General features: G+C 72.1%; 116 protein-coding genes and 4 tRNA genes (2 of these 120 only partly in view). 35 read left to right on the plus strand and 85 right to left on the minus strand.

Annotation, left to right across the window (positions count from 1 at the left end):
- From rplV to CTE05_RS01165, 16 genes are all read right to left on the minus strand, one after another.
- On the minus strand, positions 1–68 hold the 5' end (the start) of the coding sequence (gene rplV, locus CTE05_RS01090) for a 50S ribosomal protein L22 (RefSeq protein ID WP_055912156.1). It extends 301 nt beyond the left edge of the window; the window shows 68 of its 369 coding nt (coding positions 1–68); its start codon is at positions 66–68; its stop codon lies beyond the left edge, outside the window.
- Between the two features lie 56 nt (positions 69–124).
- On the minus strand, positions 125–406 hold the full coding sequence (gene rpsS, locus CTE05_RS01095) for a 30S ribosomal protein S19 (RefSeq protein ID WP_055912154.1): 282 nt from the start codon (positions 404–406) through the stop codon (positions 125–127).
- 12 nt (positions 407–418) lie between these two features.
- On the minus strand, positions 419–1258 hold the full coding sequence (gene rplB / locus CTE05_RS01100; protein WP_055912153.1) for a 50S ribosomal protein L2: 840 nt from the start codon (positions 1256–1258) through the stop codon (positions 419–421).
- Between the two features lie 18 nt (positions 1259–1276).
- Positions 1277–1579 carry a 50S ribosomal protein L23 gene (gene rplW / locus CTE05_RS01105; RefSeq protein WP_055912151.1) on the minus strand — a complete coding sequence of 101 codons (303 nt, stop codon included), beginning with the start codon at positions 1577–1579 and terminating at the stop codon, positions 1277–1279.
- Positions 1576–2244 carry a 50S ribosomal protein L4 gene (gene rplD, locus CTE05_RS01110; protein WP_146844272.1) on the minus strand — a complete coding sequence of 223 codons (669 nt, stop codon included), beginning with the start codon at positions 2242–2244 and terminating at the stop codon, positions 1576–1578. The genes rplW and rplD overlap by 4 nt, the downstream gene beginning before the upstream one ends.
- A gap of 2 nt (positions 2245–2246) precedes the next feature.
- Positions 2247–2906 carry a 50S ribosomal protein L3 gene (gene rplC, locus CTE05_RS01115; protein WP_146844273.1) on the minus strand — a complete coding sequence of 220 codons (660 nt, stop codon included), beginning with the start codon at positions 2904–2906 and terminating at the stop codon, positions 2247–2249.
- 22 nt (positions 2907–2928) lie between these two features.
- Positions 2929–3237, minus strand: coding sequence for a 30S ribosomal protein S10 (rpsJ, locus tag CTE05_RS01120; RefSeq protein WP_013117879.1), 309 nt, complete (start codon positions 3235–3237; stop codon positions 2929–2931).
- Between the two features lie 453 nt (positions 3238–3690).
- Complete coding sequence (tuf, locus tag CTE05_RS01125) at positions 3691–4884, minus strand: elongation factor Tu (RefSeq protein WP_146844274.1); 1194 nt, start codon at positions 4882–4884, stop codon at positions 3691–3693.
- Positions 4885–5009: 125 nt separating this feature from the next.
- The gene (gene fusA / locus CTE05_RS01130; RefSeq protein ID WP_146844275.1) at positions 5010–7112 is read right to left on the minus strand and encodes an elongation factor G; all 2103 of its coding nucleotides are present in this window, start codon (positions 7110–7112) and stop codon (positions 5010–5012) included.
- A gap of 89 nt (positions 7113–7201) precedes the next feature.
- On the minus strand, positions 7202–7672 hold the full coding sequence (rpsG, locus tag CTE05_RS01135) for a 30S ribosomal protein S7 (protein WP_028045072.1): 471 nt from the start codon (positions 7670–7672) through the stop codon (positions 7202–7204).
- Entirely contained in the window at positions 7672–8043 is a 372-nt protein-coding gene (gene rpsL / locus CTE05_RS01140; RefSeq protein WP_013770160.1) for a 30S ribosomal protein S12, read from the minus strand. Before rpsL ends, rpsG begins: the two co-directional genes overlap by 1 nt.
- Before the next feature lie 423 nt (positions 8044–8466).
- Entirely contained in the window at positions 8467–12336 is a 3870-nt protein-coding gene (locus tag CTE05_RS01145) for a DNA-directed RNA polymerase subunit beta' (protein WP_146844276.1), read from the minus strand.
- Positions 12337–12443: 107 nt separating this feature from the next.
- A complete protein-coding gene (gene rpoB / locus CTE05_RS01150; RefSeq protein ID WP_146844277.1) occupies positions 12444–15950 on the minus strand; it encodes a DNA-directed RNA polymerase subunit beta in 3507 nt (1168 codons plus the stop codon).
- 463 nt (positions 15951–16413) lie between these two features.
- Complete coding sequence (gene rplL, locus CTE05_RS01155) at positions 16414–16806, minus strand: 50S ribosomal protein L7/L12 (protein WP_146844278.1); 393 nt, start codon at positions 16804–16806, stop codon at positions 16414–16416.
- An 84-nt stretch (positions 16807–16890) separates the two neighbouring features.
- A complete protein-coding gene (rplJ, locus tag CTE05_RS01160) occupies positions 16891–17424 on the minus strand; it encodes a 50S ribosomal protein L10 (RefSeq protein ID WP_146844279.1) in 534 nt (177 codons plus the stop codon).
- A gap of 253 nt (positions 17425–17677) precedes the next feature.
- Positions 17678–20254, minus strand: coding sequence for a CHAT domain-containing protein (locus tag CTE05_RS01165; protein ID WP_146844280.1), 2577 nt, complete (start codon positions 20252–20254; stop codon positions 17678–17680).
- 137 nt (positions 20255–20391) lie between these two features.
- Between CTE05_RS01165 and CTE05_RS01170 the strand changes: the two genes are divergently transcribed.
- From CTE05_RS01170 to CTE05_RS01190, 6 genes are all read left to right on the plus strand, one after another.
- Positions 20392–21801: a S8 family peptidase gene (locus tag CTE05_RS01170; RefSeq protein WP_146844281.1), complete on the plus strand. Its 1410-nt coding sequence runs from the start codon at positions 20392–20394 to the stop codon at positions 21799–21801.
- 69 nt (positions 21802–21870) lie between these two features.
- Complete coding sequence (locus tag CTE05_RS01175) at positions 21871–22500, plus strand: RNA polymerase sigma factor (protein WP_146844282.1); 630 nt, start codon at positions 21871–21873, stop codon at positions 22498–22500.
- Positions 22481–23008, plus strand: coding sequence for a hypothetical protein (locus tag CTE05_RS01180; protein ID WP_146844283.1), 528 nt, complete (start codon positions 22481–22483; stop codon positions 23006–23008). Before CTE05_RS01175 ends, CTE05_RS01180 begins: the two co-directional genes overlap by 20 nt.
- A 108-nt stretch (positions 23009–23116) precedes the next feature.
- Positions 23117–23263, plus strand: coding sequence for a hypothetical protein (locus CTE05_RS20095; protein WP_186814687.1), 147 nt, complete (start codon positions 23117–23119; stop codon positions 23261–23263).
- A 161-nt stretch (positions 23264–23424) separates the two neighbouring features.
- Positions 23425–23910: a hypothetical protein gene (locus CTE05_RS01185; protein WP_146844284.1), complete on the plus strand. Its 486-nt coding sequence runs from the start codon at positions 23425–23427 to the stop codon at positions 23908–23910.
- Positions 23911–23983: 73 nt separating this feature from the next.
- The gene (locus tag CTE05_RS01190; RefSeq protein ID WP_146844285.1) at positions 23984–24829 is read left to right on the plus strand and encodes a S8 family peptidase; all 846 of its coding nucleotides are present in this window, start codon (positions 23984–23986) and stop codon (positions 24827–24829) included.
- Between the two features lie 21 nt (positions 24830–24850).
- On the opposite strand, the gene CTE05_RS01195 is transcribed toward CTE05_RS01190, so the two are convergent.
- The 6 genes from CTE05_RS01195 to CTE05_RS01220 all read right to left on the minus strand — a co-directional run bounded on the left by CTE05_RS01195 (position 24851) and on the right by CTE05_RS01220 (position 29130).
- Positions 24851–26194, minus strand: a complete 1344-nt coding sequence (locus tag CTE05_RS01195; RefSeq protein ID WP_146844286.1) for an MFS transporter — start codon at positions 26192–26194, stop codon at positions 24851–24853.
- Positions 26195–26321: 127 nt separating this feature from the next.
- Positions 26322–27038, minus strand: a complete 717-nt coding sequence (rplA, locus tag CTE05_RS01200; protein ID WP_146844287.1) for a 50S ribosomal protein L1 — start codon at positions 27036–27038, stop codon at positions 26322–26324.
- A 145-nt stretch (positions 27039–27183) separates the two neighbouring features.
- On the minus strand, positions 27184–27615 hold the full coding sequence (gene rplK / locus CTE05_RS01205; protein ID WP_055912123.1) for a 50S ribosomal protein L11: 432 nt from the start codon (positions 27613–27615) through the stop codon (positions 27184–27186).
- 82 nt (positions 27616–27697) lie between these two features.
- Positions 27698–28519, minus strand: coding sequence for a transcription termination/antitermination protein NusG (gene nusG, locus CTE05_RS01210; protein ID WP_146844288.1), 822 nt, complete (start codon positions 28517–28519; stop codon positions 27698–27700).
- Between the two features lie 108 nt (positions 28520–28627).
- A complete protein-coding gene (gene secE / locus CTE05_RS01215; protein WP_146844289.1) occupies positions 28628–28915 on the minus strand; it encodes a preprotein translocase subunit SecE in 288 nt (95 codons plus the stop codon).
- Positions 28916–29057: 142 nt separating this feature from the next.
- Positions 29058–29130: transfer RNA gene (locus CTE05_RS01220), tRNA-Trp, on the minus strand.
- Between the two features lie 233 nt (positions 29131–29363).
- Between CTE05_RS01220 and CTE05_RS01225 the strand changes: the two genes are divergently transcribed.
- From CTE05_RS01225 to CTE05_RS01265, 9 genes are all read left to right on the plus strand, one after another.
- Positions 29364–30584, plus strand: coding sequence for a pyridoxal phosphate-dependent aminotransferase (locus CTE05_RS01225; protein WP_146844290.1), 1221 nt, complete (start codon positions 29364–29366; stop codon positions 30582–30584).
- A gap of 5 nt (positions 30585–30589) precedes the next feature.
- Entirely contained in the window at positions 30590–31435 is an 846-nt protein-coding gene (locus tag CTE05_RS01230; RefSeq protein ID WP_146844291.1) for an ABC transporter ATP-binding protein, read from the plus strand.
- Positions 31432–32268 carry an ABC transporter permease gene (locus CTE05_RS01235; RefSeq protein ID WP_146844292.1) on the plus strand — a complete coding sequence of 279 codons (837 nt, stop codon included), beginning with the start codon at positions 31432–31434 and terminating at the stop codon, positions 32266–32268. Before CTE05_RS01230 ends, CTE05_RS01235 begins: the two co-directional genes overlap by 4 nt.
- Positions 32269–32314: 46 nt before the next feature.
- Positions 32315–33079, plus strand: coding sequence for a VOC family protein (locus CTE05_RS01240; RefSeq protein WP_146844293.1), 765 nt, complete (start codon positions 32315–32317; stop codon positions 33077–33079).
- A 43-nt stretch (positions 33080–33122) separates the two neighbouring features.
- Positions 33123–34664 carry a sensor histidine kinase gene (locus CTE05_RS01245; RefSeq protein WP_146844294.1) on the plus strand — a complete coding sequence of 514 codons (1542 nt, stop codon included), beginning with the start codon at positions 33123–33125 and terminating at the stop codon, positions 34662–34664.
- A complete protein-coding gene (locus CTE05_RS01250; protein WP_146844295.1) occupies positions 34661–35347 on the plus strand; it encodes a response regulator transcription factor in 687 nt (228 codons plus the stop codon). Before CTE05_RS01245 ends, CTE05_RS01250 begins: the two co-directional genes overlap by 4 nt.
- The gene (locus CTE05_RS01255) at positions 35344–36363 is read left to right on the plus strand and encodes an adenosine deaminase (RefSeq protein ID WP_146844296.1); all 1020 of its coding nucleotides are present in this window, start codon (positions 35344–35346) and stop codon (positions 36361–36363) included. Before CTE05_RS01250 ends, CTE05_RS01255 begins: the two co-directional genes overlap by 4 nt.
- 61 nt (positions 36364–36424) lie before the next feature.
- Complete coding sequence (locus CTE05_RS01260; RefSeq protein ID WP_146844297.1) at positions 36425–37348, plus strand: hypothetical protein; 924 nt, start codon at positions 36425–36427, stop codon at positions 37346–37348.
- On the plus strand, positions 37345–37785 hold the full coding sequence (locus CTE05_RS01265) for a GntR family transcriptional regulator (RefSeq protein WP_146844298.1): 441 nt from the start codon (positions 37345–37347) through the stop codon (positions 37783–37785). The genes CTE05_RS01260 and CTE05_RS01265 overlap by 4 nt, the downstream gene beginning before the upstream one ends.
- Here the strand turns inward: CTE05_RS01265 and CTE05_RS01270 are convergent.
- The 3 genes from CTE05_RS01270 to CTE05_RS01280 form a co-directional block, all read right to left on the minus strand.
- Positions 37707–38807: a UDP-N-acetylmuramate dehydrogenase gene (locus CTE05_RS01270; RefSeq protein WP_146844471.1), complete on the minus strand. Its 1101-nt coding sequence runs from the start codon at positions 38805–38807 to the stop codon at positions 37707–37709. The two genes, CTE05_RS01265 and CTE05_RS01270, sit on opposite strands and share 79 nt — an antisense overlap.
- A 63-nt stretch (positions 38808–38870) precedes the next feature.
- The gene (locus CTE05_RS01275; RefSeq protein WP_246123180.1) at positions 38871–40151 is read right to left on the minus strand and encodes an MFS transporter; all 1281 of its coding nucleotides are present in this window, start codon (positions 40149–40151) and stop codon (positions 38871–38873) included.
- 19 nt (positions 40152–40170) lie between these two features.
- Positions 40171–41514: an MFS transporter gene (locus tag CTE05_RS01280; protein WP_371863341.1), complete on the minus strand. Its 1344-nt coding sequence runs from the start codon at positions 41512–41514 to the stop codon at positions 40171–40173.
- 182 nt (positions 41515–41696) lie between these two features.
- Here CTE05_RS01280 and CTE05_RS01285 point away from each other — a divergent pair, with 182 nt between their 5' ends.
- Positions 41697–42764 (plus strand): LacI family DNA-binding transcriptional regulator, encoded by a 1068-nt coding sequence (locus tag CTE05_RS01285; protein WP_146844473.1) that lies wholly within the window; start codon positions 41697–41699, stop codon positions 42762–42764.
- Here the strand turns inward: CTE05_RS01285 and CTE05_RS01290 are convergent.
- The 5 genes from CTE05_RS01290 to CTE05_RS01310 form a co-directional block, all read right to left on the minus strand.
- The gene (locus CTE05_RS01290) at positions 42757–43170 is read right to left on the minus strand and encodes a MaoC family dehydratase (protein WP_146844300.1); all 414 of its coding nucleotides are present in this window, start codon (positions 43168–43170) and stop codon (positions 42757–42759) included. The two genes, CTE05_RS01285 and CTE05_RS01290, sit on opposite strands and share 8 nt — an antisense overlap.
- Positions 43167–43616, minus strand: a complete 450-nt coding sequence (locus CTE05_RS01295; protein ID WP_146844301.1) for an FAS1-like dehydratase domain-containing protein — start codon at positions 43614–43616, stop codon at positions 43167–43169. The genes CTE05_RS01290 and CTE05_RS01295 overlap by 4 nt, the downstream gene beginning before the upstream one ends.
- Positions 43617–43626: 10 nt before the next feature.
- Positions 43627–43797: a 50S ribosomal protein L33 gene (gene rpmG, locus CTE05_RS01300; protein WP_029290226.1), complete on the minus strand. Its 171-nt coding sequence runs from the start codon at positions 43795–43797 to the stop codon at positions 43627–43629.
- A gap of 85 nt (positions 43798–43882) precedes the next feature.
- Positions 43883–43956: transfer RNA gene (locus CTE05_RS01305), tRNA-Met, on the minus strand.
- A 60-nt stretch (positions 43957–44016) separates the two neighbouring features.
- A tRNA-Thr gene (locus CTE05_RS01310) sits at positions 44017–44089 on the minus strand.
- A gap of 128 nt (positions 44090–44217) precedes the next feature.
- On the opposite strand from CTE05_RS01310, the gene CTE05_RS01315 reads away from it, so the two are divergent.
- Both CTE05_RS01315 and CTE05_RS01320 read left to right on the plus strand, forming a co-directional pair.
- Positions 44218–44673 carry a hypothetical protein gene (locus CTE05_RS01315; RefSeq protein WP_146844302.1) on the plus strand — a complete coding sequence of 152 codons (456 nt, stop codon included), beginning with the start codon at positions 44218–44220 and terminating at the stop codon, positions 44671–44673.
- Between the two features lie 18 nt (positions 44674–44691).
- Positions 44692–45294: an isochorismatase family protein gene (locus tag CTE05_RS01320; protein WP_146844303.1), complete on the plus strand. Its 603-nt coding sequence runs from the start codon at positions 44692–44694 to the stop codon at positions 45292–45294.
- Between the two features lies 1 nt (position 45295).
- Here the strand turns inward: CTE05_RS01320 and CTE05_RS01325 are convergent, their stop codons facing one another.
- Genes CTE05_RS01325 through CTE05_RS01335 form a run of 3 tightly spaced genes read right to left on the minus strand, consistent with a single transcriptional unit; the run spans position 45296 to position 49111 of the window.
- Positions 45296–47386, minus strand: a complete 2091-nt coding sequence (locus CTE05_RS01325; RefSeq protein ID WP_146844304.1) for a RecQ family ATP-dependent DNA helicase — start codon at positions 47384–47386, stop codon at positions 45296–45298.
- Between the two features lie 31 nt (positions 47387–47417).
- Positions 47418–48248 (minus strand): ABC transporter permease, encoded by an 831-nt coding sequence (locus CTE05_RS01330; RefSeq protein ID WP_146844305.1) that lies wholly within the window; start codon positions 48246–48248, stop codon positions 47418–47420.
- Positions 48245–49111 carry an ABC transporter ATP-binding protein gene (locus CTE05_RS01335; RefSeq protein WP_222595391.1) on the minus strand — a complete coding sequence of 289 codons (867 nt, stop codon included), beginning with the start codon at positions 49109–49111 and terminating at the stop codon, positions 48245–48247. The genes CTE05_RS01330 and CTE05_RS01335 overlap by 4 nt, the downstream gene beginning before the upstream one ends.
- 84 nt (positions 49112–49195) lie before the next feature.
- Between CTE05_RS01335 and CTE05_RS01340 the strand changes: the two genes are divergently transcribed.
- Both CTE05_RS01340 and CTE05_RS01345 read left to right on the plus strand, forming a co-directional pair.
- A complete protein-coding gene (locus CTE05_RS01340; protein WP_055912090.1) occupies positions 49196–49396 on the plus strand; it encodes a helix-turn-helix domain-containing protein in 201 nt (66 codons plus the stop codon).
- Positions 49397–49400: 4 nt separating this feature from the next.
- Positions 49401–49859 carry a Clp protease N-terminal domain-containing protein gene (locus CTE05_RS01345; protein ID WP_146844306.1) on the plus strand — a complete coding sequence of 153 codons (459 nt, stop codon included), beginning with the start codon at positions 49401–49403 and terminating at the stop codon, positions 49857–49859.
- A 41-nt stretch (positions 49860–49900) separates the two neighbouring features.
- Here CTE05_RS01345 and CTE05_RS01350 read toward each other — a convergent pair.
- Positions 49901–49982 (minus strand) — tRNA-Tyr (locus tag CTE05_RS01350).
- Between the two features lie 140 nt (positions 49983–50122).
- Between CTE05_RS01350 and CTE05_RS01355 the strand changes: the two genes are divergently transcribed.
- The gene (locus CTE05_RS01355) at positions 50123–50629 is read left to right on the plus strand and encodes a YajQ family cyclic di-GMP-binding protein (RefSeq protein ID WP_056023313.1); all 507 of its coding nucleotides are present in this window, start codon (positions 50123–50125) and stop codon (positions 50627–50629) included.
- Positions 50630–50638: 9 nt separating this feature from the next.
- Here the strand turns inward: CTE05_RS01355 and htpX are convergent, their stop codons facing one another.
- On the minus strand, positions 50639–51523 hold the full coding sequence (gene htpX / locus CTE05_RS01360) for a zinc metalloprotease HtpX (protein ID WP_146844307.1): 885 nt from the start codon (positions 51521–51523) through the stop codon (positions 50639–50641).
- A gap of 106 nt (positions 51524–51629) precedes the next feature.
- Between htpX and CTE05_RS01365 the strand changes: the two genes are divergently transcribed.
- The 3 genes from CTE05_RS01365 to CTE05_RS01375 are packed head-to-tail and all read left to right on the plus strand — an operon-like array spanning position 51630 to position 54114.
- Positions 51630–52469, plus strand: a complete 840-nt coding sequence (locus tag CTE05_RS01365) for an ABC transporter substrate-binding protein (protein WP_146844308.1) — start codon at positions 51630–51632, stop codon at positions 52467–52469.
- Positions 52466–53332, plus strand: a complete 867-nt coding sequence (locus CTE05_RS01370; RefSeq protein WP_246123181.1) for an amino acid ABC transporter permease — start codon at positions 52466–52468, stop codon at positions 53330–53332. The genes CTE05_RS01365 and CTE05_RS01370 overlap by 4 nt, the downstream gene beginning before the upstream one ends.
- On the plus strand, positions 53329–54114 hold the full coding sequence (locus tag CTE05_RS01375) for an amino acid ABC transporter ATP-binding protein (RefSeq protein ID WP_146844310.1): 786 nt from the start codon (positions 53329–53331) through the stop codon (positions 54112–54114). The genes CTE05_RS01370 and CTE05_RS01375 overlap by 4 nt, the downstream gene beginning before the upstream one ends.
- A 143-nt stretch (positions 54115–54257) precedes the next feature.
- Here the strand turns inward: CTE05_RS01375 and CTE05_RS01380 are convergent, their stop codons facing one another.
- Positions 54258–55631, minus strand: coding sequence for an FAD-dependent oxidoreductase (locus CTE05_RS01380; protein WP_146844311.1), 1374 nt, complete (start codon positions 55629–55631; stop codon positions 54258–54260).
- 260 nt (positions 55632–55891) lie between these two features.
- Entirely contained in the window at positions 55892–57679 is a 1788-nt protein-coding gene (locus CTE05_RS01385; protein ID WP_146844312.1) for a carbohydrate-binding module family 20 domain-containing protein, read from the minus strand.
- Between the two features lie 344 nt (positions 57680–58023).
- Here CTE05_RS01385 and rarD point away from each other — a divergent pair, with 344 nt between their 5' ends.
- Complete coding sequence (rarD, locus tag CTE05_RS01390) at positions 58024–58938, plus strand: EamA family transporter RarD (RefSeq protein ID WP_146844475.1); 915 nt, start codon at positions 58024–58026, stop codon at positions 58936–58938.
- Here the strand turns inward: rarD and CTE05_RS01395 are convergent.
- The 23 genes from CTE05_RS01395 to CTE05_RS01505 form a co-directional block, all read right to left on the minus strand.
- The gene (locus CTE05_RS01395) at positions 58925–59644 is read right to left on the minus strand and encodes a PP2C family protein-serine/threonine phosphatase (RefSeq protein ID WP_246123182.1); all 720 of its coding nucleotides are present in this window, start codon (positions 59642–59644) and stop codon (positions 58925–58927) included. The two genes, rarD and CTE05_RS01395, sit on opposite strands and share 14 nt — an antisense overlap.
- A 185-nt stretch (positions 59645–59829) precedes the next feature.
- On the minus strand, positions 59830–60837 hold the full coding sequence (locus CTE05_RS01400) for a polyprenyl synthetase family protein (RefSeq protein WP_146844314.1): 1008 nt from the start codon (positions 60835–60837) through the stop codon (positions 59830–59832).
- A gap of 62 nt (positions 60838–60899) precedes the next feature.
- Positions 60900–62603 (minus strand): NADH-quinone oxidoreductase subunit NuoN, encoded by a 1704-nt coding sequence (gene nuoN / locus CTE05_RS01405; protein ID WP_146844315.1) that lies wholly within the window; start codon positions 62601–62603, stop codon positions 60900–60902.
- Positions 62600–64135: an NADH-quinone oxidoreductase subunit M gene (locus tag CTE05_RS01410; protein ID WP_146844316.1), complete on the minus strand. Its 1536-nt coding sequence runs from the start codon at positions 64133–64135 to the stop codon at positions 62600–62602. The genes nuoN and CTE05_RS01410 overlap by 4 nt, the downstream gene beginning before the upstream one ends.
- 14 nt (positions 64136–64149) lie before the next feature.
- Positions 64150–66150 carry an NADH-quinone oxidoreductase subunit L gene (nuoL, locus tag CTE05_RS01415; RefSeq protein WP_443092658.1) on the minus strand — a complete coding sequence of 667 codons (2001 nt, stop codon included), beginning with the start codon at positions 66148–66150 and terminating at the stop codon, positions 64150–64152.
- 8 nt (positions 66151–66158) lie between these two features.
- Positions 66159–66458, minus strand: coding sequence for an NADH-quinone oxidoreductase subunit NuoK (nuoK, locus tag CTE05_RS01420; RefSeq protein ID WP_055912062.1), 300 nt, complete (start codon positions 66456–66458; stop codon positions 66159–66161).
- Entirely contained in the window at positions 66455–67399 is a 945-nt protein-coding gene (locus CTE05_RS01425; protein WP_146844318.1) for an NADH-quinone oxidoreductase subunit J, read from the minus strand. Before CTE05_RS01425 ends, nuoK begins: the two co-directional genes overlap by 4 nt.
- The gene (gene nuoI / locus CTE05_RS01430; protein WP_186814688.1) at positions 67396–68235 is read right to left on the minus strand and encodes an NADH-quinone oxidoreductase subunit NuoI; all 840 of its coding nucleotides are present in this window, start codon (positions 68233–68235) and stop codon (positions 67396–67398) included. The genes CTE05_RS01425 and nuoI overlap by 4 nt, the downstream gene beginning before the upstream one ends.
- Positions 68228–69577, minus strand: coding sequence for an NADH-quinone oxidoreductase subunit NuoH (gene nuoH, locus CTE05_RS01435; protein WP_146844319.1), 1350 nt, complete (start codon positions 69575–69577; stop codon positions 68228–68230). Before nuoH ends, nuoI begins: the two co-directional genes overlap by 8 nt.
- Positions 69574–72153, minus strand: a complete 2580-nt coding sequence (locus CTE05_RS01440; protein WP_146844320.1) for an NADH-quinone oxidoreductase subunit G — start codon at positions 72151–72153, stop codon at positions 69574–69576. The genes nuoH and CTE05_RS01440 overlap by 4 nt, the downstream gene beginning before the upstream one ends.
- On the minus strand, positions 72150–73481 hold the full coding sequence (gene nuoF / locus CTE05_RS01445) for an NADH-quinone oxidoreductase subunit NuoF (protein ID WP_146844321.1): 1332 nt from the start codon (positions 73479–73481) through the stop codon (positions 72150–72152). Before nuoF ends, CTE05_RS01440 begins: the two co-directional genes overlap by 4 nt.
- Positions 73481–74320 carry an NADH-quinone oxidoreductase subunit NuoE gene (gene nuoE / locus CTE05_RS01450; RefSeq protein ID WP_146844322.1) on the minus strand — a complete coding sequence of 280 codons (840 nt, stop codon included), beginning with the start codon at positions 74318–74320 and terminating at the stop codon, positions 73481–73483. Before nuoE ends, nuoF begins: the two co-directional genes overlap by 1 nt.
- A complete protein-coding gene (locus CTE05_RS01455; RefSeq protein ID WP_146844323.1) occupies positions 74317–75666 on the minus strand; it encodes an NADH-quinone oxidoreductase subunit D in 1350 nt (449 codons plus the stop codon). Before CTE05_RS01455 ends, nuoE begins: the two co-directional genes overlap by 4 nt.
- Complete coding sequence (locus CTE05_RS01460; protein WP_146844324.1) at positions 75663–76448, minus strand: NADH-quinone oxidoreductase subunit C; 786 nt, start codon at positions 76446–76448, stop codon at positions 75663–75665. The genes CTE05_RS01455 and CTE05_RS01460 overlap by 4 nt, the downstream gene beginning before the upstream one ends.
- The gene (locus CTE05_RS01465) at positions 76445–76996 is read right to left on the minus strand and encodes a NuoB/complex I 20 kDa subunit family protein (protein ID WP_056585957.1); all 552 of its coding nucleotides are present in this window, start codon (positions 76994–76996) and stop codon (positions 76445–76447) included. Before CTE05_RS01465 ends, CTE05_RS01460 begins: the two co-directional genes overlap by 4 nt.
- 27 nt (positions 76997–77023) lie before the next feature.
- On the minus strand, positions 77024–77386 hold the full coding sequence (locus tag CTE05_RS01470; RefSeq protein ID WP_146844325.1) for an NADH-quinone oxidoreductase subunit A: 363 nt from the start codon (positions 77384–77386) through the stop codon (positions 77024–77026).
- Between the two features lie 32 nt (positions 77387–77418).
- A complete protein-coding gene (locus tag CTE05_RS01475; protein WP_146844477.1) occupies positions 77419–78684 on the minus strand; it encodes a geranylgeranyl reductase family protein in 1266 nt (421 codons plus the stop codon).
- Positions 78685–78914: 230 nt separating this feature from the next.
- Entirely contained in the window at positions 78915–79574 is a 660-nt protein-coding gene (locus CTE05_RS01480) for a hypothetical protein (protein ID WP_146844326.1), read from the minus strand.
- Positions 79571–80317: a signal peptidase I gene (locus tag CTE05_RS01485; RefSeq protein ID WP_186814689.1), complete on the minus strand. Its 747-nt coding sequence runs from the start codon at positions 80315–80317 to the stop codon at positions 79571–79573. Before CTE05_RS01485 ends, CTE05_RS01480 begins: the two co-directional genes overlap by 4 nt.
- Entirely contained in the window at positions 80317–80820 is a 504-nt protein-coding gene (locus CTE05_RS01490) for a hypothetical protein (protein WP_146844327.1), read from the minus strand. The genes CTE05_RS01485 and CTE05_RS01490 overlap by 1 nt, the downstream gene beginning before the upstream one ends.
- 41 nt (positions 80821–80861) lie before the next feature.
- Positions 80862–81326: a hypothetical protein gene (locus CTE05_RS01495; RefSeq protein WP_146844328.1), complete on the minus strand. Its 465-nt coding sequence runs from the start codon at positions 81324–81326 to the stop codon at positions 80862–80864.
- Between the two features lie 13 nt (positions 81327–81339).
- On the minus strand, positions 81340–81939 hold the full coding sequence (locus tag CTE05_RS01500) for an alternate-type signal peptide domain-containing protein (protein ID WP_186814690.1): 600 nt from the start codon (positions 81937–81939) through the stop codon (positions 81340–81342).
- A 180-nt stretch (positions 81940–82119) separates the two neighbouring features.
- Positions 82120–82818, minus strand: coding sequence for a demethylmenaquinone methyltransferase (locus CTE05_RS01505; protein WP_146844330.1), 699 nt, complete (start codon positions 82816–82818; stop codon positions 82120–82122).
- 72 nt (positions 82819–82890) lie between these two features.
- On the opposite strand from CTE05_RS01505, the gene CTE05_RS01510 reads away from it, so the two are divergent.
- Positions 82891–84234, plus strand: a complete 1344-nt coding sequence (locus CTE05_RS01510) for an isochorismate synthase (RefSeq protein ID WP_146844331.1) — start codon at positions 82891–82893, stop codon at positions 84232–84234.
- A 119-nt stretch (positions 84235–84353) separates the two neighbouring features.
- Here CTE05_RS01510 and CTE05_RS01515 read toward each other — a convergent pair whose 3' ends face one another.
- The 5 genes from CTE05_RS01515 to CTE05_RS01535 all read right to left on the minus strand — a co-directional run bounded on the left by CTE05_RS01515 (position 84354) and on the right by CTE05_RS01535 (position 89836).
- Positions 84354–86030: a trypsin-like peptidase domain-containing protein gene (locus CTE05_RS01515; RefSeq protein ID WP_146844332.1), complete on the minus strand. Its 1677-nt coding sequence runs from the start codon at positions 86028–86030 to the stop codon at positions 84354–84356.
- Between the two features lie 95 nt (positions 86031–86125).
- A complete protein-coding gene (gene menD / locus CTE05_RS01520) occupies positions 86126–87961 on the minus strand; it encodes a 2-succinyl-5-enolpyruvyl-6-hydroxy-3-cyclohexene-1-carboxylic-acid synthase (RefSeq protein WP_146844333.1) in 1836 nt (611 codons plus the stop codon).
- Positions 87958–88917, minus strand: a complete 960-nt coding sequence (locus tag CTE05_RS01525) for an o-succinylbenzoate synthase (RefSeq protein WP_146844334.1) — start codon at positions 88915–88917, stop codon at positions 87958–87960. Before CTE05_RS01525 ends, menD begins: the two co-directional genes overlap by 4 nt.
- A 20-nt stretch (positions 88918–88937) precedes the next feature.
- Positions 88938–89513 (minus strand): TetR/AcrR family transcriptional regulator, encoded by a 576-nt coding sequence (locus CTE05_RS01530; RefSeq protein ID WP_146844335.1) that lies wholly within the window; start codon positions 89511–89513, stop codon positions 88938–88940.
- On the minus strand, positions 89510–89836 hold the full coding sequence (locus CTE05_RS01535) for a DMT family transporter (RefSeq protein ID WP_146844336.1): 327 nt from the start codon (positions 89834–89836) through the stop codon (positions 89510–89512). The genes CTE05_RS01530 and CTE05_RS01535 overlap by 4 nt, the downstream gene beginning before the upstream one ends.
- A 110-nt stretch (positions 89837–89946) precedes the next feature.
- On the opposite strand from CTE05_RS01535, the gene CTE05_RS01540 reads away from it, so the two are divergent.
- The gene (locus CTE05_RS01540) at positions 89947–90915 is read left to right on the plus strand and encodes a 1,4-dihydroxy-2-naphthoyl-CoA synthase (RefSeq protein ID WP_146844337.1); all 969 of its coding nucleotides are present in this window, start codon (positions 89947–89949) and stop codon (positions 90913–90915) included.
- Here CTE05_RS01540 and CTE05_RS20100 read toward each other — a convergent pair.
- From CTE05_RS20100 to CTE05_RS01550, 3 genes are all read right to left on the minus strand, one after another.
- Entirely contained in the window at positions 90912–91076 is a 165-nt protein-coding gene (locus tag CTE05_RS20100) for a hypothetical protein (protein ID WP_186814691.1), read from the minus strand. The genes CTE05_RS01540 and CTE05_RS20100 overlap by 4 nt on opposite strands.
- A 120-nt stretch (positions 91077–91196) precedes the next feature.
- Positions 91197–92273: a DUF3048 domain-containing protein gene (locus tag CTE05_RS01545; RefSeq protein ID WP_146844338.1), complete on the minus strand. Its 1077-nt coding sequence runs from the start codon at positions 92271–92273 to the stop codon at positions 91197–91199.
- A 76-nt stretch (positions 92274–92349) separates the two neighbouring features.
- Positions 92350–93444 carry a DUF3048 domain-containing protein gene (locus CTE05_RS01550; protein ID WP_246123183.1) on the minus strand — a complete coding sequence of 365 codons (1095 nt, stop codon included), beginning with the start codon at positions 93442–93444 and terminating at the stop codon, positions 92350–92352.
- Between the two features lie 94 nt (positions 93445–93538).
- Here CTE05_RS01550 and menE point away from each other — a divergent pair, with 94 nt between their 5' ends.
- Both menE and CTE05_RS01560 read left to right on the plus strand, forming a co-directional pair.
- Positions 93539–94675, plus strand: a complete 1137-nt coding sequence (menE, locus tag CTE05_RS01555; RefSeq protein ID WP_146844339.1) for an o-succinylbenzoate--CoA ligase — start codon at positions 93539–93541, stop codon at positions 94673–94675.
- Positions 94672–95544 (plus strand): 1,4-dihydroxy-2-naphthoate polyprenyltransferase, encoded by an 873-nt coding sequence (locus tag CTE05_RS01560; RefSeq protein ID WP_146844340.1) that lies wholly within the window; start codon positions 94672–94674, stop codon positions 95542–95544. Before menE ends, CTE05_RS01560 begins: the two co-directional genes overlap by 4 nt.
- Here the strand turns inward: CTE05_RS01560 and CTE05_RS01565 are convergent, their stop codons facing one another.
- Positions 95545–95832 carry a DUF4229 domain-containing protein gene (locus tag CTE05_RS01565; protein ID WP_146844341.1) on the minus strand — a complete coding sequence of 96 codons (288 nt, stop codon included), beginning with the start codon at positions 95830–95832 and terminating at the stop codon, positions 95545–95547.
- A 57-nt stretch (positions 95833–95889) separates the two neighbouring features.
- Here CTE05_RS01565 and CTE05_RS01570 point away from each other — a divergent pair, with 57 nt between their 5' ends.
- On the plus strand, positions 95890–96207 hold the full coding sequence (locus CTE05_RS01570) for a PLDc N-terminal domain-containing protein (protein ID WP_146844342.1): 318 nt from the start codon (positions 95890–95892) through the stop codon (positions 96205–96207).
- A 27-nt stretch (positions 96208–96234) separates the two neighbouring features.
- Here the strand turns inward: CTE05_RS01570 and ccsB are convergent, their stop codons facing one another.
- The 6 genes from ccsB to CTE05_RS01600 are packed head-to-tail and all read right to left on the minus strand — an operon-like array spanning position 96235 to position 101524.
- Positions 96235–97260 (minus strand): c-type cytochrome biogenesis protein CcsB, encoded by a 1026-nt coding sequence (gene ccsB, locus CTE05_RS01575; RefSeq protein ID WP_146844343.1) that lies wholly within the window; start codon positions 97258–97260, stop codon positions 96235–96237.
- Complete coding sequence (gene resB / locus CTE05_RS01580; protein ID WP_146844344.1) at positions 97257–98957, minus strand: cytochrome c biogenesis protein ResB; 1701 nt, start codon at positions 98955–98957, stop codon at positions 97257–97259. Before resB ends, ccsB begins: the two co-directional genes overlap by 4 nt.
- Positions 98954–99757 carry a cytochrome c biogenesis CcdA family protein gene (locus tag CTE05_RS01585; RefSeq protein WP_146844345.1) on the minus strand — a complete coding sequence of 268 codons (804 nt, stop codon included), beginning with the start codon at positions 99755–99757 and terminating at the stop codon, positions 98954–98956. The genes resB and CTE05_RS01585 overlap by 4 nt, the downstream gene beginning before the upstream one ends.
- Complete coding sequence (locus CTE05_RS01590) at positions 99754–100335, minus strand: TlpA family protein disulfide reductase (protein ID WP_246123184.1); 582 nt, start codon at positions 100333–100335, stop codon at positions 99754–99756. Before CTE05_RS01590 ends, CTE05_RS01585 begins: the two co-directional genes overlap by 4 nt.
- Position 100336: 1 nt before the next feature.
- Positions 100337–100981, minus strand: coding sequence for a histidine phosphatase family protein (locus tag CTE05_RS01595; RefSeq protein ID WP_146844346.1), 645 nt, complete (start codon positions 100979–100981; stop codon positions 100337–100339).
- Between the two features lie 48 nt (positions 100982–101029).
- On the minus strand, positions 101030–101524 hold the full coding sequence (locus CTE05_RS01600) for a MarR family winged helix-turn-helix transcriptional regulator (RefSeq protein ID WP_146844347.1): 495 nt from the start codon (positions 101522–101524) through the stop codon (positions 101030–101032).
- Positions 101525–101630: 106 nt separating this feature from the next.
- On the opposite strand from CTE05_RS01600, the gene CTE05_RS01605 reads away from it, so the two are divergent.
- Positions 101631–102188 carry a YceI family protein gene (locus CTE05_RS01605; RefSeq protein WP_146844348.1) on the plus strand — a complete coding sequence of 186 codons (558 nt, stop codon included), beginning with the start codon at positions 101631–101633 and terminating at the stop codon, positions 102186–102188.
- 56 nt (positions 102189–102244) lie between these two features.
- On the opposite strand, the gene CTE05_RS01610 is transcribed toward CTE05_RS01605, so the two are convergent.
- Together CTE05_RS01610 and CTE05_RS01615 are read right to left on the minus strand one after the other, a co-directional pair.
- Positions 102245–102952 (minus strand): redox-sensing transcriptional repressor Rex, encoded by a 708-nt coding sequence (locus CTE05_RS01610; RefSeq protein ID WP_146844349.1) that lies wholly within the window; start codon positions 102950–102952, stop codon positions 102245–102247.
- A 50-nt stretch (positions 102953–103002) separates the two neighbouring features.
- Positions 103003–103272 (minus strand): glutaredoxin family protein, encoded by a 270-nt coding sequence (locus tag CTE05_RS01615; RefSeq protein WP_146844350.1) that lies wholly within the window; start codon positions 103270–103272, stop codon positions 103003–103005.
- 54 nt (positions 103273–103326) lie between these two features.
- On the opposite strand from CTE05_RS01615, the gene CTE05_RS01620 reads away from it, so the two are divergent.
- Positions 103327–104181, plus strand: a complete 855-nt coding sequence (locus tag CTE05_RS01620; protein WP_371863343.1) for an HAD family hydrolase — start codon at positions 103327–103329, stop codon at positions 104179–104181.
- On the plus strand, positions 104178–104699 hold the full coding sequence (locus tag CTE05_RS01625) for a GNAT family N-acetyltransferase (protein WP_146844352.1): 522 nt from the start codon (positions 104178–104180) through the stop codon (positions 104697–104699). Before CTE05_RS01620 ends, CTE05_RS01625 begins: the two co-directional genes overlap by 4 nt.
- On the opposite strand, the gene CTE05_RS20515 is transcribed toward CTE05_RS01625, so the two are convergent.
- The 6 genes from CTE05_RS20515 to CTE05_RS01650 form a co-directional block, all read right to left on the minus strand.
- Positions 104675–104956, minus strand: a complete 282-nt coding sequence (locus tag CTE05_RS20515) for a glycoside hydrolase family protein (RefSeq protein ID WP_246123186.1) — start codon at positions 104954–104956, stop codon at positions 104675–104677. The two genes, CTE05_RS01625 and CTE05_RS20515, sit on opposite strands and share 25 nt — an antisense overlap.
- Positions 104893–105084, minus strand: a complete 192-nt coding sequence (locus CTE05_RS20520; RefSeq protein WP_246123187.1) for a glycoside hydrolase family protein — start codon at positions 105082–105084, stop codon at positions 104893–104895. The genes CTE05_RS20515 and CTE05_RS20520 overlap by 64 nt, the downstream gene beginning before the upstream one ends.
- 201 nt (positions 105085–105285) lie before the next feature.
- On the minus strand, positions 105286–106335 hold the full coding sequence (locus CTE05_RS01635) for a LacI family DNA-binding transcriptional regulator (protein WP_246123188.1): 1050 nt from the start codon (positions 106333–106335) through the stop codon (positions 105286–105288).
- A gap of 153 nt (positions 106336–106488) precedes the next feature.
- Positions 106489–106587, minus strand: coding sequence for a 30S ribosomal protein bS22 (locus CTE05_RS01640; RefSeq protein WP_003792170.1), 99 nt, complete (start codon positions 106585–106587; stop codon positions 106489–106491).
- A gap of 162 nt (positions 106588–106749) precedes the next feature.
- The gene (locus tag CTE05_RS01645) at positions 106750–106977 is read right to left on the minus strand and encodes a helix-turn-helix domain-containing protein (protein ID WP_146844353.1); all 228 of its coding nucleotides are present in this window, start codon (positions 106975–106977) and stop codon (positions 106750–106752) included.
- A 129-nt stretch (positions 106978–107106) separates the two neighbouring features.
- The gene (locus CTE05_RS01650) at positions 107107–108294 is read right to left on the minus strand and encodes an acetoin utilization protein AcuC (protein WP_146844354.1); all 1188 of its coding nucleotides are present in this window, start codon (positions 108292–108294) and stop codon (positions 107107–107109) included.
- A gap of 131 nt (positions 108295–108425) precedes the next feature.
- On the opposite strand from CTE05_RS01650, the gene CTE05_RS01655 reads away from it, so the two are divergent.
- On the plus strand, positions 108426–109802 hold the full coding sequence (locus CTE05_RS01655; RefSeq protein ID WP_146844355.1) for a TrkH family potassium uptake protein: 1377 nt from the start codon (positions 108426–108428) through the stop codon (positions 109800–109802).
- On the plus strand, positions 109795–110502 hold the full coding sequence (locus CTE05_RS01660) for a potassium channel family protein (RefSeq protein WP_146844356.1): 708 nt from the start codon (positions 109795–109797) through the stop codon (positions 110500–110502). The genes CTE05_RS01655 and CTE05_RS01660 overlap by 8 nt, the downstream gene beginning before the upstream one ends.
- A 92-nt stretch (positions 110503–110594) precedes the next feature.
- On the opposite strand, the gene yjfF is transcribed toward CTE05_RS01660, so the two are convergent.
- Positions 110595–111623 carry a galactofuranose ABC transporter, permease protein YjfF gene (gene yjfF / locus CTE05_RS01665; RefSeq protein WP_146844357.1) on the minus strand — a complete coding sequence of 343 codons (1029 nt, stop codon included), beginning with the start codon at positions 111621–111623 and terminating at the stop codon, positions 110595–110597.
- Positions 111623–112455, minus strand: partial view of an ABC transporter permease gene (locus CTE05_RS01670; protein WP_146844358.1) — the 3' portion only. The gene runs 205 nt beyond the window's last position; the window shows 833 of its 1038 coding nt (coding positions 206–1038); its start codon lies beyond the right edge, outside the window — the gene reads right to left on this strand; the stop codon is at positions 111623–111625. The genes yjfF and CTE05_RS01670 overlap by 1 nt, the downstream gene beginning before the upstream one ends.

The raw sequence follows: 112455 nt of genomic DNA on the forward strand, positions 1-112455 counted from the left end.
AGGTCCACGACGCGCCGGGCCTTCTGGGGCGTGACGCGGACGAACCGCGCCTTCGCCTTGGCTTCCATTGCTGTCCTGCCTTCTTGTCTCTGCCGGTGAGGGCGTCGCCTGGCTGACCCGGGGGTCAGCGGCGACGACCCTTCCGGTCGTCCTTCTCGTGGCCGCGGAACGTCCGCGTGGGGGCGAACTCGCCGAGCTTGTGCCCGACCATCGCCTCCGTCACGAACACCGGGGTGTGCTTGCGTCCGTCGTGCACCGCGAACGTGTGGCCGAGGAAGTCCGGCGTGATGACCGAACGACGCGACCACGTCTTGATGACGTTCTTCGTGCCGGCGGTGTTCTGGACGTCGACCTTCTTCTGCAGGTGACCGTCGACGAACGGGCCCTTCTTCAGGCTACGTGGCATCTCAGGCTCCTATCAGCGCTTGTTCTTGCCGGTGCGCCGACGGCGCACGATGAGCTTGTCGCTCGGCTTGTTCGGACGGCGGGTACGGCCCTCGGCCTGGCCCCACGGGCTGACGGGGTGACGTCCACCGGACGTCTTGCCCTCGCCACCACCGTGCGGGTGGTCGATCGGGTTCATGGCGACACCACGGACGGTCGGGCGCTTGCCCTTCCAGCGCATGCGGCCGGCCTTGCCCCAGTTGATGTTCGACTGCTCGGCGTTGCCCACCTCGCCGACCGTCGCGCGGCAGCGCAGGTCGACGTTGCGGATCTCGCCGGACGGCATGCGCAGCTGGGCGTAGGGGCCGTCCTTGGCGACGAGCTGCACGGACGCACCAGCCGAGCGGGCGATCTTCGCACCGCCACCGGGCCGCAGCTCGATGGCGTGGATGACCGTACCGGTCGGGATGTTGCGCAGCGGCAGGTTGTTGCCGGGCTTGATGTCGGCGCCGGGGCCGTTCTCGATGCGGTCACCCTGCGACAGCTTGTTCGGCGCGATGATGTAGCGCTTCTCGCCGTCCGCGTAGTGCAGGAGCGCGATGCGGGCGGTGCGGTTGGGGTCGTACTCGATGTGAGCGACCTTGGCCGGCACGCCGTCCTTGTCATGGCGACGGAAGTCGATGACGCGGTACGCACGCTTGTGACCGCCACCCTGGTGGCGCGTGGTGATGCGACCCGTGGAGTTACGGCCGCCCGTCTTGTGGAGGGGACGGACGAGCGACTTCTCCGGAGTGGAGCGCGTGATCTCGACGAAGTCGGCGACGCTGGAGCCGCGACGGCCCGGCGTGGTCGGCTTGTACTTGCGGATTCCCATGAGTTCTCAGTCCTTCGCTCAGCCGACCGGACCACCGAAGATGTCGATCGTTCCCTCGCGGAGGGTGACGATCGCACGCTTCGTGTCCTTGCGGCGGCCGATGCCGAAACGGGTCCGACGGGCCTTGCCCTGACGGTTCGCGGTGTTGACCGAGTCGACCTTGACGCCGAAGACCTGCTCGACGGCAATCTTGATCTCGGTCTTGTTCGCCCGCGGGTCGACGAGGAAGGTGTACTTCCCCTCGTCGAGCAGGCCGTAGCTCTTCTCGGAGACGACCGGCGCGAGCAGGATGTCGCGCGGGTTCTTGCCGATGTCGGTCACTTGGAGTCGTCCTTCGCGTCGGCGGAGCCCTTGACGGGACCCGCGAGGAACGCGTCGAGCGCGCCCTGCGTGAACACGACGTCGTCCGAGATCAGGACGTCGTAGGTGTTGAGCTGGTCGGAGACCAGCAGGTGCACCCGCTCGACGTTCCGGAGCGACTTCCACGTGATCTCGTCCTGGCGCTCGACGACCACGAGGACGTTCTTGCGTCCCGAGAGGTTGTCGAGCACGGCGAGCGCGGACTTCGTCGACGGCGCCGTGCCCGGGGCGAAGCCCGAGACGACGTGCACGCGGCCGGCCCGAGCGCGGTCCGAGAGAGCACCGCGGAGCGCCGCGGCCTTCATCTTCTTGGGGGTGCGCTGCGAGTAGTCGCGCGGGGTGGGGCCGTGGACGACGCCACCACCGGCGAACTGCGGAGCACGCGTCGAACCCTGACGGGCGCGGCCGGTGCCCTTCTGCTTGTACGGCTTGCGCCCACCACCGCGCACCTCGCCACGAGACTTCGTGTCGTGGGTGCCCTGGCGTGCCGCCGCGAGCTGCGCGACGACGACCTGGTGGATCAGCGGGATGTTGGTCTGCACGTCGAAGACGTCCGCGGGAAGATCGGCCGAGCCGGTCTTCTTGCCCTCGGAGTCGACCACGTCGACGGTCAGCGTGTCACTCATGGTCACGCCCCCTTCACAGCGGAACGCACGACCACGACGCCACCCTTGGGCCCGGGGACGGCACCCTTGACGAGGAGCAGGCCCCTCTCGACGTCGACGGCGTGCACGGTCAGGTTCTGGGTGGTCTGGCGGTCCACGCCCATGCGTCCGGCCATCTTGATGCCCTTGAACACGCGCGACGGCGTGGAGGCGCCACCGATCGAGCCGGGCTTGCGGTGGTTGCGGTGCGCACCGTGCGAGGCGCCGACGCCGTGGAAGCCGTGACGCTTCATGACACCGGCGGTGCCCTTGCCCTTGGTGGTGCCGATGACGTCCACGAGCGCGCCGGCCTCGAACAGGGCGGCGGTGAGCTCCTGGCCGAGCGTGAACTCGGAGGCGTTCGGCGTACGGATCTCGGCCACGTGCCGGCGGGGGGTGACCCCGGCCTTCTCGAAGTGGCCCTTCAGCGGCTTGGTGACCTTGCGCGGGTCGATCTGGCCGTGGGCCAGCTGGACCGCGGCGTAGCCGTCAGCATCGGCGGAGCGCACCTGGGTCACGACGTTCGTGCCGACAGCGACGACGGTGACCGGGACGAGACGACCGTTGTCGTCCCACACCTGGGTCATGCCGAGCTTCGTGCCGAGCAGGGCCGTGACTGCGCGCTCGTTCTGCTGGGTAACCATAGAAATCAGTTCCTTCCCAGCGTCAGAGCTTGATCTCGATGTTCACGTCCGCAGGCAGGTCGAGACGCATGAGCGAGTCGACGGCCTTCGGCGTGGGATCGATGATGTCGATGAGCCGCTTGTGAGTACGCATCTCGAAGTGCTCGCGGCTGTCCTTGTACTTGTGGGGCGACCGGATGACGCAGAACACGTTCTTCTCCGTCGGCAGCGGCACCGGACCCACGACCGACGCACCAGCGCGAGTCACCGTGTCGACGATCTTGCGCGCCGAGCTGTCGATGACTTCGTGGTCGTAGGACTTGAGCCTGATGCGGATCTTCTGTCCCGCCATGGCGCTTCTACTTCCCTCTGTTTGGAACCGGCCCGTCCGACCCCCGCACTCGGGCGTGTCGCTTGGCGCGACACACCACCCTGCTGCGTACCGTTTCCGGCACAGGATCGGTGGTTGTTGTCGGGCGTCAACCACCGGGTGATCCCGGGGTCCAGACGCCGTCCACGTGTGTGAGCCCCGTCGTGTGCTGCGCGCGCGAACGCGCCGCCCTCAACTAGGCAACCTGAACAGTGTGCCAGAGTGCGCGGTGGAACTCCAATCGCCTCCAGCACACCGAGCCCCCAGAACCGCGTGATCTCCCGCACAGGAGCGCTCGGGCGACGGTCGCCGGGCCACTCGGGACGCCCCGACGCCGCCGACCACGGACAGGACCGGGCGCGCAGACGGCCGAAGGGCCCGGGAGCCGAAGCTCCCGGGCCCTTCCGTCAGATCAGCTGCCCCGGGGGGCGAGCATCACTTGATGATCTTGATGACCTTGCCCGAGCCGACGGTGCGGCCACCCTCGCGGATGGCGAAGCCGAGGCCCTCCTCCATCGCGATGGGCTGGATGAGGTTCACGTGGATCTCGGTGTTGTCGCCGGGCATGACCATCTCGGTGCCCTCGGGCAGCGTGATGACGCCGGTGACGTCGGTGGTGCGGAAGTAGAACTGGGGGCGGTAGTTCCCGTAGAACGGGTTGTGACGGCCACCCTCGTCCTTGGCCAGGATGTAGACCTGGCCCTCGAACTCGGTGTGCGGCGTGATCGAGCCGGGCTTGACGACGACCTGGCCGCGCTCGACCTCCTCGCGCTTCGTGCCACGCAGGAGCAGACCGACGTTCTCGCCGGCCTCGGCGTAGTCGAGCAGCTTGCGGAACATCTCGACGCCGGTGACCGTGGTCTTGATCGCCTTCTCCTTGATGCCGACGATCTCCACCTCCTCGTTCACCTTGAGCTTGCCGCGCTCCACGCGACCGGTGACGACGGTGCCACGACCGGTGATCGTGAAGACGTCCTCGATCGGCATGAGGAAGGGCTTGTCGATGTCACGGACCGGGTCCGGGACGTTCTCGTCGACCGCGGTGAGCAGGTCCTCGACGGACTTGACCCAGACCGGGTCGCCCTCGAGCGCCTTCAGGCCGGAGACGCGCACGACGGGGACGTCGTCGCCGTCGAAGCCCTGGGCCGAGAGGAGCTCGCGCACCTCGACCTCGACGAGCTCCAGGATCTCCTCGTCGTCGACCATGTCGGTCTTGTTCAGCGCGACGAGCAGGTAGGGCACGCCGACCTGACGGGCGAGCAGGACGTGCTCACGCGTCTGGGCCATCGGGCCGTCGGTCGCCGCGACCACGAGGATGGCGCCGTCCATCTGCGCCGCACCCGTGATCATGTTCTTGATGTAGTCCGCGTGACCCGGAGCGTCGACGTGAGCGTAGTGACGCTTCTCCGTCTGGTACTCCACGTGCGCGATGTTGATCGTGATACCGCGCTGCTTCTCCTCAGGCGCCTTGTCGATCTCGTCGAAAGGCGTGAAGGGGTTCAGGTCGGGGTACTTGTCGTGCAGCACCTTCGAGATGGCCGCGGTCAGCGTCGTCTTGCCGTGGTCGACGTGGCCGATGGTGCCGATGTTGACGTGCGGCTTCGTCCGCTCGAACTTCGCCTTGCCCACTGGGTGTCCTCCTCAGGACTTGGTAGAGATTGGCCGACGTTCTGCGGCTACCGGACGGTAGCCGTTCGACGCGGCGTCCTACGGGTCGGTTTGTGTGATGGAACTACAGGGTTCGACCTGTGGGACTACTCGCCCCGGGTCTTCTTGATGATTTCCTCGGCAACGTTCCGAGGAACCTCGGCGTAGCTGTCGAACTGCATCGAGTACACCGCGCGACCCTGGGTCTTCGACCGCAGGTCACCGACGTACCCGAACATCTCGGAGAGAGGAACCTGTGCACGGACGACCTTCACGCCCGTCGCGTCCTCCATCGACTGGATCATGCCGCGGCGCGAGTTGATGTCGCCGATGACGTCACCCATGTACTCCTCAGGAGTACGGACCTCGACGGCCATGACCGGCTCCAGGAGAACCGGGTCGGCCTTGCGGACCGCTTCCTTGAGGATCATCGAGCCCGCGATCTTGAACGCCATCTCCGAGGAGTCGACGTCGTGCGCGGCACCGTCGAGCAGGATCGCCTTGACGCCCACGAGCGGGAAGCCCGCGAGGACGCCGAGCTGCATCGCGCTCTGGATGCCGGCGTCGACCGACGGGATGTACTCGCGCGGGATGCGGCCACCGGTGACCTTGTTCGAGAACTCGTACAGCTCGCCCTCGGCGGGGTCCAGCGGCTCGAAGGTCATCTGGACCTTCGCGTACTGGCCCGAGCCACCGGTCTGCTTCTTGTGCGTGTAGTCGATCTTCTCGACCGTACGACGGATCGTCTCGCGGTACGCGACCTGCGGCTTGCCGACGTTGGCCTCGACCTTGAACTCGCGACGCATGCGGTCCACGAGGATGTCGAGGTGGAGCTCGCCCATGCCGCCGATGACGGTCTGGCCGGTCTCCTCGTCGTGCTTGACGCGGAAGGTCGGGTCCTCCTCGGCCAGCTTCTGGATGGCCACGGAGAGCTTCTCCTGGTCACCCTTCGTCTTGGGCTCGATGGCGACGTCGATGACCGGCTCGGGGAACGTCATGGACTCGAGCACGACCGGCGAGGCCGGGTCGCACAGCGTGTCGCCCGTGGTGACGTCCTTGAGACCGATGAACGCGTAGATGTGACCGGCCGTGGCGTCCTCGACTGGGTTCTCCTTGTTGGAGTGCATCTGGAAGAGCTTCCCGATGCGCTCCTTCTTGTTCTTGGTCGAGTTGAGCACCTGGGCGCCCTGCGCCACCTTGCCCGAGTACACCCGGACGTAGGTGAGCTTGCCGAAGAACGGGTGCGAGGCGACCTTGAACGCGAGGGCCGAGAACGGCTCCGTCGAGTCCGGGTGACGCTCGACGACGAGCTCCGGGTCCTTCATGTCGTGGCCCTCGACCGCGGGGACGTCCAGGGGCGTCGGCAGGTAGTCGATGACGGCGTCGAGCATGGGCTGGACGCCCTTGTTCTTGAACGCCGAGCCGCACAGGACCGGGTAGGCCTCGGACTTGACCGTGAGGTGGCGGATGCCGGCCTTGATCTCGGCCTCCGTCAGCTCCTCGCCGCCGAGGAACTTCTCGAGCAGCTCGTCGCTGGTCTCCGCGACGGCCTCGAGCAGCTCGGCGCGGTACCGGTCCGCCTTCTCGACCAGGTCGGCCGGGATGTCCTCGACCTCGTACTTCTCGCCCAGCGCGGTCTCGCCACGCCACACGAGGGCACGCATCGTGACCAGGTCGACGACGCCGATGAAGTCGTTCTCGGCGCCGATCGGCAGCTGGATGACCAGCGGCTTGGCCTTGAGCCGGTTCACGATGGTGTCGACGGTGAAGTAGAAGTCCGCGCCGAGCTTGTCCATCTTGTTGACGAAGCAGATGCGCGGGACGTCGTACTTGTCGGCCTGACGCCAGACGGTCTCCGACTGGGGCTCGACGCCTTCCTTGCCGTCGAAGACGGCGACGGCGCCGTCGAGGACGCGCAGCGAGCGCTCGACCTCGACCGTGAAGTCCACGTGGCCCGGGGTGTCGATGATGTTGATCTGGTTGTTCTTCCAGTAGCAGGTCGTCGCGGCGGACGTGATCGTGATGCCGCGCTCCTGCTCCTGCTCCATCCAGTCCATCGTCGACGCACCGTCGTGCGTCTCACCGATCTTGTAGTTGACCCCGGTGTAGAACAGGATCCGCTCGGTGGTCGTCGTCTTGCCGGCATCGATGTGAGCCATGATGCCGATGTTGCGGACCTTCGTGAGGTCCGTCAGCACATCCAGTGCCACGTGAGTTGCCCCTTGTCGGTTGGCTTGGGTGGCGCCACCGGTCCGGCCCGAGGATCGGACCAGCGGCGCAGCGCCCGTGAGTGCCGGGTTTACCAGCGGTAGTGCGCGAAGGCCTTGTTGGACTCGGCCATCTTGTGCATGTCCTCGCGACGCTTCACCGCGGCACCGAGGCCGTTGGACGCGTCGAGGATCTCGTTCATGAGGCGCTCGGTCATCGTCTTCTCGCGGCGTGCGCGCGAGTAGTCGGTGAGCCAGCGCAGCGCGAGGGTGGTCTGGCGGACCGGACGCACCTCGACGGGCACCTGGTACGTGGCGCCACCGACGCGGCGCGAGCGCACCTCGAGCGACGGGCGGACGTTGTCCAGCGCACGCTTGAGCACGACGACCGGGTCGCCCTGCGTCTTCTCACGGACGCCCTCGAGGGCGCCGTAGACGATGTGCTCCGCGACGGACTTCTTGCCGTCGAGCAGGACCTTGTTGATCAGCTGCGTGACGACCGGGGACCCGTAGACGGGGTCGATGACGAGCGGCCGCTTCGGGGCCGGACCCTTGCGAGGCATCAGCCCACCTTCTTCGCGCCGTAGCGGCTGCGCGCCTGCTTACGGTTCTTGACGCCCTGCGTGTCGAGGGCACCACGGACGATCTTGTACCGGACACCCGGGAGGTCCTTCACACGGCCACCGCGCACGAGCACGATCGAGTGCTCCTGCAGGTTGTGACCGACACCGGGGATGTACGCGGTGACCTCGACCTGGCTCGAGAGGCGGACGCGCGCGACCTTGCGGAGCGCGGAGTTCGGCTTCTTCGGGGTCGTGGTGTAGACGCGGGTGCACACACCGCGTCGCTGGGGGGAGCCCTTGAGGGCAGGCGTCTTCGACTTGTTCGTCTTCGCCTGCCGGCCCTTGCGGACCAGCTGCTGGATCGTAGGCACTACGTCTCCGTCTGTTGGATGAATCTCTGGTCGACCGGCACCCGTCACCCTGGACGGCCGGCATGGTCGAGGTTCGTCGCCCGTCGCGCGACTACCTCGCAGTCCTTGCGTCCCGAACCGACCCCCGCACCCGGGCGTGTCGCCCCGGCCCTCCGCACCGCAGTCCGCAAGGTTGCCTTGGCGGAGAGACGGCGCGGTGGAGAGAGACCACCCGATGCGCCCGGCCCGACCATCCCCGCGAGGGGCGTCCACCGAGTGCATGCGCGAGAGCCCGACGGCGCGGGCACGGTGTCCTACGTTACCCGGCGCCCGGATGGGCGTCAAAGCGGCAGGCAGTTCGTCCGGTCACAGCCCCACCGCCCCCGGACGGCCCGAAGGGGCCCACCGACCGGTGAGCCCCTTCGGGTCAGGTACGTCCCGACGTCAGCGGTAGTCGCCGAAGTCGATGTCCTCGAGCGGGATCGCCTCGCCGGAGCCGAGGCCCAGGGCGGGGAAGTCGATCTCGTCGTAGCCGAAGGTCGGGTACAGCTCGGCCTTCGCCTCCTCGGTGGGCTCGACCGCGATGTTGCCGTAGCGGGGCAGACCCGTCCCGGCCGGGATGAGCTTGCCGAGGATGACGTTCTCCTTGAGACCGAGCAGCGGGTCGGACCGACCCGACATCGCGGCCTCGGTGAGCACCCGGGTGGTCTCCTGGAAGGAGGCCGCCGACAGCCACGAGTCCGTCGCGAGCGACGCCTTCGTGATGCCCATGAGCTCCGGACGACCCGACGCCGGCTGACCGCCCTCGGACACCGCAGCGCGGTTCGCGTCCTCGAACCGCCCACGCTCGGCGAGCTCGCCGGGCAGCAGGTCGGTGGTGCCGGAGTCGAGGACCGTCACGCGGCGCAGCATCTGCCGCACGATGACCTCGATGTGCTTGTCGTGGATGTCCACACCCTGCGACGAGTAGACGACCTGCACCTCGTCGACCAGGTGCTTCTGCGTCGCACGCGGGCCGAGGATGCGCAGGACCTTCTTCGGGTCGACCGCACCCTGGACGAGCTGGGTGCCCACGGAGACGTGGTCACCGTCCGAGATCAGCAGGCGCGAGCGCTTGGTGATCGGGTAGGCGATCTCCTCCGAGCCGTCGTCCGGGGTCAGGACGAGGCGACGCGAACGGTCCCCCTCCTCGACCGCGATGCGGCCCGAGAACTCCGCGATGGGCGCCTCACCCTTGGGGGTGCGGGCCTCGAAGAGCTCCTGGACACGCGGCAGACCCTGCGTGATGTCGTCGGCCGACGCCACACCACCGGTGTGGAAGGTACGCATCGTCAGCTGCGTGCCGGGCTCGCCGATCGACTGGGCCGCGATGATGCCGACGGCCTCGCCGATGTCGACGAGCTTGCCGGTGGCCAGCGAACGGCCGTAGCAGCGTGCGCAGGTGCCGACGCGCGACTCGCAGGTGAGCACCGAGCGGATCTTCATCTCGGTGACGCCCGCCTCGAGCAGACGGTCGAGCAGCACGTCGCCGACGTCGTCACCGGCGTGGCCGATGACCTCGCCGTCGATCGTGACGTCCGTCGCCAGCGTGCGCGAGTAGACGCTCGTCTCGACCTTGTCGTGACGACGCAGGGCGCCGTCCGACCCGGGCACGCCGATCGGCATGGTCAGGCCACGCTCGGTGCCGCAGTCGTCCTCACGGACGATGACGTCCTGCGAGACGTCCACCAGACGACGGGTCAGGTACCCCGAGTCGGCGGTCCGCAGAGCGGTGTCCGCCAGACCCTTGCGGGCACCGTGCGTCGCGATGAAGTACTCGAGGACCGACAGTCCCTCGCGGTAGTTCGACTTGATCGGACGAGGGATGATCTCGCCCTTCGGGTTGGCGACGAGGCCACGCATACCGGCGATCTGGCGGACCTGCATCCAGTTACCGCGAGCACCCGAGCCGACCATCTTGTAGACGGTGTTCTGGCGCGGGAAGTTCTCCTGCATGGCCTTGGCGACCTTGTCGGTGGCCTGCGTCCAGATCTCGATGAGCTCCTGGCGACGCTCGTCGTCGGTGATCAGGCCCTTCTCGTACTGGCCCTGCACCTTCGCCGCGCGTCCCTCGTGCTCCTCGAGGATGGCCGCCTTGGCCGCCGGGGTCGCGACGTCCGAGATGGAGATCGTGACGCCCGAGCGGGTGGCCCAGCGGAAGCCGGCCTCCTTGAGCGCGTCCAGCGAGGCAGCGACCTCGACCTTGGGGTAGCGCTCGGCCAGGTCGTTGACGATGACCGAGAGCCGCTTCTTGTCGACGACGCCGTTCTCGTACGGGTAGTCCACGGGCAGCAGCTCGTTGAACAGCGCACGACCCAGGGTCGTCTCGAAGATGAGCGTGTCTCCCTCGGTCCAGCCCTCGGGAGCGTCCTCCTCGGTCAGCACCAGGTCGTCGAAGCGGATCTTGACCACGGCGTTCAGGTCCAGGGAGCCCTGGTCGAACGCCATGACCGCCTCGGAGACGGTGCTGAAAGAGCGGCCGGAGCCGAGCGCCTCGTCCTTGTCGTTCGTCAGGTGGTACAGACCGATGATCATGTCCTGCGAGGGCATGGTCACCGGACGACCGTCCGACGGCTTGAGGATGTTGTTGCTCGAGAGCATGAGGATGCGGGCCTCGGCCTGCGCCTCGGCGCTCAGGGGCAGGTGGACGGCCATCTGGTCGCCGTCGAAGTCCGCGTTGAACGCGGCGCAGACGAGCGGGTGCAGGTGGATCGCCTTGCCCTCGACCAGCTGGGGCTCGAACGCCTGGATGCCCAGACGGTGCAGCGTGGGCGCACGGTTGAGCAGCACGGGGTGCTCGGTGATGACCTCTTCGAGGACGTCCCACACGACCGGGCGAGCACGCTCGACCATCCGCTTGGCCGACTTGATGTTCTGCGCGTGGTTGAGGTCCACGAGACGCTTCATCACGAACGGCTTGAACAGCTCGAGCGCCATCTGCTTGGGCAGGCCGCACTGGTGGAGCTTGAGCTGCGGGCCGACGACGATGACCGAACGGCCCGAGTAGTCGACGCGCTTGCCGAGCAGGTTCTGACGGAACCGACCCTGCTTGCCCTTGAGCATGTCCGAGATCGACTTGAGCGGGCGGTTGCCCGGGCCCGTCACCGGACGGCCACGGCGGCCGTTGTCGAACAGCGAGTCGACGGCCTCCTGGAGCATCCGCTTCTCGTTGTTGACGATGATCTCGGGCGCGCCCAGGTCGAGCAGCCGCTTGAGGCGGTTGTTCCGGTTGATCACGCGGCGGTACAGGTCGTTCAGGTCCGAGGTGGCGAAGCGGCCACCGTCGAGCTGGACCATCGGACGCAGGTCCGGCGGGATGACCGGGACGGCGTCGAGCACCATGCCGGTGGGCGAGTTGGTCGTCGTGAGGAACGCGTTGACGACCTTGAGCCGCTTCAGGGCACGCGTCTTGCGCTGGCCCTTGCCGGTCTTGATGATCTCGCGCAGCGCGTCGGACTCGGCCTCGAGGTCGAACGCCTCGAGGCGCTTCTGGATCGCCGCGGCGCCCATCGAGCCCTCGAAGTAGTTGCCGTACCGGTCCTGGAGCTGGCGGTAGAGCATCTCGTCGCCCTCGAGGTCCGCGACCTTGAGGTTCTTGAACCGGTCCCAGACGGCGTCGAGGCGGTCCAGCTCCAGGTCCGCACGCTTGCGGATCTGCGCCATCTCACGCTCGGCGGAGTCGCGCACCTTGCGGCGGGCGTCGGCCTTGGCACCCTCGGCCTCCAGCTCGGCCAGGTCGGCCTCGAGCTTGGTGGCGCGGGTGTTGATGTCGTTGTCGCGGCGGTCCGAGATCTCCTTCTTCTCCAGGTCGATCCCGTTCTGGAGGTTGGGGAGGTCCTCGTGGCGACCGTCGACGTCGACCCACGTGATCATGTACGCCGCGAAGTAGATGACCTTCTCGAGGTCCTTCGGGGCGAGGTCGAGCAGGTAGCCGAGACGCGACGGCACACCCTTGAAGAACCAGATGTGCGTGACGGGCGCGGCGAGCTCGATGTGGCCCATGCGCTCACGACGGACCTTCGAGCGGGTCACCTCGACGCCGCAGCGCTCGCAGATGATGCCCTTGAAGCGCACGCGCTTGTACTTGCCGCAGTAGCACTCCCAGTCCCGGGTGGGACCGAAGATCTTCTCGCAGAACAGGCCATCCTTCTCCGGCTTCAGGGTCCGGTAGTTGATGGTCTCGGGCTTCTTCACCTCACCGTGCGACCAGGCACGGATGTCGTCGGCCGAGGCAAGGCCGATACGCAGCTCGTCGAAGACGTTGACGTCGAGCAAGAGGGGTCCTACTTCCTTCGCTTGCCGGTGTGAACCAGCTGAACGGAAATGGTGCTAAAGGTGCGGGCCTGCCACCCACCCTCCACGGAAGGGCGGCAGGCTCGACGTCAGATCTCTTCGATGCTGCTGGCGTTCGGACGCCGGGACAGGTCGATGCCGAGCTCCTCCGCTGCGCGGTAGACCTCGTCGTCGTTCTCCTTCATGTCGATGGAGACGCCGTCCGAGGAGAGCACCTCCACGTTCAGGCAGAGCGACTGCATCTCCTTGAGGAGGACCTTGAAGGACTCCGGGATGCCCGAGTCGGGGATGTTCTCCCCCTTGACGATCGCCTCGTACACCTTGACGCGTCCGGGGACGTCGTCCGACTTGATGGTGAGGAGCTCCTGCAGCGTGTAGGCAGCGCCGTACGCCTCCAGGGCCCAGACCTCCATCTCGCCGAACCGCTGTCCGCCGAACTGCGCCTTACCACCCAGCGGCTGCTGCGTGATCATCGAGTACGGACCCGTGGAACGTGCGTGGATCTTGTCGTCGACGAGGTGGTGCAGCTTGAGGATGTACATGTAGCCGACCGCGACCGGGTCCGGGAACGGCTCGCCGGAGCGCCCGTCGAACAGGCGCGCCTTGCCGTCGCCGCCCACGGTGCGCACGCCGTCGCGGTTCGGCAGCGTGGCCGAGAGCAGACCCGTCAGGGTCGCCTCCGGGACACCGTCGAACACGGGCGTGGCCACGGGGTTGCCGGCCGGCGAGGACGCGGCGATCGCCGGGACCTCGTCGCGCCACGACACGTCGCCCTCGGCGAGCTCGATGTCCCAGCCCTGCTTGGCCACCCAGCCGAGGTGCGTCTCGAGGACCTGGCCGACGTTCATGCGGCCGGGGACACCGAGCGGGTTCAGGACGACGTCGACCGCGGTCCCGTCGGCGAGGAACGGCATGTCCTCGACCGGGAGGATCTTGGAGATGACGCCCTTGTTGCCGTGACGGCCGGCGAGCTTGTCGCCGTCCGTGATCTTGCGGCGCTGCGCGATGTACACGCGGACCAGCTCGTTGACGCCGGCGGGCAGCTCGTCGCCGTCCTCACGGCTGAACGTGCGGACCTCGATGACCGTGCCGGACTCGCCGTGCGGGACCTTGAGCGACGTGTCGCGGACCTCGCGCGCCTTCTCACCGAAGATCGCACGGAGCAGGCGCTCCTCCGGGGTCAGCTCGGTCTCGCCCTTGGGCGTGACCTTGCCGACGAGGATGTCGCCGGCGCCGACCTCGGCACCGATGCGGATGATGCCGCGCTCGTCCAGGTCCGCGAGGACCTCCTCGGAGACGTTCGGGATGTCCCGCGTGATCTCCTCCGGGCCGAGCTTGGTGTCGCGCGCGTCGACCTCGTGCTCCTCGATGTGGATCGAGGACAGCACGTCGTCCTGCACGAGGCGCTGCGACAGGATGATCGCGTCCTCGTAGTTGTGGCCCTCCCACGACATGAACGCGACCAGCAGGTTGCGGCCGAGCGCGAGCTCGCCCTCGTCCGTGGCCGGGCCGTCGGCGAGCACCGAGTTGACCTCGACGCGGGCGCCGGTGTCGACCAGCACGCGCTGGTTGTACGAGGTGCCCTGGTTGGAGCGGCGGAACTTGGCGACGCGGTACGTCGACGTGGTGGCGTCGTCGTTGGCGACGACGATCAGGTCGGCCGACACCTCGGTGACGACACCCGGCTTCGTCGCGACGATGACGTCGCCCGCGTCGATGGCCGCGCGACGCTCCATGCCGGTCCCCACGAGCGGGGCCTCGGAACGGACCAGCGGGACGGCCTGGCGCTGCATGTTGGCACCCATGAGGGCACGGTTGGCGTCGTCGTGCTCGAGGAACGGGATCAGGGCCGTGGCCACCGACACCATCTGGCGCGGGGAGACGTCCATGTAGTCGACGGCCTCGCCGGCGACGTACTCGATCTCGCCGCCCTTGACGCGGACCAGGACGCGGTCCTCCTCGAAGGCACCGTTCGCCTTGAGCGGGGCGTTCGCCTGCGCGATGACGTGGCGGTCCTCGTCGTCGGCGGTCAGGTAGTGGACCTCGTCGGAGACCTTGCCCTTGATGACCTTGCGGTACGGCGTCTCGACGAAGCCGAACGGGTTGATCCGCCCGTACGTCGCGAGCGAGCCGATGAGGCCGATGTTCGGGCCCTCAGGGGTCTCGATCGGGCACATGCGGCCGTAGTGCGACGGGTGGACGTCACGGACCTCCATGCCGGCGCGGTCGCGGGACAGACCACCCGGGCCGAGCGCGGACAGACGACGCTTGTGCGTCAGGCCCGCGAGCGGGTTGTTCTGGTCCATGAACTGCGACAGCTGCGAGGTGCCGAAGAACTCCTTGATCGACGCCACGACGGGGCGGATGTTGATCAGGGTCTGCGGCGTGATCGCCTCGACGTCCTGCGTCGTCATGCGCTCGCGCACGACGCGCTCCATCCGCGACAGGCCCGTGCGGACCTGGTTCTGGATGAGCTCGCCGACCGCACGGATGCGACGGTTGCCGAAGTGGTCGATGTCGTCGGGCTCGACGCGGATCTCGACGGCCTCGCCGGCACGCGTGCCCGGCAGGGACGGCAGGTCGATGTGCAGCGACGCGAGGTACTTGATCGTGGCGACGACGTCGTCACGCGAGAGCACCGAGTCCCCGAGCGGGACGTCCAGGCCGAGCTTCTTGTTCAGCTTGTAGCGGCCGACCTTCGCCAGGTCGTAGCGCTTCGGGTTGAAGTAGAAGTTCTCGATGAGCGCGCGGCCGGCCTCGACCGTGGGCGGCTCGCCCGGGCGGATCTTGCGGTAGAGGTCGAGCAGCGCCTCGTCCTGGGTCTGGACGTGGTCCTTGTCCAGGGTGTCGATGACGGCCGGGTAGTTGGCGAACTCCTCGCGGATCTCCGCGTCCGTCATGCCGAGCGCCTTGAGCAGCACCGTGGCGTTCTGCTTGCGCTTGCGGTCGACGCGGACACCGACGTTGTCGCGCTTGTCGATCTCGAACTCGAGCCAGGCCCCGCGGCTCGGGATGACCTTGGCCGTGAGGACGTCCTTGTCGGACGTCTTGTCCGCGGTGCGCTCGAAGTACACGCCGGGCGAACGGACGAGCTGCGAGACGACGACGCGCTCGGTGCCGTTGATGATGAACGTGCCGCGCTCGGTCATGAGCGGGAAGTCGCCCATGAAGACCGTCTGGCTCTTGATCTCACCGGTGGTGTAGTTGACGAACTCCGCCGTGACGAAGAGCGGCGCGGCGAAGGTGAAGTCCTTCTCCTTGCACTCCTCGGCCGTGTACTTCGGCGGCTCGAAGCGGTGCTCGCGGAACGACAGCGACATGGATCCGCCGAAGTCCTCGATGGGCGAGATCTCCTCGAAGATCTCCTCGAGACCAGCGGTCTCGGGAACGTCCTGCCGACCCGTCTCGAGGGCCGCGGCCACCCGGGCCTGCCACGTCGCGTTGCCCAGCAGCCAGTCGAAGCTCTCCGTCTGCAGACCGAGCAGGTCCGGGACCTCGAGGGGCTCGTGGATCTTGGCGAAGGAGATACGGCGAGAGGCGGTGCGGTTCGCGATGGCGTCGGCGGTCGGAGCAGAAGGGGTGCGCGAGGCAGCCAAAAGAGGGGTCCTTCCCAGCGGATCGAGTGCACGCTGCACTGGTCCTGGCTAGGCGCGATCCCCCGGCCGGCGAGCCCCACGACGACGTGTCTTGACGACGAAGGTGGGCTCGGGTTATACGGGATCGCGGGCACAGGCCAGCGCAAAGCGCTAGCATACTCGGCCGCCGAGTCAAAGTCCACCCGGCATCGACACCTCCTGGCGCCACCCGACACGTCGGGCGACGGACCCTGAGGCGTCCGGTACGAACGGGCGGCTCCGCCCGCACGGCGACGTCATTGGCGCCGCGCACATGGTGGCACACGTGGCCGGACCGCGAAAGTCCGTCCCCCATGCGGACGCGGCTCCGGGACGTCTCTCCCCGCGTCGTCGGACGCGACGAGGCCCGCACCCCGTGCAGGGTGCGGGCCTCGTCGAGCGTGCTACCTCCGCGCGACCGGAAGACCGGCGACGGAGGCGGTGATCACTTGAGGGTGACGGTGGCGCCAGCGGCCTCGAGGGTCGCCTTGGCCTTCTCGGCGGCCTCCTTGGTGACACCCTCCAGGACGGCCTTGGGGGCGGCGTCGACGACGTCCTTGGCCTCCTTCAGACCGAGGGACGTCAGGACGCGCACCTCCTTGATGACCTGGATCTTCTTGTCACCGGCGGCCTCGAGGACGACGTCGAACGAGTCCTTCTCCTCCTCGGCCTCGGCCTCGGCAGCGCCGCCGCCGGCGCCGGGGGCAGCCGCGACGGCGACCGGAGCAGCAGCGGTGACCTCGAAGGTCTCCTCGAACGCCTTGACGAACTCGGAGAGCTCGATGAGGGAGAGCTCCTTGAACGCGTCGATGAGCTCGGTGGTGGTGAGCTTCGCCATGGTGGCGGTTCCTTCCGATCGATGCCCGGTGGCCGTGCGGCCGACCCGGGCGGGGGGTTCAGTGAGTGCCTGTCGCCGGATGGCTCAGGCAGCGACCTCGGCCGACTCCTCGCGCTTGAGGCGCAGGGCGTCGACGGTGCGTGCAGCCTGAGCGGCGGGCGCCGTGAACAGGTAGGCCGCCTGGTAGAGCGACGCCTTGAACACGCCGGCAGCCTTGGCCAGCAGAACCTCACGGGACTCGAGGTCCGCGAGCTTGGTGACGTCCGCAGCGGTCAGGGCGCGTCCGTCGAGGACACCGCCCTTGATGACCAGTGCGGGGTTCGCCTTGGCGAAGTCACGCAGACCCTTGGCGGCCTCGACCGGGTCACCGGAGACGAAGGCGATCGCCGACGGGCCCGTGAGCGCGTCGTCGAGGCCTTCGAGGCCGGCATCCTTGGCCGCGATCGCGGTCAGCGTGTTCTTCACCACGGCGTAGGTTGCGTTGCCGCTGAGCGCCTTGCGCAGCTTCTTGAGCTGCGCAACGGTGAGCCCGCGGTACTCGGTCAGCACGGCCGCGTTGGAGTCGCGGAACAGGTCCGTGAGCTCTGCGACTGCGGCTGCCTTGTCCGGCCTCGCCATGGCAATCCTTCCGATGGTGGTGCCACCGGTCGTCACGCCCCGCACACAAAAGAGCCCCGCGCAGGCGCGGGGCTCGGCAGGCAGCTCGGCGCAAGCCGAACCATCCGGGAACACTCACCTGCGCTGGCCTCCGCTGCTGCGGGACTTCGGGCGATCGGGCCGCGAGCACTGCGTGCGCACGACACGGTCGACGACCGGCGGTCTTTGGGTGGTCCCAGCCTACGGCACCGGTCCAGGGCCACCAAATCCGGCCTCAGGCGGCTCCGTGCGCGCTGAACGTGCACCAGTTGACGAAGCCCTCCGGCGTCGAGCGGTCGACCCGTCCACGAGCAGCGTGCAGCGCCCGCGCGAGCGGCAGCCCGTCGCGCAGACCACGGTGCAGCTCGAGCATCAGGTCGACCGCGGCGACGTCCGGCACCGCCGCGATGCTGGCGACGACGCCCGCGGTGCCCTGCGCGAGCATCGCGCTGACGAAGCCCAGCACCTCGTCGCCCGCGTAGGCGACGTCGGCCCCCGAGTGGCACGAGGCGAGCACGAGCCGGTGGGGTGCGACGCCTGCGCCGTGCAGCTCCTGGACCGTCACCGGCCCGTCGGCGAGCAGGAGCGAGGAGAACATCGGGTTGTCGGCGCGAGGTGAGCCGTGGCAGGCGAGGTGTGCGAGGTCGGCGTCGGCCAGTGCGGCGACGACCTCCTCGGCACCCGCACCTGCCGAGGCGAGCACGAGGGCGCCCGGGTGGACGTCGCGCAGGGCCTCGACCTCCTCGCTCGCCCCCGTCAGGTCCGGACCGGCCACGAGGACCGTCCGGCCCGCACCCTCGCGCGCCCGTGCTGCGGCGCGCGTACGGACCCAGAACGTCGCGGAGGGCGCTTGCGCGAGCGGCCCGTCGTGCAGGCAGGACCACGGGACACCGTGCAGCATCCCCACCGGGACGACCACGAGCTCGTCGTGCTCGCCCACGCCCAGCGGCGCCATCAGCAGGGCGCGCAGCCGGGCGATCCGCAGCTCTGCGCTGGCGCGCGCGGCCTCGGCGGCGGCGACGCCGCGAGGGTTGGCCAGGCGTCGCAGCGCGAACAGCAGCGGCCGGAGCTCGGTGACGACGTCCTCCTCGGCACCCAGCTCGACCAGCCGCGCGTGCCGCGGCTCGACGACGACCGCGACGAGCCGGCCCTCGAACTTGCCGAGCTCGACCAGCGTGCGCCCGTCGAGCGCCTCCCGGAGGGCGGCCAGCCCGCGGAAGTGCGGCACGCCGCTCCCCTCGCTCGCACGGACCCTGCGCGACCAGTCGTCCGCGGAGACGCGGGGGGCGGTGTCCGCCACCACCACGCCCCGACCCGGACCCGTCGACCCCGCCACGGAGCCCGCGCGACGCTGCGCCATCGGCACCTGCGAGGCAGGGAACCTCGTGAGCAGGGCGGCGGCCCGTGTCCGTTCCATCCACGCCAGCGCCCTGGCGGGAGACCCTCCCGCCAGGACCACGCCGAGACCGATCTCGCCGAGCTCCGCCCCGTGCCCGGACGCCAGCGCCCGCAGCTCGATCGTGGGCAGCGCGGACCGGTGCACAGCCAGGTCGCGCAGCCCCGAGCGGCACTCCTCGAGGGCGGCGGCCGGTCGGCGGGCCGCGCGCTCCGCCAGGGCCACGGCCAGACGTCCTCGCAGGCGCACCAGCACCTGCCCGTTGCGGGCCAGGTCCCCCGCCCGGACGAGCGTCGCGATCGCGTCCCGGGGTCGGTCGACCGCGAGGGCCACCCGGCCCGCGACCAGGTAGGCCTCGACGGCGCTGTGCAGGTTGCCGGCGCGTTCGAGCCGGCCGGCCGCTCGTCGCGCGGTCCCCACCTCGGCGACCCCGACCGACCTGGCCTCGAGCCGGGCCTCGACGCCCACCAGGACCGCCCGGTCACGCCAGCCGGCGCGCCGCTGGTGGCGCGCCGCCTCCGCCGCCGCGTCCGCGTGGTGCCGGGCTCCGTCGACGTCGCCGGTGAGCAGCGCGATGCGAGCGAGCCGCAGCCGCGCCTCCGTCGCCATCAGGGAGCCGCCGGACTCCTCCAGCTCGTGCACCGCGCTGCGCGCAGCCGTCGCGGCCTCCGGGAGCAGGCGCAGGTCCATCATCGCGTCCGCGAACTCCGTGTAGTACTCCCCCAGCGGGATCCCGGCGTCGGAGTACGCCCGCGCGGCACCCTCGAAGTCGTGCATGCCCTCGCGCAGCCGACCGGCCCGCACCGCGATCCACGCCCGGGTCTGGATGGCGGGCGCGAGCAGGCCGGGCGCCTGCTCGCAGAGGTCCACGGAGGCGTCCGCGTGCTGGAGCGCCTCGTCGAACGCCCCGCGCTCGGCCAGCAGCATGGCGAGGTTGTTCGTCGCGATCACCGTCCGGCTCACGTCGAGCTCACCCTCCGCGAGCAGCGACCGGTAGCGCTCCTCCGCAGCCAGCAGGCGCCCGGCGTTCTGGTCGAGCACCGCGCGCGACAGCCGGATGCGGCCGTGCAGCAGCGCACGCTCGGCCGGGTCCATCGCCGACGCGCGGTCGACCGCCGCCAGCGCGTCGTCCAGGTCGCGTGCCGCGCCGGCCGTCCGGCCCATGTCCTGCAGCACCGTCGCGCGGCTCACGAGCGCGCTCGCCTCGACGTGGGCCAGCGTGTGCTTGCGGCTGATCCGCACCGCCTCGTCGAGCAGGCGACGCGCGGACGTTTCGTCCCACAGGGCCCGAAATGTCCAGGCCAGCACCCGTAGGCTCAGACCGAGCAGCTCGGGGTCGTGCAGCCGCCGAGCGAGGGCGACCATGTCGGTCGCCTGGCCGGCCACCGCCCGCGGGTGGAGGTCGGCCGACTCCATGAGGCCCTGCACATGTATCAGGAGCGCGTCTCGTCCCTCTGGAAGGGAGTAGGCCTCGCCCACGGGCGGGGAATGCTCGTTGACGTGGGCGGACGGCACCATTCTTCGCATTCTAGGCAGACACACAGGGAGCAGATGTGAGTATCCCCTCGGGCCGTGGGCCCGGAGCCGGTGGCGATCCCTTCGGCGGCGAGTACCGCCGGTTGCGCGCAGGTCAGGCCGTCACCTCGGAGGTGCAGCAGGCCATCCGGAGACAGGTCGACGAGCTCGCCCTGCGCAAGACCGACGCCGGGCTGCGGCGCCGGCTGAACACCGCCGTCCAGGACCGCTGGATCCGCAGCCGAGGCACGCAGCTGGCCGTCCGGCGCAAGGACCGCGGCGAGGACGCGATCGTGATCAGCGGCGAGCTCCTGCTGACCACGCGGACCTGGGAGGACCCGGTCGCACGGGCCTACGTGACCCGGCGCGGCCTGTCGCCCGCACCCGTGGGCTGCGCCGACCTCGAGAGCCGGCTGGTCCGCGTCGTCACCTCCGGACCGACCACCCCCGAGCACCTCGAGGACACCGTCGCGGAGCTGCGCGCACGCGGCTTCGCTGCGTCGCTCACCCACATCACGCCGCTGTCGCCGGTGATGAAGACCTCGAGCGCCGTCGCGGCGCCGGCCGCGGAGACGTTCCCCGACTACGTCAAGGCGTCGACCGGGGACGGCAGCGGCGCCCGGGTCGCCGTCGTGGACACGGGCATCGACGCGGTCATCCGGGGCGACGGCTGGCTCACCGAGGTCCCGCGCCAGCCGGTCGACGACACCGCGACCGACGTGAACGACGTGAACATCGACCCGCTGGACAACGACCCGGCCGACGGCCTGCTCGACCTGTCCGCGGGCCACGGCACGTTCGTCAGCGGCATCGTGGTCCAGGTGGCCCCCGGCGTCGACCTCTCCGTGTACCGCGCCCTGAGCGCGGGCGGGACGGGCAGCGAGATCGAGGTGGCCTGCAAGCTCATCGCCGCGGTGCGCGACGGCGCGCAGCTGGTCAACCTGTCCCTCGGCACCCAGACCCAGTTCGACCAGCCCTCGCTCGCGATCGCGGCCGCGCTGGAGGTCGTCCGGGAGATCGAGAAGGAGCGCGGCGAGGACGTGCTGATCGTGGCCGCCGCGGGCAACTTCGGGGACACGGTCCCGACGTGGCCGGCCGCGTTCCGGCGGGTCGTCGCCGTCGGGTCGCTGACCGCGGACCTGCGACCGAGCGTGTTCTCCAGCCGTGGGTGGTGGGTCGACTGCGCGACCGTCGGCGAAGGCATCCTGTCGCCCTACGTCGCCGGTGAGCAGTCCCCCGACTTCACCAACGAGCCCGCCACCTTCGGGCCGGACTCCTTCGCCCGGTGGAGCGGGACGTCGTTCGCGGCGCCGCAGATCGTCGGCGCGGTGGCCCGGCTCATGCACGAGCGCGGCCTCGACGCCCGAGCGGCGTACATCGAGCTGTTGGCGCTCGGACGGCCGCTGCCCGACTTCGGGCAGGCCTTCTCGATCCTGCCGGGCGTGTGAAACGTGCTGGGCACCTTGCTGCGACCGGGCCATGATGGCTTCCAGGTTGCGAGACGAAGGGATCCACACATGGACGACGAGGATCCGTACCGCCGGCGGGACGTCCCCGCCCTGGTGACGGGCGCGCTGGAGGGCGACTCCCGCGCGTGGTCGGAGATCGTGCGCCGGTTCACCCCGGCCGTGGTCGCGCGCGTCCGCCAGTTCCGGCTCACCCCGCACCAGGCGGAGGACGTCGCGCAGACGGTGTGGCTGAACCTGCTCGAGAACCTCGAGAAGCTCCGCGACCCGAACGCCCTGCCCGGGTGGATCGCCACCACGGCGCGGCACGAGTGCATCCGGGTCACCAACGTGAACCGGCGGACCGTCCCGGTCGACCCGCAGACCGGTCGGCTGGACGGCGTGTCCGACTCCGACCTCGACGAGCGGATGCTCGCGGTCGAGCGAGAGCGGGCGCTGCGCGAGGGGCTCGCGGAGCTGCCCGACCACCAGCGCGACATCCTGCTGATGCTCGCGGTCGACCCGCCGTTGAGCTACGCGGAGATCGCGGAGAAGCTCGGCGTCCCCGTCGGCTCGATCGGCCCCACCCGGGGTCGTGGACTCGCCCGCCTGCGACAGACGGCGGCGATCAAGAACTACGTGCGGGCCTGGACGGCCTCCACGGCTGAAGAAGGAGGACGCGATGTCCTGGCACTCGGATGACCGCGCCCACAGCTCCACCGATCACCCCGGCTCGCCCTGGGCCGACGACGAGGTCCTCGGCGCCGAGCTGGTCACCGCACTGGCCGAGCGGGAGACCTACGACCGGGTCGTCGCCAGCGCCGACCTGGCGTTCCGCGCCCACCGCGGCATGGTCGACGCCCGGGCAGGACTGGAGATGGACCTCCTGCTGCTCGAGCTCGTCTACGACTCCAGCGCCCTCGACGCGCCCGTCGGCGTCCGTGACCGCTCCGGCGGGACCTCGCGCACGCTCGTGTTCGAGGGCCACGGCCTCGGTGTCGAGGTGGAGGTCGAGTCGTCGTCGATCGAAGGTCAGCTGCTCCCCGCCACGCCAGGACGGGTGAGCCTGCGGACGCCCGACGGCGTGGTCGCGACGATCGAGACCGACGACGTGGGGTACTTCCGGTTCGACGTCCACCCGGACGGGCCGCTGCGGCTGGAGTGCTCCAGCGAGGGCGGCACCTGCCTGACCCAGTGGTTGCCGTACTAGCAGCCGGACACCCACGAACGGCGAAGGCCCGGTCCGCAGGGGGGACCGGGCCTTCGTCGCTGCCCCGACCGGCGAGCCCCGCACGACACGCCCGCCGCGACCGAGCGCATGGAGCTGCGCGACGCGGGGGCGTCGGCGAGCGTTCACCACGTCACGCTCCTCTCGCCGGTCATCACGGTGGGCGGACACGCCGGACCCGCAGCCGCCGACGGTCTGGGCTCGTTCGCGCTCTTCGGCGCCGCCCGCGCCCGCTGAGGCGGTGGCCGGGCAGCCGAGCGTCGCCCGGCACACCGGCAGACACGCCGGTGCTCGTGGATGCACGGGCCGTCGCGCATCCATTCCGGGGTGTTCTGCCCCGGTTTGCGGCTAGGTTGCTGCCGCGCCGGCAGGGTGCCGGCGCAGTCGAAGGAGATTCCATGACCGCCGACCTGGACATCGCGACACCGACCCCGACCCTCACCGAGCGCGTGGCCCGCCAGGCCGACGGGCTGCTCAGCCAGCAGAACGACCCGGCCGTGCGGCACGGGCTGCTCACCACCGTCCAGGCCCGCCGCGCCTGGCGCGGCGAGCAGACCCTCGACCTCGTCGTCGAGGACGACGACCACGAGCTGCTCACCGTCCACGGCCAGGTCCTGGTCAGCACCGCCGATCTCGCGCTCCCCGAGGTCCAGGCGGTCCTCGACAGCCACGGGCTCACGGTGGGCACCGACGACCTCGTCACCGTGCTGACCACGTCCGGCGACGCCGCCGCGGTGCTCGACGCGCTCCGCGGGGCCGGCGCGACCGCCACGCTGCACCACGTCACCCTGCTCGGACCGATCGTCAAGCCGTTCGGCACCGCCGGACCGGTCGCCGCTGAGGGCCTCGGCTCGTTCCCGGCCTACCGGGCTGCCCGCGCCTGACAGCACTCCGGAGCCGGGCGCCGCCGCCAGCGCGCCCGGCTCCGACACCCCGTCTCTCCCGGTGAAGGGCACCATGACTCGCGAGCACACGGAGCGACCCGTCGTCGCCGTGATCGACAGCGGCATCGCCGCGGAGACTCGCGCGGACGGCTGGCTGGCCGCCGTCGAGCGGCACGGCGGCGCGGACGCCGAGAGCAACATCGACCCCGTGGACTACCTCGGCGACGGGTCGGACCGGCTGGAGCTCAGCGCGGGGCACGGCACCTTCGTGGCCGGGATCGTCGCCCAGGTCTGCCCGACGGCCGACCTCGTGATGTACCGGGCGGTCCCCGCCGACGGAGTCGGGACGGAGCTCGACGTCGCGCGGGCGATGGTGCGCGCGGCCGAGGACGGGGCGCACATCCTCAACCTCTCGCTCGGCCACCAGTCGGAGCGCGACGAGCCGTCGCTCCCCTTGGCTGCGGCCGTCGCCCGGATACGTCAGATCGAGGCCGAGCGGAAGGAGGAGATCGTCGTCGTCGCGGCCGCCGGCAACTTCGGCGACGACCGGCCCACGTGGCCCGCTGCTCTGCACGACGTCGTCGCGGTCGGATCGGTGGACACGGACCTGCGGACGTCCGCCTGGTCGAGCCGCGGTGCGTGGGTCGACGTCGCGACCGTGGGCCGCGGGGTCCTGTCCACCTACGTCCGGGGGCAGTCGTACGACGAGGGCGGATCGGTCGTCGACGAGTTCGGGGACAACGCGTTCGCCCGCTGGACGGGCACGTCCTTCGCCGCCCCGCAGGTCGCGGGTGCGGTCGCCCAGGAGATGGTGCGCGCGGGGGTCGGGGCACGGTCTGCCCTCCGCACGGTGCTCGCCGGCGCTGTGCGGGTCGGCCGTGAGGGGACCCCTGTGCTCACGGTGCTCCCGGGTATGTGACACGCCGCCGGCCGAGCCGCGTCAGGTCGGCGACGACGCCGCACCGACAGCCTCGCCGGCGGGGCGCTCGTCGGCAGGGTCCGACGCGACCTCCACCGCACCCGCTCGGCCGTGCAGGGAGGACTCCAGGAGCCCGACCACCGGCCGGGCGACCAGGCCGGCTGCCGCGAAGACCACGGCGAGCCCGACCCAACCCCGCCAGTCCGCGCCGAGCACCAACGTCGTCACGGCGATCGGGGCGATGACCGACTCGGCGATCGGCGCCAACGTGAACACCGACATGTACTGACCCTCGATCTCGGGTCGTGCGTACCGGTAGCTGAGCGACCACGAGCCTGCGGCCTCCCAGAGCTCCCCACCGGTCAGTGCGATCACCGCGAGGACGAGCAGGGAGGCACCGGCCCAGGTCGGCACGTGCGCCGTGAAGGCCACCAGGACACAGCACGCGGCCAGGCACAGACCCGCGAGCGTCAACGCGCGGCGTCCGGCGCCCGCCGACTCCCCGTGGCTGGCGAAGCGGACCTGGAGCGCCACGGCCAGGGTCGTGTTGATCACCACGAGCACCGGGATCCAGACGGCCGGGACGTCGGTGTGGTCGCTGATCCACAGCGGGATCCCGACGACCAGGAGCGTGATGTGCGCCATCAGCACCATGCTGGTGAGGGTGAGCAGCAGGTACGGACCGTCCTTGAGCGCCGTCGGGACCTCGACGCGCCACCGACGGCGCACGCGCACCGGCCCGGCCGGCGCGACCACGTCGGGCACGCCGTCGACGCTGTCTCCGGCGGCCCGGATCCGGGCGATCACCCCGGCCGCGACGACGTACGACGCCGCCGTGAGGAACATGATCGCCGCATAGGCGGCCCGGCTGTCGAAGGCGATGAGCGGGGCGGTGAGCGCCGCCCCGACGGTCGACCCCGCGTTGCGCCACGACCGCATGAAGGCCAGCGTCCGCACGCGGTCCTGCGCGCCGACCGCGGTGCTGACCAGTGCCCGCAGCGACGGGATCACGCCGCAGTCACCGATCGTCACGAGGGTCGTCACCACGACGAAGGCCGTGAACGACGAGGTGAAGGGCAGCACGGCCATCCACACCGCCCGCCAGACGTACATGACGACGAGCATCCGGCGGGCACCGATCCGGTCCGACAGCATGCCGAGCGGCACGGTGAAGAGGAACCCGACCAGGTTCGCGATGGCGAACCCGATCCCCACGGACGCGGCGTCGAGGCCCAGGCCCCTGGTGAAGAAGACGATCGATCCCGCGATGAAGAATCCTGCGCCCACCGAGTCCACCGTTGCCGCCAGGGTGAGCTGCCGCCCGGGGCCTCGAGGTGGGACGAGGGCGCTGAGTCGGAAGGTCATCCGGACATGGTGGCGGAACTCGACGCCCCTTATGTCCCGTTCTGGTGACGAGTTGATCCGAGGTCGTCCACAGACGAAGGCCCGGCCCCCCACCGGGGGGCCGGGCCTTCGCTGACAGCGACGACCGTCAGGCGGCGTCTTCCTCGAGCAGGTTCCTCGTCTTGTTCTGGTCGACGAGGATGCCGGGGCCGTTCGTCGTCGAGAAGGTCGCCTTCGCGATGTAGCGGCCCTTCGAGGCGGACGGCTTCAGACGCAGGATCTCGTCGAGCGCGGCGGCGTAGTTCTCCACCAGCGCGGTGTCGCTGAACGAGGTCTTGCCGATGATGAAGTGCAGGTTCGCGTGACGGTCCACGCGGAACTCGATCTTCCCGCCCTTGATGTCGGACACGGCCTTGGCCACGTCCATCGTCACGGTGCCGGTCTTCGGGTTCGGCATGAGGCCACGCGGGCCCAGGACCTTGCCCAGTCGACCGACCTTGCCCATGAGGTCGGGCGTCGCGACGGCGGAGTCGAAGTCGGTGTACCCGGCCGCGACCTTGTCGATCAGCTCGTCGCCACCGACCTCGTCGGCGCCGGCCGCACGGGCCTGCTCGGCACGCTCACCCGTCGCGAAGACGATGACGCGGGCGGTCTTGCCGGTGCCGTGGGGCAGGTTGACCGTGCCACGGACCATCTGGTCCGCCTTGCGCGGGTCGACACCGAGGCGGAACGCCACCTCGACGGTCGCGTCGTACTTGGTGGTCGACGTCGCCTGCGCGAGGCGGACGGCCTCGAGCGGGCTGTAGAGACGGTCGGCCTCGATCTTCTCGACCGCGGCGCGGTACGCCTTGCTGTGCTTGGCCATGCTTCTTCTCCTTGTTGTGGTCAGTCGGACCGGTCAGGCCCTTCCACACTTCTCAGCGAGCCGGGATCGGCCCACCGTCTCTTGCAGGGTGCTCAGCCCGCGGGGCTCACGCCTCGGTCTGGGCTGCGCTCACACTCCGCTGCGATCAGCCCTCGACCTTGATGCCCATCGAGCGGGCGGTGCCGGCGATGATCTTCTCGGCTGCGGCGAGGTCGTTCGCGTTGAGGTCCTCGAGCTTGGTGCTCGCGATCTCGCTGATCTGCGCCTTGGTGAGCGTGGCGACCTTCACGGTGTGCGGCGTCGGGGAGCCCTTGGCGACACCGGCGGCCTTCTTGATGAGCTCGGCAGCCGGCGGCGTCTTCGTGATGAAGGTGAACGAGCGGTCCTCGTACACCGTGATCTCGACGGGGATGACGTTGCCGCGCTGCGCCTCGGTGGCCGCGTTGTACGCCTTGCAGAACTCCATGATGTTGACGCCGTGCTGGCCCAGCGCCGGACCGATGGGCGGCGCAGGAGTGGCCGCGCCGGCCTTGATCTGGAGCTTGATCAGGCCGGTGACCTTCTTCTTCGGGGGCATTGCTACATCCGTTCGTGTCGTGGGCCGACGCCGTGGGCGATGACCCGGTTGCAGTGCTCGCCCGCAGCGCGGGGAGCGTCAGTCAGATCTTGGCGACCTGGCTGAAGGACAGCTCGACCGGGGTCTCCCGGCCGAAGATGGAGACGAGGACCTTGAGCTTCTGGTTCTCGGCGTTGATCTCGGAGATCGTCGCAGGCAGCGTGTCGAACGGGCCGTCGGTGACGGTGACCGACTCGCCGACGGTGAAGTCGACCTTGATCTGCGACGCGGCCTTCGCGGCACCCGCGGCCGTGGTCGGCTGCTTGGGCTCCAGCGACGGCGCGAGCATCGAGAAGACCTCGTCGAGCGTCAGCGGCACGGGCTGGTGCGTGTGGCCGACGAAGCCGGTGACGCCCGGCGTGTGCCGGACGGCGCCCCACGACTCGTCGGTGAGGTCCATGCGGACCAGGACGTAGCCGGGGATGCGGACGCGCTTGACGACCTTGCGCTGCGCGTTCTTGATCTCCACGACCTCTTCCATGGGGACCTCCACCGCGAAGATGTAGTCCTCCATGTTCAGGCTCTGGCGGCGGTTCTCGAGGTTCGCCTTCACGCGGTTCTCGTAGCCCGCGTAGGAGTGGATGACGTACCAGTCACCGAGCTGGCTCCGGAGCTGCGCCTTGAACGCGGCGACCGGGTCCTCCTCGACGTCGGGCTCGTCCTCGACCTCGGCCTCGTCGGCCTCGACCTCGGCGGCAGGCTCAGCACCCTCGTCGGCCGGCTCGTCGCTCTCGGTGGCGTCGGCGACGACGTCCTCGGGCGAGGCGTCCTCGACGGCCGACGACTCGACGGCCTCGACCGACGCGATGGCGTCCTCGAGCTCCGCCTCGGCGCCCGTGGTGGGCTCCTGCGACTCCTGCGACACGTGCGAACCTGCTTTCTCCTGCGTGTGCGCCCCGGCGTGCCGGTGCGATGTGTGCTCGACCCTGGTGGGGCGACCTACTCGTCGTCGGGACCGCGGTCCCGATGAGCGTCAGCCTCCGAAGACCCAGAACGTGAGCTTGCCGATGCCCAGGTCGACCACGGTGACGAAGGCCATGACCACGGCGACGAACACCAGGACGACGCTCGTGTAGGTGATCAGCTCCGACCGCGTGGGCCGGACGACCTTCTTCAGCTCCGCGATGACCTGACGGACGAAGAGCGCGATGCGCGCGAACAGTCCGCCACGCGACTCACCCTTGCGGGTGGGCTTGGAGGTCGACGGGCGCGCCGCCGAACCCTCGGCGTCGGACGCCGCAGCCGGTGCTGTTTCGCTCACGTCTGGCCCCTACGTCTCGTGGTGGTCAGGCTCCGTGCGGAACCTGACGGACGGACGGGCCGACGCGTCGCGCCGGACCGACCGGCGGTCCTGCTCGCTTCTCCCGGCCCGCCGGGCGAACCCGGAGGACCAGACGCGTGCGCAGGGCAGACAGGACTCGAACCTGCAACCTGCGGTTTTGGAGACCGCTGCGCTACCAATTGCGCCACTGCCCTACGGCGGCCTGGGCCTCCATGACGTAGCCCGCGCGACACTGGCGGACACCACCCGGAGGGGGTCCGTGCAGCGACCGGAGTCCTCCGGGGCACGGCTCATCATGGCGGACGTCAACCGCCGGGGGTCCACTGTACGCGACGAGCGCCGATGGGTCGAACCGCCCGCGCAGCGGCCGTGTCACCCACCGATATCGTCTGGCACCGCCGGACGTGACCTCTGCCACTATGGCCCCGTGAGCGAGCAGACCCCTCCCCGTGCCCGTGTGTCCGCCCGACTGGCCGCGATCGCCGAGTCCGCGACGCTGGCGGTCGACGCCAAGGCCAAGGCACTCAAGGCAGCGGGCCGCCCGGTGATCGGCTTCGGCGCCGGGGAGCCCGACTTCCCGACGCCCGGGTACATCGTCGACGCCGCCATCGCCGCGGCGAAGGACCCGGTCAACCACCGCTACACGCCCGCGGCGGGACTGCCGGCGCTGCGTGAGGCGATCGCCGCGAAGACGCTGCGCGACTCCGGCTACGAGGTGAAGCCGTCGAGCGTGCTGGTCACCAACGGCGGCAAGCAGGCGGTCTACCAGTCGTTCGCGGCGATCGTGGACCCGGGTGACGAGGTGCTGCTGCCCGCGCCGTACTGGACCACCTACCCCGAGGCGATCCGGCTCGCGGGCGGCGTGCCGGTCGAGGTGTTCGCCGGCGTCGACCAGGGCTACCTGGTGACCGTCGAGCAGCTCGAGGCCGCGCGCACGCCGCGCACCAAGGTGCTGCTGTTCTGCTCGCCGTCCAACCCGACGGGAGCGGTGTACTCCCCCGAGCAGACCGCCGCGATCGGGCGCTGGGCGCTCGAGCACGGCATCTGGGTCATCACCGACGAGATCTACGAGCACCTTACGTACGACGACGCGGTGTTCACGCCGATCGTGCGGGCGGTGCCGGAGCTGGCGGACACCACGATCGTGCTCAACGGCGTCGCGAAGACCTATGCGATGACGGGGTGGCGCGTCGGCTGGATGATCGGCCCGGCGGACGTGATCACCGCCGCGACGAACCTGCAGTCGCACCTGACGTCGAACGTCGCGAACGTGTCGCAGCGGGCCGCGATCGCGGCGCTGACCGGCGACCTCGCCGCGGTCCAGGAGATGCGGACCGCGTTCGACCGCCGTCGGCGCACGATCGTGGAGATGCTCGCGCAGATCGACGGCGTGCGGATCCCCGCACCCGAGGGCGCGTTCTACGTCTACCCGTCGGTCGAGGGGGTGCTGGGCCGCACGATCCGCGGGGTGACCCCGCGGACCTCGGCGGAGCTGGCCACGCTGATCCTCGAGCAGGCCGAGGTGGCCGTGGTGCCCGGTGAGGCCTTCGGTCCGAGCGGGTACCTGCGCCTGTCGTACGCGCTGAGCGACGCCGACCTGGTGGAGGGCGTCACGCGGATCCAGGCGCTGCTGGCCGAGGCCGAGTAGCTCCCGTGCCGCACGCCGTCGAGGTCACGGGGCTCCGCAAGGTCTACGGCGAGAAGCGCGCCGTCGACGGCCTGGACCTGCACGTGGCGCACGGCGAGGTCGTCGCGATCCTCGGGCCCAACGGCGCGGGGAAGACCACGACCGTGGAGATCCTCGAGGGCTTCCGGTCGCGCGACGGCGGCGACGTGCGGGTGCTCGGACAGGACCCGCAGGACGGCGACCGGGCGTGGCGATCACGCCTCGGCATCGTGCTGCAGAGCAACAACGACCTCGCCGAGGCGACGGTCGCGGAGCTGGTCCGGCACTTCGCGCGGTTCTTCCCGGATCCCCGCGACCCCGACGAGGTGATCGCGTCGGTGGGCCTGCAGGACAAGGTGAGGACCCGCGCGCGGCAGCTGTCCGGTGGGCAGCGACGGCGGCTCGACGTGGCGCTCGGCATCGTCGGGCGGCCCGAGCTGCTGTTCCTCGACGAGCCGACCACCGGCTTCGACCCGCAGGCCCGGCGCTCGTTCTGGGACCTCGTCGAGCAGCTCGCGGCCGACGGGACGACGATCCTGCTGACGACCCACTACCTGGAGGAGGCCGAGCGCCTCGCCGGCCGGGTCGTGGTGGTGCGGGACGGGCAGGTCGTGGCCGAGGGCGCACCGGCCGACCTCGGGGGGCGTACCGCGCGACAGGCGCTGGTGCGCTGGACGCAGGACGGGCAGACGCGCGAGGTCCGCACCGACACCCCGACCACGACCGTGGTCGAGCTGACCGGGGTGCTGGGCGGGGAGGTACCCGGGCTGCAGGTGCTGCGGCCCACGCTCGAGGACGTGTACCTGAGCCTGATCGACGGGGCCGAGTCATGAGCGACGTCGACACCGGGACGCGACTGCCCCGGGTGCTGCGGCTCGGGGTCGCGCGGACCGGCTACGAGGTGCGGACGTTCTTCCGCGAGCGCGACGCGGTCGTCTTCATCTTCGCGTACCCGATCATCATGCTCGCGATCTTCGCGACGGTCTTCGGGCAGGACGGGGCCACGGTCGGGCCGGAGCCCGGGATCCCGTTCGCGCAGTACTTCCTGCCCGGGATGCTGGCCACGGGCATCATGCTGTCGAGCTTCCAGCACCTCGCGATCTCGATCGCGGTCGAGCGCGACGACGGTGGTCTGAAGCGCCTGCGCGGGACCCCGCTGCCGTCGTCGGCGTTCTTCCTCGGCAAGACCGGCGAGGTCCTGGTGACCTCCCTGGTCCAGACCGCGCTGCTCCTCGCCGCGGCGGCGCTGCTGTTCGGGGTGCCGATGCCGACGACGGGGACGGCCTGGGCGACGTTCGCGTGGGTGTTCGTGCTGGGGACCGCTGCGGGCACGCTCTGCGGGGTCGCGTTCTCGTCGGTCCCCCGCTCCGGGAAGTCCGCGAGCGCCGTGGTGACCCCGATCGTCCTCGTGCTGCAGTTCATCTCAGGGGTGTTCTTCGTGTTCAACGACCTGCCCACCTGGATGCAGCAGGTGGCGTCGGTGTTCCCGCTCAAGTGGATGGCACAGGGCATGCGCTCCGTGTTCCTGCCGCCGAGCGCGGAGGCCTGGGAGGTCAGCGGGTCCTGGCAGCACGGGGCGACCGCCGCCGTCCTGCTCGTGTGGGCGGTCGCCGCCCTCGTCGTCGGCGTCCGCACGTTCCGCTGGCGGCGTCGCGACGACGGCTGAGCGGGCTCTTGATCCTGACGCCGCGTGAGGTCCTAGCGTCGGTCGCATGACGACAGGACACCGGGTGGGCGAGCTGGCCGCGGCGACCGGGCTGACGGTGCGGACGCTGCACTACTACGAGCAGATCGGGTTGCTGACCCCGTCGGGCCGCAGCCCCGCCGGGCACCGGATCTACGACGCCGCCGACGAGGCACGCCTGTACCGGGTGAGCCTGCTGCGTCGGCTGGGCATGGACCTCGCCGAGGTCCAGCGCGTGCTGGACGATCCCGCGTGGGACCTCAGGTCCGCCCTGCAGGCCCACCTGGACGTGCTCGACGCACGCCTGGACACGACCGCCCGCCTGCGGTCGCGGGTGGCCGGGGCGCTCGCCGCGGGCGGCACCGACCTGCTCGCGGTCGTCGAGGAGCTGACGCTGCTCGACCCGCCCGCGCAGCGGCGCATCGTGCTGCTCGTGTACGCGGACATCGGCGCTGCGCACGCGTGGCTGGTCGACCGGTTCGGGCTGCTGGCGGGCGAGCTCGTGCGCGACGGCGACGGGCGTGCGGTGCACGGCGAGGTGCACGCCGGTGACGGGGTGGTCTGGCTGCACCCCGAGCAGGAGTCGTACCGGCTGGCCTCGCCCCGGACGGTCGGTGCGGGCACCTCGTCGCTCGCCGTCCTGGTCGACGACGTCGACGCCCACCACCAGCGGTCCGTCGCGGCCGGTGTCGACGTCCGCCAGGCGCCGGTGGACCGGGACTACGGGTACCGCGTGTACAGCGCGTACGACCTCGAGGGGCACCTGTGGTCGTTCATGCGGTCGCTGGACTGAGAGCACCTGCGCACGGTCGTGCGCGACGGACATACTTGCGTCCATGTCCCGCAGCGCCAGCGCCGGTCGCCGCGCCGAGCTCACCAGCGCGACGACGGGCGTGATCCCCGCCTACCAGCGCACGCTGGCGCACCTGACCGTCCGCGCGCGGCTGATGACCGCCGTGGTGGTGCTGTCGGCGGTGACGATGATGGTCGCCGGCGGGACGGCGTTCGCCCTGCAGGCGGCCCAGACCGACGAGCGCATCGACAACTCCCTGTCCCGGACCGTCGCCGCGCTGCGCGTCGTCGAGGCCGGCGAGAACCCCGAGACCGGCCAGCCGTTCACCAGCGTGGCCGACGTGCTCATCGAAGGCATCCGCTCCCGGGTGCCGACCAAGAACGAAGGCGTCGTGACGCTGCTCGACGGCAAGCTCCACAGGCAGCCCGCCGTCCAGACGAGGTCGGTGCGGCTCGCGGAGGATCCCGAGCTCGTCACGGTCCTGGCCGCTCTCCCGCCCGACGCCCCCGCGCTGCCGCACACGGTCACGACGTCCGTCACGCAGTACCGCCTGATCGCCGTCCCGGTGCTGATGAACGGCGACCCCAGCGCGGGCCTGTTCGTCGGCGCGTTCGACCGGTCGGCCGAGATGTCGGGGCTGCGCAGCACGTTCCTGACCTACACCGCGGTCGGGCTCGGCGCCCTGGCGGCGATCTCCGTCGTGGCGTGGTTCGTCGTCGGCCGCCTGCTGCGACCGATCCGCCTCCTGCGGGACACCACGCGCCGCATCACGGAGTCCGACCTCTCGGAGCGCATCACGGTGACGGGCAAGGACGACCTGTCCAACCTGGCCCGCACGGTGAACGCGATGCTCGACCGCCTGGAGCGCGCGTTCGGGTCGCAGCGTGAGCTCCTCGACGACGTCGGCCACGAGCTGCGCACTCCCCTGACGATCGTGCGCGGGCACCTCGAGCTGGTCGACGCGGACGACCCGGACGACGTCCGCGCGACGCAGGCGCTCGCCCTGGACGAGCTGGACCGCATGCAGCGGCTGGTGGACGACCTCATGACGCTGGCCACGGCGGACCGGCCGGACTTCGTGCGGCTCGACCGCACCGACGTCGGACGCCTCACGGACGACGTGCACGACAAGGCGCGCGGCCTCGGCGACCGCCGCTGGGTGGTCGCCTCGCGGGCGGACGTGGACGTGCTGCTCGATGCCCAGCGCATCACCCAGGCCTGGCTGCAGCTCCTCGCGAACGCGCACCGCTACTCCGCGCCGGGCTCCACCGTGCGGCTCGGCAGCGAGGTGGCGGGCGACCGCCTGCTGCTCTGGGTCCGCGACGAGGGACCCGGCGTGCCGCCCGAGGAGACCGACCGCATCTTCGAGCGGTTCCACCGCGGACAGGCCGACCGCATCTCGCACGGTGCCGGTCTGGGGCTGCCGATCGTCGCCGCCATCGCACACGCCCACCACGGACGTGTGTTCGTGGAGCATCCACCGGCTAACGTCGGCTCCGGCGTGGTCTTCGTGCTTGACCTGCCGGCAGTCGACCTCGTGGACGGCCGACCCCAACCTGTCACCGAGCTGGTGGAGTACCTATGACGCACATCCTCATCGCGGAGGACGAAGAACGTATCGCCGCGTTCGTCGCCAAGGGCCTGCGCGCCTCCGGCTTCGAGACGAGCGCGGTGACCTCCGGCGAAGAGGCTCTGACCCGCGTGCACTCCGGCGACGTCGACCTGCTCATCCTCGACCTCGGGCTCGTCGACATCGACGGCTTCGAGGTCCTGCGCCGCCTGCGCGCGGCCGGCGAGACCGTCCCCGTGATCGTGCTGACGGCACGGTCGTCGGTCACGGACACCGTCACGGGCCTGGAGTCCGGGGCCGACGACTACATGGCCAAGCCGTTCCGCTTCGAGGAGCTGCTGGCCCGCGTGCGGCTGCGGCTGCGGGCGCAGGGGTCGACGCCGGGTGAGACGACGGTGCTCAGGCACGGCGCCCTCCAGCTGGACCTGCGGACGCGCCGGATGAAGGTCGGCACCCAGGAGGTCGACCTGTCGGCGCGGGAGTTCGCGCTGGCCGAGACGTTCCTGCGGCACCCCGGCGACGTCCTCACGCGCGAGCGGCTGCTGTCGGAGGTGTGGGGCTTCGACTTCGACCCGGGCTCGAACGTGGTCGACGTGTACGTCCGGTACCTGCGCCGGAAGGTGGGCGCGGAGCACTTCGACACCGTGCGTGGCGTCGGCTACCGGTTGATCGACGCGACCCCGACGGCGAGCGTGTGACGCGGGACCTCCGCCTCCTGCCGAAGGCCCACCTGCACCTGCACTTCACGGGGTCGATGCGCGTGTCGACGCTGGCGGACCTGGCGGCGACGCACGGCATCCGGCTCCCGTCCGTGCTGCTCGACGGTGACCCGCTGCACGTGCCGGCCGACGAGCGCGGCTGGTTCCGGTTCCAGCGGCTCTACGACGCCGCGCGGGCGTGCGTGCGCACCGAGGCGGACATGCGGCGGATCGTCGCGGAGGCGGCGCAGGACGACGCCGAGGAGGGGTCGGGCCGGCTGGAGATCCAGGTGGACCCGACGTCCTACGCCCCGTTCGTCGGCGGCATCACGCCCGCCCTGGAGATCGTGCTGGACGCGGCCCGGCAGGCGTCGGTGGACACCGGGGTGGACGTCGGCGTGATCGTCGCGGCGTCCCGGATGCGGCACCCCCTGGAGGCGCGCACGCTCGCCCGGCTGGCCGCGCACCACGCGGGCGACCGTCCGGGTCAGGTGGTCGGCTTCGGGCTGTCCAACGACGAGCGTCGGGGCGAGACGTCGGAGTTCGCGCCGGCGTTCGCGATCGCCCGCGCTGCGGGTCTGGCGTGCGTGCCGCACGGTGGCGAGCTGCTGGGACCCGCGCACGTCGAGGACGTGGTCGGCCGCCTGCGCCCCGACCGGCTGGGGCACGGGGTGCGTTCGGTGGAGGATCCCCGGGTGCTCGCGCGGGTCGTCGAGGAGGGTGTGGCGCTCGAGGTGTGCCCCGCGTCGAACGTGTCCCTCGGCGTGTACGCCTCGACGGACGACGTCCCGCTGCGCGCCCTGGTGGCGGCCGGGGCGACCGTGGCACTCGGGGCCGACGACCCCCTCCTGTTCCACTCGCGCCTGGTGGACCAGTACGTGATCGCCCGCGACGTGCACGGGTTCGCCGACGAGGAGCTCGCGGAGCTGGCGCGCGCGTCCGTCCGGGCCAGCCGCGCGGCGGACGACGTGCGGGCGCGGCTGCTGGCGGGCGTGGACGCGTGGCTGGCTGCTTGACGTCGGCCCGGTCGATCCGGCATTGTGTCAATCCATTGATTCATTGATACAAGGAGTCCCGATGGCCAAAGGACTGATCGTCTGCTTCGCGCTCGCCCTGGTCGTCGGCGTGGCCTGGGCGCTGCGCCCCGTCCGGACCAGCGGCCCGGTCACCCCGTCCGAGGCGTGGCTGGCCGCAGAGCGGCACGCCAGACGCGTCACCGCGGTGGCGTGGTGCCTCCTCGTGCCGGTGCCCCTCCTGGCGCTGCTGCTCGTCACGCCGTACCTGCAGGCCCTGGCGGTCGGCGCCCTCACCGCCGCGCTCCCGCTGCTCGCCGGGACCGCCTTCGTCGCGGTGCACGTCGTCGGGGAGGTCACGTGGCCACGGCCCGCCGGCGCCGTCCGGCGGGCGCCCCTGGTACGCCGCCGGCTCGCCGACCTCGCACCGCGCGCGCTGTCGGTGCTCACGGGCGCCTGGACGCTGCTCCTGGTGCTCCTCCTCGTGGTGTGCGGGGCTGCCGCGGGAACCGGGGGCAGGTCCCTGTCGTACGCCCACGCGGACGGCACGACGTCCACCGCGAGCCCGTTCCCCGGGTGGTACTACGGCCGCCTCGTCGTCGGCGCGCTGGTGGTGCTGCTCGTCGGCTGCCTGGCGGCGCTCGTCCTCGTGGCGCGGCGTGCCGCCGTCGCGGACACCGACCCGGTGGACGACGTCGCGCTGCGCCGGACCTCCGCGCGCCGGGTGCTGTCCGGCGTGCAGCTCGTCGTCGGCGCGACGCTCGCCGGATGCCTGTTCTTCGCGGCCAACGTCGTGCGCGTCGTCGAGCCGCGGTGGGCCGACGCCCTCGGCGCGGGCAGCGCGGAGACCGTCGCAGCCGTGGCCGCCGTGATCGCGATCGGCATCGGTGTCACCGCTCTCGTCGTCGCGGTCCGGGGTGCCCGTGCCACCCTGCGACCGGCCTCCGCGCACGTCGAGCAGACGCCCGCCGCCCAGGCCGCCGCATGACCGCGCAGCTCGAGGTCGACCTGACCTCCGGCGTCCCGGCGTTCGAGCAGATCCGCGCGCAGGTCGTCGCGCACGTCGCTGCCGGTCGCCTCGTCGCGGGCGACCGACTGCCGACGATCCGCGCCCTCGCCACGGACCTGGGGCTGGCCGCCGGCACCGTCGCGCGGGCGTTCCGCGAGCTGGAGGCCGAGGGGGTCGTCGAGACCCGTCGGCGCGCAGGCACGGTCATCGCCGAGGGCGCCTCGGTGCCGACGGACCTCGCGCGCCGGGCCGCCGAGACGTACGTGGCGGCGGTGCGGGCCGCGGGGCTGACCGACGACGAGGCGCTCGTGCTCGTGCACGGCGCGCTGCTCGGACGTCAGAGCGTGACGCCCACCAGCACGGGCTCCGGCTCGAGCTCCACCCCGAACGTCGACCGGACGCCGTCGCGCACCTGACGCGCGAGGGCGAGCAGGTCCTCGGCCGTCGCTCCCCCGCGGTTGGTCAGCGCGAGCGCGTGCTTGGTCGACAGGCTCGCCGGTCCGGGGGCACCGAAGCCGCGCGAGAACCCGGACCGCTCGATGAGCCACGCGGCGCTGGTCTTGACGCGGCCGTCGTCGGCCGGGAAGCGCGGCGCGTCGTCCGGCAGCGCGGCCGCGGCGGCGGCGTCGAGGAACGGGTTGGTGAAGAACGAGCCCGCGCTCCACGTGTCGTGGTCGGCGGCGTCGAGCACCATGCCCTTGCGACCACGCAGGGCCAGCACGGTGTCGCGGACCTCTGCCAGCGGGGCACGCCCGCCGACCTCGACCCCGAGCGTGCGGGCGAGCTCCGCGTAGGCGATCGGGCGGGACAACGAGCCCGGGCGCAGCTGGAACGTCACGTCGAGCACCACATAGCGGGGGGTCGGCGACCAGGGGGCCTGCGGGTCGGCCGGGTCGGCGTCGCGCATGGATCGCTTGAGCACCGAGGTGCGGTACCCGAACGCCAGCGTGACCAGCGGGAGGGTGCGGACCTTACCGCGACCGCGGTCCCAGACCCGGACGGTGGCGATGCTCTGCGAGACCTCCTGCCCGTACGCGCCGACGTTCTGCACCGGCGTCGCACCCGTGGAGCCCGGGATGCCGGACAGTGCCTCGATCCCGGTCAGCTCCTGCTCGACCGCGTACCGGACCACGTCGTCCCAGGGCGTCCCGGCGGGGACGGTGAGCGTGGCGCCGGCGCACGCGGACGCGTCGGGCACCTCGATGCCGCTGCGCACGTCGCGCACGACGACCCCGTCGAAGCCCGCGTCGGCGACCAGGAGGTTCGATCCGCCGCCGAGCACCAGCAGCCGCTCCCCGTCGGCGTCCGCCGCCCGGACCACGTCGAGCAGCTCGGCCTCCGTCGTCGTCTCCTCGTACCGCCGCGGCGCACCGCCGACGCGCAGCGTCGTGAGGTCGGCGAAGGTGGACGAGGGGGTGGTCCGGGCCGGCCAGGTGATCGTCGGAGGGACGGTCGCCGGCGAGCAGTCGGCCGTGCTCAGCTCTGTCTGCACGCGCTCAGGCTAACCCTGGGCCGTCTTCTTCAGCGGCGCGGCGGCGTTGACCACGAGGAGCCCCAGCACGATCGGCACGATGATCACGAGCAGGGCGTGCCGGTAGCCGACGTGCTGGGCGAGCAGACCGAGCAGCGGCGGCCCCGCGAGGAACGCGCTGTAGCCGATGGTCGAGACCACGCTCACGCGGGCCGCCGCGCGCAGCGGGTCGTCCGCGGCGGCGCTCATCCCGACGGGGAAGCCGAGGGCGGCGCCGGCCCCCCAGGCCACGATGCCGATCACGGCGAGCCACAGCGGGCCCGCGAGGCCGAACACCAGCAGCCCGACGAGCGACAGGGCCGCGCACAGGCGCAGCACCGCGACGCGGCCGTACCGGTCGAGCAGCGTCGTGCCGAACCAGCGCATCGCGGTCATCGCGGTGACGAAGACCGCGAACGCGACCGCCCCCACGGCGTCCTGCACGTCGAAGCCGTCGACGACGGCGAGGCTCACCCAGTCGTTCGCGGACCCCTCGGTGAGGGCGGCGGCGAGGACGACCAGCCCGATGAGCAGCGTGCGCGGCTCCAGCCAGGCGGCGAGCGCGCCCCGGGCACCCTTCTCCGCGCGATCGGTCTCGTGCCGGATCTCGGGCTCGTCGACGATCGGCAGGAACGCCCGCACCGCGAACGCCACGCCGAGCACGGAGAGGATCACCGCGACGGGGACGTGCACGACGACCGGCACGTGCAGGGCGGCGGCGACGGCGGCGATCCCGGCTGCCGCCACCGTGCCGAACGAGAACCCGGCGTGGTAGCGCGGCATCACCGTGCGGCCGAGGTGCTGCTCGACGACGGCGCCCTCGACGTTCATCGACGCGTCCCAGACACCGGTGCCCACACCGAACATCACGAGACCGAGGCCGACGACGAGGACCTCGCCGAGCGCGACGCCGACCGAGGCCACGACGAGCCCGCTCGCGTTCAGGCACGCGAACGCCAGGACCGTGCGCCGGGCACCGAGCCGCTCGACGACCATCCCGGACAGCGGCAGCGCGACGAGCGACCCGACGGAGCCGACCAGCAGGAGCAGCCCCATCTGCGCGGGGGAGAAGTCGAGGCCGTCGCGGATGGCGGGCAGCCGGGCGGCCCAGGTGGCGAAGTTGAAGCCGTTGAGGAAGAAGACGGCGAACACGGCGATCGACGCCCGTTCGAACGACCGTCCGACCGGCTCGGGGGCGCGCGCAGGCGTGCTCGAGGCGGTCAGCTCGTCGTCGTGTCCCGCTGGCGTCGTCATCGGCCCTCCGGTGCTCATGATGTCGTCCTCGTCAGGGTCAGGGCACGCGCACGAGGCGGCGGCGGCGGGTCGGGTGGGTGCGGGTGGCCAGGTGGTCGGTGGTCCGTGGGGCGACGGGCACGGGCTGCTCGTCGTCGTCATGACGCGGGACGACGTCCTGGATCGACGGGTCCTCGGGGGCGACCCGGTGGGCCAGCAGGACGCTCGCGACCATCGCGACCGCGATGAGCACCAGGGCGTGCCGGGCGCCCGTCGACGCGGCGGCGACGCCGAGCAGCGGCGGCGCCGCGATGGAGGCCACCGAGGCGAACGACGACACGACCGCGACGCGGCCGGCGGCGCGCATCGGGTCGTCGGACGCCGCCGCGATCCCCACCGGCACGGCGAGCGCGGCGCCGAAGCCCCACAGCACGATGCCGACGCCGGCCAGCGCGAACGTCGGCGCGAACCCGAACAGCAGCAGGCCGACGATCGAGACCGTCCCTGAGACGCGGAGGACGTCCACGCGGCCGAAGCGGTCGATGAGGCGGGTGCCCAGGAGCCGCACGACGGTCATCGCGCCGACGAACACCCCGAGCATGGCGCCGCCCACGGCCTCGGTCTGGTCGAACCCGTCGACGACGGCGAGCGAGAGCCAGTCGTTGGCGGACCCCTCGGACAGGGCGGCCGCCATCACGACGACGCCGATCAGCAGGGTCCGCGGCTCGCGCCAGGAGTCCAGGGCGGTGGCGATGCGACGACGGCGGCCCACCGTGACGGGGCCGGCGAGCGCGCGGCCCGGCGTCCGGGGGCGCTCCCCCGTCGTGCCCGGCAGGACGAGCCCCCGCAGCGACGCCAGGCGCCAGACCACGGCGAGCAGCGCGACCGCGGTGAACTGCGCGGTGACGGAGATGCCGAGGTGCGACGCCGTGGCACCGAGCGCCGAGCCGGCGACCGCCCCGATCGAGAACGCCGCGTGGAACTGCGGGATGACGGTGCGGCCCATCGCGCGCTCGATGCGGGCGGACTCGACGTTGAGCGGCACGTTGCCGAGCGCGACGGCGACGCCGTTGAGGAAGACGCCGACGCCGAGCAGGGCGACCGATCCGACGGTCGGACCGACGCCCATGAGGACGAACGCCGCCGCGAGCACCCCGGTCGACGCGACGATCCCGACCCGGCTGCCGAACCGCTGCACGAGGACGCCGGACACCGTGACCGCGAGCAGGGCACCCACCGAGCCGACGAGCAGCAGCAGCCCGAGCTCGGAGGTGGACAGGTCGAGCAGGTCGCGGACCGTGGGGATGCGGGCGAGCCAGCTCGTGAACGTGATGCCGGTCAGGGCGAAGAGACCCATGAGGAGCCAACGGGCTCGACTCACGGGAGGGGCGGGGTGGCGCACGAGCTCGCTCCATCGTTCTGGCTGCGTATCGAATCGATTCGATCTGGCGCCGTCGGTGTCATCGAATCGATTTGAGGGACGGCGTCATTCTGCGGGTACGCTGGCCGCTGCGTCAAACCTGTGCGCGCTGCCCGCGCGTCGCGTCCCCCGCGGTCCCGCGACGCCGAACCGGAGGTCCGACCCTGTCTCCGCAACGCCCCACCCTGGCCGACGTCGCCGCCGCCGCGCACGTCTCCGTGTCGACCGCCTCGCTCGCCTTCTCCGGCGCCGGGCCGATCGCCGCCGCGACCCGCCAGCGGGTGCTGGACGCCGCCGCCGCGCTCGACTACTCCGGGCCGAACCCCCTCGGTCGCCAGCTGCGCCGGGGCCGGTCCGGGATCGTGGGCGTCGTCGTCGGGGACTCCCTGCGCCGGTCGTTTCGCGACCCCGTCGCGATCCAGGTGCTCGACGGCCTCGTCAGCACCCTCGGCCCGCTCGACCTCGGCGTCCTGCTGATCCCCGGCTCGAGCGACCCGAGCGGTCCCGCGGTCGACCCGCTCCTCGAGACCGCCGCGATGGACGTCGCCGTCATCATGTGGGGCGGCACCACCGACGACCCGATGCTCGGCGCACTGCGCCGGCGCGGCACCCCGACCGTGCTCGTCGAGGGACAGCACGCCCCCGACGTGGCGTCGGTCGGCATCGACGACCGCGGCGGGATGCGGCAGGCCACCGAGCACCTGCTGGCGCTCGGGCACACGCGGATCGCGACCGTGACGCTCCCGTTCGACCGCTGCCGCGGCGAGGGCCTCGTCCCGCCGGACGAGATGGACCACCTGTCCTGGGAGATCACCCGCCGACGCCTGGCCGGCGTGACCGACGCCGGCGTGACGCCCGTGGCGATCTGGGCCACCCCCGCGTCGCTGGTCGAGCACGGCCGCAGCGCCGGGACCGCGCTCCTGACCGGTCCCGACCGCCCGACCGCGATCGCCTGCCAGTCCGACCTGCTCGCCTCGGGCGTCGTGCTCGCGGCGCGCGAGCTCGGCCTGCGGGTGCCCGAGGACGTCTCCGTCAGCGGGTTCGACGGACTGGACCTCCCCTGGCTCGCCCCCGACGTGCTCACGACGGTGGTGCAGCCGCTCGCCGAGAAGGGCGCCGCCGTCGGGCACGCCGTCGCCGACTTCCTGTCCGGTGCCGGGCCGTCGACGCGCGAGCTGCCCGTGACCCTGCGGATCGGGACGACGACCGGGCCGGCTCCCGAGGTCAGCTGAGGCGGACCAGCGCCTGGGCCTTGCCGAGCACGCGGACGCCGTCCACGGCGACGGTGAGGTCGATGCGAGCCGTCCCGGCCTCCGGGTCGAGGGCGCCGACGACGGCGGTCACCTCGATGGTCGCGGCACCCGGGTCCGGCACGGGGACGGGGCGCGTGAACCGCACCTGGTAGTCCAGCACGGCGCCCGGGTCCCCGATCCAGTCGGCGACGACGCTCGACGCCGCACCCATGGTCCACATGCCGTGCGCGATGACGCCCGGCAGGCCGACCGCGGTGGCGATGCGGTCGTTCCAGTGGATGGGGTTGAAGTCGCCGCTCGCGCCGGCGTACCGGACCAGACGGGCTCGGTCGACGGTGATCTCGCGGCGGGCGACCTCGTCGCCGACGGCCAGGTCCTCGGTCATGAGTCCTCCGGGCGCACGGCGAGCGTGGAGACGACGGTGCACACCGGCTCGCCGTCCTCGGCCGAGATCTCGGCGCGCGTGGTGATCATGGCCAGCCCTGCGCGCACGGTGATCGAGTCCACATGCAGCACGGTCACCAGGCGGTCGCCCGCGTGGATGGGGCGATGGTGCGTGAAGCGCTCGTCCGCGTGCACGACCCGGCTGAAGTCGATCCCCGCAGCGGGGTCCTCGAACAGCTGGGCCTCGGCCCGCTGGGCCACGACGACGGCGAACGTCGGCGGCGCGATGACGTCGGGATACCCGAGCGTGCGCGCCACCGACGGATCCGTGTGGGCCTGGTGGGAGGCGCCGAGGGCGTCGGCGAACTCCTGCAGCTTCTGGCGGCCTACCTCGTAGGCAGCGGTCGGCGGGTACTGACGACCCGCGTAACCGACGTCGACCGGCATCGGTCGGAGGTCAGCGGGTCTCGCGGTGCAGGGTGTGACGGTTGTCGCGGGGGCAGAACTTCTTCATCTCGAGACGGTCGGGGTCGTTCCGACGGTTCTTCTTGGTGATGTAGTTCCGCTCCTTGCACTCCGTGCACGCGAGCGTGATCTTCGGACGGACGTCCGAGCTCTTGCTGGCCATGGTCTTGCCACCTCTCGCACCCGGTACGGGATGCATGCGATCTCGTCGTTGCGCGCCGGCCGACGCGCTGTTGTGTCACTGGAAGTAGCGGGAGCGGGACTCGAACCCGCGACACCACGATTATGAGCCGTGTGCTCTAACCACCTGAGCTACCCCGCCATGTCGATGTGCGCGTGGTCCGTGCCGCGGAATCACGGCACGTCTTCGAACACACCACAGAGCCCCGAAAGGGAATCGAACCCTTGACCTTCTCCTTACCATGGAGACGCTCTGCCGACTGAGCTATCGGGGCAGCGCGAGCAAGGTTACACGGGCTGTGGGGTGCTCGCGAAATCGGCTCCGGAGCGAGGTCCGCCCAAGGATCGCCTAAACGATTCATCTCATGGTCCGCGCCCGTGCGCGCGTGCCACGATCCGGCCCATGCGCCAGCCCCGACGCAGCATCGTTGCTGCCCTCACGCTCTCCGCCGCCCTGCTCAGCACCGCCGCCTGCACCGGCGGCGGGGGCGACGACGACGCCGACGCGGACTCCACGCCCGTCGCGACCACCCCCGCGTGGCCCACGGCGATCGACCCGACCACGACGACCGAGCCGTTCTTCGTCGTGTGGACCGACGTCGTGGAGACCGGCGAGGGCGACACCACCACCCTCCAGCCGTCGATCGACTCGCTCTCCGCGCTCGGCTACCAGACCCTCCCGTGGGACCCGGCCTGCCAGAGCAGCGCCGAGGAGCAGCTCGCGGGTCTCACCGGGTTCGCCGACCCGCTCGGCGTCGGCGTAGTCTTCGGGACGGCCCAGGACGCGGGCACGTTCGACACGCTCTACGAGGGCGCGACCGTCTCCGTGACCGAGGGCACCTACACCTGCGGCGCGTGACACGCGCATGATGGTCGGATGGGCACCCGGGCACTGATCGTCGTCGACGTCCAGGAGGACTTCTGCGAGGGCGGCGCGCTCGCCGTCAGCGGCGGGAACGCCGTCGCCCGCGCCGTGACCGACCACGTGGCGCAGCACGGGGACCGGTACGCGGTCGTCGTCGCCACGCGGGACTGGCACGCGCCCCTCCCCGACACCAACGACGGCCACTTCGCGGTCGGCGCGGAGCCCGACTACGTCTCCACGTGGCCCGTGCACTGCGTCGCCGGCACGCCCGGCGCCCGGTACCACCCGGACCTGCACCTGCCCGAGCGCACCGTGCACGTCCGCAAGGGTCAGGGCCGCCAGGACTACTCCGGGTTCGAGGGGGAGGTCGTCGGGGCCGGTGGCACCCCCCTCGCGGGCGTCCTGGCCGAGGCCGGCGTCACCGACGTCGACGTGGTCGGCCTGGCCACCGACCACTGCGTCGCCGCGACCGCGTCGGACGCCCGGGCTGCGGGCTTCGGCGCGACCGTCCTGCTCGACCTCACCGCGGCCGTCGCAGCACCCACCACGCTGCGCGCCGTCGCCCGGCTCGCGCAGGCGGGGGTCGGGCTGACGACGAGCGGACAGACCGACTGACTCAGCCCCGCAGCGCCAGGGCGAACGGCAGCACCGCCGTCGCGCCCGCCAGGCGCACCTCGCGCGCCGCGACCGTCATCGTCCAGCGACTGTCGACCAGGTCGTCGACGAGCAGCACCGGGCCGCCCGGCAGCGCCAGGCCGGACGCGTCGAGACGGTCCCAGACGCCCGCGAGACGGAACGCGCTGTTCCCGCCGGGTCCGCCGGTCGGGCCCCCGTCGCGAGGCGCCAGTGCGCCCGCGTAGGGCAGCCGGCCGATGTCCGCGAGCCCACGGGCCAGGGAGTCGACCAGCAGCGGGCGACGTCGCGACGGCAGCGCGACCACCGCGACCGGCCGCTCGTCCCATCCCCACTCGGCCAGCACCCGCACGCACCCCTGCAGCATCGCCGGCGTGATCGGTGCGTCGGTGGCACCGGCCGCGAAGACGTCGCGCAGGGCGGTCCCCCAGCCCAGGTCGGTCAGCCGCGCCAGGGCACGGCCCTCGACCGCCCGCTCCCCCTCGGCGATCTTGCCGCGCACCGGCAGACCGAGCCGGTCGGCACCGACGGGCCACTGCGCGCGCGGCTCGATCGGCACCCCCACGCGGTCCAGGGACCGCTCGGCCGACGCCGCCGCACCCTCGGCGACGCCCTGGGGGTACCAGACACCCGCGCAGGAGTCGCAGCGCCCGCACGGGGCCGCCGTCTCGTCGTCCAGGCTGCGCTGCAGGAACTCCATCCGGCAGCCGTCCGTGCGCTCGTACTCGAGCATGTGCTCCTGCTCGGCCTGGCGGGCGGCCGCGATCCGCGCGTACCGCTCGGCGTCGTAGGTCCACGGCTGCCCGGTGGCCACCCAGCCGCCCTGGACGCGGCGGACGGCACCGTCGACGTCGAGCACCTTGAGGAGCAGCTCCAGGGGCGTGCGCCGGACGTCGACGTGGGCCTCCAGCGCCGGGGTCGACAGGGGTCGGTCCGACAGCTCGGCGATCACGCGCTGTGCGCGGTCCTCGTCGGGCATGGACGCCGTCGCGAAGTACTGCCAGATGTCCCGGTCCTCGGGGCCGGGCAGCAGCAGCACGTCGGCGCTCGCCGTCGCGCGGCCGGCACGACCCACCTGCTGGTAGTAGGACACGGGCGACGAGGGCGCCCCCAGGTGCAGGACGAACCCCAGGTCCGGCTTGTCGAAGCCCATGCCGAGCGCGCTCGTCGCGACCAGCGCCTTGACCGTGTTCGCCTTGAGCGCCGACTCCGCGGCCTCCCGGTCGGCCGGGTCGGTCTGGCCCGTGTACGCGCGCACGTCGTGGCCCGCCTCGCGCAGCAGCCGGGCGGTGTCCTGCGCAGCGGCGACCGTGAGCGTGTAGATGATGCCCGAGCCGGGCAGGTCCCCCAGGTGGCTGAGCAGCCAGCCCAGCCGGGCGCGGGCGGTGGGCAGCCGGAGCACCCCGAGCCGCAGCGAGGCGCGCGCGAGCGGCCCGCGGATCGTCAGGACGCCGTCCGTCCCACCCGTGCCCAGCTGCTCCGCGACGTCCGCGACCACCCGGCTGTTCGCGGTCGCCGTGGTCGCCAGCACCGGCACGCCTGCGGGCATCGTGGCGATGAGGTCGCGCAGGCGGCGGTAGTCGGGCCGGAAGTCGTGGCCCCAGTCGCTGATGCAGTGCGCCTCGTCGACCACCAGCAGGCCGAGGCGTCGCACGAGGGCCGGCAGCTGGTTCTCCCGGAACGCGGGGTTGTTGAGCCGCTCCGGCGAGACGAGCAGCACGTCGACCTCGTCGGCGGCGAGCCGTTGCAGCAGCTCGTCCCACTCGTGGGCGTTGGTCGAGTTGATCGCCACGGCACGCACCCCGGCGCGCTCCGCGGCGGCGACCTGGTCCCGCATCAGCGCGAGCAGCGGGGACACCAGGACCGTCGGGCCGGCGCCCCGCTCCCGGAGCAGCATCGTCGCGACGAAGTAGACCGCCGACTTCCCCCACCCGGTCCGCTGCACCACGAGCGCCCGGCGGTGGTCGTCGACGAGCGTCTCGATCGCCTCGAACTGTCCGTCGTGGAAGTCGGCGTCCGGGTTGCCCACCAGTCGGCGGAGGACGGCGAGGGCTGACTCACGGGTAGCGGGCACGCGCCCACCCTGCCAGCCCGCGCCCACACCCTCAGCCGACGCGCTGCAGCGCCCGCTCCCGCCGGGCGGCGACGCTGGACCCCGACTCCTTGCGCGTCATCCGCCGCAGCACGACGGGCGCCAGGACGACCCCGACGAGCGCCCACGCACCGAGGACGGCAGCGGTCGCCCACGGGCGCCACGACCCGCCGACCTCCGCGACGGCCGCCGCGTCGGGGAGGAAGGCGGCACGCACCCCGAGCCCGAGCCAGTACACCGGGAACGCCTGCGCGACGGCCTGCCACCCGGCCGCGAGCGCGGTGACCGGGACGAACACCCCGGAGATCGCGATGAGCCCCACCACCGGCAGCGCGACGTAACCGGCGCTGCGCGGGCTGCGGACGAGCGCGCCGAGCACCAGCCCGAGCGCCTGCGTCGCGACGAGACCGAGCACGAGCACCCAGGTGAAGGTCAGCCAGTCGACGGTCCGCAGGTCGACGCCGTCGACCAGGAGCGCCCCGCCGGCCACCACGACCGCGACGTAGAGGACGACGGTCCCGGAGACGGTGACGACCTTGCCGACGAGGTAGCCGGTGATCCCGCCGGGGGTGGCCCGCGCGCGGAGCACCGTGCCGTCCTCGCGGTCCGCGCTGAGGTACTGCACGTCGAGCAGCATGCCGAGGGCGACGAACATCCCCACGACGCCGGGCACCGCGAAGGCGCCGAGCGTCAGCCCGGACCCGAGGTCCCGGTGCTGGAGCAGCACGAGGGCGACGAGCGTCACGACGGGCCAGAGCAGGTGCCCGACGAGGTCGGCGCCGGTGACCGCCTGCCGCAGCTCGATGAGTCCCCGACGCAGGCCGGGCCGCAGACCCGCCCTCATGACTCGGCCCGCCGCACCAGCGCCAGGTAGGCGTCCTCGAGCGACGCCCGCCGGATCTCCAGGTCGGCGACCTCCGAGCCGTGCACGCGGAACAGGTCGCGGGCGAAGGCCGTGGAGTGCGGCGTCGACCGCACGAACCGCTCGCCCGTCAGCGTCCAGCGCACCTCGTCCTCGCCTGCGAACCGGCGCGCGAGCTCGTCGACCGTCCCCTCGGCGGCGATCCGACCGCCGTCGAGCACGAGGATCCGGTCGGCCAGGCTCTCGGCCTCCGCGAGGTCGTGGGTGGTGAGCAGGACCGTGGTGCCGTGCTCGTCCACGAGGCTGCGGACCAGGTCGTGGAACTCCCGTCGGGCCTCCGGGTCGAGCCCCGCGGTGGGTTCGTCGAGGACGAGCAGCTCGGGACGACCGACCGCGCCGACCGCGACGTCGAGCCGGCGACGCTGCCCGCCGGACAGGCGCCGGACCTCCTGGCGCGCCTGGTCGGCCAGCCCGACGGCGGTCAGCAGCCCGTCCGTGTCCCACGGTCGCCGGTGGCCGGGCGTGGAGTACGGGGCGTAGTACGACCCGAGGTGCGCCAGGAGCTCACGCACCCGCCACCGGCCGTGGTCGCGCCACGACTGCAGGACGACGCCGATGCGAGCACGCCACCGCTCGTCGCCGTGCGCGGGATCGGCCCCGAGCACCTCCACGCGGCCCGCGGAGCGTCGCCGGAAGCCTTCGAGGATCTCGATCGTCGTCGTCTTGCCGGCTCCGTTCGGCCCCAGCAGCGCCACGACCTGTCCGGGCAGCACCTGGAACGACACGTCGTCCAGCACGTCCACGGACCCGTAGCGCATCCGCAGCCCTTCGACCTGCACCACCATCACGTGCTCCATTCGTCAGTCTGGCCTGACAGTTGACGTCAGTCTGGATTGACATCGATCTCCTTGTCAATCCAGACTGACACCATGGCCGACGACCTCTCCGCCCAGCTCCGCACGACCGACCCCGCGGTCGGGCTGCGGGCGGTCGGCGCGCTGCGACGGCTCGCCGAGCAGGTGGAGGCGCAGCAGGTCGCCCTCGCGCGCGAGCAGGGCTGGTCGTGGGAGCAGATCGGCGACGCCCTCGGGGTGGCCCGGCAGTCGGTGCACGCCAAGTACGGGAAGTAGGCCCATGTTCGATCGACTCACCCCCGCCGCCCGCGCAGCCGTCGCCGCCGGGGACGACGAGGCCGCCCTGCGCGGGGACCGCCGCGTCGGCACCGACCACCTGCTCCTCGGCCTGCTGCACGACCGGGAGATCGCCGACCTGGTGGGCGTCGACGTCGAGACGGCACGGTCCCGGCTGCGCGCGCTCGACGAGACGGCCCTCGCCGCGCTCGGCATCACGAGCCCCGACCTCGGCGGCGCCGTCGCCATCAGCCGTCGCAGCGCACGGCAACCGACGTCCGGGTTCCGCGCGGTCCTGCCGCTCGCCTACACCCTGGCCGCGAACGAGAGAGCACGCCGCGTCACCCCGCGGCACCTGCTGCTCGCACTCCTGACGCGCGACGAGCCGGACCCGGCGGCGACGCTCCTGGCCGCGCTCGAGGTCCGCCCCGCCGACGTGCGCGCACGGGCGGCCCGGACATGACGCGACCCCGGACCGCGCAGGTCCGGGGTCGTGTCGCAACGTGGCGGGTGAGGGATTCGAACCCCCGTAGGCGTTGCCAGCTGATTTACAGTCAGCCCCCTTTGGCCACTCGGGTAACCCGCCGGGGATGCCTGCCGAACGAGCCGACGCCCCAGGGGCGAACGCGCGTGCAGCGTGCGGGTGGAAGGATAGCAACACCCGGGCGGTGCTAGCGAAACGCCCCAGCGACCAGACCCGCACCCGCGGGCAGCAGGAGGAGAACCATGGCGAGCGAAGCCTCGTTCGACGTCGTCAGCAAGGTCGACCGCCAGGAGGTGGACAACGCGCTCAACCAGGCCAGCAAGGAGATCGCCCAGCGGTACGACTTCAAGGGCGTGGGCGCGTCGATCGCCTGGAGCGGCGAGAAGATCCTCATGATCGCCAACTCGTCCGAGCGTGTGCTCGCCGTGCTCGACGTGTTCCAGACCAAGCTGATCCGCCGCGGCATCTCGCTGAAGTCGCTCGACACCGGCGGCGACGACGGCCCCGAGCCCAAGCCGTCCGGCAAGGAGTACCGCCTCGAGGCGCTCATCAAGGAGGGCCTCAGCAGCGAGACCGCCAAGAAGGTCGCCAAGATCATCCGCGACGAGGGCCCCAAGGGCATCAAGACGCAGATCCAGGGCGACGAGCTGCGCGTCACCGGTAAGAGTCGCGACGACCTGCAGGCGGTCATCGCGCTGCTCAAGGGCGCCGACGTCGACGCCGACCTGCAGTTCACCAACTACCGCTGAGCGTCCTGCTCAGTAGCGCGTGATGCCGTCCTGCGGGCCCGCCTGGGCCTGCAGGCGGGCGATGCGGTCGGCCATGGGCGGGTGCGTCGAGAAGAGCCGGGCGAGGCCTGCGCCCCGGAACGGGTTCGCGATCATCAGGTGCGAGACGTCGACGAGCTCGCGGTCCTGCGGCAGCGGTCGGGCCTTGGTGCCCTGCTCGAGCTTGCGCAGCGCGGAGGCCAGGGCGAGCGGGTCGCCGGTCAGCCGGGCGCCGTCCTCGTCGGCGTCGAACTCGCGGGTACGGGTGATCGCGAGCTGGATCATCATCGCGGCCAGCGGGGCGAGGATCGCGAGCAGCAGGCCCGCGATGGGGTTGCCACCGCGGTCGCGGTCGCTGCCGCCGCCGAAGAAGAGCGCGAACTGCGCGAGCGACGTGATGACGCCGGCCACCGCGGCGGCCACCGACGACGTGAGGATGTCGCGGTTGTAGACGTGCATGAGCTCGTGGCCGAGGACGCCGCGCAGCTCGCGCTCGTCGAGGATCTGCAGGATGCCCTCGGTGCAGCAGACCGCGGCGTTCTTCGGGTTGCGGCCGGTGGCGAACGCGTTGGGGGCGGCCGTCGGCGAGACGTAGAGCCGCGGCATCGGCTGGCGGGCGGCGGTGGAGAGCTCGCGGACGATGCGGTACATGGCCGGCTGCTCGATCTCGCTGACCGGGCGGGCGCGCATCGCGCGGATCGCGATCTTGTCGGAGTTCCAGTAGCTGTACGCCGTCGCGACGAGACCGATCACGGTGAACAGCAGCAGGAACTTCGGGGTCCCGCGGCCGAGCAACCAGCCGATGCCGAGCAGGACGGCCCACATCACGCCGAACAGCGCGGCCGTCTTCAGTCCGTTGTAGTGCCGGTGGCCCATGGATGCTCTCTCTCGTGACTGCTGTGCACCGGTGGAACGCTCGTGGGAGAGCACCGGTTCCCTCGTATCCTGACCCCACGCCCGCCCCGAGACCCTGGAGCACGCCGTGCGCAGATCCCGATGGACCACCCTCGCTGCCCTCGTCGCCCTCACGCTCGCGGCCTGTGCACCCACCGACGACACCGGCTCGTCCGACGACGCGACCGCCGGCGCGCTGCCCACGGTCACGGACGGTGTCCTGACGATCGCCACCTCCGACCCCGCCTACGAGCCGTGGGTGGTCGACAACGACCCGACCACCGGTGAGGGCTTCGAGTCCGCCGTGGCCTATGCGGTCGCGGACCAGCTGGGCTTCGACGAGGACCACGTCGAGTGGACCGTCGCCAGCTTCGACCAGATCATCGCGCCGGGTGCGAAGGACTTCGACTTCGCGATCAACCAGGTGTCGATCAGCGACGAGCGCAGGGCGAACCTGGACTTCTCGTCGCCGTACTACACGACCTCGCAGGCCGTCGTGACGCTCGAGGGGGCAGCCGGTGCGGACGCGACGACGCTCGCCGACCTCAAGGCGCTCAAGATCGGCGCGATGGTGGGCACGACGAGCCTCACCGCCGCCCAGGAGACCATCGACCCGACCACGCCGGTGTCGCCGTTCAACGACAACGACCAGGTCAAGCAGGCCCTGACCGCCGGCCTCGTCGACGCGATCGTGGTGGACCTGCCGACCGCGCTGTACATCACGGCGGCGGAGCTCGACGGCGGGCTCCTGCTCGGCCAGCTCCCGGACAGCGCGGGCGGTGACCAGTTCGGGCTCGTGCTCGACAAGGGCAGCGCGCTGACCGCCGCGGTGACCGACGCCGTCGACGCCCTGAGCGAGGACGGCACCCTGGGCGACCTCGAGGCGGAGTGGCTCACCGACGCCGCGGGTGCTCCGGTCCTCCAGTGAGCTGGGTGCCCTCCGAGCGCCAGCAGGAGCGGGACGCCTACCGTCGCAGCCGCGCGCACCGGTCCACCGCGCTGGCGGTCGTGTCCACCGTCGCGCTGGTCGCGGTCGCCGTCCTCGCACTGACGTCCTCCCCGGGGTGGCCGCGCGTCAGGGCGTCGTTCTTCGACTGGCAGGTCGCGCAGGAGTCGTTCCCCGCGATCCTGCAGGGGCTCTGGCTGAACATCCGGGTCATGGCCGTGAGCGCGGTCCTCATCGTGATCGTCGCGATGGGGCTCGCGCTCGCCCGCACCCTGCGCGGCCCGGTGTTCTTCCCCGTCCGGGCGCTGGCCACCGGGTACGTCGACGTGTTCCGCGGCCTGCCTCTGATCCTCGTCCTGCTGCTCGTCGGGTTCGGGCTGCCCGGGCTGCGGCTGCAGGGCATCCCGACGTCCGCGGTCGCGCTGGGCACGCTCGCGCTCGTGCTGACCTACTCCGCGTACGTCGCGGAGGTGTTCCGCGCCGGGATCGAGTCGGTGCACCCCTCGCAGGTCGCCGCCGCGCGGTCGCTCGGGCTGACCCGCGCGCAGGCCATGCGGCACGTTGTGCTCCCCCAGGCGGTCCGGCGCGTCGTCCCGCCGCTCCTGAACGACCTGGTCGCGCTGTCCAAGGACTCCGGGCTCATCTCGATCCTCGGGGCCATCGACGCCGTCCGCGCCGCCCAGATCGAGACCGCGCGCTACGCCAACTTCACGCCGTACGTCGTCGCCGGGGTGCTGTTCGTCGCACTCACCATCCCGCTGACGCGGTTCACCGACGTCCTGGCACGGCGCTCCGGCTGGGTCGGGGCCCAGAGCACGCTCGCCGGCGGCGGGGCGCTGCGATGAGCCCGGGACGCCTCAAGGACCCGAGCCTGCGGCACCCCCCGAGCCTCGGGCGCCCGCTGCTGTCCGTCCGCGGGGTCCGCAAGGCGTTCGGGGAGCACGTCGTGCTCGACGACCTCTCCCTCGACGTCCACGCGCACCAGGTCGTCGTGCTCATCGGCGCGTCCGGCTCCGGCAAGTCCACCCTGCTGCGATGCATCGACCTGCTCGAGGACGTCGACGACGGCGTGATCGAGCTGGAGGGGCAGGACATCACCGACCCCCGGCTGGACGCGAACGCCGTGCGCGCCCGGATCGGGATGGTGTTCCAGGCCTACAACCTGTTCCCGCACCTGCGCGTGATCGACAACGTGACCCTCGCGCCGCGACTGGTGCACAGGACGCCGCCCGAGCAGGCGCGGGCCGACGCGCTGGCCGTGCTCGACCGGGTCGGGCTGGCCGCCAAGGCGCAGGCGTTCCCCGACGAGCTGTCCGGCGGTCAGCAGCAGCGCGTCGCGATCGCCCGCGCCCTCGTCGCCAAGCCCGCCGTCATGCTCCTCGACGAGGTCACCAGCGCGCTCGACCCGGAGCTCGTCGGCGAGGTCCTCTCGCTGCTGACCGAGCTCAAGGCGACCGGGCTGACGATGGTCGTGGCCACCCACGAGATGGGCTTCGCGCGCGAGGTCGCCGACGAGGTCTGCTTCCTGCACGAGGGCCGCGTGCACGAGCGGGGCACGCCGGCGCAGGTGCTGGAGAACCCCCGCGAGGAGCGCACGCGCGAGTTCCTCCGCCGCATCACGGGCTGAGCCCGCCGCACGACCCAACAACGTCCGAGGACGTGCGCGCCATGGCGGGCACTGCCTCGGACGCAACGGGTGGTCAGACAGCGACGTCCGAGGACGTGGTCGCCGCGGCGCTCACGTCCTCGGACGTCGCAGTCCAGCCAGGGTCAGCTGCGGCCCAGCGAGATCGACACCATCTCGTCGCGCGGGACCAGCTTCACGCGCTCGCGGCCGTGCGGCTCGCCCAGCGAGCGCTCGTACGCGTCGAGGAGCTCCCAGCCCTGCCACGAGATGACGTCGACGCCGCGGCCCCGCAGGAACTCGGTGACCGCCTCGGGGTCGCGGTCGGTGGCCGTGTAGAACGCCTCGCCGGCCGCGGCCACGTCCTCGCCGAGGTGCCGGATGGTCTCCGACGCGTCCGACTTGGTGTGCCCGATGAGCCCGACGGGACCGCGCTTGATCCAACCGGTCGCGTAGACGCCCGGGAGCTGGTCGCCGTCGACGTCGACCACGCGGCCCTCGCGGTTGGGGATCACGCCCGCGACGTCGTCGAACGGGATGTCCACGAGCGGCGAGCCGAAGTAGCCGACCGCACGGTAGACGGCCTGCACGGGCCAGTCGTGCGTCTGCCCGGTTCCCGTGACGTTGCCGTCGCCGTTCAGCGCGGTGCGCTCGGTGCGGACGCCGACGACGTGCCCGTCCTCGCCGAGGATCTCGACGGGCTTGTGCAGGAAGTGCAGGTGGATGCGCCGGCTCGCGGTGTTCTCCTCCGGCTCCTTCAGCGTCCAGTCCGTGAGGGTCTTGACGACCTGCTTGGTCTGGTTGGACGAGTGGATGGCCGCCATCGACCCCTCGTCGAAGTCGAAGTCCTCGGGGTAGACGATGACGTCGACGTCGGGGACGTGACCGAGCTCGCGCAGCTCGAGCGGCGAGAACTTCACCTGCGCGGGGCCGCGGCGCGCGAACAGGTGCACGTCGGTGACCGGCGAGGCCTTGAGGAGGTCGTAGACGTTGGCCGGGACCTCGGTGGGCAGCAGGTCGTCGGCGTGCTTGGCCAGGATCCGGGCCACGTCGAGCGCCACGTTGCCCGCGCCGAGGACGGCGACGTGCTGGGCGGTCAGCGGCCAGGTGCGGGGGACGTCCGGGTGCCCGTCGTACCAGGACACGAAGTCGGCGGCGCCGTAGGAGCCCTCGAGGTCGATGCCCGGCACCGGCAGCGCCGCGTCGCGGATGGAGCCCGTGGAGAAGATGACGGCGTCGTAGAACTGGCGCAGGTCGTCGAGCTTGAGGTCCGTGCCGTAGTCGACGTTGGCGAGCAGGCGGATGTCACCGCGCTCCAGCACCTTCTGCAGGGCCACGATGATCTGCTTGATGCGCGGGTGGTCCGGCGCGACGCCGTAGCGCACGAGGCCGAACGGCGCGGGCAGGCGCTCGAAGAGGTCGATGCTGACGTCGAGGTCGGTCTTCGACAGGATGTCGGCGGCGTAGATGCCGGCCGGGCCTGCGCCGACGACGGCCACTCGCAGAGTCGGGGTGCTCACGGGACGCGGGTGCCTTCCGATCAGGGGAGCCCTGCGGGGAGGTGCGTCAGGCCGGGTGCGGGCACGACCGACGGCACCGTGCAGGACTGTGCTCAGGGCCAGTGTAGGACCGGCGGTGAGGCTGACCTTCCTTGCGCGCCAGCATCTGGACACTCGTGAGACGACGAGAGGGGTGGCGCCGCACACCTCCACGCGCTCGACGCCACCCCCGTCCGCGGTCCCGGGCGCCGTCCCGACGGAGGGACAGCGCCCGGGACGTCCTAGCCGCGCCAGGTGTCGGTCAGGGTGAGGACCCCGCTGGCCGGCACCGTCGCGGTGCGGTTGGACCCGGTCTCCCAGGTCACCGCACCGTTCGACTCCTTGCGCACGTACTTGTACTGGACCACCGTCCCGGCCGGCAGCGTGACCGCAGCCCGCCACACCGGGTAGGCGGCCGACGACAGCGCGACCGCGTTCGCCGGGTTCCAGCTGCCCAGCTCCGCCCGGTCACCGACCACGAAGACGTTGTGGCCCCAGGACGTCGTGGCACTGACCCCGAAGGAGATCTGCGAGCTGGTCGTCGGGGTCGGTGTGGGCGTGGCCGTGCCCCCCGCGAGCTGGCCGACGTGCAGGGCGACCGAACCGTTGGCCGGGACGGTGAACGTCGCCGAGCCGCCCGACGCCACGGTGACCGTGGTGCCGGAGCACCCGCCGCTGGTGGAAGCCCCGCTGATCACGTCGCAGTAGCGGCCCGCCGGCAGGGACGTCTGGAACGTGCGCTGGAGCGCCGAGCCGTTGCGGTTGAGCGCCACGTACCCGAGCGACCCGCGTCCGTACGCCAGCCGCCCGCCGTCGCTCCACACGTTCGTGAGGGCCGCGGTGCCGACGGCGTTGCGGAAGCCGACCATGTGCGCGGTCTCGTTCCAGCGGTGCGCGCACGTCCAGGTGCCCTGCCCGCACACGGCGTCGTTCACCTTGCCGTTGCTCTGCTGCGGCGCCCCGGCGTCGTTGCTGCTGAACGCGTAGCCGGAGTAGACCGTCGGCCAGCCGTACGGGTAGCTCAGGGCGAACACGTTGGCCAGGCGGTAGTCGGAGCCGTTCTTGTAGCTCAGCGTCTCGCCGTTGCGCTCGGTGTCGTGGTTGTCGACGAACACCGCGGCCCTGTCGGTCGGCAGCAGCCAGGACTGGTCCTTGAGACCGCCGAGCGAGGACAGGTTCCCGCTCTGGAACACCGACTTGAGGTGCCGGGAGTAGTTGAACTCGTTGGAGTCGCCGGAGCCGAAGTACTCCGCGGGCTGGATCGGCTCGCCGCCGCCCGCGATCACCTCGTGCTCGATGTAGACGCTCTGGTCGCTCAGCTTGCCCTTGATCGCCTCCAGGTCGCCGGCGGCGATGTGCTTGGACGCGTCGACCCGGAAGCCGCGGACGCCCAGCGAGATGAGGTCGTTGAGGTAGGCCGCGATCTCCGAGCGGACGTAGTCGCTGCTCGTGTCGAGGTCCTGCAGACCGACCAGCCGGCAGTTCTGCACCTGGTACCGGTCGTGGTAGCTGCTGATGTTCGTCCGGCAGCCGTGGAAGTCCTGCGGGCCGTAGCCACCCTCGGGTCCGGGATAGCGCTCCTCGGAGTACGCGGTGCCCGCCCAGCCGGTGCCAGCGCTGGTCTGGCCCGACATGTGGTTGACGACGACGTCCGTGATGACCGACACGCCGGCCGCGCGGCAGGTGTCGATCATCGCCTTGTACTCGGCGCGGGTGCCCAGCTTGGACGCGACCTTGTAGCTGACGGGCTGGTAGGACGTCCACCACTGGCCGGAGAGCACGACGTGCTCGTTGGGCGGGGAGGTCTGGACGTAGCCGTACCCGGCAGGGCCCAGCTGGGTGGTGCACTCCTGCGCGATCGCGTTCCAGGTCCACTGGAACAGGTTGGCGGCGGGGCGCATGGTGGCCGGTGCGGCGGTGGCGGTCTGGGCGGCCGTGAGCCCGGCGGCGGTCAGGCCCGCCAGGGACAGGACCGCGGCCAGCAGGGCGCCGAGCGCGGCTCGGCGTGGGCGGGTGGGTTCGGTCGACACGTGGTGCACTCCTCGCGGTGGGGCCGACGTCGTCGTCGGGCCGCTCGCGGTCACCGCATCGTCGCGATGACCGGCCTGCCTCCGCACGACGCGCACCGGGTGGTGGCGGCGCGCGGCCCTGCGGGTGGGACCGGCGGACCGACCCCGAGGAGGTGTACCGACCGCCAGGATCCCTGGCGGAGGGCGCGCTGCACCGGCACCGCACGGCGTGAAACACGCCCTGCAACGTCGATGCAAGTTGCTGCAATCGGACACTAGGCGAGGCGTCACCCACCGTCAACCGGGGACCTTAGGCTCGACCGGTGCCCGACTCCCCCGCCACCCGCCGGCCGGTCGTCGTCCCCATGGACGGGCTCGGCCTCGCGACGGGCGTCGGGGCCTACGTCCTGTGGGGCCTGCTCCCGCTCTACTTCCCGCTGCTGCAGCCGGCCGGTGCGGTCGAGATCATCGCGCACCGCGTGGTGTGGTCGCTGTTGTTCTGCCTCGCCCTGCTCGCCGCCACACGGACCTGGGGCGCCTTCGTCACCGCGCTGCGCAACCGCCGCACGCTCGGCGTCCTGGCCGTCGCCGCCGTGCTCCTCGCGATCAACTGGCTCGTCTTCGTGTTCGGCATCCTCACCGACCGGGTCGTCGACGCCGCCCTCGGCTACTACATCAACCCGCTGGTCACCGTCACGCTCGCCGTCGTCGTCCTGCGCGAGCGGCTGCGGCCCGTGCAGTGGGTCGCCCTCGGGTTCGGGGCCGCCGCCGTCGCGGTCATCACCGCCGGCTACGGACAGCTGCCGTGGATCGCGCTGGTCCTCGCCTGCAGCTTCGGGTTCTACGGCCTCATCAAGAACCGCGTCGGGCGCACCGTCGCAGCCGTGCCCGGGCTCGCCGTCGAGACCCTGGTGCTCGCCCCCGTGGCCCTCGGCTACCTGGTCTGGACGAGCGCCGTCGGCCAGGGCACGTTCGAGACGGAAGGTGCCGCGCACGCGCTGGTTCTCGCGTCGTCCGGCGTCGTCACCGCCATCCCGCTGCTGCTCTTCAACTCCGCCGCCCGCCGCCTGCCCCTGTCCATGCTCGGGATGCTGCAGTACATCGCCCCGACGCTCCAGCTGCTCATCGGCGTCCTGGTCCTGGGCGAGCAGATGCCCGCCGCACGCTGGTGGGGGTTCGCGCTGGTGTGGACGGCGCTCGCCATCCTCACCGTCGACGGCGTCCGCACGAGCAGGGCGCATCGGCTCAGCCGGCGCGCCTCCGAGGTCAGCGGGCGCTGAGCGTCGCGTCGAGGACGATCGCCGTCACGTTGTCGTGCCCGCCCGCCGCGAGCGCAGCCGCGACCAGGCGGTCCGCCGCAGCCTGCGCCTCGTCCTCGGCACGCAGCTCGGCCTGGATGCGGGCGTCCGACAGCTCGTCCGTCAGCCCGTCCGAGCACACGAGCATGCGGTCCCCCGGGCTCACCGGGAGCAGCCACACGTCTGGCTCGACCTCCGACGCACCGCCACCGAGCACCCGCGTCACCACGTTCCGACGCGGGTGGTGCTGCGCGTCCGCGGCCCGCACCAGGCCACGCTCGACCAGCTCCGCGACCTCCGAGTGGTCCCGCGTCACCTGCTCGAGCACCCCGCCGGCCATCCGGTAGGTGCGCGAGTCGCCCACGTTCAGCACCAGCCAGCACGGGGTCTCGCCGTGCGTCGTCACGACGACCCCCGTCACCGTGGTGCCGGGCCGCCGGCCCGTGATCGACGGGAGGTCCCGCACCGCCGCGTGCGCTGCCCGCACGTACGACCGGACGTCCGCGGGCGTCGGCGTCCCGTCACCCAGCCCCCGGAGGGCGTCGATGGCCGTCCGGCTCGCCACCTCACCTGCCTCGTGGCCGCCCATGCCGTCCGCGACGAGGTAGACACCGTCGCTCACCGAGACGCTGTCCTCGTTGCGCGTCCGCCGGGCCGTCTCCGTGGCGACGCCGACACGGAGGCTCACGCGGGAGTCGGTCATCGCGTGGGGCTCCGGTGCGTCATCGGCGTCCTTCGGGTGCGTCGGGCGTGGGCTGCCCGACGTGAGTCGACGGTCAGCATAGCCAGTCGGACAGGTCGTGACGCCAGGCGCCTGTGGGGCGTGACCTGCGGTCCCGCCGGTCGTGACCGGCCGTGCCCGACCCGCAGCGGTCAGGCGGCGCGGTCCACGAGGGCGTCCGCGAACGAGACGAGCGCGTCCTTGACCGGCCCCGCGGGGAGCGGGTCCAGCTCGCGGACCGCTGCCTGGGCGAGCGCCACGGCGCGGGCGCGCGTGTCCGCCACGACAGGGTGCTCCCGGAGCGCGGCGACCGCGGCCGCCAGGTCGTCGTCGCCCGACAGGTCCCCGTCGAGCAGCGCGACCAGCCGGCGGTCCTCGTCGGAGGAGCCCTCCTGCGCGGCACGGGCCCGCAGGAGGAGCGCCGGCATCGTCGGCACGCGCTCCCGCAGGTCGGTGCCGGGGGTCTTGCCGGTCACGTCGCCGTCCGAGGTCAGGTCGATGACGTCGTCGGCCAGCTGGAAAGCGACGCCGATCTTCTCCCCGAAGCCCGTGACGGTGGCGACGACGTCGGGTCGGCAGCCCGCGAACATCGCCCCGAACCGGGCCGACGTGGCGATGAGCGACGCCGTCTTGTCCGCGAGCACCTGCAGGTAGTGGGCCACGCGGTCGTCCTCGGGCCGCGGGCCGACCGTCTCGTGGAGCTGGCCCAGGCAGAGCCGCTCGAACGTGGCGGCCTGGATCCGGACCGCGTCCGGCCCGAGACCGGCGACCGTCGCCGACGCACGCGCGAACAGCAGGTCGCCGGTGAGGATGGCGACGGAGTTGCCCCAGACCTCGTGAGCCGCAGGCGCACCCCGCCGCAGCGGCGCGGAGTCCATGACGTCGTCGTGGTACAGGGTGGCCAGGTGCGTGAGCTCGACGACGACGGCGGCGTCCACCACCTCGCGGCGAGAGCCGTCGCCCAGCTCGGCGGCGAGCAGGGTCAGCAGCGGGCGCAGTCGCTTGCCGCCCGCGTTGACCAGGTGCCGCGACGCGTCGTCGGCCAGCGGGTCCACGTTGGTCACGGCGTCGCGCAGACGCTCCTCGACCAGCGCGAGCCGCGCGGCCAGCCGGTCGGCCAGGTCAGGGTCGGCCAGCGGGAAGGCCGTCGACGAAGTCACGGCTAGAACCTATCCCGGCGCAGCGATCTCGCCGGACAGGACGACGTCACCGCGTCACAGCGTCATGCCAGGAACGTCGCCACGGACGCGATGAGGTCGAGCACCGGCGACGGGAACACGCCGAGGACGATCGTCACGAGGGCGCAGACGGCGATCGCGACCACGGCGAGCCCCTCGGTCCCGACCACCGTCGTCGAGACCGTCGAGCGCGCCTGCACGACCGGCTCCGCCTCGACGGCGACCGCCGAGTCCCCGCCGAGGGCGAATCCCTCCGCCGACGGAGCCAGGGACGACGGCCCCGTGCCCTCGTCCTGCGCCCCGGCGGGCTCCGTGAAGAACATCAGCACGATGATCCGCACGTAGAAGAACACCGCGACGGACGACGCCAGCACGCCGATGAGCGCCAGCGGCCACGCGCCGCCCTCGACCGCCGCCGAGAACACGGAGAACTTCCCCGCGAAGCCCGCGGTCAGCGGGATGCCCGCGAAGGAGAGCAGGAACAGGGCGAACGTCAGGGCGAGCAGCGGGTGCGTCCGGCCGAGACCGGCCCACTGCGACAGGTGCGTGGCCTCGCCGAGGACGGGGCCGTTCCCCTCGGGGTCGTCGGGCCTGCCCGCGCGCTCCCGCACGAGCCAGACGATGCCGAACGCGCCGACGGTCGCCGCCCCGTAGACGAGCAGGTAGAACAGCACCGCGACGATGCCGGCCTCGTTCAGCGCGATGATGCCGGTGAGGATGAACCCCGCGTGCGCGATCGAGGAGTAGCCCAGGACGCGCTTCATGTCCGTCTGGACCAGCGCCGCGACCGTGCCGACGACCATCGTGAGGATGGCGACCGTCCACAGCAGCACACCGAGGTCCCACGCCATGCCGGGCAGCATCGTGTAGACGACCCGGAGCAGCGCACCGAACGCCGCGGCCTTCGTGCACGCGGCCATGAAACCGGTGATCGGGGTCGGGGCGCCCTGGTAGACGTCGGGCGTCCACGTGTGGAACGGGACGGCGCCGACCTTGAACAGCAGGCCGGACAGGATCAGCACCGAGCCGACCAGCAGCAGTCCGTCCATGCCGCCCGGGACCTGGGTGGCCTCGGAGATCTCCGAGTACCGCAGCGACCCCGAGTACCCGTAGACCAGGGCGATGCCGAAGAGCAGCAGGGCCGAGGAGAACGCGCCGAGCAGGAAGTACTTCATCGACGCCTCCTGCGAGAGCAGGCGCCGGCGGCGGGCCATGCCCGTGAGCAGGTAGAGCGGGAGGGAGAGCACCTCGAGCGCGACGAACAGCGTCAGCAGGTCACCCGTGGCGGGGAAGATCAGCATGCCGCCGGTGGCGAAGAGCACCAGCGGGTAGATCTCCGTCTGCTGCACCCCCTTGCGGCGCGCGAGCTCCTCGTAGTCGGAGCCCGGCACGGCGGCGGCGTTGGGCGCGAACGCGTCCTCCCCGGTCTCCGTGCGGTCCGCGATGATCAGCAGCGAGACCAGCGCGAGCAGCGCGATGGTGGCCTGCAGGACCAGCGTCGGCCCGTCGACCAGCAGGGAACCGCCGAGCACGACGGTGCCGCCGGACGCCTCGACCCCGTTCCACAGCGCGGCGACCGCGATGACGGCCCCGGCCAGCGCGGCGACCGCGAGGGTCAGCTGGACCGTGCGGCGTGCCCGGGCGGGCACGAACGCCTCGACGAGCACGCCGACCACGGCGGCGAGCAGCACGATGACGACCGGGCTCAGCGCGGCCCAGTCGACCGTCGGTGCGACGAACTCGGTCATCGGTCGCTCCCTTCCTCAGTGGCTGCGGTGGCGGGCAGGTCCTGGACGCCGACCTGGTCGAGCGTGACGCTCGCCGGTGGGCGGACCAGGTCGAGCGCCGGACCCGGGACGAACCCGAAGACGACCATCAGGGCGAGCAGCGGCGCGACGACCCACCGCTCCCGCGTCCCCGCGTCGACCATGCCGGCCAGCTCGGGGCGCTCGGGACCGGTGAACATCCGCTGGTACGTCCACAGCACGTAGATCGCCGCGAGGACGACACCCAGGCTGGAGACGACCGCCGCGGCCGGGTGGCGGGCGAACGTGCCGACGATCACCAGGAACTCGCTGACGAACGTCGACAGCCCGGGCAGCGACAGCGCCGAGAGGCCCGCGACGAGGAACGTGCCCGCGAGCACGGGCACGATCTTCTGCAGCCCGCCGAAGTCCGCGATCTGCTGCGACCCGCGCCGGGCGACCAGGAACCCGGCGATGAGGAACAGCGCGGCGGTGGAGAGCCCGTGGTTGACCATGTAGAACGACGACCCCGCGACCGACGTCGACGTGAACGCGAAGATGCCCAGCACGATGAACCCGAAGTGCGACACGGACGTGTACGCGATGAGCCGCATGAGGTCCTTCTGCCCGATGGCGAGCAGCGCGCCGTACAGGATCGAGATCACGGCCAGCACGATGACCACCGGCGCGGCCCAGCGGGACGCGTTCGGGAACAGCGGCAGGCACAGCGTGAGCATCCCGAACGTGCCGACCTTGTCCAGCACGCCGACCAGCAGCGTCGAGGTCCCCGCGGGTGCCTGCTGCGCGGCGTCCGGCAGCCACGTGTGCACCGGGAACATCGGCGCCTTGATCGCGAACGCCAGGAAGAACGCGCAGAACATGAGCTTCTCGGCGGTCGGGTCCAGCGTGAGACCCGTGAGGTTCTCCGTGAGGAAGCCCTGCGGCCCGCCCGGCCCCTGCAGGTACAGGGCGATCACGGCGACCAGCATGATCAGGCCGCCGGTCAGCGAGTAGAGCAGGAACTTCACGGCCGCGTAGCGCCGCTGGGCACCGCCGAACAACCCGATCATGAAGTAGACCGGGATGAGCATGGCCTCGAACAGGACGTAGAAGAAGAACACGTCCCGGGCCGCGAACACGGCGACGATGAACGCCTCGAGGAGCAGGACGAGCGCGAGGTACCGGCGCAGCTGGTCGGTGGCCACGGTGAGGCTGCCCTGCTCGCGCCAGGCGGCCAGGACCACCAGCGGCACGATCAGCACCGACATGAGCACGAGGATCAGGCCCACGCCGTCGACACCGACCGCGTAGGACACCCCGAAGGCGGGGATCCACCCGTGCACCTCGAGGAGCTGGACCTCACCGGCGGCGGCGACGTCGAACGCGGTGAGCGCCACGACGCCCAGCGCCAGCTCGAGCAGGGAGACGCCGAGCGCGACGGCTCGGGCGCGTCCGGCAGGGATCGCCCACATCGCGACCGCGCCCAGCAGGGGCACGACGATCAGGGCGGTCAGCCAGGGGAAGGAGGACGACATCACTCAGTGCTCCTTCAGCTCTGCACGAGCAGGACGACGACGACGAGGACGACCAGGCCGAGCAGCATCGAGGCGGCGTAGGACCGGACGAAACCGGTCTGCAGACGCCGTACCCACCCGCCCAGCAGGACCGTGGACAGACCGACGCCGGTGACGGTGCCGTCGATCACGGTCCGGTCGGCGTACACCAGCGAGCGCGTGAGCGCCTGACCGGGCTCCACCAGGGCGATGTCGTTGACCGAGTCCTGGTAGAGGTCCACGCGGGCCGCCCGGGTGAGCGCGGTGCCCACCGGCGGCACGACGGGGACCTGCGAGACCGCGTACCGGCGCCAGGCGATCACCACACCGAGGAGCACCAGCGCGAGCGTCAGGACGGTGATCACCCAGATCGGCAGCACCGGCTCCTCGTGCTCCGCATGCCCGAGCACCGGCTCCAGCCACTCGACGAACCGCCCGCCCGAGTTGAGGAAGAACCCGAGCCCGACCGACCCGACGGCCAGCACGATCATGGGCCAGGTCATGAGCTTCGGGGACTCGTGCGGGTGCTGGGCCGACCCGTCGCGCTTGGTGGACCAGCGGCGCTCGCCCTCGAAGGTCATGAAGAACAGGCGCGACATGTAGAAGGCGGTGATCCCGGCCGCCAGCATCGTGACGGCGCCGAACACCCAGGCCCGCCACGGGGCACCGTCGACGGGCACGAACGCGGCCTCGATGATCTTGTCCTTGCTGAAGAACCCGGAGAACGGCGGGATGCCGATGATGGCGAGCCAGCCGGCCATGAACGTCAGCCACGTGATCGTCATGTACCGCGCGAGCCCGCCGAACCGGCGCATGTTCACCTGGTCGTCCATGCCGTGCATGACCGACCCCGCACCGAGGAACATGCCGGCCTTGAAGAAGCCGTGGGTGATCAGGTGGAAGATCGCGAACGCGTACCCGACCGGACCCAGCCCAGCGGCCAGGATCATGTAGCCGATCTGCGACATCGTCGAGGCGGCCAGCGCCTTCTTGATGTCGTCCTTCGCGCACCCGACGATCGCCCCGAACAGCAGCGTGATCGCGCCGACGATGACGACGACGAGCTGGGCCGTCGGCGCCGCGTCGAACAGCGGTGCGGACCGCACGATCAGGTAGACACCGGCGGTGACCATGGTGGCGGCGTGGATGAGCGCGGAGACCGGCGTCGGACCGGCCATCGCGTCGCCGAGCCAGGACTGCAGCGGGAACTGCGCCGACTTGCCGCACGCGGCCAGCAGGAGCATGAGGCCGATCGCGGTGAGCGTCCCCTCGCTCGCTCCGCCGTCGGCGCCGCTGAGCACCGTCCCGAAGTCGACCGCGCCGAAGGTCGCGAACATGATCCCGAGCGCGATGATCAGGCCCAGGTCACCGATGCGGTTGGCGACGAACGCCTTCTTGGCGGCGACCGCGTACTCGGTGTTGTAGTTCCAGAACCCGATGAGCAGGTACGACGCCAGACCGACACCCTCCCAGCCGACGAACAGCAGCAGGTAGCTGTCGGCCAGCACGAGGATCAGCATCGCCGCGACGAACAGGTTCAGGTACGCGAAGAACCGCCGCCGGTCGACGTCGTGGTCCATGTAGGCCACGGCGTAGACGTGGATGAGCGTGCCGACGAACGTCACCAGCAGCACGAACGTCATCGACAGCGGGTCCAGCCGCATGCCGGCGTCCAGCTGGAACGCTCCCGCGTCGATCCACGTCCCGAGGGAGACGTCGATGACGCGCGAGTCCGCGGAGCGCTGGAGCATCGTGACGAACACGATGGCGGCCACCACGAACGACGCCGCGGAGGCGAGCACGCCGAGCCAGTGCCCCCACCGGTCGGACCGACGGCCCGCCAGCAGCAGCACCGCCGCGCTCAGCAGCGGGAGCCCCACGAGCAGCGGCGCGACGAGCAGCACGCCGGCGCGCACGGTCTCGCTCGCCGGGGCGAGAGTGTCCGTGCCCACGACTGCGGGCACGCCAGCAGACATGAGAGTTGTCAGGGTGTGCACGTCGCCCCTCAGCTCTTCAACAGGTTGATGTCGTCGACCGAGGCCGAGCGCCGGGTGCGGAAGATGGCCACGATGATCGCGAGCCCGACGACGACCTCGGCGGCGGCGACGACCATCACGAAGAACGCGAGCACCTGGCCGGTCAGGTCGCCGTGGATGCGGGCGAACGTCACGAGCATGAGGTTCGTGGCGTTGAGCATGAGCTCGACACCCATGAACACGATGATCGCGTTCCTGCGCAGCAGGACGGTCGTCGCGCCGATCGAGAAGAGGATCGTCGAGAGGACCAGGTAGTGGGTCAGGCTCACTTGCCGTCCTCCTGTCCGAGGGCGCTGGGACTGTCGGCTGACCGTCCGGTCGACGGACCGTTCTGGCCGGTGTCGCTCACGGCGGCACCGAGGTCGGGCGCGTTCAGTGACGCACGCTCGGGAGCGGCCGGCGGCGGCACGTTCCCGCGCACCTGGGACGCCCCCGCGAGCATGCGCTCCGTGCGGGCGGCGAACTCCTCCGCGTCGGCCTCCTGCCCACGGACACGCAGGACGCGCGGGACGGAGTCCTCGATCGGCTGACCGTCCGGCCCGAGGGCCGGGACGTCCATCGCGTTGTGCCGCGCGTAGACGCCGGGCGCCGGTAGCGGGGTCAGCCTGCCCCCGGTCGCGACGCGCGCGTCGGCCCGCTCCTTCTGACCGACACGCGGGGTGAGCCGCTGGCGGTGGGTCAGGACGAGGGCACCGAGCGCCGCCGTGACGAGGAGGGCGCCGACGACCTCGAAGGCGAACACGTACTGGCCGAAGATGATGTGCGCGACCCCGGTCGGGTTGTTGTCCACCGCCTCGCCGCTCAGACCGTACGGCTTGCCGTAGGTGGCGCGGCCGACCACGCCGACGAGCACCGCACCGAGGCCGATGCCGGCCAGCAGCCCGATCCAGCGCTGCCCGCGGATGGTCTCCACCAGCGAGTCCGAGCTGTCGACGCCGACGAGCATGAGGACGAACAGGAAGAGCATCATCACGGCGCCGGTGTAGACGACCACCTGGACGACCCCGAGGAACACCGCGTCCTGCGCGACGTAGAGAAACGCCAGCGAGATCATCACCACGATCACGGCGAGCGCGGCGTGCACGGCCTTCTTGACGAAGAGCAGCCCGAGCGCGGCGAGCACCATGATCGGGCCGAGGATCCAGAACAGGACTGCCTCGGCCGTGGTCGTCTCCCCGGTCTCCACCAGGGCGGTGGCGAGCCCGCTCATCGGGTGCCCTGCTTCGTCGCGCCGGCCACCGTCGCCGCCATCACGGCCGCCGTCGGACCGGGCACGTTCGCCGCCTCCAGACCTGCGCCGCCGGGCAGCGTCGGGTCGTCCGGCCGGTGCTCCGTGACCCAGGCGACCTGCGCCGGCGTCGAGCCCGTGACCTCGCCGCGGTAGTAGTCGGTGTCCGTCGTGCCCTCGACCATCGGGTGGGGTGCCTGGAGCATCCCGGCGCGCAGCGGGGCGAGCAGGTCCTCCTTCTCCCAGATCATCCCGGCACGCGTCGGACCGGCCAGCTCGTACTCGTTGGTCATCGTCAGGGCGCGCGTCGGGCACGCCTCGATGCACAGGCCGCAGAAGATGCAGCGCAGGTAGTTGATCTGGTAGACGCTGCCGTACCGCTCCCCCGGCGAGCGCTGGTTGTCGGGGGTGTTGTCGGCGCCCTCGACGTAGATCGCGTCCGCGGGGCACGCCCAGGCGCACAGCTCGCAGCCGATGCACTTCTCCAGGCCGTCCGCGTACCGGTTGAGCTGGTGCCGCCCGTGGTACCGCGGCTTGGCCGGCACCTTCTCCGACGGGTACTGCTCGGTCACCGTCGGCCGGAACATGTTCGACAGCGTGACGCCGAACCCGCCGACGGGAGCGAGGAACTCGGAGACGGCACCGCGCGGCTCGATGAGCGACGTGTAGCCCTCGGGCGCGGGCGCGGCCACCTCGCCGGCAGACGGGCGGGGCGCGACCGCCTTGCCCTTCGCGGGCGGAGCGGCCTTGCGCGCCGGCGCGGGCTTGCGAGCGGGGACGCCCTTGCCGGACGGGTCGGGCTTGCGCTGGTCAGCCACCGTGCACCTCCTGGGTGACCTGGGGGGTCGTCGACTGGTCTGCGGCCGCCGCGGCGGCTGCCTCGGCCCGCTGCTTGCGCGGCGACGGCGGCAGCACCTGTCCGGGCAGCGGAGGCACGGGGTAGCCACCGGCGTACGGGTCGTACACCTGCGGACCGGGTGGCCGCTTCGGCGCGGGCGGCTGCTTCTTCTCCGGGATGAGGAACGAGATCACGAGCCCGACGACCACGATGCCGGCGAGCACGAACAGCACCGAGCGCAGCTCCAGGCCGGAGAACTGCCGCACGCCCTGGACGACGCCGACGGCGACGACCCAGACGAGTGCGGCCGGGATGAGCAGCTTCCAGCCGATCTTCATGAACTGGTCGTACCGGAACCGCAGGACCGACCCCCGGATCCACACGAACACGAACATGAAGAACCAGAGCTTGGCCAGGAACCACAGGACCGGCCACCAGCCCTCGTTGAACATGCCGTCGTTGATCGTCGAGATGGGCCACGGGGCGCGCCAGCCGCCGAGGAACAGCGTGGTCGCGACGGCCGAGACGTTGAGCATGTTGATGTACTCGGCGAGGAAGAACCACGCGAACTTCATCGACGAGTACTCGGTCATGTACCCGGACACCAGCTCGCCCTCGGCCTCGGGGAGGTCGAACGGCAGGCGGTTGGTCTCCCCGACCATCGAGATGATGTAGATGACGAACGCCGGCAGCAGGGGCAGGAACCACCACACCGCGGTCTGCGACGTGACGATCTGCGACGTCGACATCGACCCCGCCAGGATGAAGACGCTGACCAGCGAGAGGCCCATCGCGAGCTCGTAGGAGATCACCTGGGCCGTGGAGCGCACCGCGCCGAGCAGCGGGTACGTGGACCCGGAGGACCACCCGCCGAGCACGATCCCGTACACCCCGACGGCCGCGCACGCGAGGATGTAGAGCACCGCCACGGGGAAGTCGGTGAGCTGCAGCGGGGTGTTCACCCCGAACATGCTGACGTTCGGCCCGAACGGGATGACCGCGAACGTCAGCAGCGAGCAGAAGACCGCGATCATCGGCGCGACGATGTAGACCAGCTTGTCCGCGGCCTTGACCGTCATGTCCTCCTTCACCAGGAGCTTCATGGCGTCGGCGAGAGACTGGAGCAGGCCGAAGGGGCCGTGCACGTTCGGGCCGGGCCGCACCTGCATGCGGGCGACGACCTTGCGCTCGAACCAGATGGCGATGAGCACGCTGGTGAGCAGGAACACGACGATGGCGACGGCCTTGATCAGCCAGATCCACCACGTGTCCTCGCTGAAGTCGGCCGTGACCGGCGCGACCGCCTCGGTGAGGATCCTCATGCGCGGGCCTCCAGGTCTCGCGGACCGGCGGCGAGGCGCACGACGGCCCCCGCGTCGGCGTGCAGCGCGTCGCGGACACCCGCACCCGCCGCGTTCGTCGGCAGCCAGACCACGTGGTCCGGCATGTCGGTCAGCACCGCGGGCAGCGTCAGCGTGCCCGCGTCGGTCGACACGCTCAGGCTGCCGCCGTCCTGCACCCCGACCGCCGCGGCCGTGCCGGCGGAGATGCGCGCGACGGGCCGCTTGGCCGTCCCGGCGAGGAACTGCTCGCCGGACTGCAGGCGACCGGCGTCGAGCAGCTGGTGCCAGGTGGCCAGCACGGCCGACCCGTCGGGCACCGCGGGCGGCTCCGGGGCCGTCACGTCGGGGGCGCCGACGCGGGCGCCGTCCCACCCGCCCAGCTGGTCCAGCTCGGCGTGCACGGAGGCGAGCGACTGCAGCCCGAGCTCCACCCCGAGGGCGTCGGCCAGGCGGTCGAGCACGCGGTGGTCGGCCATCGCGTGCGAGGTCAGGGCCTGCGGGAACGGGCGAGGCCGCCCCTCCCAGGTGACGAAGGTGCCGGACTTCTCGGTCGGCGGCGCGACCGGGAGGACGACGTCCGCGCGGTCGGTCACCTCCGAGTGCCGGACCTCGAGCGAGACGAGGAACGGGACCCGGTCGAGCGCCTCGCGGGCGATGGCCGGGTCGGGCAGGTCCGCGAGCTCGAGGCCACCGACGACGAGGCCGCCCAGCAGGCCCGCGCGCGCCGCGGCGAGGATCTCGGTGGTGGATCGGCCCGGCTCGGCCGGCAGGTGCTCGACCCCCCAGGTGACCGCGAGGTCGACACGGGCCGCGGAGTCCGCCACCGGGCGACCGCCCGGCAGCAACGACGGCAGCAGGCCCGCCTCGACCGCGGACCGCTCGCCCACGCGGCGCGGGACCCAGGCGAGCCGGGCCCCGGTGCGCTGCGCGAGCCGGACCGCGGCGGAGAAGCCGCCGGGCACACCCGCCAGCCGCTCGCCGACGAGGACGACCGCACCCTCGGTCCCGAGCAGCTCGGCGGTCTCGCGCAGGGACGGGTCGGTGCCGATGCCGTCGAGGACCTCCGCCTCGGTCCCGGGCGCCGCGGTCAGCAGCGTGCCCGAGAGCCGCTCCAGGCCGCGGCTGGCCAGCGGGGCGACGGACAGCACCCGGAGCTTGCGGGAGATGACCGAGTCGCGCAGGCGCAGGAACGCGATGCCCGCCTCCTCCTCGGCCTCCAGACCGACGAGGAGCACGGCGGGCGCGCGGTCGAGGTCCGCGAACGTGACGTCGAGCGTGCGACCGGCGACGTGGTGGCCGAGGAAGGTCTCCTCCTCCGCCGAGAGCGGGCGGGCCCGGCCGTCGACGTCGTTGGTGCCGAGCGCCACGCGCGCGAACTTCCCGTACGCGTAGGCGTCCTCCAGCGTGAGCCGACCGCCGGGCAGCACGGCGGCCCCCGTCGCGGTCTCGCGCGGGTCGTCCGGCTGCTGCGCGGCCCGCAGGCCCGCCGCGGCGACGTCGAGCGCCTCGACCCAGCTGGCCGGCTCGAGCTCGCCGTCGGCGTTGCGGACCAGCGGGGTCGTGATGCGGTCCGGCGCGGTCTGCCACGTGAACGCGAAGCGGTCCTTGTCGGTGATCCACTCCTGGTTGACCGTCGGGTCCTCGCCCGCCAGCCGGCGCAGGACGACGCCGCGGCGGTGGTCGATGCGGATGGCCGACCCCTGCGAGTCGTGCTCGGCGATGCCAGGCGTGGAGACCAGGTCGAACGGGCGCGACCGGAACCGGTACGCCGCACTGGTCAGGGCACCGACCGGGCAGATCTGCACGGTGTTGCCGGAGAAGTACGACGCGAACGGCCGGCCCGAGGTGTCCTCGGCGGCGGCACCCAGGGGCGCCTCGCCGACGAAGCCGAGCACCGAGGTGTCGAACGTGCCGATCTGCTGGTTCGCCCCGCGCTTCTGCAGGTCGATGAAGACGTCGCCCGCGATCTCCTCGGAGAACCGGGTGCACCGCTGGCACAGGATGCAGCGCTCGCGGTCCAGCAGGATCTGCGTCGAGATCGCGATCGGCTTGGGGAACGTGCGCTTGACGTCGACGAACCGGGTGCTCGCGCGGCCGTTGCTCATCGCCTGGTTCTGCAGGGGGCACTCGCCGCCCTTGTCGCAGACCGGGCAGTCGAGCGGGTGGTTGATGAGCAGCAGCTCCATGACGCCGTGCTGCGCCTTGTCGGCCTCGGCCGACGTGTGCTGCGTCTTGACCTGCATGCCGGGCGTGGCCTCGAGCGTGCAGCTGGCCTGGGGCTTCGGCATCTTGGCCAGCGCGCCGTCGCGACCGGGCGCCCAGACCTCGACCAGGCACTGGCGGCAGGCACCCGCCGGGGCGAGCAGGGGGTGGTCGCAGAAGCGCGGGATCTGGATGCCGAGCTGCTCGGCGGCACGGATGACCAGGGTGCCCTTGGGCACCTCGGTCTCGATGCCGTCGACCGTGAAGGTGACCGTCTCGCCCGCGGGCGCGGCGGCGGCGACCGGGGCGGCGGGGACCAGGGAGGTCGTCGGCCCGGAGGACAGGATCGTCATGCGTGCACCCCTACGAGAGCGTGCTTCGGCGTGTACGAGAAGAGGCTGCTGTGCTCCGGCGGGAACAGGACGTCCGCGGGGGTGTGCGTCCCGGCGACGAACTCGTCGCGGAAGTACTGCACCGCCGACGTGATCGGGCTGGTGGCGCCGTCGCCGAGCGCGCAGAACGCCTTGCCGAGGATGTTGTCGCACAGGTCGAGCAGCAGGTCGATGTCGGCGAGCGTGCCCTGGCCGGCCTCGATGCGCTGGAGCACCTGCGTCAGCCAGTACGTGCCCTCGCGGCACGGCGTGCACTTGCCGCAGGACTCGTGCTTGTAGAACTCGGTCCACCGCGTCACCGCGCGCACCACCGAGGTGGTCTCGTCGAAGATCTGCAGCGCGCGCGTGCCGAGCATCGAGCCCGCCGCGCCGACCGATTCGTAGTCGAGCGGGACGTCGAGGTGCTCGGCGGTGAAGATCGGCGTCGACGAGCCACCGGGCGTCCAGAACTTCAGCTCGTGGCCCTCCCGGATGCCGCCCGCCATCTCCAGCAGCTCGCGCAGCGTGATGCCCAGCGGCGCCTCGTACTGGCCCGGCCGCGTCACGTGCCCGGACAGGGAGAACAGCCCGTGCCCCGTCGACTTCTCGGTGCCCATGGACTTGAACCAGTCCGCGCCGCCCAGGACGATGCCCGGCACCGACGCGATCGACTCCACGTTGTTCACCACCGTCGGCCGCGCGTACAGGCCTGCGACCGCGGGGAACGGGGGCTTGAGCCGCGGCTGGCCGCGCAGGCCCTCCAGCGAGTCGAGCAGCGCCGTCTCCTCGCCGCAGATGTACGCACCCGCACCGGCGTGCAGCGTGATCTCCAGGTCGAACCCGGAGCCGAGGATGTCCGTGCCGAGGTAGCCCGCCGCGCGGGCCTCCTCGATCGACTTCAGCAGGCGGCGGTACACGTGCAGGACCTCGCCGCGCACGTAGAGGAACGCGTGGTGGCAGCCGATCGCGTAGCTCGTGATGATCATGCCCTCGATCAGGTGCTGCGGGCTGGCCATCATGAGCGGGATGTCCTTGCAGGTCCCCGGCTCGGACTCGTCGGCGTTGACGACGAGGTAGCGCGGTCCGCCGTCGGGCGCGGGCAGGAAGCCCCACTTCATGCCCGTCGGGAAGCCCGCTCCCCCGCGGCCGCGCAGGCCCGAGTCCTTGACCATGGTGACCACGTCGGCCGCCTGCATGGTCAGGGCGCGACGCAGGCCGCGGTACCCGCCTGCGTCCTCGTACGACGCGAGCGACCAGGAGCGGTCGGCGTCCCACGTGTCCGTGAGGACCGGGGTGAGGGTCGTCGTCATCACGACTCCTTCGCGTCGTCGGTGGACTGCTTCTTCTGCTCGGCCGCCGGCGAGACGTCCGCCGGGGTCGTGGCGGGGCGCTCAGCGCTCGACTGCTCGCCGCCGACCTTCGGCGCGGTCGCCCCGGCGGGGGCCGCGGACGCGGTCGCGGAGGGGAACTCGGGTGCGGTCCAGCCCTCGGCGCGCGCCAGCTCGACGCCGCGCAGCGTCGGGACGCCCGCGCCCACGCCCTCGTCCGCACGCCCGTCGTCGAACCCCGCGAGCACGCGGGACATCTCCTTGAACGAGCAGACGCTGTCCGCGCCGCGCGTCGGGACGACCCGCTTGCCGGCCGTCAAGTCGTCGGCGAGCTGCCGTGCGCTGTCGGGCGTCTGGTTGTCGAAGAACTCCCAGTTGACCATCACGACCGGCGCGTAGTCGCAGGCCGCGTTGCACTCGACGCGCTCGAGGGTGATGACCCCGTCGTCGGTGGTCTCGTCGTGGCCCACGCCCAGGTGGTCGGACAGGTCCTCCCAGATGGCGTCGCCGCCCATGATCGCGCAGAGCGTGTTGGTGCAGACGCCGACCGTGTACGTGCCGTTCGGGTGCCGCTTGTACTGCGTGTAGAACGTCGCGACCGCCGACACCTCGGCGGTGGACAGGCCCAGGTGCGCCGCGCAGAACGCGATCCCGCGCGGGCTGACGTAGCCGTCCTCGGACTGCACCAGGTGGAGCATCGGCAGCAGGGCCGAGCGCGCCTGCGGGTAGCGGGCGACGATCACGTCGGAGTCGGCCGTCAGCCGCGCGTGCGTCTCGGCGTCGTACGACGTCTTGTGAGTCCGGCTGGTCTCGACGCTCATCGGTCCACCCCTCCCAGCACCGGGTCGAGGGACGCGACGGCGACGACGACGTCGGCCACCTGTCCGCCCTCGCACATGATCGACGTGGCCTGCAGGTTGTTGAACGACGGGTCCCGGAAGTGCGCACGGTACGGGCGCGTCCCTCCGTCGGACACCAGGTGCACGCCGAGCTCGCCGCGGGGGTGCTCCACCGTCTGGAACACCTGGCCGGCCGGCACGCGGAAGCCCTCGGTGACCAGCTTGAAGTGGTGGATCAGCGCCTCCATCGAGGTGCCCATGATCTCCCGGATGTGGTCCAGGGAGTTGCCCATGCCGTCCGAGCCGATGGCCATCTGCGCAGGCCAGGCCACCTTCTTGTCCTCGACCATGACCGGGCCGGGGCCGATCTTCTGGAGGCGGTCCAGGGTCTGCTCGACGATCCTCATCGACTGGTAGCACTCCTCGACGCGCAGGACGAGACGCCCCCAAGAATCTGCAGTGTCGGCGGTCGGAACGTCGAAGTCGTACGTCTCGTAGCCGCAGTACGGGTTGGCCTTGCGCACGTCGTACGGCAGGCCCGCCGACCGCAGCACCGGTCCCGTGACGCCCAGCGCCATGCACCCGGACAGGCCCAGGTAGCCGACGTCCTTGAGGCGCAGGTGCAGGATCGGGTTGGCCATCATGAGGTCTTCGAGCTGCTTGAAGTAGCCACGGACGGTGACGAGGGTCTCGCGGATCGTGTCGATCGCCCCCGGCGGGATGTCCTGCGCGACGCCGCCCGGGCGGATGTACGCGTGGTTCATGCGCAGCCCGGAGATCAGCTCGAAGATCTTGAGGATCTCCTCGCGGGCGGTGAAGCCCACGGTCATGATCGTCGTCGCGCCCAGCTCGTTGCCGCCCGTGGCCAGGCACACCAGGTGCGACGTGATCCGGTTGAGCTCCATCATCAGCACCCGGATGACCGTCGCCCGCTCGGGGACGTCGTCCGTGATGCCCAGCAGCTTCTCGACCGCCAGGCAGTACGCGGCCTCCTGGAACAGGGGCGCCACGTAGTCCATGCGCGTGCAGAAGGTCACGCCCTGGGTCCAGGTGCGGAACTCCATGTTCTTCTCGATGCCGGTGTGCAGGTAGCCGATGCCCGCGCGGGCCTCGGTCACCGTCTCGCCGTCGATCTCGAGCATGAGCCGGAGCACGCCGTGGGTCGACGGGTGCTGCGGGCCCATGTTGACGACGATCCGCTCCTCGCCGAGGCGGGCTGCCTCCTCGGCGATGTCGGACCAGTCGCCGCCCGACGCCTCGAACGACGGGACGCCCTCGGCGTCCGCATCGACGACGTGGGCCGTGCTGTGGGGTGTCTGGGTGGTCATCGGTACGACCTCCGCTGGTCCGGGGGCGGGATGGTGGCGCCCTTGTACTCGACCGGGATACCGCCGAGGGGGTAGTCCTTGCGCTGCGGGTGGCCCGGCCAGTCGTCGGGCATCTCGATGCGCGCCAGCGCGGGGTGACCGTCGAAGATCATCCCGAAGAAGTCGTACGTCTCGCGCTCGTGCCAGTCGTTGGTCGGGTAGACCGAGACCGTCGACGGCAGGTGGGGGTCGGAGTCGGGGACCGCGACCTCGAGCCGGAGCCGGCGCGAGTGGGTCACCGAGACCAGGTGGTAGACGGCGTGCAGCTCGCGGCCGGCGTCGTGGGGGTAGTGCACGCCCGAGACGCCGAGGCTGAGCTCGAACCGCAGGTCCTGGTCGTCCCGCAGCGCCTGCGCCACCTCGACGAGGTGCTCGCGCGCGACGTGCAGGGTGAGCTCCTCGCGGTCGACGACCACCGACTCGACGGCGTTCGCGTACCCCGTCCCCGACCCGTCGAGGAGCTCGACGAGGATGTCGACGACCTCGTCGAACCAACCGCCGTACGGCCGGTCGCTCGGGCCGGGCAGCGCGATCGCGGTGACCAGCCCGCCGTAGCCCGACGTGTCCCCCGTGCCGCTCGCGCCGAACATGCCGCGCCGCACGTCCACGATCTCGATCGGTCGACGGTCGGCCGGGATGTTCTGCGCGCCCGCCTCGAGGGCGGCCTCGGTGTGGGTCTGCCCCTCGGTCGAGCCGGCGCCCGGCTTCGCGGCCCGGGCGGCGTCAGCCTTGTGGTCGGTCACTTCAGCAGCCCCGTCATCTGCGACGTCGGCGTCGCGGCCAGCGCGGCGGCCTCGGCGGCCGCGGCCGCGGCCGCGCGGTTGGCGCCCAGCGGCTCGTTCTGGATCTGCTCGTGCAGCGCCAGGATGGCGTTGATCAGCATCTCCGGACGCGGCGGGCAGCCGGGCAGGTAGATGTCGACCGGGACGATGTGGTCGACGCCCTGCACGATCGCGTAGTTGTTGAACATGCCGCCGGAGCTCGCGCAGACGCCCATGGAGAGCACCCACTTGGGCTCGGACATCTGGTCGTACACCTGACGCACGACGGGCGCCATCTTCTGGCTCACGCGGCCCGCGACGATCATGAGGTCCGCCTGGCGCGGCGACGCCCGGAACACCTCCATGCCGAACCGGGAGAGGTCGTACCTGGGGGCGCCCGCGGCCATCATCTCGATGGCGCAGCAGGCCAGGCCGAACGTCACGGGCCACAGCGAACCCTTGCGGAAGTAGCCGACGATGTCCTCGACCGTCGTCAGCAGGAACCCCGAGGGTGCCTCTTCGATGCCCATCTCAAACCTCCTGCGGAAGGGCCGGCGTCAGTCCCACTCGAACCCGCCGCGCTTCCACTCGTAGACGAACGGGACGGTGATGAGCACCAGGAACGCGATCATCGCGACGAGACCGAACAGGGCCAGCTCCGCGAAGCTGACGGCCCACGGGTAGAGGAACACCACCTCGATGTCGAAGATGATGAAGGTCATCGCGACCAGGTAGTACTTGATCGGGAACCGGCCGCCGCCGATGGCGTGCGGGGTGGGCTCGATGCCGCACTCGTACGCCTCGAGCTTGGCGCGGTTGTACCGCTTGGGTCCCAGGATCACGCTCGAGCCGACGCCCCCGAGGGCGAGGACGGCGGCGATGCCCATGAGGAAGAGCAGCGGGACGTACGGGTTGTCCATCGCGCGTCACTCCACTTCGTTGTGGTCGGGGGTCATGCTGCGGGGGCGATCCGGGCCAGGCCGGCGATGACCCGGTCCACCAGGTCACCGCCCTTCGGCTCGTAGCAGTCGGACAGGAGCTTGAGGACGAACTTCATCACCAGTGGTCGGGGCAGCCCGTAGCGCGTGCACACCCGCATGACCTCGGGGTGCTCGATCAGCCGCACGAACACCCGGCCGAGCGTGTAGTAGCCGCCCAGGTCGTCCTTCATGCGGCGCTCGTAGGTGGCGAACGCCCGCTCCCGTCCGGCCGCGGTGCCGCGGCTGAGCCCCTGGGCGATCGCGTCGGCCGCGACGCGTCCCGCCTGGAGCCCGTACGCGATGCCCTCGCCGTTGAACGGGCTGATCATCCCGGCGGAGTCGCCCGCGAGCAGGAGCCCGTTGCCGTACAGCGGCCCGCGGTTGAAGCCCATCGGCAGGGCCGCGCCCTTGACGGGGCCCACCTGGTTGTCGGGCGTGAACTCCCACTCGGAGGGCGCGTTGGCCATCCACGTGGCGAACAGCTTCTTGTAGTCGACCTTCGTGGCCGCGGCCGTCGAGGACACCGATCCCAGGCCCACGTTGGCCGTGCCGTCGCCGAGCGAGAAGATCCAGCCGTAGCCGGGCATGAGCCCGCCGGCGGCGTCACGGAGCTCGAGGTGGCTCTCCATCCACGGGTCGTCGTGCCGCGGCGTCCGGAAGTAGGTGCGGACCGCGACGCCCATGGGGCGGTCCATCCGCTTCTCCAGACCCATCCCCGTGGCGAGCCGCGCGGAGACCCCGTCGGCCGCGATGACCACCGGCGCGCGGTACGTGACCGTCTCGCCGTCGACCTTCGCGTGCACGCCCACCACCCGGCCCGAACGCTCGTCGCGCACGGGTCCCGTGACGGTGGTGCGCTCCTGCAGCTTGGCGCCCGCGGCACGCGCGTGCTCCGCGAGGGTGTGGTCCAGCGACATCCGGGACTTCGCGAGCCCGTACGACGGGTAGCTGGACAGCTCCGGCCACGCGAGCTCGAGGCGGTGACCTCCCCCGATCACCCGCAGGCCGACGTTGCGGATCCAGCCGTCCTGCTCCCGGACGGGCAGACCCATCCGCACCAGCTCGGCGACCGCGCGCGGCGTCAGACCGTCCCCGCAGACCTTGTCCCGCGGGAACTCCGACTTCTCCAGGAGCAGCACGTCCAGGCCCGCGGAGGCACAGTGGAACGCGGCGGCAGACCCGGCCGGGCCTGCGCCCACGACGATGACGTCCGCGTCATCGTGCGTAGCTCCCACCACCACTGACCCCACTTGTGACGTTGTTCACGTACTGCTCTCGGCGAGTGTAACGAGCGCCACATGGGCTGTCTGCGAAGGCTTTCCTAACCTCGTGGCAGCGTGTCCAGGACGTGGCGTGATCACCCGGTCGAGCGCGTGACGGAACCGCCACGACGGGGCGGTCGACGCCCATTGTTCACCCGGGCGGCGCATGCGGACACCCGTCCACCCTGGCGGGGGTGACGGACGGCTCAGGACTCGGCGCGGCGTGCGCGCCGGCGGGCGGCGAGGAGCAGGAGGAAGCCCGCCCCGACCGCGGCGGAGGCGACGCCCAGGGCACCCCCGAGGTCCGCACCGGTGTGCGCGAGACCACCGCGCGCGGAGGTCGTCGGTGGCGTCTGTGGCGTCTGTCGAGGCGTCGGCGTCGGTGCGGGGCCCACGCCCGTCTGGACGAGCGTGACCGAGTCCAGCACTGCCGCGACGCTCTCCTGCGAGACCGACTGCGACGACGCGGCGAAGGTCACGACCAGCGGGATCCGCGCGACGGCGCCGGGCGCCAGGTCCGGCCCGTGCCAGCTGGTGCCGCCGGGCGCCGGCGTGCCGTCGATGACCAGCGAGAGGTCGGCCGCGAGCGACCCCGGGCCGACGCCCAGGTCGTCGGCGACCTCGAGGTCGACGCGCGCCGGATCGCCCGAGCCGTTGCGCACCCACAGGACGGAAGTGAGGACGTCACCGGGGACGATGACGCCGGGCGACGGGAACAGTCGCGTCGGGAGGGACGCCGTCCAGGTCGTCCCGTCGAGCGACACCTCGAGCGGGTCGGCCGCGTACGCCGGTCCGGCCGGGAGCGCCGTCAGGAGGCCGGCGAGCAGCCCGGCGCTCAGCAGGGCGGCGGCCCGCCGGCCGATCACCGGGACCGCCTGCCCACCAGGGAGAGGGCGAGGAGGATCCCGGCCACGGCGACCACCGCCACGAGGGCGCCCTGCGGCCGGCGCGGGGTGGGCCGCGGCGGCACCTCGAGCACGTCGTCGAGACCGGCCCGCAGGTCGGGCCCGAGATCGGCGGCCTGCTCGCCCGGAGCCTCCGCCTGCTCGACGCCGCCCTGCTTCCTACGGAGCCGGTCGCGCACCCCGCCGGCCACCAGCACCACGCCGTAGAGGATGAGAGCGCCTGCGACCGCCTTGAGCAGCCAGCCGGGACGGTTCATGCCGACCCAGGTGTTCAGGTGCCCGAGGTAGGGCAGGTGGTACGCGACGACGCCACGCACCTGGACGGCACGCACCGGCTCGTCGTTGACGTCGTTGGCGTCGCCCCGGGTCACGAACACCCGCTCGCCCCCGGTCCCGAACCCCACGCCGACGACGCGGTGCGTCACGACCTCGGGCTCGTTGGAGCGCAGCTGGTAGGTCACCACGTCGCCGATGTCGATGGTGTCGGGGTCGACCGGCCGTGTGACGACGAGCGAGCCGGGCGGCATCGAAGGCTCCATGCTCCCGGTGAGCACGGTGAACGGGGTGGCACCGATGGCCAGCGGCACCACGATCATCCCGAGGGCCACGAGGACGATCGCCACCAGCGCGAACGACGAGAACCCCGACCAGACGTGGTCCAGGAGGCGAGGGGTGCGTGCCTCGGGCGCGGTCGCGGTGTCCATCAGCAGTACATGTCCACGAAGCCGAAGAACGTGGCCTGCCCCTGCGCCGTCCTGGGCGCCGACGGGGCCGACGTCCACGTCGTCCCGGGGAACACGTAGAACGCCTGCACGGTGATCGTCTGGACCTTCGTCCGGTCCGCGGTCGGGCCGAGCTGCGTCGCGTTGACCGTGACGGAGGTGGCGGTCGTGTCCCCGGCGGTCGGGAAGGAGAGGGCGGTGCCCGACGAGTTGACGAACGTCGCGCGGTACCGCACCTGGGTGGCGCCCGGCGGGAGCGGGATCGCCGGCCACGAGACGACCACCGGGTCGTTCTGGAAGCTGAGCCCCGGTTCGCAGGTCGCCGTGATGACGGGGACCGGAGCCGTGGCGGCCGCACCGGTGACCGTGACCGTGCGGGTGGCCACCCAGTACGCCCAGGCGGCGCCCGACCCGACGAGCAGGAGCGAGAGGGTCGTCACGACGACGGCGACGACACGCGTTCGCGTGACGCGGGTCCCGGGCATCCGGACCACCCCCCTCTCGTCGTGCGGCCGTCCGGCTCGCATCAATTGGTCGATCGGCTCTCGGCGGTGACCGGGATCGAGAGGGTCACTGCCTGGCCGGGTGCGAGCGTGGCGCTCGCGGTGACCTCGACGCAGTGCTGCGGCGTCGCCGTGCCGGCCTGCACGGTCGCCTGGGCGAACGGCAACGTCAGCGGGGCGCCGCTGCACGCCGGTCCGGCGTACACCGTCACGGTGCCGCCGCCGACCGTCGCGGCGCCCACCCGGTACACCCATCGTCCGTTGCCCACCCGGGAGAGCTGCAGGACGCCGGTGCGCTTCTCGGACGGGTACATCCCCGTGAGGCTGAGCGTCTGAGCCGGCAGCCAGGTCGCGCTCAGGTCGAACGTCCCGGTCACGACCGGCCCCCCCGAGCCGACCTGCGCGCCCTGCGACCACGCGCCGTAGGCCGCGGAGCTCCCTACGAAGAGGAGCCCCGCGGCCACGACGGCGATCAGGCGGGCGCGCATGGTGAGGTGCTGGTCAGCTCTGCGTCAGGACGAGGTTGGCAGCAGCCAGGTTGACCGTCTGGTTCATCGTGTCGGCAGCGTCCGACCCGGCGGTGCCGGCGGCCCAGCTGACGACCGAGGTGACCTTGACGTCGAAGACCAGGTCGGCCGTGGCGGCGGAGCCCGACGCGACGGTGATCGTGTTCGTCCCGCTGCCGGTGACCCCGGTGGGGGGCGTCCCGACGACCGAGATCGTGGTCGTGGTGCCGGCGGCGAGCTTCGCCACCAGCGTCGGGTCCCCGGTGACCGCGGGGGCCACGTCGAGGGCACCGGTGAACGACAGGTGGTCGCCGCGGGCGGTCACCGTGAAGACCTGGCTCCGCGTCACCGAGTCACCCGGGACGATCCGCGACGTCGTCGCGGAGAACGCGGGCGTCGTGGCGGGGTTCGTCCAGGACCACACCGGCGAGCCGGTCGCGTCGGTCTTCGCCACCACGGCGAGCTTGCCGGACGTCACGCTGGTCCCGGCGCCCACCCCGGTGCTGACGCGCCAGGCCGCCATCGTGCCCGCGCCGCCCAGCAGCAGCGCCACTCCTGCGCCTACTGCGATGGCGCCCTTCGTCGTCTTGCGCATGATCCATGCCTCCCGTAGCCGTGGCCGGGCTGCGCGCCGGCTTGGCTGGTGCGTCGGAAGCAGGACAAGCGTCCATGAGCGGTAAAGAGCTGTCTTCATCCGCCTTCACGCGGTCACACGGGGGTTACCACCCCCCGCACATCCGATTCGCCACGGCATCCGCGACAACACAGACACGTGTCACCCCAGAGGGCGGGTGCCTCGGTGCAGGGCCACGATGCCGCCGGACAGGTTCCGGTACGCCACGTGCTCCCAGCCGGCGTGCTTGATGCGCAGACCCAGCGTGTGCTGGTCCGGCCACTCGCGGATCGACTCGGCGAGGTACACGTACGCGTCCGGCTCCTTGGACACCGCGCGCGCGACGGGCGGCAGCGCCCGCATGAGGTAGTTCTGGTAGACGGCCCGGAACGGCTTGAACGTCGGCCGGGAGAACTCGCAGACGACCAGCCGGCCGCCCGGCTTCGTCACGCGCAGCAGCTCGTCCAGGGCGGCGTCGACGTCCTTGACGTTGCGCAGCCCGAACGACATCGTCACCGCGTCGAACGACGCGTCGGCGAACGGCAGGTGCAGGGCGTCCCCCGCGACGAACGCGAGGTCCGGCCGGCGGCGCTTGCCGACGTCGAGCATCCCCACGGACAGGTCGCACGCGACCACCCGCACCCCGGCGTCCGCCATGGGCTCCGACGAGGTGCCCGTCCCGGCGGCCAGGTCCAGCACCGTCTCGCCGGGCTGCGCGTCGAGCGCCTTGAGCGTCGCCCGTCGCCACGCACGGTCCTGGCCGAGGGAGATGACGTCGTTGGTCCGGTCGTAGCGGTGGGCCACCGCGTCGAACATGGCGGCGACGTCCTGAGGGTCCTTGTCGAGGGAGGCGCGGGACATGTGTCCATCGTCGCAGGTCCGCAGCGCCTCTTCGACAGGGCGGACCCCGCGTCGAGGCCTACGCTGGAAGCGATGAGCACGCAGCCCTCCGCCCCCGCGGACGTCGTCCCCCAGCCGCTCCTCGTCCGGACGGTCGCGCTCGACGACCTGGGCGACACCGCAGCGGTGGATCCGCACGACCTCCTCGACCTCCTGCCGACCGAGCGCCCGCTGGCCTGGGTCCGCCGCGGCGACGGCCTCGTCGCGTGGGGCGAGACCCTGCGTGTCGAGGTGGGCGGTGCCGACCGGTTCGCCGACGCCGAGCGCGCCTGGCAGGACGTCCTCGCCCGCGCGATCGTCCGCGACGAGGTCCAGGTGCCCGGCAGCGGACCGGTCGCGTTCGGCTCGTTCGCGTTCGACGAGCGGTCCGCCGCCGGCGGGGTGATCGTCGTCCCGAAGGTCGTCGTGGGCCGCCGCGGCGGTCGCTCGTGGCTGACGACTATCACCACCGGCGCCCGGCTGCACCCCGCACCGCGGCTGTCCGACGTCGTCGGCCCCCGCGTGCCGCCCGTCGACCCCGGCGCGGTCGCCTACACCGACGGCGCCGTCAGCGCCGACGGCTGGCGCGACGTCGTCGCCCGCGGCATCGCCGCCATCCGGTCGGGCGACGTGGAGAAGGTCGTGCTCGCCCGCGACGTGCTCGCGCGCGCCGAGCACCCCGTCGACGTGCGGTGGGCCCTGGAGCGGCTCGCCACCGAGTACCCGTCGTGCTGGACGTTCAGCGTCGACGGCCTCGTCGGCGCGACGCCGGAGCTCCTGGTCCGGTCCGAGAAGGGTCTGGTCACCTCACGCGTGCTCGCGGGGACCATCCGGCGCACCGGCGACGACGCCGCGGACCTGGCCCGGGCGGCGATCCTCGCGCACTCGTCGAAGGACCTCGAGGAGCACGAGTACGCGGTGACGTCGGTGGCGCACGCCCTGGAGCCGTTCTGCTCCTCGACCAACGTGCCCGACGTCCCGTTCGTGCTGCACCTGCCCAACGTCCTGCACCTCGCGTCCGACGTCACCGGCGTGCTCAGCTCGCCCGGGGGCGACGCCGCGCACCCCTCCTCGCTCGCGCTCGCCGCGGCGCTGCACCCGACCGCCGCGGTCTGCGGCACCCCGACGGTCGCGGCGCGCGAGCTCATCCGGAGCATCGAGGGCATGGACCGCGCCCGGTACGCGGGACCCGTCGGCTGGTTCGGGGCCGACGGGGACGGCGAGTGGGGCATCGCCCTGCGGTCCGCGGCGATCGACCCCGACGACCCGCGGCGGGTCCGGCTGTTCGCCGGCTGCGGCGTCGTCGCCGCGTCCGACCCGGCCGCCGAGCTCGCGGAGTCCGAGGCCAAGCTGGTCCCCATGCGGTACGCGCTCGGCCGGGACGCCAGCCTCGGCTGACGTCCCGGCCGGGACGCGTGCACGGCTCGGGGACGAGCCGCTCGTGCGTGCCGACGGCCGGGGTCCGTGGGGGGACGATGACCCGGCGGCCGCCGGCTGTCAGGGGGTGACGACGGGGCTCAGCCCTGGCCGCCCTGCTGCTGGAACCACTCCCACAGCTGCTCCGGGGTCATGCCGTCGGGGATGCCGGAGCCACCCTGCTGGTCGTCGGGAGCCTGCCCGCCCTGCTGCGGCTGCTCCTGCTGGACGTTCTCCGGCCGCGTCGCGAGCGTGACGTCGACCTCGAGGGTCTTGCCGTCGCGGACCACGGTCAGGGTGCTGTCCGCGCCGGACGCGAGCGCCCGCACGTAGGCGGTGAGGGACTCGGCGCCGCCGACGGCCTTGCCGTCGATCGCGACGATGGTGTCCTTGACCTGCAGCTCGGCCTTCGCGGCGGGCGACCCGTCGGAGACGGACTCCACGACCGCGCCGCGTCGCGTGACGCCGTCGGCCGACGCCGTCCCGTCGGACAGGCCCACCCCGAGGAACGCGTGCTCTGCGGTGCCGTCCTCGACCAGCTGGGCGGCGATGTTCTTGACCAGGTCGACGGGGATGGCGAAGCCGAGACCGATCGAGCCTGACTCGCTGGACAGCGTGGCGATCGACGAGTTGATGCCGATGACCTTGCCGCTCGCGTCGAACAGCGGACCGCCGGAGTTGCCGGGGTTCACGGCCGCGTCGATCTGGATCGCGTTCGTGACCGTGCCCTCGCCGCCGCCGTCGCCGGCCGTCGAGACGGGGCGGTCGACCGCGGAGACGATGCCCGTCGTGACCGTGTTGGCCAGACCGAGGGGGTTGCCGACGGCCATGACCGGCTGACCGACGATGACCTCGGACGAGTCGCCCAGGGCCGACGGCTTCAGGTCGTCCGGGACGTCCTTGAGCTTGATGACGGCGAGGTCGGTCGTCGGGTCGAGACCGACGATGGAGGCCTCGAACAGGCGCCCGTCCGTCAGTGTGACCTGCACGTCGCCGTCCGCGCCGGCGACGACGTGGTTGTTGGTGACGATGTGGCCCTCGTCGTCGATGATGACGCCGGAACCCTGCGAGCCGCCTCCGTTGCCGCTGCTGACCTGGATCGCGACGACCGACTGCTGGACCGCCTTCGCGACGGCCTCCCAGTTCGGGTCCTCCGAGGTCGAACCGGCGACCGGCACGGTGTCGTTGCTCGACTGGCCGATCTCGGCGAGCGAGGCGGGACGCTCGTCCGAGGCGGGGCCGTCGGACAGCGAGTGCGTCAGGCCCGCGGTGGCGACGGCGGCGACGATCGCCGCGGCGGCGGCCGCACCGGTCACGGGGAGCCAGATGCTGCGCCTGCGCTGCGTCGGGACGTCGCCCTGGGGCGTGGGCTGGCCCGCCAGCACGGGCTGGGGCTGCGCTGCCGGGGCGTGGGTGGCGGCGCGCTGGGCGGCCTCCCACTGGGCGCGGCGGACGGCCTCGAACTGGTCCGTGTGCACCGGCTGCTGCGCGGCGTACTGCTGCTGCGCGGCGGCGTACTGCTGCTGTGCAACGGCGTGCTGCTGGGCCGCGGCGCGCTGGGCGGCCTCGTACGCGGCGCGCTGGTCCGCGGGAGCGGCCGGGTGCGGCGGCGTGAACGGGTTGGTCGGGTGCGCCTGCGCCGGAGCGGCCGGCAGCGGCTGCGTCTGGTGGACCGGCAGCGGCTGCGTCGCGCCCACGGGCGGCAGCGGCTGGGTCGGGTGCGTCTGGGGGTTCTGGTCGGCAGCGTTGCTCGCGCCGTTCTCCGGGGTGGTCGTCATCGGTGTGCCCTCCTTGGTCGAGGTACATCACACCGGGCCGGACTGGAGGGAGGCTTCGCAGAACCTGGGAATTGGCTGCGAGTTTCGCGTGGACCTCAGCCGACCAGCGCGGCCTCGGCGGCAGCGGACACCTCTGCGGTGAGCCGCTCGCCCAGGGCTCGGCGCCCGGCGCGGTCGACCCGGACCTCCACGACGCTCAGCCCCGGGCCCGGTGCCGCGAGCGCGGGCAGCAGCCCGTCGACGTCGCTGACCCGGGTGTGCCGGACGCCGTAGCCCGCGCACAGCGCGGCGAGGTCCGCGCCGTGCGGCGTGCCGAACACCCGCTCGAACACGTCCGCCCGGTCGGCCTCTCCCGGTTCGAGCGTCGCGAAGATCGACCCGCCGTCGTCGTTCGCCACGATCAGCTGCAGGTGCACGGCAGCCTCGAGCGGGCCGCGCAGCAGACCCCCGACGTCGTGCAGGAACGTCAGGTCGCCCAGCAGCGCGCGGACGCGATGGTCCGGCATCCCGAGCGCCGCGCCGACGGCCGTGGAGACCGTGCCGTCGATGCCCGCGAGGCCGCGGTTGGCCAGGACCACCGGCGGGGTGTCCCACCGCGCGACCAGGTCGAGGTCACGCACCGGGTTCGAGGAGCCGACCACCAGCGCGTCGCCCGCACCGGTCACCTGGGCGACCACGCGCGCGAGCGCCGGACCGGTCACCCGGGTGCCGCTGCGCGATCGTCGGCCGGCGTCGAGCCCGTCGAGCACCTCGTCGATCGCGGCTCCCGCGGCCGCGTCGGCGGTCCGCCACGCGTCCAGCCAGCCGGCCGGTGCGGGCATCCGGCCCTGGCGCATGCGCGCGGGCGGGTCGAGCAGGACGTCGGTCGCGTTCCGCGCGGCGTCCGGCCAGTCCCGGCCCCGCGGGGCGATCACGACGACCTCGACGTCCTGCCGGGCGAGCAGCTGCTGCACCGGTCGGGACAGCGTGGGCCGACCGAGCACGACGACCCGGCGGACCGCCCCACCCAGCCGGGGGTGCCCCAGCAGGAGGCGGTACGCCGCGATCGCGTGCGCGCCACCCCGGGCACCCGACGAGGGCTCCGCGAGCAGCGGCCACCCGTTGACCTCGGCCAGCCGTCGTGCGGTGGGGCCGGCTCCGTCCCCGGCGACGAGCACGGTCGCCACTCCCCCACGACGCGCCGGAGCGGTGGGGTCCACGGTCGGCAGGGCACCCGTGGTGGCGGCCGGTGCCACGTGCCGGGTCTGCACGAGCGTGAGGCCGGCGGTCGACGGCTCCGGCCACGGCGCACCGCTCGGCACGAGCGGCTCCCGGAACGCCAGGTCGAGGTGCACGGGTCCGGGGTCGCCGGTCCGGGCACCCGTCGCGGCGGCCACGGCACGCGAGACGGTGCGACGCACGCCGCGGGCCTCGTCGGGCAGACCGACGGGGGCGGGGACATCGACCATGAGCCGGACCGCGCCGGCGAAGATGCCGACCTGGTCGGTGGTCTGGTTGGCGCCCGTGCCGCGCAGCTCGTGGGGCCGGTCCGCGGTGAGCAGGACCAGGGGCAGCCCGCTGTGGTGCGCCTCCAGGACGGCGGGGTGCAGGTTGGCGACGGCGGTCCCCGAGGTGGTGACCACCGCGACCGGTCGCGGTGCGTGCAGCTGGTCCCCCGGCCCGTGCGCGGACGCGCGCACGAGGCCGACGGCGAGGAACGCGGCGGACCGCTCGTCCACCCGCACGTGCAGGCGCAGCCGCGGCGCACCGGCGGGACGTTCGTCGTCGGGACGGGCGGCGTCCGCGAGCGCGTAGGCCAGCGGGGCGCTGCGCGAGCCGGGGGCGAGCACGACGTCCTCGACCCCCAGGGCGGCGAGGGCCTGGACGAGCACCCTGGCCGCCGTCGTCGCCGGGTCGGGATCGAGGGGCGGCGGCGTCACGCCCGCCATCATGCCCGAGCCTCGACGTCGGCGAGCCGTGCGACCCAGCGGGCTCTCAGGTCGTCCGGTGCGGCCGCGGCGGCCAGCAGGTCCGGGTCGGGGTCGGGCCGGCGGACGTCGAGCGCTCCGTCGACGGGCCGGAACGGGTGGGCCACGAGATCGTGGTGCAGCAGCTGCGCGGTAGCCAGACCGCACGCGTAGGGCAGCTCCGGGAGAGCGGCCGCGAGCGCGATCCCGGCCGCGAGGCCCACGGACGACTCGAGCGCCGACGAGACCACGACCGGCAGCCCGATGCGCTCGGCGAGCTCGAGGCACGCGCGCACGCCACCGAGCGGCTGGACCTTGAGCACGACGACGTCCGCGGCGTGCGCGCGCGCGACCGCGAGCGGGTCGTCGGCCCGACGGATCGACTCGTCGGCCGCGATCGGCACGTGCGTGCGCCGGCGCAGGGTCGCGAGGCCGTCGACGCCGGGGACCGGCTGCTCCGCGTACTCGAGCCCGCCGGCCGCCCGGTCGAGCGCCACCAGGCGGGTGACGGCGGTGTCCACGTCCCACGCGGCGTTGGCGTCCACGCGGATCGCACCGCCGGGTCCGAGCGCGTCGCGGACGGCCTCGAGGCGGGCGATCTCGTCGCCGAGCGACTGGCCCGGCTCGGCGACCTTGACCTTGGCCGTCCGGCACCCGCCCGACTCGCGCACGATGCGGTGGGCGGCCTCGGCGTCGACCGCGGGGACGGTGACGTTGACCGGGACCCGGGTCCGGACCGGTGCGGGCCAGCCCGTGTCGGCCGCCTCGCGGGCGGCGCGCCACCACGTCGCCGACTCGGCGGCGTCGTAGTCCCAGAACGGGCTGAACTCCGCCCAGCCGGCCGCGCCGCGCACGAGCAGGCCGTCGCGGACGGTCAGCCCACGGAACCGCGTCCGGAGCGGCAGCGACCAGACGTGCAGGTCAGCGGGGTTGTACGGCACGTCGTCAGGGTACGGCCGACTCAGCCGCCCCACGCGTCGACGAGCAGCGCCCGCGCGGTCTCACGGACCGGCCGGAGCTCGGTCAGCGCCGTCACGACCGCCCCGTCGACGATCGCGGTGGTGACCGCCGCCGACGTGGGCGCCCCGACGCGGGCGACGAGCTCGCCCAGGACCGTGTCGACCACCCCGCGCCCGGTGGCGAACGCGGCGGCGAGGGCCGCGTTCCGACCGGCCCCGAGCAGGTGCTCGTAGTGGCTGCGCACCTGCTGGTCGTCCCCGGCGGGCAGGACCGCGTCGACCAGCACCCGTGCCGCGGCGGCCTGGTCCTGCTGGACGGTCTCGGCGGGTGCCGCCGCGAGGGCGGCACGTGCGTGGGCGGCCCACTCGTCGGCGAGCGCACGCCCGGCGGCCGCCGCGAGGTCGTCGAGCGACGCGAAGTAGTAGGTGGTCGCCGAGAGCGAGGCCCCGGCCTCGGCGGCGACGCGGCGGTGCGTGAGCGCACCGGGCCCGTCGCGCAGGGCGAGCGCCGCGGCGGCGTGCGCGAGCTCGTCGCGTCGTCGCGCACCCTTGGCGCGGACGGCCCGCTCGCCCGTCAATGCGCGCTCGACGACGAGAGGTTCAGCCCGACGACGCCGGCGATGATCAGGAGGAGAGAGACGATCTTCAGCACGGAGACGGGCTCGTGGAACACGAGGATCGCCAGCACGGCCGTGACGGCCGCCCCGATGCCGACCCACACGCCGTACGCGACGCCCACCGGCAGCGTCTTCAGCGCCCAGGCCAGCCCGCCCATGGACGCGACGAGCAGGACGACGAACAGGACGCTGGGCCAGAGCCTGGTGAAGCCGTCGGACGCCTTGAGGCTGAGCGCCCAGCCGGCCTCCAGGACGCCGGACAGGACGAGGACGATCCAGGCCATGGTGGTGCACCACTCTTCCGTCCGTGCGCGCCGGGTGGCAGTCCCCGCCGTCCCGCGCACGTTTCTGGTACGAGCGTACCAGAAATGCTCCGCGCGGTTAGGCTGCGGCCGTGACCCCCGAGCTGCCGGCCTCCGTCTCCGACACGTTCGACCCGACGCGCTGGCGCACGGTCGACGGCTTCGACGACCTCACGGACCTGACCTACCACCGGGGGTTCGCCCGGCCCGACCCGGCGCAGGAGGCCGGCGGAGCCGTCGCCCGCGACCTGCCCGTCGTCCGCGTCGCGTTCGACCGTCCCGAGGTCCGCAACGCGTTCCGGCCGCACACGGTCGACGAGCTGTACCGGGTCCTCGACCACGCGCGCACCACCTCCGACGTTGGCACGGTCCTGCTCACGGGCAACGGCCCCAGCCCCAAGGACGGCGTCTGGGCGTTCTGCTCGGGCGGCGACCAGCGCATCCGCGGCCGGTCCGGCTACCAGTACGCGTCGGGCGACACCGCGCAGGACGTCGACCCGGCGCGGGCGGGCCGCCTGCACATCCTCGAGGTGCAGCGGCTCGTCCGGACCATGCCGAAGGTCGTCGTCGCGCTCGTGAACGGCTGGGCGGCGGGTGGCGGCCACTCGCTGCACGTCGTCGCCGACCTCAGCATCGCCAGCCGCGAGCACGCCCGGTTCATGCAGACCGACGCCAACGTGGGCTCGTTCGACGGCGGGTACGGCTCCGCGCTCCTGGCCCGGCAGGTGGGCCAGAAGCGGGCCCGCGAGATCTTCTTCCTGGCCCGCGAGTACTCCGCGGAGCAGGCGCTCGCGTGGGGGGCGGTCAACGACGTGGTCGACCATGCGCAGCTCGAGGACGCGGGCCTGGAGTACGCGCGGATCATCGCGACCAAGTCGCCGCAGGCCGTCCGCATGCTCAAGTTCGCGTTCAACCTGGCGGACGACGGCCTGGCCGGGCAGCAGGTCTTCGCCGGGGAGGCGACCCGTCTCGCGTACATGACCGACGAGGCCGTCGAAGGGCGCGACGCGTTCCTGCAGCGCCGGGAGCCCGACTGGTCCGGCTTCCCGTACGCGTACTAGCTGCCGGACACGGCCCAGCCGGCGAGGTCGACGACGGAGCCGAGGACGCCCGCCGCACCGACGAGCAGCGCGACGAGCACGACGGCGGAGACCACGACGGCACGGAGGGACCGGACGTCGTGCTCGACAGGTGCGGGGCGGTGGGGGGTGAGAGCTGTCATGCGTCCAGCGTCGCCCGTGCACCCGCCGCACGGCATCGACCCGAGGGCCCCTCCCCGTCCCCACCGGGGGTGGCCAACCGGCCCGCGGAGATCATCCCCTGGGCGGACAACCGGTCGTGCTCAGCCGATGGTGAGGGAACCCGTCCCCGCCGGCACCAGCTCGACCCACGTGTTCCCGGGCGCCAGGTCCGCGGGCTTCCCGTCCGCCGTGAACAGGCGCAACGGTGCCGCGTCGGAGTCCTTCTGCCACCGGACCGGGACCGTCCTGCCGCCCGTCGCGACGACCCCGTCGCCCGAGCCGACCAGGGTGTAGGTGGGCACGGGCGCCCCGCCCTGGGCACCGAAGGCCGTGTTCGGGTGGTCGGCGGTGATCGACACGACGTTGACCGCGGACAGCCGCGCGCCGCTGCGGGCGGTCGCGGGCGTGGCCCCCTCCGACCGCAGCCACGTGCCGCTGGCGGCGTCCCACGTCCAGGTCGGGCTGGACGCCGGCGAGAGCCGGAACGCGAGGGTGCTCGCCGGCGTCCCGGCCACGGCCGCGGCCGAACGGTCGGCGCTGCGGGCGAACGTGAACTGCTCGCCGGGCGATGCCTGGTGGTCGGCGTCGGCCAGGCCCCAGAAGGTCGCCGGGGTGCCGTACACGTTGTGCGGCGCCGCGCGGTCCCTGGTCCGGTACATCCCCGGTGCGCCCGCGTCGTGGCTGATCATCTGGACCCCGCTCGCGGCGACCAGGGCGAGGATGCCCGGCTGGCCGCCCGAGAACGCGAGGAGCCCGTGCATCGGCGCCAGGATCACCGGGTCCATCGGCCGCACCGAGCGGATCGGCCCGACCTCCGCGGGCACCTGCGAGTGGAACACCGCGACGAACCGGGACACGTCGAACTCGACGATGGTCTCCCAGACGACGTCCGCCTGCTCCAGCCCGGTCTGCGGGCGGGCCACGGCGGTGTTCTCGATCTTCACCGCGAGCGACGGTCGCACCGCCGGCTCCCCCGCGACGCCCGTCAGCGGCCAGGTCGGCGGGACGACCGGCACGGGCGCGGGCGCCTTGTCCGGCGCGATCGTCGGCCCCTGCGTGACCGGGGCGGGCGGCTCCTGCTGCTCCGCCTGCGGCGCGCTGCAGGCCGCGACCGCCAGGGCCAGGGCTGCGAGCAGCGCAGCGGCCGCGCCCCGCACCGGTCGTCGTGTCGTCGTCATCGCGTTCCCCCGTCGTCCACCTGCACCGGACCAGGCTGCCACGCCACCGCTCCCACGCCGGGGAGCCCGGGCCGTCTCAGCTGATCGTCACCGAGCCCGAGTCGGTCGGGACCAGCTCCACCCAGGTGGTCCCGGGCGCGAGCGTCAGCACCGAGCCGTCCGCCGCCGCGAGCGTGAGCACCGCGTCGGTCCCTGCCTTCGACCACGTTCCCGACACCGTCCTGCCGCCGCTCGACACCGTCGCGTCCCCCGAGCCGTCGAGCACCGTCTCGGGAACCGGGTTGCCTGCCGGGTCCTTGGTGCCGGAGTCGACCAGCCGCACCTTCAGCGTCACGACGTTCGTCGCGGCGATCCGCGCACCCGACCGCAGCATCGCCGGCGCGGTCCCCTCCGCCCGGAGCCACGTCCCCGTGCCCGCGTCCCAGGTCCACGTCGGCCGCGAGTAGCCGGAGAGACGCACGGCCACCGTCGACGCCGGGGCGCCCGCGACGACCGCGCTGGCCTTCTCGAGGGTCTTCGCCATGACGAACTGCGTGGGCGGGACGGCGGAGTGGTCGGCGTCGGCCTGGTCCCAGAACGTCTGGGGCGTGCCGTACACGTTGTGCGGCGCCGGCCCGACACCCTTCTTGCGGTAGAAGCCCGCGGCACCGGCATCCATGCTGACGATCTGCAGGCCCGCGTTCTTCAGGGACTGCACGAAGGGCTGCTGACCACCCGAGAACGCGATCAGGCCGTGCAGGGGCGCGGCGATCGCGGGGTCCATCGGGCGGACCGACCGGATCGGACCGACCTCGGCCGGGACCTGCGACTGGTAGACCGCGACGAAGCGGCTGATCCCGCCCTCGACGACCTGCTCCCAGATGACGTCCGCCTGGTCCAGGCCGGTCTGCGGGCGGGCCTCCCCCGAGTTCTCGACCTTGATCGCGAGCGCCGGACGTGGGGCGACCTCCGCCGCTGCGACGCCGGTGAGCGGCCAGCGCGGCGGCACCACCGGGGCGGGCGGCGCGGCCTTCGCGGGCTCGATCACGGGCGCCTGGGTCACCGGCGGCACGGGGGTCGGGTCGGTCGGCGAGCCGCTGCACGCACCGAGGACGAGGGCGGCACCTGTCGCCAGCGCGACGAACGCGAGGGGCCGTCGACGGGCGGACGGGACGGTCAGGACAGGCGGCACGGTGCTCCTTCAGGGTGTGAACCGCGCGACACTCTACGGCGTGAGCGTGTGCGGCCCGGGCGGGCACGCGCCGGGACGGACCTACGCTGAGCGGGTGATCCGACCCCTGCGTGACGTCCCCGCGCGGCCGGACCTGCTCCTCCCGGCGCTCGCGGCGGCCCTCTCGGGGAACGGGCCCGCGGTCGCACCGGGGTCCGAGACCGTGTCCGTCGACGTGGGCGACGACGTCGCGGTCGCGCTGCGGACGTCGGGCTCGACGGGTGAGCCGCGGACCGTGCTGCTGTCGGCGAGCGCCCTGCGCGCCTCGGCGGCGGCGACGCACGACCGGCTCGCCGGACCGGGGCACTGGTTGCTCGCGCTGCCCACCGACCACGTCGCGGGCGTCCAGGTGCTCGTCCGGTCGGTGCTGGCGGGTACGACGCCGACGGCGACCGCCTCCCCCTTCCGGGCGGCCGCGTTCGTCGCGGCGGTCGACGCGCTGCCCGCCGACGGGCCGCGGTACACCTCGCTCGTCCCGACCCAGCTCGTGCGGCTCCTCGACGATGCCGCGGCGACGGCTGCCCTGCGGTCGTTCGACGGCGTGCTCGTGGGTGGCGCCGCCGCCGCACCGGACCTGCTGGTCCGGGCCCGTGCCGTCGACGTCGCGGTGGTGACCACGTACGGCATGACGGAGACGTCCGGCGGGTGCGTCTACGACGGGTGCCCCCTCGACGGGGTCTCCGTCCGGCTCGACGACGAGGGGCGCATCCTGCTCACCGGCCCGGTCCTGGCCGACGGGTACCTGGACCGCCCGGACCTCGACGCCGAGGCGTTCGTGCAGGTCGACGGAGTCCGGCACCTGCGCACCTCGGACCTCGGGACGTGGTCGGCGGGGTCGCTCGTCGTGCTCGGGCGCGCCGACGACGTCCTGGTCAGCGGGGGCGTGAAGGTGGCGCCGGCCCGGGTCGAGGCGGTCGTCGCGAGCCTGCCGGGCGTGGCCGAGGCGTGCGTGGTCGGTGTCCCCGACGAGGAGTGGGGCCAGGCCGTCGTCGCGGTCGTCGTCGCCCGTCCCGGTGCCCGGCCGCCGACCCTGCCGGAGCTCCGCGCCGCGGTGTCCGAGCACCTCGGTGCCACCCACGCCCCACGCCACCTCGTGGTCACGGACTCGCTCCCGGTGCGCGGCCCGGGCAAGATCGACCGTCGGGCCGCCACGCTGCTCGCCACCCGCCAGCTCGAGAGGAACCCCACGTGACGACTGCCAGCGACTGGCTGCAGGGTGCACGACCGCGGACGCTGCCGGCGGCCGCAGCCCCCGTGCTCGTCGGGACCGGAGCAGCCGCACAGCTCGGCGAGGCCCACCTCGGACGCGCCGCGCTCGCCCTCGGTGTCGCGCTCGCGCTGCAGGTCGGCGTCAACTACGCGAACGACTACTCGGACGGCATCCGCGGCACCGACGTGGACCGCGTCGGGCCGCTGCGCCTGACCGCGTCGGGCACCGCCAGCCCGGGGACCGTCAAGGCCGCGGCGTTCGCGGCCTTCGGCGTCGCCGCCCTGCTCGGCCTGGCGCTGGTCGCCGCGACCGGTCAGTGGTGGCTGCTCGCCGTCGGTGCCGTGGCGATCCTCGCCGCGTGGGGGTACACCGGCGGGAAGCGACCGTACGGCTACCGCGGCCTCGGCGAGGTCGGCGTGTTCGTGTTCTTCGGGCTGGTCGCCGTGCTCGGCACCACCTACACGCAGGCCGACGAGCTCTCCTGGCCGGCGTGGGTCGGCGCCGTCTGCGTCGGCATGCTCGCGTGCGCGCTGCTCATGGCCAACAACCTGCGGGACGTGCCGACCGACGCCCTCGTCGGGAAGCGGACCCTCGCGGTGCGGCTGGGCGAACGGTGGTCGCGACGCGCCTACGCGGTGCTCGTGATCGGTCCCGTGCTGCTCGGCGGGATCGGCTGCGCGTTCGCGTCGCCGTGGACGCTGATCGTCCTGCTGCTCCTGGCGCCGGCCGTGGTCCTGGCCGTCACCGTGCTGCTCGGCGCACGCGGTCGGGCTCTCGTGCCGGTCCTGGCGGGGACCGGCCTGCTCGAGCTCGCGTTCGGGGTGCTGCTCGGCCTGGGGCTCGCGCTCTAGTCAGCTCTCGCGCGACGCCTCGTCGGCTGCGTCCTCGACGTCGGCGTCCTCCTGCGCGCGCTTGCCCAGGACCGTCCGGTCGCCCGCGGCGCGACGTCGCTCCGCCCGCTCGGCCAGCTGGCGGGCGGCGGCGTCCCGCGGGCCGGCCAGCAGGACGTAGGACAGCCCCCAGGCGACGAAGGCCGCGACGATGACGACGAGCCACGAGCGCAGGCCCGCCCACCAGAGCAGGCCGAGGCACGCGCCGAACAGCGCGAGGCGCAGGACCGAGTACACGACGAAAGGCACGGTCCCAGGGTAGGCGCTGGGCCCTCGTCGCCCGTCACAGGCGTCTAGTCTGGCGAGGTGAGGAACCTGGCCGTCCTGCTGATCATCGGACTGATCGTCTACTGCGTGATCGACGTCATCCGCAGCACCACCGACGAGCGCCTCGGCGTGCACCCGGTCTTCTGGGTCCTGCTGATCGTCGTCGTGCCGCTCCTCGGCTCGCTCGTCTGGCTGGCCGTGCGCTGGTCCCGCCGGACCGCCGCCGGGCCCGACCCGTCGACCCGGAACCGCCGCGCCACGGGACCTGACGACGACCCGGACTTCCTGTCGCGGCTCGACGACGACCGCAGACGCGCCGATCCGGGCGCGCCGGACGACGCCCCGCCCGCTGCCTGAGCAGACGTCGGACGCCCGGAGCAGACGTCAGACGCCGCCGTAGGAGTGCTTCCCCGGGACGACGATGTTGACGACCGTGAAGTTCGCGAGCACCACGCCGTAGCCCACGAACACGAAGTACGAGGCCCGCCGGCCGTTCCAGCCGCGCGTCGTGCGTGCGTGCAGGTAGGCCGCGTAGACGACCCACGCGACGAACGTGCCGACCTCCTTGGGGTCCCAGCCCCAGTACCGGCCCCAGGCGTGCTCGGCCCAGATGGCGCCGCCGATGAGGGTCAGCGTCCAGAGCACGAACGCGACCGCGTTCAGCCGGAAGGACAGCGCCTCGAGCTCGCGGGAGCCCGGCACCTGCTCGAGCCACCCGAACCGCGGCCCGCCGACCCAGCGACGGAACCGGTCGGACCGGGCCGGGGCGGCACCGACGGTGACCGCGGGCGCGTCGACCTCCGTGCGGGCCTCCTCGCGGAAGCTGCGCAGGACCTGCAGCACGGACGTGGCGAACGCGACGGTGAAGATCCCGGTCGCGGTGATGGCGACGCCCACGTGGAGGATCAGCCAGTAGCTCTGCAGGGCGGGCTGCACCTGGTCGGCCTGGATGTAGAACGCGTTGAGCGCGAGGACGAGGGCCAGCACGGCGATGCCCATGACGACGACGCCGACGAACGCGATGACGCGCCTGCGCTGCACGATGGTCAGGACGAGGACGGCGACGAACACCCCGACGAGCGTGAACTCGTACATGTTGGCTGTCGGCCACCGCCCGGCGGCGATGCCGCGCAGCACGATGCCGCCGAAGAGCAGCACGAGACCGAGCAGGGTGGTCGACCGGGCGATCCCCTCGGCACGGGCCGACCGGCCGGGTGCGCTCTGCGCCTCGGAGCCGGCGACGGCGGTCGCGGGACGCCCGCCCGGTGCCGCAGCCAGGGCGGCCTCGGGGACACGCTTCTGCGCGCGGTCCGCGATGCGCGCGAGGTCGACGCTGTAGGCGATCAGGGCGACGGTGAACGCGGTCGCGGCGCCCCAGACGAGCAACGTGCTCAGGTCACCGGTGGTCATGGTGTGGCTTCTCCTGAGGTCGGGCCGCGGGGTGCGACCGGGGGTCTGTCAGCCGTGCGGGCGAGCACCTGCGCGAGCACCCTGTCGAGCTCGGGCTGGAGGCCGACGTCGTCGCCGCGCGCCAGCCCGGCCGCGGTGACCACTGTACGGCCGGCGTCCTCGTCGACGCCCGGGGTCAGCCGGAGCCAGAGACGCCGCCGGGGGGCGAAGAGCGAGGTGGCGAGCCCGGCGAACGCGAGCAGCGAGAACACGAGCACGAACGGCAGCGCCGGGTCGTGGCGCAGGTCGAGCGCGACGTACCGGGGCAGGTCGTTGAACGTCAGGGTGCCCATCCCGTCGGGCAGGTCGACGGTCTCGCCGGGCCGCACGACGAGCGTGACGGGCTTGTCGTCGTCCTCCATGAGCTGCGTCATGCGTGCCTCGTCGAGCTCGTAGACGTTCTGCGGGACGCCCGTGTCGAGGCCGAGGTTGCCCTGCCAGACCGCGAGCACGAGCGCGGGGTCGTCGGGCTGCGGGTTGACGGAGGCGTACGCGGGACCGAAGGCGGTCTCGCGGACGTCGACGGTGGGCAGCAGGTAGCCGACGAGGCCGATCTGCTCCTGGTCGCCGGACACGTCGGGCACCTTGACGACGCCGCGGGAGGTGTAGACCTCGTCCTGCGGCAGGAACGGCGTGGGACCGGAGAACGCGACCTGGCCGGACGCGTCGCGCACCGTGATGTCGGGGGCGTACCCGTTGCCCTGCAGGTAGACCTTGGCGCCGCCCGCGTCGAGCGGGTGGTTGACCTTGATGGTCTCCTCGACGGGTTCCTCGCCGGGGTTGGTCAGCGTGACGTGCGCGGTGAAGTCGCGGGACTGGAGCGTGTCCGGGTCGAAGCGGGACTCGAACTCGTCGAGCCGCAGCGTGAACGGGACGAGGCTGGACGGCGTGAACGCGGTGCCCTGCTCGAAGGTGTCGTAGTCGACCTGCGCGTTCGCGAACCCGCGGCCCTGCACGACGATCGCCTGCCCGCGGTAGTGCAGCACCTGCCCGGTCGCCACCGAGAGGAGCAGCCCGACGAGGGCGAGGTGGAAGACGAGGTTGCCGGTCTCGCGCAGGTAGCCGCGCTCCGCGGACACCGCGACGGTGCCGTCACCCTCGTCGCGGGTGTCGACGCGGTACGTCGGGACGAACGGGAGCCAGCGCCAGCCGCCGCGCAGCACGGCCACGGCGTCGTCGGCGACGTGCGCCGGCGGGCCGTCCACGAGACCCGAGCCCTGCGCGGGGAACCGCGCGAACCGGCGCGGCGCGCGCGGGGGGCGGCCACGGACGCCCGCGAGGTGCACCTTGGTGCGCGGCAGGATGCAGCCGACCAGCGAGACGAAGAGCAGGAGGTAGATCGCCGAGAACCAGACCGACGAGTACACGTCGAAGAACCCGAGCCGGTCCAGCCACGGGCCGGTCGTGGGGTGGTCGGTGAGGTACTCCGCGACCGCGGCGGTGTCCTGGGCGCGCTGCGGCCAGACGGTGCCGGGCACGGCGGCGACCGCGAGCAGCATGAGCAGCAGCAGGGCGACCCGCATGCTGGTGAGCTGCCGCCAGGCCCACCGCATCCAGCCGACGAAGCCGAGCGTCGGGAGCGTCGGAGGCGCAGCGGGAGGAGCCTCGGTGGGCTCCATGAAGACGTCGGAGAGGCCCTCGGGCCGGTGCACGCTCATACGACCGGCACGAACGGGTCGCCGCCGACGAGAACACCCTGCAGCCACGAGGACCAGGTCCCCCACACGCCCGTGACCAGGGCGATCCCGAGGATCACGAGCATCGCGCCGCCGAACCGCATGATCGCCAGGCGGTGCCGGCGCAGGAAGCCGAGCGCCCCGGCGCTGCGGTCCACGAACAGGGCGACCAGCAGGAACGGCAGCCCGAGCCCGAGGCAGAACGCGACGGCCAGGAGCGCACCGCGGCCGGCCGAGCCGCCGTCGAGGGAGAGCGTGAGGATCGCCGCGAGCGTCGGGCCGATGCACGGCACCCAGCCGAGCCCGAAGGTCACGCCCAGCAGCGGGGCGCCCCACAGCCCGGCACGCGGTGCCAGGTGGACGCGCCTCTCGTTCTGCAGGAACGGGATCAGGCCGAGGAACCCGAGGCCGAGCACGATGACGACGACCCCGAGGACGCGCGTGATCGGGTCCTGGTACTCGACGAGCAACCCACCGAGCGACCCGGCGAGGACCGCGAGCGCGACGAACACGGCGGTGAACCCGGCGACGAACAGCCCGACGCCGAGCAGCACGCGACTGCGCGCCGGCGCGGTCGTGACGAGCGTGGTGCCCTCGGAGAACACGGTCTGGGCCGACCCGGTCATCCCGCCGAGGTACCCGACGTAGGCCGGGACCAGCGGCAGCACGCAGGGCGACGCGAACGAGACGAGCCCGGCGATCAGCGCGACCGGGATCGCCAGGAGCAGCGATCCGGACACGACGGTCTGGCCGAAGGCGTCGCCCGCGTCGGCGAGCGTCATGAGGCTGGCGCCTCGGCGAGGAGCTCGTCGACGATCGAGCGCAGCGTCGACGGGTCGGCCAGCCCCAGGATGCGGGCGGCGACCATCCCGGAACGGTCCAGCACGACCGTCGTCGGCACGGCGTTGACCGGGACGGTGCCCTGGAGGGCGGCGATCGCGGCGCCGTCGGTGTCCGCGAGGCTGGGGTACGGGACCTCGAACTGCCGCTCGAACGCCTGCGCGGTGCCGGCGTCGTCGGTCCGGTTGATGCCCAGCAGCCGCACGCCCTCGTCGGCGTAGTCGGTGGACAGGTCCGCGAGGTCGGCGGCCTCGGCGCGGCACGGCGGGCAGTTGGCGTACCAGGTGTTGAGGACGACGACGTCGCCGCGCCAGTCGGCCACGTCCTGCGAGGTGCCCGTGAAGTCGGTGCCGGCGAGCTCGAGCGGGCCCGACCGCTCGTCGGGAGCCCAGGTCGTCGTGCTGCCGTCGCCGGACTGGTAGCCCTGGCCCGCCACGTCGTCGGGCGTCGTCGGGGCGGTGTCGGGCGTGCAGCCCGCGAGCAGCAGGACGGCCAGCGCGGCCGCGGCGAGGACCCGCACGTCAGGCCCCCGCGACCGAGGAGACGCCCGGCAGCAGGGACGCCGCCGGCTCGCTGTAGCCGACACCGACGAGGGTGTCGCCGTCGTAGCGCAGGCTGGTCAGGGACGCGACGGAGCACTGCCGCTTGCGCGGGTCGTGCCACAGGTGCCGGTTCTCCAGCGCGAGGCGCGTGACCCAGACGGGCAGCTGGTGGCTGACCAGCACGGCCTCGTGCCCGCGGACGAGCTCGCGTGCGGTCTCGACGCCCGCCAGCATGCGGTCGACCTGCTCCTTGTAGGGCTCGCCCCAGGACGGCCGGAACGGGTTGCGCAGGTACGGCCAGTGCTCGGGGTGGCGCAGCGAGCCGTCGCCGACGCCGAACGTCTTGCCCTCGAAGTGGTTGCCGGCCTCGATGATCCGCTCGTCGGTGCGGATGTCGAGGTCGAACGCCGCGGCGATCGGCCCGGCGGTCTCCTGCGCGCGCTGCAGCGGGGAGGCGATGACGGCCACGACGTCACGACCGGTGCGCGCCAGGTGCTCCGCCACCATGTCCGCCATGGCGAGGCCGCGCTCCGAGAGTCGGTATCCGGGCAGCCGTCCGTAGAGCACGCCGTCGGGGTTGTGCACCTCGCCGTGCCGCATCAGGTGGATGGTGGTCGCGACCATGGGCTCAGTCTCGCAAACACTCCTGTGCGCCACGGCCACGGGACCGGGTCACTCGACGTGACACGCGCCACCCGTCAGGTGCAGGCGGACCGTCTCCATCGCGTCGCCGAGCGCGGCGAACTGCGCGGGGGTGAGCACGTCGACGAGGTGGTCCCGCACGGACTGCACGTGGCTCGGGGCCGCGGCGACGAGGGTCTGCCAGCCCTTCTCCGTCATGGTGCAGTTCACGCCGCGGGCGTCCTCGACGCAGGGCAGCCGCGAGACCAGCCCTTGCTCCTCCATGCGTCGGATGGTGTGCGTGAGGCGGCTGCGGGAGTGCGCGAGGTTGTCGGCCAGCTGCGCCATCCGCAGCGTGCGGTCGGGCGTCTCGGAGAGCCGGACGAGGACCTCGTACTCGTGCGTGGACAGACCGGTCTGCTGCTCCAGCTCGTGCTCGAGCGCCGCGAACAGGCGGGCGGCACCGCCGCGGAACGAGCGCCAGTGCACCTGCTGCTCGGCGGTCAGCCACTCCACCGTCTGCTGGGTGGGTGTGTCAGTGGTCACAGCGCGGCCTCCATTCGTCCGTCCCGGGTTGCGGGTCTGCCAGGAGTGTAGTACAACTTTGAACTAACAGTTTGGTTGACCGTTCAACAACCACGGAGGACAGACCATGAGCACCGCCACCGCCACCCTTCCCGCCGGCCTCACGACGGGCACCTGGGCCATCGACGCCTCGCACACGGAGGCCGCGTTCACCGTCCGGCACGCCGGGATCTCCAAGGTCCGTGGCGCCGTCGCCGTCACCGAGGGCACGGTCACGGTCGGCGAGGACCTGGCGAGCACCTCGGTCTCGGTCACGCTCGACCCGGCCACCGTCAGCACCGGCGACGCCAACCGCGACGGCCACCTCAAGAGCGGCGACTTCTTCGACGTCGAGAAGTTCGGCCAGTGGACGTTCGTCTCCACCGAGATCCGCCCGGCCGGCACGAGCTACGTCATCGCCGGTGACCTCACCATCCACGGCGTCACGCAGCCCGTCGAGCTCGAGACCGAGTTCAACGGCACCGCGGTCGACCCGTTCGGCAACACGCGTGCGGGCTTCGAGGCCACCGCCACCATCTCCCGCAAGGACTTCGGGCTCACCTGGAACGCGGCCCTCGAGGCCGGCGGCGTCCTGGTGTCCGACAAGGTCGTCATCGCGCTCGACGTGTCGACCATCAAGGCCTGACACAGCGCTCTGCACGGCGAGGGCCGGGTCCGTCGCGGACCCGGCCTTCGTCATGCTCACGCGCCGGTGCCGGTGCGCCGGCGGTCGTGGAACGCGAGGATCTGCAGCTCGGAGGCCACGTCCACGGCCCGCAGGTCCACGTGCGGCGGCACCCGCAGCGCGCGCGGCGCGAACGTGAGGATGCCGACCACGCCGGCCGCGACGAGCTCGTCGCACACGTCCTGCGCCACGGCCGCGGGTGTGGCGATGATGCCGATGGTCGCGTCGGAGCCGCTGACCACGTCGTGCAACGCTGCCGGCGGCTGCACCACCAGGCCCGCCACGGTCGTGCCCACCACCGCGGGGTCGGCGTCGACCAGGCCTACGACCGCGAACCCCCGCTCGGCGAACACCGAGTAGCTGGCCAGGGCGTGCCCGAGGTTGCCGATGCCGACGATGACGACCCGCCGCTGCGTCGTCAGCCCCAGCACGACCGAGATCTGCTCCGACAGGTGCAGCACGTCGTACCCCACCCCGCGCCGCCCGTAGGAGCCGAGGAACGACAGGTCCTTGCGCAGCTGGGCGGGCGTGACACCCGCCCCCGCGGCCAGCTCCTCCGACGAGGTGGTGACGACCCCGTCGGCCGTCAGACCGTGCAGGACCCGCAGGTAGCCCGGCAGCCGGGCGACGGTGGCGGTGGGCACGTCGCGCGCGCCGGACCGCCCGGTCGCACCCGGCTCCGTCGCCCTGGTGTGCGCCCGAGGTCCCCTTCGCTGCGTGTCCACATCGACTCCCGCGAACGCCCCGTGGGACCCGGTCGCCCGAGCCCTGGTGGTCAGGCTAGGGGGCGACGACCGGCCGCGGTAAGAGTTCGGCGCAGCCGGTTCGCGTCGATCCGCCAGTAGCCCTGCTGCACACCGTCGACCTCGACCACCGGCACCAGCTCGCCCAGCTCGGCGACGAGGTCACGCCCGGTCGTCGTGTCCGCGTCGATGTCGACCTCCGACCAGTCCGCCCCGGTCTCGTCGCACACGGTCCGCACCACCTCCCGCGCCTCGTCGCACAGATGGCAGCCGACCCGGCCGTAGAGCACCACACGCGTCATGGGCTCACGGTCTCATGTCGGTCTCACCGTCGTTACAGTGACCGGGTGCGTCAGGTGTCCGGGAACCCCAGCGCCCCCGCTCCCGTGCTGCGGGACCCGGGGTCCGGCCCGGACGGTCCCGGGGTGGGTGCGTTCTTCGACGTCGACAACACGATCATCCGTGGCGCCAGCTCGTTCCACCTGGCGGTCGGCCTCTACCGGCGCGGGTTCTTCCGCAAGCGCGACCTGCTCGAGTTCGGGCTGCACCAGTTCCGGTACCTGACGTTCGGGGAGAACAAGCACCAGATCGACGAGGTCCGCAGCCGCGCGCTGTCGATCATGAAGGGGCACTCGGTCGCGGAGGTCACCGCGATCGCGGAGGACGTCTACGACGAGGTGCTCTGCCTGCGGATCTACCCCGGCACGCAGCGGCTCCTCGACCAGCACATCGCCGCGGGGCACTCCGTCTGGCTGGTCACGGCGACGCCCGTGGAGATCGGGTCGCTGATCGCCCGGCGCCTCGGCGCGACCGGCTCGCTGGGCACGATCGCGGAGCACGAGGACGGCTTCTACACCGGCCGGCTGGTCGGCGACATGCTGCACGGCCAGGCCAAGGCCGACGCGGTGCGCGCGATAGCCGAGAAGGAGGGCATCGACCTGTCCACGTCGTACGCGTACGGAGACTCCACCAACGACGTCGCGATCCTGTCCGAGGTCGGCTTCCCGTGCGCGATCAACCCCGACCGTCGCCTGCGCCGCTACGCCGCCACCGTGGGCTGGCCGGTGCGCGAGTTCCGCACCCGCCGACGCAACGCCCGCCGCGGCACGACGGTGGCCAGCCTGGCCGGGCTCGCCTGGGCGGGCGGCCTCGTCGCGCGGGCGCTCCTGCGCTCGTGGCGCGGACCCGGCGGACCCGAGGACGTCCTGTGACGGTCCGGTCCGCCGAGCACGGCGAGCTCGACGCGCTCGCCCGGCTCGCCGCACTGACGTTCCCGCTGGCCTGCCCGCCCGGCTCCACCGCACAGGACCAGCAGGAGTTCATCGACACGGTCCTGTCGCCTCGGCGGTTCGCCGACTACCTCGACGACCCCGCGCGCGACGTCCTGGTCGCCGGCGACGACGAGCTCGTCGGGTACACCATGCTCGTCGCCGGCGAGCCGACCGACGAGGACGTGCAGGCCGCGCTCCACCTGCGCCCGACCGTCGAGCTGTCCAAGTGCTACGTGCACCCGGACCATCACGGCGCCGGCATCGCGAACGCGCTCATGGCCGCGTCGCTGGACGTCGCCCGCGCCCGCGGCGCGCACGGGATGTGGCTCGGCGTGAACCAGCAGAACGCGCGGGCGCAGGCGTTCTACGTGCGGTCCGGCTTCGCCATCGTCGGCACGAAGCACTTCACGGTCGGCACCCGGGTCGAGGACGACTACGTGCTCGAACGCCCGCTCTGATCCTGCTCGTCGCGCGTCGTGGCCACCGGCCAGCCCTGGTCGTCCCACGCCAGATCACGGAGCTCGAGCCGGAAGTCGCCCCCGGCCGCGGCGTCGTAGTAGTGGAACGCCAGGTGCCCCTGGGACACGGACTGCCCGCCCGGTCCGACCATGTCGCCCGTCGTGGTCAGCAGCTGCTCACCGCCGTCCGCCGTCATCTCCTTGCCGGACCGGTCGACGTACGGGCCGGTGACGTCCCGCGAGCGTCCGACGGCCACGCGAGCTCGACCAGCTGGATGCCGCCCCAGAACGACCCGAACGCCATCCACGGCGTGCCGTCCGCGTCGGTGATCCCGCCGGGGTCGATCGCGTTGTAGCTGGTCTCGCCGGGCTCCGACCGCAGCACCTCGCCCCGGTCGACCCAGGCGTAGTCGGGGTCGTCCGGGTCGAGAGTCGTGTTCGTCGTCAGGCCGATGGCCGACCGGTTGGAGCCGAACGTGAACGCCGAGTGGTGCCGATCGTCGGGCTGAGCCTGCCGCTGCTGGCCACCGGCTGGCTGGTCGACCAGCGGCTGACCAGCATCGACGCCCGCGCGGACTGAGCCGGCTCAGACGGCGGGCGCCTGCTCCCCCAGCGTCGACTCCCGGCCGACGATCTCGAAGTCGGTGATGACCTGGGCGAAGGGCTTGCCGGGCTCGAGCTCCTCGATGCGGGCGAGCAGCAGGTCCACGGCCGTCGTCGCGATCTGCTCCCGCCCGGGCGCCACGGTGGTCAGCGTCGGGGAGGAGTAGGCGGTCTCCTCGATGTCGTCGAAGCCGATCACGGCGATCTGCCCCGGGACGTCGATCCGGCGCGCGTGCAGCACGTGCAGGGCGCCCAGCGCGAGCGCGTCGTTGAGGCCGAACACGGCGTCGATCTCGACGCCCGAGTCCAGCAGCCGCTCCATCGTCTCGGCGCCCGTCGCGCGGTGCCACAGACCCGCCTCGCCGATGAGTGCGGGGTCCACCGGCAGGCCGGCCTCCTCGAGCGCCTGCCGGTAGCCCTGCACGCGCAGCGCGGCGGAACCGACCGTCTCCCCCTCGTGCGCGCCGATCACGGCGATCCGCCGGCGGCCCAGGTCGAGCAGGTGCTGCGTGGCGGCGCGGGCGGCCTCGACGTTGTTCATGGTGACGTGGTCGGCAGGACCACCGAAGATGCGTTCGCCGAGGAGGACCATCGGGTAGTCGACGTGGAGCGCCTCGGCGTCCTGCGGCCCGAGCTCGAGCGGCGAGAAGATCAGGCCGTCCGTGAGGTGCCGACGCTGCCCGGACAGCACGTCGAGCTCACGCTCCCGGACCGAGCCCGTCTGCTCGATGAGGACGGTCAGCCCACGGGCGTCGGCGGCGCGGATGACGGAGTCGGCGAGCTCGGCGAAGTACGGGAGCGACAGCTCGGGAACCGCGAGCCCGATGATGCCGGTGCGGCCGCGGCGCAGGTTCCGCGCCGAGAGGTTCACCTGGTACCCGAGGTCCGCGATCGCCGCCTCGACCCGCTCCTTGGTGGCGGGCCGGATGTACTGGTACCCGTTGACCACGTTGGAGACGGTCTTGATGGAGACCCCCGCCCGCGCGGCGACCTCGTGCATCGTCACCGCGGAACCCCGCTTGGCCGTGCTCATCGCCGTCTCCCTGGGTGCGCGCCCCTGCCGAGGGACAGAGTCCCAGACCACGGCAACTCTACATCGATGTAGAAGGCCCCCGCCGGAAGCACGACGGGCCCGGCAGCTGCCGGGCCCGTTCGTCGGAGCTGGCGACCTCACGGCCGCCAGGGCTCACTTCTTGTTGCGACGCTGGTGACGCGTCTTGCGCAGCAGCTTGCGGTGCTTCTTCTTGGCCATCCGCTTGCGGCGCTTCTTGATGACGGAGCCCATGGGGTCCTCACTTCGCTTCCGATGGAGGCCCGGCGACGGGCCGTTCTGGTGGTCGATCGACGCGCAGAAGAGATCGAGTGCTACCGAGTCGACCACGCACGAACAAAGTCCGAGGCTCTACCTTACGCGATCACGACGCCCCTCAGCGACGCGCGACTGCTTTCAGGACGTTCTGCGGTCCTGCTCCCGCGCCTCCACCGCCGGCGACGTCGCCAGGTAGTGGTCGAGCGCGTCCTGCGGGACGCGGAAGGAACGGCCGACGCGGACCCCGGGCAGCTCGCCCGAGTGCAGCAGGCGGTAGACCGTCATCTTCGAGACGCGCATGACCTCGGCAACCTCGAGCACCGTCAGGAATCGCGTGCGGCCAGGCTGGTCGCGCTGCTCGGTCATGTCGTCGTCCGTTCCGCCCGACGCGCGGCGGGCCCGCGCACCCACCCTGCGGGTGCCGGACCAGCGTAGTGGCGTGTGGGACACGTGGGATAGGGGTGACGCCTGGGACGTCCCTCGTCCGGCCCAGCGTCAGTCGTGGTCCGGGTCCAGGCCGAGGGACGGGAAGACTGCGGCGCGGGTCGCGCGGATCGACCGGTCGACGTCGTCGCCCGGGTCGTAGCCGCCCGACCACGGGCTGAAGCGGGCGTCGCGACCGTCGGTCATCACCTCCGGACCCAGCCGCCCGTACCGCTCGCGCACCAGTGACCGCCACGCGTCGGGGACCGGCGTCGACGGGTCCACCGGGTGGTGCGTCGCGATGCCGAGCAGGTGCGTCCACGACCGCGGCACCACGTCCACGACCGCGTACCCGCCGCCGCCCAGGGCCACCCAGCGACCGTCCGCGACCTCGTGCGCCAGCTCGTGGAGCAGCTGTGCGGCCCGCACCTGGCCGTCGATGCTCACCCGCAGGTGCGTCAGGGGGTCCAGCAGGTGCGTGTCGCAGCCGTGCTGCGTGACCAGCACGTCCGGGGCGAACGCGCGCACCACGGCAGGCACGACGGCGTCCAGCGCCCGGAGCCAGCCCGCGTCGCCGGTGCCCGACGGGAGCGCGACGTTGACGGACGTGCCCTCGGCGCCCGGTCCCCCGGTCTCGCGGGCGTGGCCCGTGCCGGGGAACAGCGCCTGCCCGGTCTCGTGCACCGAGACCGTGAGCACGCGGGGGTCGTCCCAGAAGACCGCCTGGACGCCGTCCCCGTGGTGGGCGTCGATGTCGACGTAGGCCACCCGCCGGGCGCCCGCGGCCAGGAGCGCGCGGATGGCGACCGCCGCGTCGTTGTAGACGCAGAACCCCGACGCCGACCCCGGCATCGCGTGGTGCAGCCCGCCGGTGACGTTGACGGCGTGCAGCGCGCGCCCCTCCCACACCGCGAGCGCCGAGTCGACGGACCCCTGCGCCACCCGCGCCGAGGCCTCGTGCATGTCGGGGAACACCGGGTCGTCGGACGTGCCCAGGCCGCGCGCCGCGTCCGGGGTTCCGTCCGTGGACGCGGCGTGCACGGCGGCCACGTACGCGGGGTCGTGGACGGTCTGCAGGAGCGCGTCCGAGGCCATCTGTGCGCCCACGAGCTCGACGTCGTCGCCGACCAGGAGACCGAGCTCCTCGGCCAGCCGGATGGTCAGGTCGAGCCGCTCCGACGTCATGGGGTGCCCGTGGCCGAAGTCGTACGCGAGCATCTCGCGCGACCAGACCACGCGCACAGGTGCTTGCGACGTCATGGGCTCACCGTCGCACCCGGGGCCCGCTGCTGTCGATCCGAGCGCCCCGAGCCTGTCGGGTCGATCCGCACGCCCGGGGCGTGCCAGAGTTGCCCCGACCGGCGAGCGCCGGGCCGGTTGCGGGAGGTGTGATGGCGCGGGGTGGCCCGGGCGTGGCGTGGCGGTGGCGGGAGTACGTCGACCGCTCGGCACGACAGTCCCCCGCACGGCTCGCGCTCGGCGTGTTCGCCCTCGTGATCGCGGTCGTGACCGCAGGCCTCTCGGCACCCTGGGCGACCGCCAGCGGTCGCCCGGCGCCGTTCGTGGACGCGCTGTTCACCGCCGCGTCCGCCAGCACCGTGACGGGCCTGGTCGTGGTGCCCACCGGCGAGTACTGGTCCGCGTGGGGCCTCGTGGTCATCCTCGTCGCGATCCAGATCGGCGGCCTCGGCGTGATGACGCTCGCGTCGCTGCTCGGCATGGCCGTGTCACGGCGGATCGGCCTGACGCAGCGGCTGCTCGTGTCGTCGGAGACCAAGGAGACGCGGCTCGGCGAGGTCGGGTCGCTGATCCGGACGGTCATCATCACGTCGGTGGCGCTCGAGCTGATCATCGCGGTCGTGCTGTTCCCGCGGTTCCTCATGTTCGACGAGAGCGTGGGATCGGCGGCCTGGCACTCGGCCTTCTACGCGATCTCCGCGTTCAACAACGCCGGCTTCGTGCCGACGCCCTACGGGCTCGAGCCGTTCGTGTCCGACTGGTGGGTGCTGATGCCCATCATCATCGGTGTCTTCATCGGCTCGCTCGGCTTCCCCGTGATCCTCAACGTCGCCCGGCACCTGCGCGAGCCGCGGCGCTGGAGCCTGCACTCGAAGCTCACCGTGACCACCAGCCTCGCGCTCGTCGTCGCCGGGTCCGTCCTCGTGGCCGCCTTCGAGTGGACCAACCCGGACACGTTCAAGCCGCTCGGCCCCAGCGCCACCGCGCTCGCCTCGTTGTTCGCCGGGGTCATGCCCCGGTCCGGCGGCTTCTCCACCGTCGACGTCGGCGAGATGCACGAGGGCACCTGGCTGCTCATGGACGCGCTCATGTTCGTCGGCGGTGGCTCGGCGTCGACCGCCGGGGGCATCAAGGTCACGACGCTCGCCGTGATGCTGCTCGCGATCCTCGCGGAGGGCCGCGGAGACAAGGACGTCGAGGCCTACGGGCGACGGATCCCCCGCGAGGCGCTCCAGGTCGCGATCGCCGTCTCGCTCGTCTCGGCGACGCTCGTGCTCGTCTCGTCGCTGCTGCTCCTGGCCATGACCGGACTCACGCTGGACAAGGTCCTGTTCGAGGTCATCTCGGCGTTCGCCACGTGCGGACTGTCGACCGGCATCACCGCGGACCTTCCCGACGGTGCCAAGTACGTGCTCACCGTGCTCATGTTCATCGGCCGGACCGGCACGATGACGCTTGCGGCCGCGCTCGCGCTGCGCAACCGTCGTCGGGTGATCCGGCTACCGGAAGAGAGGCCGATCATTGGCTGACAGGTTTGGCGACTCCCTCAAAGGGACGCAGAACGCTCCGCGCACGCCCAAGAAGGACTCCGGCGTCCTCGTCATCGGGCTCGGCCGGTTCGGGTCCTCCATCGCCGCGACCCTGGACCGGCTCGGGCAGGACGTGCTCGCCGTCGAGCGCAACCCCGAGCTGGTCGCGCAGTGGGCCGGCCGCATCGCGCTCGTCGAGGCCGACGCCGCCAACCCGGAGGCGCTCGAGCAGCTCGGTGCGCGCGAGTTCCCCGTCGCCGTCGTCGGCGTGGGGTCCTACCTCGAGGCGTCCGTGCTGATCACCGGCAACCTGGTGGACATCGGCATCCCGCAGATCTGGTCCAAGGCCATCAGCAACGAGCACGCGCGCATCCTGCAGCGCATCGGGGCGCACCACGTGGTGCTCCCCGAGGCCGACGCCGGCGCGCGCGTGGCGCACCTGGTGTCCGGCAAGCTGCTCGACTACATCGAGGTCGAGGACGGGTTCACCATCGTCAAGATGCGCCCGCCGAAGGAGACGCAGGGCTTCACGCTCGCGCAGTCCAAGGTGCGCGAGCGCTACGGCGTCACCGTCATCGGGGTGAAGAGCCCCGGCATCGACTTCGTCTACGCCACCCCGGAGACCCGCCTGTCCACGAACGACCTGATCATCGTCTCGGGCCACGCGGACCTCCTGGAACGCTTCGCCGCCCGCCCCTGACGGCGACGAGGGCGGCAGTTCACGACGAGCGCGGCAGTTCCGACTGCCGCGCTCGTCGTGAACTGCCGCGCTCGTGGCGCGTGGCGGGCGGTCTAGCGGCGGCGGATCGCCAGGAGGCGCTGCAGGACCACGAAGATCAGCAGCAGCGCGCCGATGAAGATCTTGGTCCACCACGAGCTCAGGGTGCCCTCGAAGGTGATGATCGTCTGGATCAGGCCCAGCACCAGGACGCCGAGCACCGAGCCCAGGACGAACCCGCTGCCACCGGTCAGCAGCGTGCCGCCGATGACGACCGCCGCGATGGCGTCGAGCTCCATCCCGACGCCCGTCAGGGCGTAGCCGGACCGCGAGAAGATCGCGAACAGCAGGCCCCCGAGCCCGGCACAGGTGCCGCTGATCACGTACACCAGCACCTTGGTGCGGGCGACGGGCAGGCCCATGAGCTTCGCGGACTGCTCGCTGCCCCCGATCGCGTAGACCGTGCGGCCGAACCGCGTGTAGTGCAGGGTCACGAACGCGATGGCCACGACGGCCAGCGCGATCACGCCGCTCGGGGTGATGACGAGGCCGTCGTCGGTGCCCCAGCGGGTGCGGGCGAGCGCGACGATGGTCGGGTCGGTGATCGGGATCGACTCCGGCGCCACGATGTAGCACAGGCCCCGCGCGAGGAACATCGCGGCGAGCGTCGCGATGAAGGGTTGTATCTCGAACACCTGCACCATCACCCCGACCACGAGGCCGATGACCGTGCCGACGAGGATCACCAGGGGGATGGCGACCGCGGCCCCGTAGCCGTGCGTGAACATCCACGCCGCGACGCAGCCGGAGAGCGCGACGACGGCGCCGACCGACAGGTCGATGCCCCCGGTGAGGATCACGAACGTCATGCCGACGGCGATCACCACGAGGAACGAGTTGTTGATGAGCACGTTGGCGATGACGCGGCCGGTGAGGAAGTTCTCGTATCGCGAGCCGCCGATGGCCAGCATGGCGATCAGGACGACCACGGTGCCCAGGACGGGCAGGTAGCGCTCGTCGATGCGGAACCTGCGGACGCGCGAGCCGAGCGACGGCCGCGCGTCGGCGGGCGCCTTCGGAGAGGTGAGCTGGTCGGTCGCCATCAGGCCGGAACCTCCACAGGAGCAGGGGCGGTGGCCCGTCTGCGGGCCCGCAGCTTGTGGCGGACCACGGGCGACTGCAGGAGGCAGACAAGGATGACGACGAGCGCCTTGAACAGCGACACGGCGTTCGCGGGGATGCCCAGGATGGTCACCGAGAAGGTCAGCGTGGTGATCACGAGGACCCCGACCAGCGTCCCGACCAGCGAGAACTTGCCGCCGGCCAGCGACGTGCCGCCGATGACCACCGCGAGGATCGCGTCGAGCTCGATGAACAGGCCGGCGTTGTTCGCGTCGGCCGCCATGATGTCGGAGCTGCGGATGAACCCGGCGACGCACGCGAAGAACGCGCACAGGACGTAGACGGTCCAGATGATCGTCCGGGCGCGGACGCCGGCGAGCCGCGAGGCGACGGGGTTGATGCCGACCGACTCGATGAGCACCCCGAGCGCCGTGCGCCGCGTGATGAGCGCCATCGCCAGGAAGAAGAACCCGGCGATGAGCGCCGCGACGGGCAGCCCGAGCCAGTAGCCGGTGGCGATCGTCTTGTAGGGGGCGCTGGTCACGGTCGTGATCTGGCCACCGGTGATGAGCATCGCGATGCCCCGGCCAGCGGTCATGATCACGAGCGTCGCGATGATCGGTTGGATCCCGACCACCGCCACGAGGAACCCGTTGAACACCCCGATCAGGAGGCAGACGAGCACGGCGCTGCCGATGGCGGACAGCACGACCGCGAGCGACTCGGGGTTGTCGGACGCGGCGATCTGGGACAGCGCGACGGCTCCCGCGATCGCCATCACGGCTCCGACGGACAGGTCGATGCCGCGCGTCG

The organism is Cellulomonas terrae (assembly GCF_007990265.1).
GTDB lineage: Bacteria > Actinomycetota > Actinomycetes > Actinomycetales > Cellulomonadaceae > Cellulomonas > Cellulomonas terrae.

Bases quoted from the DNA above. Each gene is read 5' to 3' on its own strand.
- rpsS (WP_055912154.1), bottom strand. From the start codon at position 406: ATGCCACGTAGCCTGAAGAAGGGCCCGTTCGTCGACGGTCACCTGCAG.
- rplB (WP_055912153.1), bottom strand. From the start codon at position 1,258: ATGGGAATCCGCAAGTACAAGCCGACCACGCCGGGCCGTCGCGGCTCC.
- rplD (WP_146844272.1), bottom strand. From the start codon at position 2,244: ATGAGTGACACGCTGACCGTCGACGTGGTCGACTCCGAGGGCAAGAAG.
- rplC (WP_146844273.1), bottom strand. From the start codon at position 2,906: ATGGTTACCCAGCAGAACGAGCGCGCAGTCACGGCCCTGCTCGGCACG.
- rpsJ (WP_013117879.1), bottom strand. From the start codon at position 3,237: ATGGCGGGACAGAAGATCCGCATCAGGCTCAAGTCCTACGACCACGAA.
- rpsG (WP_028045072.1), bottom strand. From the start codon at position 7,672: ATGCCTCGCAAGGGTCCGGCCCCGAAGCGGCCGCTCGTCATCGACCCC.
- rplL (WP_146844278.1), bottom strand. From the start codon at position 16,806: ATGGCGAAGCTCACCACCACCGAGCTCATCGACGCGTTCAAGGAGCTC.
- rplJ (WP_146844279.1), bottom strand. From the start codon at position 17,424: ATGGCGAGGCCGGACAAGGCAGCCGCAGTCGCAGAGCTCACGGACCTG.
- CTE05_RS01165 (WP_146844280.1), bottom strand. From the start codon at position 20,254: ATGGAGTCGGCCGACCTCCACCCGCGGGCGGTGGCCGGCCAGGCGACC.
- CTE05_RS01175 (WP_146844282.1), top strand. From the start codon at position 21,871: ATGGACGACGAGGATCCGTACCGCCGGCGGGACGTCCCCGCCCTGGTG.
- CTE05_RS01180 (WP_146844283.1), top strand. From the start codon at position 22,481: ATGTCCTGGCACTCGGATGACCGCGCCCACAGCTCCACCGATCACCCC.
- CTE05_RS20095 (WP_186814687.1), top strand. From the start codon at position 23,117: ATGGAGCTGCGCGACGCGGGGGCGTCGGCGAGCGTTCACCACGTCACG.
- CTE05_RS01185 (WP_146844284.1), top strand. From the start codon at position 23,425: ATGACCGCCGACCTGGACATCGCGACACCGACCCCGACCCTCACCGAG.
- CTE05_RS01190 (WP_146844285.1), top strand. From the start codon at position 23,984: ATGACTCGCGAGCACACGGAGCGACCCGTCGTCGCCGTGATCGACAGC.
- CTE05_RS01195 (WP_146844286.1), bottom strand. From the start codon at position 26,194: ATGACCTTCCGACTCAGCGCCCTCGTCCCACCTCGAGGCCCCGGGCGG.
- rplA (WP_146844287.1), bottom strand. From the start codon at position 27,038: ATGGCCAAGCACAGCAAGGCGTACCGCGCCGCGGTCGAGAAGATCGAG.
- rplK (WP_055912123.1), bottom strand. From the start codon at position 27,615: ATGCCCCCGAAGAAGAAGGTCACCGGCCTGATCAAGCTCCAGATCAAG.
- CTE05_RS01235 (WP_146844292.1), top strand. From the start codon at position 31,432: ATGAGCGACGTCGACACCGGGACGCGACTGCCCCGGGTGCTGCGGCTC.
- CTE05_RS01240 (WP_146844293.1), top strand. From the start codon at position 32,315: ATGACGACAGGACACCGGGTGGGCGAGCTGGCCGCGGCGACCGGGCTG.
- CTE05_RS01245 (WP_146844294.1), top strand. From the start codon at position 33,123: ATGTCCCGCAGCGCCAGCGCCGGTCGCCGCGCCGAGCTCACCAGCGCG.
- CTE05_RS01250 (WP_146844295.1), top strand. From the start codon at position 34,661: ATGACGCACATCCTCATCGCGGAGGACGAAGAACGTATCGCCGCGTTC.
- CTE05_RS01260 (WP_146844297.1), top strand. From the start codon at position 36,425: ATGGCCAAAGGACTGATCGTCTGCTTCGCGCTCGCCCTGGTCGTCGGC.
- CTE05_RS01265 (WP_146844298.1), top strand. From the start codon at position 37,345: ATGACCGCGCAGCTCGAGGTCGACCTGACCTCCGGCGTCCCGGCGTTC.
- CTE05_RS01275 (WP_246123180.1), bottom strand. From the start codon at position 40,151: ATGAGCACCGGAGGGCCGATGACGACGCCAGCGGGACACGACGACGAG.
- CTE05_RS01290 (WP_146844300.1), bottom strand. From the start codon at position 43,170: ATGACCGAGGACCTGGCCGTCGGCGACGAGGTCGCCCGCCGCGAGATC.
- CTE05_RS01295 (WP_146844301.1), bottom strand. From the start codon at position 43,616: ATGCCGGTCGACGTCGGTTACGCGGGTCGTCAGTACCCGCCGACCGCT.
- rpmG (WP_029290226.1), bottom strand. From the start codon at position 43,797: ATGGCCAGCAAGAGCTCGGACGTCCGTCCGAAGATCACGCTCGCGTGC.
- CTE05_RS01315 (WP_146844302.1), top strand. From the start codon at position 44,218: ATGCGCCAGCCCCGACGCAGCATCGTTGCTGCCCTCACGCTCTCCGCC.
- CTE05_RS01320 (WP_146844303.1), top strand. From the start codon at position 44,692: ATGGGCACCCGGGCACTGATCGTCGTCGACGTCCAGGAGGACTTCTGC.
- CTE05_RS01330 (WP_146844305.1), bottom strand. From the start codon at position 48,248: ATGAGGGCGGGTCTGCGGCCCGGCCTGCGTCGGGGACTCATCGAGCTG.
- CTE05_RS01335 (WP_222595391.1), bottom strand. From the start codon at position 49,111: ATGGTGGTGCAGGTCGAAGGGCTGCGGATGCGCTACGGGTCCGTGGAC.
- CTE05_RS01340 (WP_055912090.1), top strand. From the start codon at position 49,196: ATGGCCGACGACCTCTCCGCCCAGCTCCGCACGACCGACCCCGCGGTC.
- CTE05_RS01345 (WP_146844306.1), top strand. From the start codon at position 49,401: ATGTTCGATCGACTCACCCCCGCCGCCCGCGCAGCCGTCGCCGCCGGG.
- CTE05_RS01355 (WP_056023313.1), top strand. From the start codon at position 50,123: ATGGCGAGCGAAGCCTCGTTCGACGTCGTCAGCAAGGTCGACCGCCAG.
- htpX (WP_146844307.1), bottom strand. From the start codon at position 51,523: ATGGGCCACCGGCACTACAACGGACTGAAGACGGCCGCGCTGTTCGGC.
- CTE05_RS01375 (WP_146844310.1), top strand. From the start codon at position 53,329: ATGAGCCCGGGACGCCTCAAGGACCCGAGCCTGCGGCACCCCCCGAGC.
- rarD (WP_146844475.1), top strand. From the start codon at position 58,024: ATGGACGGGCTCGGCCTCGCGACGGGCGTCGGGGCCTACGTCCTGTGG.
- nuoN (WP_146844315.1), bottom strand. From the start codon at position 62,603: ATGACCGAGTTCGTCGCACCGACGGTCGACTGGGCCGCGCTGAGCCCG.
- CTE05_RS01410 (WP_146844316.1), bottom strand. From the start codon at position 64,135: ATGTCGTCCTCCTTCCCCTGGCTGACCGCCCTGATCGTCGTGCCCCTG.
- CTE05_RS01425 (WP_146844318.1), bottom strand. From the start codon at position 67,399: ATGAGCGGGCTCGCCACCGCCCTGGTGGAGACCGGGGAGACGACCACG.
- nuoH (WP_146844319.1), bottom strand. From the start codon at position 69,577: ATGAGGATCCTCACCGAGGCGGTCGCGCCGGTCACGGCCGACTTCAGC.
- CTE05_RS01440 (WP_146844320.1), bottom strand. From the start codon at position 72,153: ATGACGATCCTGTCCTCCGGGCCGACGACCTCCCTGGTCCCCGCCGCC.
- nuoF (WP_146844321.1), bottom strand. From the start codon at position 73,481: ATGACGACGACCCTCACCCCGGTCCTCACGGACACGTGGGACGCCGAC.
- nuoE (WP_146844322.1), bottom strand. From the start codon at position 74,320: ATGAGCGTCGAGACCAGCCGGACTCACAAGACGTCGTACGACGCCGAG.
- CTE05_RS01455 (WP_146844323.1), bottom strand. From the start codon at position 75,666: ATGACCACCCAGACACCCCACAGCACGGCCCACGTCGTCGATGCGGAC.
- CTE05_RS01465 (WP_056585957.1), bottom strand. From the start codon at position 76,996: ATGGGCATCGAAGAGGCACCCTCGGGGTTCCTGCTGACGACGGTCGAG.
- CTE05_RS01470 (WP_146844325.1), bottom strand. From the start codon at position 77,386: ATGGACAACCCGTACGTCCCGCTGCTCTTCCTCATGGGCATCGCCGCC.
- CTE05_RS01485 (WP_186814689.1), bottom strand. From the start codon at position 80,317: ATGGACACCGCGACCGCGCCCGAGGCACGCACCCCTCGCCTCCTGGAC.
- CTE05_RS01490 (WP_146844327.1), bottom strand. From the start codon at position 80,820: ATGCCCGGGACCCGCGTCACGCGAACGCGTGTCGTCGCCGTCGTCGTG.
- CTE05_RS01495 (WP_146844328.1), bottom strand. From the start codon at position 81,326: ATGCGCGCCCGCCTGATCGCCGTCGTGGCCGCGGGGCTCCTCTTCGTA.
- CTE05_RS01500 (WP_186814690.1), bottom strand. From the start codon at position 81,939: ATGCGCAAGACGACGAAGGGCGCCATCGCAGTAGGCGCAGGAGTGGCG.
- CTE05_RS01505 (WP_146844330.1), bottom strand. From the start codon at position 82,818: ATGTCCCGCGCCTCCCTCGACAAGGACCCTCAGGACGTCGCCGCCATG.
- CTE05_RS01510 (WP_146844331.1), top strand. From the start codon at position 82,891: ATGAGCACGCAGCCCTCCGCCCCCGCGGACGTCGTCCCCCAGCCGCTC.
- CTE05_RS01515 (WP_146844332.1), bottom strand. From the start codon at position 86,030: ATGACGACCACCCCGGAGAACGGCGCGAGCAACGCTGCCGACCAGAAC.
- menD (WP_146844333.1), bottom strand. From the start codon at position 87,961: ATGATGGCGGGCGTGACGCCGCCGCCCCTCGATCCCGACCCGGCGACG.
- CTE05_RS01535 (WP_146844336.1), bottom strand. From the start codon at position 89,836: ATGGCCTGGATCGTCCTCGTCCTGTCCGGCGTCCTGGAGGCCGGCTGG.
- CTE05_RS20100 (WP_186814691.1), bottom strand. From the start codon at position 91,076: ATGACAGCTCTCACCCCCCACCGCCCCGCACCTGTCGAGCACGACGTC.
- CTE05_RS01545 (WP_146844338.1), bottom strand. From the start codon at position 92,273: ATGACGACGACACGACGACCGGTGCGGGGCGCGGCCGCTGCGCTGCTC.
- ccsB (WP_146844343.1), bottom strand. From the start codon at position 97,260: ATGACCACCGGTGACCTGAGCACGTTGCTCGTCTGGGGCGCCGCGACC.
- resB (WP_146844344.1), bottom strand. From the start codon at position 98,957: ATGAGCGTGCACCGGCCCGAGGGCCTCTCCGACGTCTTCATGGAGCCC.
- CTE05_RS01585 (WP_146844345.1), bottom strand. From the start codon at position 99,757: ATGACGCTCGCCGACGCGGGCGACGCCTTCGGCCAGACCGTCGTGTCC.
- CTE05_RS01595 (WP_146844346.1), bottom strand. From the start codon at position 100,981: ATGGTCGCGACCACCATCCACCTGATGCGGCACGGCGAGGTGCACAAC.
- CTE05_RS01605 (WP_146844348.1), top strand. From the start codon at position 101,631: ATGAGCACCGCCACCGCCACCCTTCCCGCCGGCCTCACGACGGGCACC.
- CTE05_RS01615 (WP_146844350.1), bottom strand. From the start codon at position 103,272: ATGACGCGTGTGGTGCTCTACGGCCGGGTCGGCTGCCATCTGTGCGAC.
- CTE05_RS01635 (WP_246123188.1), bottom strand. From the start codon at position 106,335: ATGAGCACGGCCAAGCGGGGTTCCGCGGTGACGATGCACGAGGTCGCC.
- CTE05_RS01640 (WP_003792170.1), bottom strand. From the start codon at position 106,587: ATGGGCTCCGTCATCAAGAAGCGCCGCAAGCGGATGGCCAAGAAGAAG.
- CTE05_RS01645 (WP_146844353.1), bottom strand. From the start codon at position 106,977: ATGACCGAGCAGCGCGACCAGCCTGGCCGCACGCGATTCCTGACGGTG.
- CTE05_RS01650 (WP_146844354.1), bottom strand. From the start codon at position 108,294: ATGACGTCGCAAGCACCTGTGCGCGTGGTCTGGTCGCGCGAGATGCTC.
- CTE05_RS01655 (WP_146844355.1), top strand. From the start codon at position 108,426: ATGGCGCGGGGTGGCCCGGGCGTGGCGTGGCGGTGGCGGGAGTACGTC.
- yjfF (WP_146844357.1), bottom strand. From the start codon at position 111,623: ATGGCGACCGACCAGCTCACCTCTCCGAAGGCGCCCGCCGACGCGCGG.